Origin of the sequence: Streptomyces sp. JL2001 (assembly GCF_050917515.1) — a bacterium.
In the GTDB taxonomy this organism is placed as follows: domain Bacteria; phylum Actinomycetota; class Actinomycetes; order Streptomycetales; family Streptomycetaceae; genus Streptomyces.
In genome coordinates, this window is the sequence record NZ_CP169421.1 from 6,319,274 (window position 1) to 6,430,254 (window position 110,981).

General features: G+C 73.5%; 104 protein-coding genes and 7 tRNA genes (2 of these 111 running past the window's edge). 74 read left to right on the forward strand and 37 right to left on the reverse strand.

Going from position 1 to position 110,981, the window contains the following annotated elements:
* A protein-coding gene (locus tag ACE1OA_RS28185; protein WP_432753562.1) for a MerR family transcriptional regulator crosses the window boundary here: on the forward strand, positions 1–16 show its end. 617 nt of this gene lie to the left of the window's left edge; the window shows 16 of its 633 coding nt (coding positions 618–633); its start codon lies beyond the left edge, outside the window; its stop codon occupies positions 14–16.
* Positions 17–220: 204 nt separating this feature from the next.
* Here ACE1OA_RS28185 and ACE1OA_RS28190 read toward each other — a convergent pair whose 3' ends face one another.
* Together ACE1OA_RS28190 and ACE1OA_RS28195 are read right to left on the reverse strand one after the other, a co-directional pair.
* Complete coding sequence (locus ACE1OA_RS28190; RefSeq protein ID WP_356601008.1) at positions 221–1,057, reverse strand: siderophore-interacting protein; 837 nt, start codon at positions 1,055–1,057, stop codon at positions 221–223.
* Between the two features lie 48 nt (positions 1,058–1,105).
* Complete coding sequence (locus ACE1OA_RS28195; protein WP_432754103.1) at positions 1,106–2,011, reverse strand: 5'-3' exonuclease; 906 nt, start codon at positions 2,009–2,011, stop codon at positions 1,106–1,108.
* Between the two features lie 262 nt (positions 2,012–2,273).
* On the opposite strand from ACE1OA_RS28195, the gene ACE1OA_RS28200 reads away from it, so the two are divergent.
* From ACE1OA_RS28200 to ACE1OA_RS28215, 4 genes are all read left to right on the forward strand, one after another.
* On the forward strand, positions 2,274–3,353 hold the full coding sequence (locus tag ACE1OA_RS28200) for a quaternary amine ABC transporter ATP-binding protein (RefSeq protein WP_386544576.1): 1,080 nt from the start codon (positions 2,274–2,276) through the stop codon (positions 3,351–3,353).
* Entirely contained in the window at positions 3,346–5,157 is a 1,812-nt protein-coding gene (locus tag ACE1OA_RS28205; protein WP_432753563.1) for an ABC transporter permease/substrate binding protein, read from the forward strand. Before ACE1OA_RS28200 ends, ACE1OA_RS28205 begins: the two co-directional genes overlap by 8 nt.
* Positions 5,158–5,346: 189 nt before the next feature.
* The gene (locus ACE1OA_RS28210) at positions 5,347–5,922 is read left to right on the forward strand and encodes a helix-turn-helix domain-containing protein (RefSeq protein ID WP_147977202.1); all 576 of its coding nucleotides are present in this window, start codon (positions 5,347–5,349) and stop codon (positions 5,920–5,922) included.
* Positions 5,919–6,638 (forward strand): helical backbone metal receptor, encoded by a 720-nt coding sequence (locus ACE1OA_RS28215; RefSeq protein ID WP_356601005.1) that lies wholly within the window; start codon positions 5,919–5,921, stop codon positions 6,636–6,638. The genes ACE1OA_RS28210 and ACE1OA_RS28215 overlap by 4 nt, the downstream gene beginning before the upstream one ends.
* Here ACE1OA_RS28215 and ACE1OA_RS28220 read toward each other — a convergent pair.
* On the reverse strand, positions 6,565–7,722 hold the full coding sequence (locus ACE1OA_RS28220) for a TDT family transporter (RefSeq protein WP_432753564.1): 1,158 nt from the start codon (positions 7,720–7,722) through the stop codon (positions 6,565–6,567). The two genes, ACE1OA_RS28215 and ACE1OA_RS28220, sit on opposite strands and share 74 nt — an antisense overlap.
* A 70-nt stretch (positions 7,723–7,792) precedes the next feature.
* On the opposite strand from ACE1OA_RS28220, the gene ACE1OA_RS28225 reads away from it, so the two are divergent.
* Positions 7,793–8,722: a LysR family transcriptional regulator gene (locus ACE1OA_RS28225; RefSeq protein ID WP_356601003.1), complete on the forward strand. Its 930-nt coding sequence runs from the start codon at positions 7,793–7,795 to the stop codon at positions 8,720–8,722.
* A gap of 60 nt (positions 8,723–8,782) precedes the next feature.
* Here the strand turns inward: ACE1OA_RS28225 and ACE1OA_RS28230 are convergent, their stop codons facing one another.
* From ACE1OA_RS28230 to ACE1OA_RS28240, 3 genes are all read right to left on the reverse strand, one after another.
* On the reverse strand, positions 8,783–9,472 hold the full coding sequence (locus ACE1OA_RS28230; RefSeq protein WP_384873827.1) for a gamma-glutamyl-gamma-aminobutyrate hydrolase family protein: 690 nt from the start codon (positions 9,470–9,472) through the stop codon (positions 8,783–8,785).
* A gap of 46 nt (positions 9,473–9,518) precedes the next feature.
* The gene (gene eat / locus ACE1OA_RS28235) at positions 9,519–10,976 is read right to left on the reverse strand and encodes an ethanolamine permease (RefSeq protein ID WP_356601001.1); all 1,458 of its coding nucleotides are present in this window, start codon (positions 10,974–10,976) and stop codon (positions 9,519–9,521) included.
* A 220-nt stretch (positions 10,977–11,196) separates the two neighbouring features.
* Positions 11,197–11,955, reverse strand: a complete 759-nt coding sequence (locus ACE1OA_RS28240; protein WP_393556431.1) for a FadR/GntR family transcriptional regulator — start codon at positions 11,953–11,955, stop codon at positions 11,197–11,199.
* Positions 11,956–12,033: 78 nt separating this feature from the next.
* On the opposite strand from ACE1OA_RS28240, the gene ACE1OA_RS28245 reads away from it, so the two are divergent.
* The 5 genes from ACE1OA_RS28245 to ACE1OA_RS28265 all read left to right on the forward strand — a co-directional run bounded on the left by ACE1OA_RS28245 (position 12,034) and on the right by ACE1OA_RS28265 (position 17,991).
* Positions 12,034–13,404 carry a glutamine synthetase family protein gene (locus tag ACE1OA_RS28245; protein ID WP_361313248.1) on the forward strand — a complete coding sequence of 457 codons (1,371 nt, stop codon included), beginning with the start codon at positions 12,034–12,036 and terminating at the stop codon, positions 13,402–13,404.
* Between the two features lie 8 nt (positions 13,405–13,412).
* Positions 13,413–14,777, forward strand: coding sequence for an aldehyde dehydrogenase family protein (locus tag ACE1OA_RS28250; RefSeq protein WP_356600998.1), 1,365 nt, complete (start codon positions 13,413–13,415; stop codon positions 14,775–14,777).
* A gap of 5 nt (positions 14,778–14,782) precedes the next feature.
* Positions 14,783–15,565 (forward strand): 3-oxoacyl-ACP reductase, encoded by a 783-nt coding sequence (locus ACE1OA_RS28255; RefSeq protein WP_356600997.1) that lies wholly within the window; start codon positions 14,783–14,785, stop codon positions 15,563–15,565.
* 173 nt (positions 15,566–15,738) lie between these two features.
* Positions 15,739–17,013, forward strand: coding sequence for a haloacid dehalogenase-like hydrolase (locus tag ACE1OA_RS28260; RefSeq protein WP_356600996.1), 1,275 nt, complete (start codon positions 15,739–15,741; stop codon positions 17,011–17,013).
* A 48-nt stretch (positions 17,014–17,061) separates the two neighbouring features.
* Positions 17,062–17,991 carry a DUF2510 domain-containing protein gene (locus ACE1OA_RS28265; protein WP_432753565.1) on the forward strand — a complete coding sequence of 310 codons (930 nt, stop codon included), beginning with the start codon at positions 17,062–17,064 and terminating at the stop codon, positions 17,989–17,991.
* 40 nt (positions 17,992–18,031) lie between these two features.
* On the opposite strand, the gene ACE1OA_RS28270 is transcribed toward ACE1OA_RS28265, so the two are convergent.
* Positions 18,032–19,234, reverse strand: a complete 1,203-nt coding sequence (locus ACE1OA_RS28270) for an amino acid deaminase/aldolase (protein WP_432753566.1) — start codon at positions 19,232–19,234, stop codon at positions 18,032–18,034.
* Positions 19,235–19,343: 109 nt separating this feature from the next.
* Here ACE1OA_RS28270 and ACE1OA_RS28275 point away from each other — a divergent pair, with 109 nt between their 5' ends.
* Both ACE1OA_RS28275 and mycP read left to right on the forward strand, forming a co-directional pair.
* Complete coding sequence (locus ACE1OA_RS28275) at positions 19,344–20,894, forward strand: hypothetical protein (protein ID WP_432753567.1); 1,551 nt, start codon at positions 19,344–19,346, stop codon at positions 20,892–20,894.
* On the forward strand, positions 20,891–22,087 hold the full coding sequence (gene mycP, locus ACE1OA_RS28280; protein ID WP_432753568.1) for a type VII secretion-associated serine protease mycosin: 1,197 nt from the start codon (positions 20,891–20,893) through the stop codon (positions 22,085–22,087). Before ACE1OA_RS28275 ends, mycP begins: the two co-directional genes overlap by 4 nt.
* On the opposite strand, the gene ACE1OA_RS28285 is transcribed toward mycP, so the two are convergent.
* Entirely contained in the window at positions 22,053–22,880 is an 828-nt protein-coding gene (locus ACE1OA_RS28285) for a serine hydrolase (protein WP_432753569.1), read from the reverse strand. The two genes, mycP and ACE1OA_RS28285, sit on opposite strands and share 35 nt — an antisense overlap.
* 196 nt (positions 22,881–23,076) lie before the next feature.
* Here ACE1OA_RS28285 and ACE1OA_RS28290 point away from each other — a divergent pair, with 196 nt between their 5' ends.
* Positions 23,077–23,811 (forward strand): SseB family protein, encoded by a 735-nt coding sequence (locus ACE1OA_RS28290; protein ID WP_384873803.1) that lies wholly within the window; start codon positions 23,077–23,079, stop codon positions 23,809–23,811.
* 53 nt (positions 23,812–23,864) lie between these two features.
* On the opposite strand, the gene ACE1OA_RS28295 is transcribed toward ACE1OA_RS28290, so the two are convergent.
* Positions 23,865–24,224, reverse strand: coding sequence for a DUF1844 domain-containing protein (locus tag ACE1OA_RS28295; RefSeq protein WP_147977189.1), 360 nt, complete (start codon positions 24,222–24,224; stop codon positions 23,865–23,867).
* A 378-nt stretch (positions 24,225–24,602) separates the two neighbouring features.
* On the opposite strand from ACE1OA_RS28295, the gene infC reads away from it, so the two are divergent.
* The 11 genes from infC (at position 24,603) to ACE1OA_RS28350 (ending at position 36,759) form a co-directional block, all read left to right on the forward strand.
* Complete coding sequence (infC, locus tag ACE1OA_RS28300; RefSeq protein WP_356601130.1) at positions 24,603–25,271, forward strand: translation initiation factor IF-3; 669 nt, start codon at positions 24,603–24,605, stop codon at positions 25,269–25,271.
* Positions 25,272–25,394: 123 nt separating this feature from the next.
* Positions 25,395–25,589, forward strand: coding sequence for a 50S ribosomal protein L35 (gene rpmI / locus ACE1OA_RS28305; RefSeq protein ID WP_019884943.1), 195 nt, complete (start codon positions 25,395–25,397; stop codon positions 25,587–25,589).
* A 105-nt stretch (positions 25,590–25,694) separates the two neighbouring features.
* Entirely contained in the window at positions 25,695–26,081 is a 387-nt protein-coding gene (gene rplT, locus ACE1OA_RS28310) for a 50S ribosomal protein L20 (RefSeq protein WP_125652405.1), read from the forward strand.
* Between the two features lie 371 nt (positions 26,082–26,452).
* On the forward strand, positions 26,453–27,292 hold the full coding sequence (locus tag ACE1OA_RS28315; protein ID WP_356600990.1) for a TrmH family RNA methyltransferase: 840 nt from the start codon (positions 26,453–26,455) through the stop codon (positions 27,290–27,292).
* An 83-nt stretch (positions 27,293–27,375) separates the two neighbouring features.
* Complete coding sequence (locus tag ACE1OA_RS28320) at positions 27,376–28,566, forward strand: sensor histidine kinase (RefSeq protein ID WP_356600989.1); 1,191 nt, start codon at positions 27,376–27,378, stop codon at positions 28,564–28,566.
* Between the two features lie 137 nt (positions 28,567–28,703).
* The gene (gene pheS, locus ACE1OA_RS28325) at positions 28,704–29,843 is read left to right on the forward strand and encodes a phenylalanine--tRNA ligase subunit alpha (RefSeq protein WP_147977185.1); all 1,140 of its coding nucleotides are present in this window, start codon (positions 28,704–28,706) and stop codon (positions 29,841–29,843) included.
* Positions 29,843–32,356 (forward strand): phenylalanine--tRNA ligase subunit beta, encoded by a 2,514-nt coding sequence (pheT, locus tag ACE1OA_RS28330; protein WP_432753570.1) that lies wholly within the window; start codon positions 29,843–29,845, stop codon positions 32,354–32,356. Before pheS ends, pheT begins: the two co-directional genes overlap by 1 nt.
* Positions 32,357–32,623: 267 nt before the next feature.
* Positions 32,624–33,268 (forward strand): dihydrofolate reductase family protein, encoded by a 645-nt coding sequence (locus ACE1OA_RS28335; protein WP_432753571.1) that lies wholly within the window; start codon positions 32,624–32,626, stop codon positions 33,266–33,268.
* A 233-nt stretch (positions 33,269–33,501) separates the two neighbouring features.
* Positions 33,502–34,578 carry a PP2C family protein-serine/threonine phosphatase gene (locus ACE1OA_RS28340; protein ID WP_432753572.1) on the forward strand — a complete coding sequence of 359 codons (1,077 nt, stop codon included), beginning with the start codon at positions 33,502–33,504 and terminating at the stop codon, positions 34,576–34,578.
* A 258-nt stretch (positions 34,579–34,836) separates the two neighbouring features.
* A complete protein-coding gene (locus tag ACE1OA_RS28345; RefSeq protein ID WP_432753573.1) occupies positions 34,837–36,177 on the forward strand; it encodes a transcriptional regulator in 1,341 nt (446 codons plus the stop codon).
* A 51-nt stretch (positions 36,178–36,228) separates the two neighbouring features.
* A complete protein-coding gene (locus ACE1OA_RS28350; RefSeq protein ID WP_356600984.1) occupies positions 36,229–36,759 on the forward strand; it encodes an NUDIX hydrolase in 531 nt (176 codons plus the stop codon).
* A 201-nt stretch (positions 36,760–36,960) separates the two neighbouring features.
* Here the strand turns inward: ACE1OA_RS28350 and ACE1OA_RS28355 are convergent, their stop codons facing one another.
* Positions 36,961–37,821 (reverse strand): 3-hydroxybutyryl-CoA dehydrogenase, encoded by an 861-nt coding sequence (locus ACE1OA_RS28355; RefSeq protein WP_356600983.1) that lies wholly within the window; start codon positions 37,819–37,821, stop codon positions 36,961–36,963.
* Between the two features lie 198 nt (positions 37,822–38,019).
* Between ACE1OA_RS28355 and ACE1OA_RS28360 the strand changes: the two genes are divergently transcribed.
* Positions 38,020–39,240, forward strand: coding sequence for a glycoside hydrolase family 10 protein (locus ACE1OA_RS28360; protein WP_432753574.1), 1,221 nt, complete (start codon positions 38,020–38,022; stop codon positions 39,238–39,240).
* Between the two features lie 83 nt (positions 39,241–39,323).
* Here the strand turns inward: ACE1OA_RS28360 and ACE1OA_RS28365 are convergent, their stop codons facing one another.
* Positions 39,324–39,518 carry a DUF1918 domain-containing protein gene (locus ACE1OA_RS28365; RefSeq protein ID WP_356600981.1) on the reverse strand — a complete coding sequence of 65 codons (195 nt, stop codon included), beginning with the start codon at positions 39,516–39,518 and terminating at the stop codon, positions 39,324–39,326.
* 84 nt (positions 39,519–39,602) lie between these two features.
* Positions 39,603–40,514, reverse strand: a complete 912-nt coding sequence (locus ACE1OA_RS28370) for a DMT family transporter (protein WP_356600980.1) — start codon at positions 40,512–40,514, stop codon at positions 39,603–39,605.
* On the opposite strand from ACE1OA_RS28370, the gene ACE1OA_RS28375 reads away from it, so the two are divergent.
* The 4 genes from ACE1OA_RS28375 (at position 40,513) to ACE1OA_RS28390 (ending at position 44,513) form a co-directional block, all read left to right on the forward strand.
* Positions 40,513–41,949, forward strand: coding sequence for a PLP-dependent aminotransferase family protein (locus ACE1OA_RS28375; RefSeq protein WP_432753575.1), 1,437 nt, complete (start codon positions 40,513–40,515; stop codon positions 41,947–41,949). The two genes, ACE1OA_RS28370 and ACE1OA_RS28375, sit on opposite strands and share 2 nt — an antisense overlap.
* 154 nt (positions 41,950–42,103) lie before the next feature.
* Complete coding sequence (locus ACE1OA_RS28380) at positions 42,104–42,553, forward strand: GNAT family N-acetyltransferase (RefSeq protein ID WP_432753576.1); 450 nt, start codon at positions 42,104–42,106, stop codon at positions 42,551–42,553.
* 90 nt (positions 42,554–42,643) lie between these two features.
* Positions 42,644–43,219, forward strand: coding sequence for a histidine phosphatase family protein (locus tag ACE1OA_RS28385; protein WP_356600977.1), 576 nt, complete (start codon positions 42,644–42,646; stop codon positions 43,217–43,219).
* Between the two features lie 136 nt (positions 43,220–43,355).
* A complete protein-coding gene (locus tag ACE1OA_RS28390) occupies positions 43,356–44,513 on the forward strand; it encodes a methyltransferase (RefSeq protein ID WP_356600976.1) in 1,158 nt (385 codons plus the stop codon).
* A gap of 40 nt (positions 44,514–44,553) precedes the next feature.
* Here the strand turns inward: ACE1OA_RS28390 and ACE1OA_RS28395 are convergent, their stop codons facing one another.
* The 3 genes from ACE1OA_RS28395 to ACE1OA_RS28405 all read right to left on the reverse strand — a co-directional run bounded on the left by ACE1OA_RS28395 (position 44,554) and on the right by ACE1OA_RS28405 (position 46,121).
* Positions 44,554–45,285 (reverse strand): DUF2071 domain-containing protein, encoded by a 732-nt coding sequence (locus tag ACE1OA_RS28395; RefSeq protein ID WP_432753577.1) that lies wholly within the window; start codon positions 45,283–45,285, stop codon positions 44,554–44,556.
* Positions 45,282–45,620: an ArsR/SmtB family transcription factor gene (locus ACE1OA_RS28400; RefSeq protein ID WP_432753578.1), complete on the reverse strand. Its 339-nt coding sequence runs from the start codon at positions 45,618–45,620 to the stop codon at positions 45,282–45,284. Before ACE1OA_RS28400 ends, ACE1OA_RS28395 begins: the two co-directional genes overlap by 4 nt.
* A gap of 63 nt (positions 45,621–45,683) precedes the next feature.
* On the reverse strand, positions 45,684–46,121 hold the full coding sequence (locus tag ACE1OA_RS28405) for a VOC family protein (RefSeq protein WP_432753579.1): 438 nt from the start codon (positions 46,119–46,121) through the stop codon (positions 45,684–45,686).
* 323 nt (positions 46,122–46,444) lie between these two features.
* On the opposite strand from ACE1OA_RS28405, the gene ACE1OA_RS28410 reads away from it, so the two are divergent.
* The 3 genes from ACE1OA_RS28410 (at position 46,445) to ACE1OA_RS28420 (ending at position 52,655) form a co-directional block, all read left to right on the forward strand.
* Positions 46,445–47,422: a hypothetical protein gene (locus ACE1OA_RS28410; protein WP_356600971.1), complete on the forward strand. Its 978-nt coding sequence runs from the start codon at positions 46,445–46,447 to the stop codon at positions 47,420–47,422.
* A 328-nt stretch (positions 47,423–47,750) separates the two neighbouring features.
* Positions 47,751–49,613 (forward strand): HSP90 family protein, encoded by a 1,863-nt coding sequence (locus ACE1OA_RS28415; RefSeq protein ID WP_356600970.1) that lies wholly within the window; start codon positions 47,751–47,753, stop codon positions 49,611–49,613.
* Positions 49,614–52,655 (forward strand): hypothetical protein, encoded by a 3,042-nt coding sequence (locus ACE1OA_RS28420; protein WP_432753580.1) that lies wholly within the window; start codon positions 49,614–49,616, stop codon positions 52,653–52,655. It begins immediately after the preceding gene.
* A gap of 60 nt (positions 52,656–52,715) precedes the next feature.
* Here the strand turns inward: ACE1OA_RS28420 and ACE1OA_RS28425 are convergent, their stop codons facing one another.
* A complete protein-coding gene (locus ACE1OA_RS28425) occupies positions 52,716–53,312 on the reverse strand; it encodes a DUF6461 domain-containing protein (protein WP_386546060.1) in 597 nt (198 codons plus the stop codon).
* A 126-nt stretch (positions 53,313–53,438) separates the two neighbouring features.
* Between ACE1OA_RS28425 and argC the strand changes: the two genes are divergently transcribed.
* From argC to ACE1OA_RS28450, 5 genes are read left to right on the forward strand one after another with little or no spacing between them, the layout of a single operon-like run.
* Positions 53,439–54,467, forward strand: a complete 1,029-nt coding sequence (argC, locus tag ACE1OA_RS28430) for an N-acetyl-gamma-glutamyl-phosphate reductase (protein ID WP_361313308.1) — start codon at positions 53,439–53,441, stop codon at positions 54,465–54,467.
* Entirely contained in the window at positions 54,464–55,630 is a 1,167-nt protein-coding gene (gene argJ, locus ACE1OA_RS28435) for a bifunctional glutamate N-acetyltransferase/amino-acid acetyltransferase ArgJ (RefSeq protein ID WP_384873762.1), read from the forward strand. The genes argC and argJ overlap by 4 nt, the downstream gene beginning before the upstream one ends.
* Positions 55,627–56,532 carry an acetylglutamate kinase gene (gene argB / locus ACE1OA_RS28440; protein ID WP_356600965.1) on the forward strand — a complete coding sequence of 302 codons (906 nt, stop codon included), beginning with the start codon at positions 55,627–55,629 and terminating at the stop codon, positions 56,530–56,532. The genes argJ and argB overlap by 4 nt, the downstream gene beginning before the upstream one ends.
* A complete protein-coding gene (locus ACE1OA_RS28445; RefSeq protein WP_386546065.1) occupies positions 56,529–57,734 on the forward strand; it encodes an acetylornithine transaminase in 1,206 nt (401 codons plus the stop codon). Before argB ends, ACE1OA_RS28445 begins: the two co-directional genes overlap by 4 nt.
* Before the next feature lie 7 nt (positions 57,735–57,741).
* Positions 57,742–58,305 (forward strand): arginine repressor, encoded by a 564-nt coding sequence (locus ACE1OA_RS28450; protein ID WP_386546068.1) that lies wholly within the window; start codon positions 57,742–57,744, stop codon positions 58,303–58,305.
* 123 nt (positions 58,306–58,428) lie between these two features.
* On the opposite strand, the gene ACE1OA_RS28455 is transcribed toward ACE1OA_RS28450, so the two are convergent.
* On the reverse strand, positions 58,429–59,025 hold the full coding sequence (locus tag ACE1OA_RS28455; RefSeq protein WP_356780059.1) for a pyridoxamine 5'-phosphate oxidase family protein: 597 nt from the start codon (positions 59,023–59,025) through the stop codon (positions 58,429–58,431).
* Positions 59,026–59,097: 72 nt separating this feature from the next.
* A complete protein-coding gene (locus ACE1OA_RS28460; protein ID WP_432753581.1) occupies positions 59,098–60,498 on the reverse strand; it encodes a hypothetical protein in 1,401 nt (466 codons plus the stop codon).
* A 139-nt stretch (positions 60,499–60,637) separates the two neighbouring features.
* On the opposite strand from ACE1OA_RS28460, the gene ACE1OA_RS28465 reads away from it, so the two are divergent.
* Positions 60,638–61,831 carry an argininosuccinate synthase gene (locus tag ACE1OA_RS28465; protein WP_147977168.1) on the forward strand — a complete coding sequence of 398 codons (1,194 nt, stop codon included), beginning with the start codon at positions 60,638–60,640 and terminating at the stop codon, positions 61,829–61,831.
* Positions 61,832–61,918: 87 nt separating this feature from the next.
* Positions 61,919–63,346, forward strand: a complete 1,428-nt coding sequence (argH, locus tag ACE1OA_RS28470) for an argininosuccinate lyase (protein ID WP_356780055.1) — start codon at positions 61,919–61,921, stop codon at positions 63,344–63,346.
* Positions 63,347–63,361: 15 nt separating this feature from the next.
* On the opposite strand, the gene ACE1OA_RS28475 is transcribed toward argH, so the two are convergent.
* Entirely contained in the window at positions 63,362–63,871 is a 510-nt protein-coding gene (locus tag ACE1OA_RS28475) for an HAD domain-containing protein (RefSeq protein WP_432753582.1), read from the reverse strand.
* An 84-nt stretch (positions 63,872–63,955) separates the two neighbouring features.
* Here ACE1OA_RS28475 and ACE1OA_RS28480 point away from each other — a divergent pair, with 84 nt between their 5' ends.
* Both ACE1OA_RS28480 and ACE1OA_RS28485 read left to right on the forward strand, forming a co-directional pair.
* On the forward strand, positions 63,956–64,507 hold the full coding sequence (locus tag ACE1OA_RS28480; RefSeq protein WP_356600958.1) for a TetR/AcrR family transcriptional regulator: 552 nt from the start codon (positions 63,956–63,958) through the stop codon (positions 64,505–64,507).
* Positions 64,504–66,048: an MFS transporter gene (locus ACE1OA_RS28485; RefSeq protein WP_386546074.1), complete on the forward strand. Its 1,545-nt coding sequence runs from the start codon at positions 64,504–64,506 to the stop codon at positions 66,046–66,048. Before ACE1OA_RS28480 ends, ACE1OA_RS28485 begins: the two co-directional genes overlap by 4 nt.
* A gap of 80 nt (positions 66,049–66,128) precedes the next feature.
* Here the strand turns inward: ACE1OA_RS28485 and ACE1OA_RS28490 are convergent, their stop codons facing one another.
* A complete protein-coding gene (locus ACE1OA_RS28490; RefSeq protein ID WP_147977163.1) occupies positions 66,129–66,800 on the reverse strand; it encodes a lysophospholipid acyltransferase family protein in 672 nt (223 codons plus the stop codon).
* A 240-nt stretch (positions 66,801–67,040) separates the two neighbouring features.
* Between ACE1OA_RS28490 and ACE1OA_RS28495 the strand changes: the two genes are divergently transcribed.
* The 3 genes from ACE1OA_RS28495 to ACE1OA_RS28505 all read left to right on the forward strand — a co-directional run bounded on the left by ACE1OA_RS28495 (position 67,041) and on the right by ACE1OA_RS28505 (position 69,452).
* Positions 67,041–68,219 (forward strand): glycerophosphodiester phosphodiesterase, encoded by a 1,179-nt coding sequence (locus ACE1OA_RS28495; protein ID WP_432753583.1) that lies wholly within the window; start codon positions 67,041–67,043, stop codon positions 68,217–68,219.
* 188 nt (positions 68,220–68,407) lie between these two features.
* The gene (locus ACE1OA_RS28500; RefSeq protein WP_432753584.1) at positions 68,408–68,932 is read left to right on the forward strand and encodes a sigma-70 family RNA polymerase sigma factor; all 525 of its coding nucleotides are present in this window, start codon (positions 68,408–68,410) and stop codon (positions 68,930–68,932) included.
* 37 nt (positions 68,933–68,969) lie between these two features.
* Complete coding sequence (locus tag ACE1OA_RS28505) at positions 68,970–69,452, forward strand: GNAT family N-acetyltransferase (RefSeq protein WP_356600954.1); 483 nt, start codon at positions 68,970–68,972, stop codon at positions 69,450–69,452.
* 81 nt (positions 69,453–69,533) lie between these two features.
* Here the strand turns inward: ACE1OA_RS28505 and ACE1OA_RS28510 are convergent, their stop codons facing one another.
* Positions 69,534–69,962 (reverse strand): hypothetical protein, encoded by a 429-nt coding sequence (locus ACE1OA_RS28510; RefSeq protein WP_356600953.1) that lies wholly within the window; start codon positions 69,960–69,962, stop codon positions 69,534–69,536.
* Between the two features lies 1 nt (position 69,963).
* Positions 69,964–70,326: a hypothetical protein gene (locus ACE1OA_RS28515; protein WP_356600952.1), complete on the reverse strand. Its 363-nt coding sequence runs from the start codon at positions 70,324–70,326 to the stop codon at positions 69,964–69,966.
* Positions 70,327–71,020: 694 nt separating this feature from the next.
* On the opposite strand from ACE1OA_RS28515, the gene ACE1OA_RS28520 reads away from it, so the two are divergent.
* The 8 genes from ACE1OA_RS28520 (at position 71,021) to ACE1OA_RS28555 (ending at position 82,063) form a co-directional block, all read left to right on the forward strand.
* Positions 71,021–72,085: a methionine ABC transporter ATP-binding protein gene (locus ACE1OA_RS28520; protein ID WP_356600951.1), complete on the forward strand. Its 1,065-nt coding sequence runs from the start codon at positions 71,021–71,023 to the stop codon at positions 72,083–72,085.
* Entirely contained in the window at positions 72,082–72,750 is a 669-nt protein-coding gene (locus tag ACE1OA_RS28525) for a methionine ABC transporter permease (protein ID WP_147977157.1), read from the forward strand. The genes ACE1OA_RS28520 and ACE1OA_RS28525 overlap by 4 nt, the downstream gene beginning before the upstream one ends.
* An 84-nt stretch (positions 72,751–72,834) precedes the next feature.
* Entirely contained in the window at positions 72,835–73,701 is an 867-nt protein-coding gene (locus ACE1OA_RS28530; RefSeq protein WP_432753585.1) for a MetQ/NlpA family ABC transporter substrate-binding protein, read from the forward strand.
* 164 nt (positions 73,702–73,865) lie between these two features.
* Entirely contained in the window at positions 73,866–74,501 is a 636-nt protein-coding gene (locus ACE1OA_RS28535) for a GNAT family N-acetyltransferase (protein WP_384871758.1), read from the forward strand.
* Between the two features lie 157 nt (positions 74,502–74,658).
* The gene (gene cbiE / locus ACE1OA_RS28540; RefSeq protein WP_356600948.1) at positions 74,659–75,861 is read left to right on the forward strand and encodes a precorrin-6y C5,15-methyltransferase (decarboxylating) subunit CbiE; all 1,203 of its coding nucleotides are present in this window, start codon (positions 74,659–74,661) and stop codon (positions 75,859–75,861) included.
* A gap of 306 nt (positions 75,862–76,167) precedes the next feature.
* Positions 76,168–79,551 (forward strand): nicotinate-nucleotide--dimethylbenzimidazole phosphoribosyltransferase, encoded by a 3,384-nt coding sequence (cobT, locus tag ACE1OA_RS28545; protein ID WP_432753586.1) that lies wholly within the window; start codon positions 76,168–76,170, stop codon positions 79,549–79,551.
* A gap of 373 nt (positions 79,552–79,924) precedes the next feature.
* The gene (gene cobA / locus ACE1OA_RS28550) at positions 79,925–81,190 is read left to right on the forward strand and encodes a uroporphyrinogen-III C-methyltransferase (RefSeq protein WP_432753587.1); all 1,266 of its coding nucleotides are present in this window, start codon (positions 79,925–79,927) and stop codon (positions 81,188–81,190) included.
* A 54-nt stretch (positions 81,191–81,244) separates the two neighbouring features.
* Entirely contained in the window at positions 81,245–82,063 is an 819-nt protein-coding gene (locus ACE1OA_RS28555) for a TrmH family RNA methyltransferase (RefSeq protein ID WP_147977151.1), read from the forward strand.
* Position 82,064: 1 nt separating this feature from the next.
* On the opposite strand, the gene ACE1OA_RS28560 is transcribed toward ACE1OA_RS28555, so the two are convergent.
* Positions 82,065–82,556 carry a DUF2000 family protein gene (locus ACE1OA_RS28560; protein WP_432753588.1) on the reverse strand — a complete coding sequence of 164 codons (492 nt, stop codon included), beginning with the start codon at positions 82,554–82,556 and terminating at the stop codon, positions 82,065–82,067.
* A gap of 49 nt (positions 82,557–82,605) precedes the next feature.
* On the opposite strand from ACE1OA_RS28560, the gene ACE1OA_RS28565 reads away from it, so the two are divergent.
* Complete coding sequence (locus ACE1OA_RS28565; RefSeq protein WP_432753589.1) at positions 82,606–83,448, forward strand: helix-turn-helix domain-containing protein; 843 nt, start codon at positions 82,606–82,608, stop codon at positions 83,446–83,448.
* Here the strand turns inward: ACE1OA_RS28565 and ACE1OA_RS28570 are convergent.
* Positions 83,439–84,599: a serine/threonine-protein kinase gene (locus tag ACE1OA_RS28570; protein ID WP_432753590.1), complete on the reverse strand. Its 1,161-nt coding sequence runs from the start codon at positions 84,597–84,599 to the stop codon at positions 83,439–83,441. The two genes, ACE1OA_RS28565 and ACE1OA_RS28570, sit on opposite strands and share 10 nt — an antisense overlap.
* 195 nt (positions 84,600–84,794) lie before the next feature.
* Between ACE1OA_RS28570 and ACE1OA_RS28575 the strand changes: the two genes are divergently transcribed.
* From ACE1OA_RS28575 to ACE1OA_RS28590, 4 genes are all read left to right on the forward strand, one after another.
* Entirely contained in the window at positions 84,795–85,061 is a 267-nt protein-coding gene (locus ACE1OA_RS28575; protein WP_356600942.1) for a hypothetical protein, read from the forward strand.
* 156 nt (positions 85,062–85,217) lie between these two features.
* The gene (locus tag ACE1OA_RS28580; RefSeq protein WP_187282609.1) at positions 85,218–85,385 is read left to right on the forward strand and encodes a hypothetical protein; all 168 of its coding nucleotides are present in this window, start codon (positions 85,218–85,220) and stop codon (positions 85,383–85,385) included.
* A 267-nt stretch (positions 85,386–85,652) separates the two neighbouring features.
* Positions 85,653–86,624, forward strand: coding sequence for a phosphotransferase (locus ACE1OA_RS28585; RefSeq protein WP_432753591.1), 972 nt, complete (start codon positions 85,653–85,655; stop codon positions 86,622–86,624).
* 41 nt (positions 86,625–86,665) lie between these two features.
* Positions 86,666–86,953 carry a zf-TFIIB domain-containing protein gene (locus ACE1OA_RS28590; RefSeq protein ID WP_384871778.1) on the forward strand — a complete coding sequence of 96 codons (288 nt, stop codon included), beginning with the start codon at positions 86,666–86,668 and terminating at the stop codon, positions 86,951–86,953.
* Between the two features lie 54 nt (positions 86,954–87,007).
* Here the strand turns inward: ACE1OA_RS28590 and ACE1OA_RS28595 are convergent.
* The 5 genes from ACE1OA_RS28595 to ACE1OA_RS28615 all read right to left on the reverse strand — a co-directional run bounded on the left by ACE1OA_RS28595 (position 87,008) and on the right by ACE1OA_RS28615 (position 87,487).
* A tRNA-Val gene (locus ACE1OA_RS28595) sits at positions 87,008–87,082 on the reverse strand.
* 40 nt (positions 87,083–87,122) lie between these two features.
* Positions 87,123–87,194: transfer RNA gene (locus ACE1OA_RS28600), tRNA-Val, on the reverse strand.
* A 34-nt stretch (positions 87,195–87,228) separates the two neighbouring features.
* Positions 87,229–87,300 (reverse strand) — tRNA-Val (locus ACE1OA_RS28605).
* Position 87,301: 1 nt separating this feature from the next.
* Positions 87,302–87,375, reverse strand: a tRNA-Cys gene (locus ACE1OA_RS28610).
* Positions 87,376–87,414: 39 nt separating this feature from the next.
* Positions 87,415–87,487: transfer RNA gene (locus ACE1OA_RS28615), tRNA-Gly, on the reverse strand.
* 234 nt (positions 87,488–87,721) lie between these two features.
* On the opposite strand from ACE1OA_RS28615, the gene ACE1OA_RS28620 reads away from it, so the two are divergent.
* From ACE1OA_RS28620 to ACE1OA_RS28630, 3 genes are read left to right on the forward strand one after another with little or no spacing between them, the layout of a single operon-like run.
* Complete coding sequence (locus ACE1OA_RS28620) at positions 87,722–88,774, forward strand: chorismate-binding protein (protein ID WP_384871781.1); 1,053 nt, start codon at positions 87,722–87,724, stop codon at positions 88,772–88,774.
* Positions 88,771–89,601, forward strand: coding sequence for an aminotransferase class IV (locus tag ACE1OA_RS28625; protein ID WP_432753592.1), 831 nt, complete (start codon positions 88,771–88,773; stop codon positions 89,599–89,601). Before ACE1OA_RS28620 ends, ACE1OA_RS28625 begins: the two co-directional genes overlap by 4 nt.
* A gap of 42 nt (positions 89,602–89,643) precedes the next feature.
* Complete coding sequence (locus ACE1OA_RS28630) at positions 89,644–90,483, forward strand: GNAT family N-acetyltransferase (RefSeq protein ID WP_356780376.1); 840 nt, start codon at positions 89,644–89,646, stop codon at positions 90,481–90,483.
* A gap of 61 nt (positions 90,484–90,544) precedes the next feature.
* Here the strand turns inward: ACE1OA_RS28630 and ACE1OA_RS28635 are convergent, their stop codons facing one another.
* Positions 90,545–91,060, reverse strand: coding sequence for a DsbA family protein (locus ACE1OA_RS28635; protein WP_432753593.1), 516 nt, complete (start codon positions 91,058–91,060; stop codon positions 90,545–90,547).
* 169 nt (positions 91,061–91,229) lie between these two features.
* Between ACE1OA_RS28635 and ACE1OA_RS28640 the strand changes: the two genes are divergently transcribed.
* Complete coding sequence (locus ACE1OA_RS28640; RefSeq protein WP_356600935.1) at positions 91,230–91,655, forward strand: hypothetical protein; 426 nt, start codon at positions 91,230–91,232, stop codon at positions 91,653–91,655.
* A gap of 332 nt (positions 91,656–91,987) precedes the next feature.
* On the opposite strand, the gene ACE1OA_RS28645 is transcribed toward ACE1OA_RS28640, so the two are convergent.
* Together ACE1OA_RS28645 and ACE1OA_RS28650 are read right to left on the reverse strand one after the other, a co-directional pair.
* Complete coding sequence (locus tag ACE1OA_RS28645; RefSeq protein WP_147977142.1) at positions 91,988–92,545, reverse strand: CGNR zinc finger domain-containing protein; 558 nt, start codon at positions 92,543–92,545, stop codon at positions 91,988–91,990.
* A 275-nt stretch (positions 92,546–92,820) separates the two neighbouring features.
* Positions 92,821–93,234, reverse strand: a complete 414-nt coding sequence (locus tag ACE1OA_RS28650; protein WP_015032345.1) for an SsgA family sporulation/cell division regulator — start codon at positions 93,232–93,234, stop codon at positions 92,821–92,823.
* Between the two features lie 189 nt (positions 93,235–93,423).
* Here ACE1OA_RS28650 and ACE1OA_RS28655 point away from each other — a divergent pair, with 189 nt between their 5' ends.
* Together ACE1OA_RS28655 and ACE1OA_RS28660 are read left to right on the forward strand one after the other, a co-directional pair.
* Positions 93,424–93,846 (forward strand): TIGR02611 family protein, encoded by a 423-nt coding sequence (locus ACE1OA_RS28655; protein WP_356600934.1) that lies wholly within the window; start codon positions 93,424–93,426, stop codon positions 93,844–93,846.
* A gap of 55 nt (positions 93,847–93,901) precedes the next feature.
* Positions 93,902–93,973: transfer RNA gene (locus tag ACE1OA_RS28660), tRNA-Val, on the forward strand.
* A gap of 92 nt (positions 93,974–94,065) precedes the next feature.
* Here ACE1OA_RS28660 and ACE1OA_RS28665 read toward each other — a convergent pair.
* On the reverse strand, positions 94,066–96,618 hold the full coding sequence (locus ACE1OA_RS28665) for an SCO7613 C-terminal domain-containing membrane protein (protein ID WP_432753594.1): 2,553 nt from the start codon (positions 96,616–96,618) through the stop codon (positions 94,066–94,068).
* Between the two features lie 91 nt (positions 96,619–96,709).
* Here ACE1OA_RS28665 and ACE1OA_RS28670 point away from each other — a divergent pair, with 91 nt between their 5' ends.
* A complete protein-coding gene (locus ACE1OA_RS28670; protein ID WP_384871792.1) occupies positions 96,710–97,156 on the forward strand; it encodes an SRPBCC family protein in 447 nt (148 codons plus the stop codon).
* A 39-nt stretch (positions 97,157–97,195) separates the two neighbouring features.
* A tRNA-Val gene (locus ACE1OA_RS28675) sits at positions 97,196–97,267 on the forward strand.
* A 137-nt stretch (positions 97,268–97,404) separates the two neighbouring features.
* Here the strand turns inward: ACE1OA_RS28675 and ACE1OA_RS28680 are convergent.
* Positions 97,405–98,130: a 3'-5' exonuclease gene (locus ACE1OA_RS28680; protein WP_356600931.1), complete on the reverse strand. Its 726-nt coding sequence runs from the start codon at positions 98,128–98,130 to the stop codon at positions 97,405–97,407.
* Between the two features lie 120 nt (positions 98,131–98,250).
* Between ACE1OA_RS28680 and ACE1OA_RS28685 the strand changes: the two genes are divergently transcribed.
* From ACE1OA_RS28685 to thrS, 3 genes are all read left to right on the forward strand, one after another.
* The gene (locus ACE1OA_RS28685) at positions 98,251–98,826 is read left to right on the forward strand and encodes a DUF4365 domain-containing protein (protein WP_356601129.1); all 576 of its coding nucleotides are present in this window, start codon (positions 98,251–98,253) and stop codon (positions 98,824–98,826) included.
* Complete coding sequence (locus tag ACE1OA_RS28690; RefSeq protein ID WP_356600930.1) at positions 98,826–100,124, forward strand: hypothetical protein; 1,299 nt, start codon at positions 98,826–98,828, stop codon at positions 100,122–100,124. The genes ACE1OA_RS28685 and ACE1OA_RS28690 overlap by 1 nt, the downstream gene beginning before the upstream one ends.
* Positions 100,125–100,254: 130 nt before the next feature.
* Positions 100,255–102,231, forward strand: coding sequence for a threonine--tRNA ligase (gene thrS / locus ACE1OA_RS28695; protein WP_356600929.1), 1,977 nt, complete (start codon positions 100,255–100,257; stop codon positions 102,229–102,231).
* Positions 102,232–102,243: 12 nt separating this feature from the next.
* Here thrS and ACE1OA_RS28700 read toward each other — a convergent pair whose 3' ends face one another.
* Positions 102,244–102,921 carry a potassium channel family protein gene (locus tag ACE1OA_RS28700; protein ID WP_356600928.1) on the reverse strand — a complete coding sequence of 226 codons (678 nt, stop codon included), beginning with the start codon at positions 102,919–102,921 and terminating at the stop codon, positions 102,244–102,246.
* Between the two features lie 66 nt (positions 102,922–102,987).
* On the opposite strand from ACE1OA_RS28700, the gene ACE1OA_RS28705 reads away from it, so the two are divergent.
* Positions 102,988–103,581: an HIT family protein gene (locus ACE1OA_RS28705; RefSeq protein ID WP_384871804.1), complete on the forward strand. Its 594-nt coding sequence runs from the start codon at positions 102,988–102,990 to the stop codon at positions 103,579–103,581.
* Here ACE1OA_RS28705 and ACE1OA_RS28710 read toward each other — a convergent pair.
* Entirely contained in the window at positions 103,569–105,227 is a 1,659-nt protein-coding gene (locus ACE1OA_RS28710) for a hypothetical protein (protein ID WP_432754104.1), read from the reverse strand. The two genes, ACE1OA_RS28705 and ACE1OA_RS28710, sit on opposite strands and share 13 nt — an antisense overlap.
* A 181-nt stretch (positions 105,228–105,408) precedes the next feature.
* Complete coding sequence (locus ACE1OA_RS28715; RefSeq protein ID WP_356600926.1) at positions 105,409–107,616, reverse strand: elongation factor G-like protein EF-G2; 2,208 nt, start codon at positions 107,614–107,616, stop codon at positions 105,409–105,411.
* Positions 107,617–107,833: 217 nt separating this feature from the next.
* On the opposite strand from ACE1OA_RS28715, the gene pgsA reads away from it, so the two are divergent.
* From pgsA to ACE1OA_RS28735, 4 genes are all read left to right on the forward strand, one after another.
* Positions 107,834–108,550, forward strand: coding sequence for a phosphatidylinositol phosphate synthase (gene pgsA / locus ACE1OA_RS28720; protein WP_384871810.1), 717 nt, complete (start codon positions 107,834–107,836; stop codon positions 108,548–108,550).
* Positions 108,547–109,464, forward strand: coding sequence for a phosphatidylinositol mannoside acyltransferase (locus tag ACE1OA_RS28725; protein WP_432753595.1), 918 nt, complete (start codon positions 108,547–108,549; stop codon positions 109,462–109,464). Before pgsA ends, ACE1OA_RS28725 begins: the two co-directional genes overlap by 4 nt.
* Positions 109,461–110,621 carry a glycosyltransferase family 4 protein gene (locus ACE1OA_RS28730; RefSeq protein ID WP_356600923.1) on the forward strand — a complete coding sequence of 387 codons (1,161 nt, stop codon included), beginning with the start codon at positions 109,461–109,463 and terminating at the stop codon, positions 110,619–110,621. Before ACE1OA_RS28725 ends, ACE1OA_RS28730 begins: the two co-directional genes overlap by 4 nt.
* Positions 110,622–110,721: 100 nt before the next feature.
* Positions 110,722–110,981, forward strand: the 5' portion of a protein-coding gene (locus ACE1OA_RS28735; protein ID WP_356778163.1) for an MBL fold metallo-hydrolase. Its footprint extends 382 nt past the window's final position; only the first 260 of its 642 coding nucleotides appear in the window; the start codon lies at positions 110,722–110,724; the stop codon falls past the right edge of the window.

The window sequence follows — 110,981 nt, forward strand, 5'->3', positions numbered from 1 at the left end:
CGGCACGGACGTCTGACGGTTCGCCGAGGGATTCGCGCCTCCGGCGGGCCGGGGTCGTCCTGCGGTGCGCGGAGGAGTGGAACGCGCCGAGTGGGTGGAACGCGCCGAGTGGGTGGGGCGCGGCGAGTGGGTGGAGCGCGGCGAATGGCCGGGGCGCGAGCCCCGGCCGTACGGAGCATGCGTGCGGCCCGGCCCCCGCCCCGTCGCGCGGCGTGTCCGCTCAGGACTCCTGTTCGCGCTCCACCTGGTCGTTCCACTCGCGCTTGATCGCGCGCCAGGCCTCGTCGGTCTTGCCCGCGCGCCAGTAACCCGAGATGGACAGCCGGTCCCGGGCCACCTCGCGCTCCAGGCGCAGATGCTTGCGGAGGTCCTTCACGAAGCCCGCCTCGCCGTGCACGAAGGCGTGGACGTCACCGGGCGGGAACTCCAGGTTCCGGACCGCTTCCAGCAGAGCCTCGCCGGCCGGGCGCGCGCCCCGGTGGAGCCAGGTCACCTCGACCCCCGCCGCCGTCGCGAACTTCTGCTCCTCGCCGGCGTCGGCCACCTCCACGAACGCGTGGACCACGGCGCCCTCCGGCAGGCGCTCCAGCGCGACCGCGATGGCCGGCAGGGCGCTCTCGTCGCCGACGAGCAGGTGCCAGTCCGCGGCCGGGTCCGGCGCGTAGCCGCCGCCCGGGCCGAGGAAGCGCATGACGTCGCCGGCCCGCGCCCCCGCCGCCCACGGCCCGGCCAGACCCTCGTCGCCGTGGACCACGAAGTCGACGGTCAGCTCGCGCTGGACCGGGTCCCAGTCGCGCACCGTGTAGGTCCGCGTCGTCGGCCACTGCTCGCGCGGGAACTCCTCGCGGATCCGCTCCATCGAGAACGGCTCCGGGTAGCTCACGCCTTCCGGCGCGAAGAGCAGCTTCACGTAGTGGTCCGTGTGCTCGCCCACGGTGAAGGAGTCGAGCCCGTCCCCGCCCAGCACCACACGCACCATGTGCGGGGTGATCCGCTCCGTGCGCACCACCCGCGCCTCGTGGGCCTTCGGTGCCTTGCGCGCCGGCTGCTCTGCCACGACGGTCTCCCCTGACTTCGAGAACTTAGGTTTACCTAAGCTAGCACCTCAGTGGGTGAGGACGGTGATGAGCCGCCCCACCGCACCGCCCAGACCCCAGCGCGCCACCAGCTCCTGCAGCGCCTCCGGGTCCCGTGGCGCGCCCGGCAGCGCCGGGTCGAACGCGGGCAGCGGGACGTCGCCGGCGACCCGGACGACCTTCGGCGCCACGTCGAGATACGCGGCGGCCTCCACGATGCCCCGTCGCTTGGCGGGGGTCAGCCGGGACGTGCGGTCCCCGGCCGCCGCGCGGACACCCGCCAGGTCGCCGTACTCCGTGATCAGCTGCGCGGCGGTCTTCTCGCCGATCCCCTTGACCCCGGGCAGCCCGTCGCTGGCGTCGCCGCGCAGGGCCGCGAAGTCGGCGTACTGGTCGGCCCGCACCCCGTACTTCGTCCGGATCAGCTCGTCGTCGACGAGATCGCAGTCGCCCACGCCCTTGCGCGGGTAGAGCACGCGCACCCCGCGCGCGTCGTCCACCAGCTGGAAGAGGTCGCGGTCCCCGGTGACGATGTCCACCGGGCCGGCCGCCCGCCCGGCGAGCGTCCCGATGACGTCGTCCGCCTCGTACGGAGCGACCCCCACCCGGGCGATGCCGAGCGCGTCCAGGACGTCCTCGATGATCGGCACCTGCGGGGCCAGCGTGTCGGGGACCTCCTCCTCGTCGGGCCCGACCTCGGTCTCCTCGGCCACCCGGTGCGCCTTGTACGAGGGGATCAGGTCCACCCGCCACTGCGGGCGCCAGTCGGCGTCCATGCAGGCCACCAGATCGTCCGGACCGTGGTCCTGGACGAGCCGGGTGATGAAGTCCAGCAGCCCCCGCACGGCGTTCACCGGGGTGCCGTCCGGGGCCCGTACCGAATCCGGCACGCCGAAGTACGCGCGGAAGTAGAGGGAAGCGGTGTCGAGGAGCATCAGGCGTCGGGTCACACCCCGATCATGCCGCACCCCACGGACACCGGGTCCGAACGACGGTTCCGCACTCCCGCCGTGACCCCCGTCACCTTTGCGTTTGCCCTCCAGGGGGCCCGGGCAGGCGCGAGCCCGGAGCGGACCCCGGTACGCGATTCGAGGAACGGATCGCCGTGCGCGGGGAGACGCGGGCCGAATCCGCCCCGCTCCACGGCCCGGCTGCGGGGGTGGCGGGCCGTTTCTCGTTCCAACGCGTGAGGTGTATGTGTCCAGGCTCCAGGCCGACCACCTGTTCAAGGTGTTCGGCAGACGACCCGACGACGCCGTCCGGAAGCTCGCCGACGGCGCCGACCGAGACGAGCTGCGTGCCGAGGGCACGACCGCCGCGGTGATCGACGCGTCGTTCGTCGTCGACCCCGGCCAGATCTTCGTCGTGATGGGTCTGTCCGGATCCGGCAAGTCCACCCTCCTGCGCATGCTCAACGGCCTCCTCGAGCCCACCGCGGGCCGGGTGCTGTTCGACGGCCGGGACCTCACCGCGCTGAGCCCCCGCGACCTGCGCACCGTGCGGTCCACGAAGATCAGCATGGTCTTCCAGCACTTCGCGCTCTTCCCGCACCGCAGCGTCCTGGAGAACGCCGCCTACGGCCTGGAGGTCCAGGGGGTCCCGCGCGCCGAGCGCGAGGCCCGCGCCGCCGAGGCCCTGGAGCTGTGCGGTCTGGCCGGCTGGGAGAAGTCCTGGCCCGACGAGCTGTCCGGCGGCATGCAGCAGCGCGTGGGCCTGGCCCGCGCGCTTGCCACCGACGCCGACCTGCTCCTCATGGACGAGTCCTTCAGCGCGCTCGATCCGCTGATCCGCCGCGACATGCAGGACCAGCTCCTGGAGCTGCAGAAGCGGCTGAAGAAGACCATCGTCTTCATCACCCACGACCTCAACGAGGCCATGCGGCTCGGCGACCGGATCGCGGTCATGCGCGACGGCCGGATCGTCCAGCTCGGCAGCGCCGAGGACATCCTCGTCCGCCCCGCCGACGACTACGTCGCCTCCTTCACCCAGGACGTCGACCGCACCCGCGTGCTCACGGCCTCCGCCGTCATGACGGACGCCGACCACCCCGGCGACGCGGACGCCTGCGGCTGCGAGACCGTCGGCCCCGACACCCTCGTCGCCGACCTCTGCGCCGTCAGCGCCCGCGTCCCGCACCCGGTGGCCGTGAAGGACGCCGACGGCACACTCCTCGGCGTCGTTCCGCAGTCCCGGCTGATCGGCGTCATCGGCGACGAGCAGCGGCCCCCCGCCGCCTGCGACGCCCCCGGCACGGAGAAGGAGGTGGCCCATGCCTAGGATCCCCCTCGGCCAGTGGGTCGACGGTGCCGTCGACTGGCTCCAGGCCCAGCTCTCCTGGCTCTTCGATGCCGTGACCACCGTCGTCACCGGCCTCTACAACGGCATCGACGCGGTCCTCTCCGCGCCCGAGCCGCTCCTCTTCGCCGGCATCCTCGCCGTCGTCGCCTGGTGGCTGCGCGGCCTGACGGCGGGCGCGCTCGCCTTCGTCGGCTTCGCGCTGGTCGACTCCATCGAGCTGTGGGACGACGCCATGTCGACCCTCTCGCTCGTCCTGGTCGCGACCCTGGTCACGCTGGTGATCGCGGTTCCGCTCGGCATCTGGGCGGCCCGCTCCAAGACGGTCAGCGCCGTGCTGCGCCCCGTGCTGGACTTCATGCAGACCATGCCGGCGATGGTCTACCTCATCCCCGGCATCATCTTCTTCGGCGTCGGCGTGGTGCCCGGCATCATCGCCACCATCGTCTTCTCCCTGCCCCCGGGCGTGCGGATGACCGAGCTCGGCATCCGCCAGGTCGACGGCGAACTCGTCGAGGCGGCCGAGGCGTTCGGCACCACCCCCCGGGCCACCCTGCTGCGCGTCCAGCTGCCGCTCGCCGTGCCGACGATCATGGCCGGCATCAACCAGGTCATCATGCTGGGCCTGTCCATGGTCGTCATCGCCGGCATGGTCGGCGGCGGCGGGCTCGGCGGCGCGGTCTACCGCGCCATCGGCAACGTCGACATCGGCCTCGGCTTCGAGGCGGGCATCTCGATCGTCATCCTCGCCATGTACCTGGACCGGATCACCGGCGCCCTGGGCCGTCAGGTCTCGCCGCTCGGCCGCCGTGCGCTCGCCAAGGCGCGCGCCGCGGTCGCCGCCCGGGCCGGCGCGAAGATCTGGAGCCACCGTCCGCAGCCGGTCACCGCGCTGGTCGGCGTGGTCGTCCTGGCGCTCGTCGCGGGCGGCATGGGCTTCCTCGGTGCCGGCAAGCAGTCCGGTCCCGCCGCCGACGGAGGCGAGAACGTCGGTCAGGGCAAGAAGGTCAGCCTCGGCTACATCCCCTGGGACGAGGGCATCGCCTCCACCTTCCTCTGGAAGGAACTCCTGGAGCGGCGCGGCTTCGAGGTCGAGACCCAGCAGCTGGAGGCCGGAGCCCTCTACACCGGTCTCGCCGGCGGCCAGATCGACTTCCAGACCGACTCCTGGCTCCCGGTCACCCATGCCCAGTACTGGGAGAAGTACCGCAACAAGCTCGAGGACCTCGGCTCCTGGTACGGGCCGACCTCGCTCGAACTGTCCGTGCCCTCCTACATGAAGGGTGTCGACTCGCTCGACGACCTGAAGGGCAGGGCCGGACAGTTCAAGGGCCGCATCGTCGGCATCGAGCCCAGCGCCGGCATGATGGGCATCCTCAAGGACAAGGTCCTGAACGACTACGGCCTCAAGGGCGAGTACAAGGTCGTCGACGGCTCCACGCCGGGCATGCTCGCCGAGTTGAAGCGCGCGTACGACAAGAAGGAACCGGTCGTCGTCACGCTCTGGTCGCCGCACTGGGCGTACTCCGCCTACGACCTGAAGAAGCTGAAGGACCCGAAGGGCAGTTGGGGCAAGGGCGACGGCGTCCACACCCTGGCCCGCAAGGGCTTCGCCGCCGACAACCCCGAGGTCGGCGCCTGGCTCAAGGACTTCAGGATGACCGAGAAGCAGCTCACCGACCTGGAGGCCGCCATCCAGCAGGGCGGCAAGGGCAAGGAGCAGGAGGCCGTCCGCGGCTGGCTGGCGAAGAACCCCGGCCTCGCGGAGAAGCTCACGCCTCAGTGACGGGGCGCGGACGGAGAGTTGCCGGCTCCGGTCCGCCTCAGATCCGACTCCGCACCGAGAAGGGGCGGTCGCCGAATGTGTTCGGCGACCGCCCCTTTTCGCCACGACGCGAAACCCTGCCCCAAAGCTGCGTAAGGTTCAGGTAACCGATCAGTACGCCCGACGCACGCGACACGGGGAGGAGCGGTCATGGACGACAAGGAATCACTCCGCGTGGGCGCGGCCGTCAAGAGGCGCCGCAGAGCCCTCCACCTCACCCTGGCCGTCGTCGCCTCGCGCAGCGGCCTGTCCGTGCCCTTCCTCAGCCAGGTCGAGAACGAGCGGGCCCGTCCCAGCATGCGGTCGCTCCAGCTCGTCGCGGAGGCGCTGGAGACGACGGCCGCCGAACTGCTCGCGTCCGCCGAGTCCGCCCGCACCGTCGACGTCGTGCGCGCCGAGGAGGTCCTGGACGACGCGCTGGAGGACGAGCCCGGGATCCGGCCCGCCGGCGTACGCCCGCTGGTGCGCGGCCGGCACCAGTTGCACGCCCGGGAGTTCACCGGCGAGCGGGACGCCGGCCGTGAATTCGTGCACCGCAACGACGAGTTGCTGTACGTCGCCGACGGCTCGGCCGAGGTCGAGGCCGAGGGGCGCGCGTACCGGCTCGAACGCGGCGACACGCTGTTCCTCTCCGGCGGTGTACGGCACCGGTGGCGCGCCACCGAGCCGGGCACCCGCCTCCTGGTCGTCGCGGTCGCCGAGCACATCGTGGCCGGTGACGCATGAGGGTCGTCTCCCTCGTCCCGTCGCTGACCGAGGCCGTCGCCGTCACCGCCCCGGGCCTGCTGGTGGGGGTCACCGACTGGTGCACCCACCCGGCCGGCCTCGACGCCGCCCGGATCGGGGGCACCAAGAACCCGGACGTCGCCGCGATCACGGCCCTGCGACCGGACCTCGTGATCGCCAACGAGGAGGAGAACCGCGCCCCCGACCTGGCCGCCCTGCGCGCGGCCGGTGTCGAGGTCCTGGTGACCGAGGTGCGCACGCTGGACCAGGCGTTCCGCGAGCTGGACCGGGTCCTGCGGGCGTGCGGCGTGCCGTCGAGGCCCGACTGGCTCGACCGCGCCGTGGAAGCCTGGGCCGCCGTGGAACCGGCCGGCCCGCCGGTGACCGCGATCGTGCCGATCTGGCGGCGCCCCTGGATGGTGCTCGGCCGCGATACCTTCGCCGGCGACCTGCTCGCCCGGCTCGGCGTCCGCCACCTGTACGCGGACCACGCCGAGCGCTACCCCCGCGTCCCCCTCGACGAACTCGTCTCCCTCGGCGCCGATCTCGTCGTCCTGCCCGACGAGCCCTACCGCTTCACGGCCGACGACGGCCCCGAGGCATTCCCCGGGACCGCCGCCGCGCTCGTGGAGGGGCGTCTGCTCACCTGGTACGGGCCGTCGCTGGCCGAGGCTCCGGACGGGTTGCTGCGGGCGCTGCGAGCAGCGCGCCGCTGACCAGCCCGCGCACCGTGTGACGGGCGGCCACCAGCCAGGCCGCGACCAGGAACACGTACAGCCCGACCGCGAGCCACCGCAGCCCCGCCAGCCCGGTGTGCCCGGCCAGGCCCTCGGCGCCGGTCACGCAGGTGCCGACCGGGAAGGTGAAGGCCCACCAGGTCATCGCGAAGCCCATGCCCTGGCGCCGCGCCCGCACCACCATCGCGCCGGCGAGCGCGAGCCACAGCAGGGCGAAGCCCGTCACCGGCACGCCGTACAGGACGGCGAAGGCCGCGAAGCCGTGGGCGTACGGCTCGGGCAGGACGCCGGGGGCCGCGTCGGCGAACTTGTTCGCGGCGGTGGTCGACTGGCCCAGCGGGCCGAGGACCAGGAACAGCGTGGGGGTGAGAGCCAGGGGCAGGGGCCCGCCCGTGACGAGCCTGCCGAACACCAGCGGAAGCATGACGAGGGTCGCGAGCAGGCTCAGGCCGAACATGGCGTAGCAGGCGATCAGCAGCGACTGCTGGGCCTGCCCGGCGGGCAGGTGCGGCAGCAGCAGCGGTCCGAGCGCCGCCGAGACCATGGGCGCCACCACCGGCAGGAGCCAGACCGGGGCCGCGCTCTCGATCCGGTGGTGCACGACCATGAGGTACGGGATCGCCACGGCGGCCGCCAGGCCGATCGCCGTACCCGCCGTGAACAGGACGGCGTCGACCGCCACGGCGGCGGGCAGCCCGATCCAGTCCCGCCCCACCAGCAGCGTGCCGCCGCCGACCGCGAGCAGCGCCATCGACAGGCAGCCGTAGAACGGCGCGACGGCCGGGTCCAGCAGGTGCGCGCGGGCCTGGTCGCGGTGGTGGGCCCAGTGCAGGACGCGTGCGGCCAGCAGGGCGAGGAGCATCGCCAGGGAGAGCGCCCAGACGGCCGTGCAGGCGGTCCGCAGGCCGGGGACGTCCACCGGGAGGGCGGCTCCCGCGTTGGCGACGATGGCGGTGCCCATCACCGGGGCGTACCACTGGGGGCCGAGGTGACGGACCGAGACCGGCCGTGCGCCGGGGGTGGTGGCGCGGAGTACCGGGCTGGATGCTGCGAGGGTTGCCATGCCCCCACCGTCTTCCGGATTCCGGTGACCCACCAGGGATCTTGTGGCTATGACGTCATAAGCTGGCTTTATGAGCAGTGAGCCGTCCTCCGTGTCCGCAGCACCCCTCTCTCACCGGGTCCCGGATCTCGGCGCGCTCGAACTGCTGCTGGCCGTCGCCCGTCACGGGAGTCTGGGCCGCGCCGCCCGCGAGGTGGGGATCACGCAGCCCGCCGCGAGCAGCCGGATCCGGTCCATGGAGCGGCAGCTCGGTGTGGCGCTGGTGGACCGCTCGCCGCGCGGCTCACGGCTCACCGACGCCGGGGCCCTGGTGACCGACTGGGCCCGCCGGATCGTGGAGGCGGCGGAGGCCTTCGACGCGGGGGCGCAGGCCCTGCGGGGCCGGCGGGACTCGCGGCTGCGGGTGGCCGCGTCCATGACGATCGCCGAGTACCTGCTGCCCGGCTGGCTCATCGCGCTGCGCGGCCAGCGGCCCGACACGGCCGTGTCCCTGCTCGCGGGGAACTCGGCGGCGGTCGCCGCGCGGCTGCTCGGCGACGAGGCGGACCTGGGATTCGTGGAGGGCCTCGCGATCCCCGAGGGACTGGACGGCGCGGTCGTCGCCCGCGACCGGCTCGCCGTGGTCACCGCGCCGTCGCACCCGTGGGCCCGGCGCCGCGCGCCGCTGGACCCGGGCGAGCTGGCGGCCACGCCGCTGATCCTGCGGGAACGCGGCTCGGGCACCCGCCAGGTCCTCGACTCGGCGCTCGCCGCATACGGCGGTCTGGCCCAGCCGCTGCTCGAACTGGCCTCCACCACGGCCGTGAAGGCGGCGGCGGTCAGCGCCGCGGGCCCCGCCGTCCTGAGCGAGCTGGCCGTCGCGGAGGAACTGGCCTCCCGTCGTCTGGTCGAGGTGCCGGTCGCGGGAGTGGAACTGCGGCGCGACCTGCGGGCGGTCTGGCCCGCCGGGCACCGCCCCACCGGTCCGGCCCGCGACCTGCTCTCCCTGACCCGCGGCTGAGCCGGCACGTTCGCGCCGGTCCCGCGGCGCCGGGCCACGGCCCGGCCCCGGAGCGGGTCCTCAGCGGCGGGCGGCGCCGGCCGCGCGCACCAGTCCCTGCATCACCCGCAGGTCCTCGCCCATCTCCGGGTGCCACTGGACGCCCAGCGCCCAGCCCGGTCCGGCCAGTTCCACCGCCTCCACGGTGCCGTCCTCGGCGTACGCCGCCGGGACCAGACCGCGGCCCAGCCGGTCGACCGCCTGGTGGTGGTAGGTCGGCACCTCGGCGAGCTCCGGCGCCAGGGAGGCGTAGAGCGTGCCCGGGACCGGCTTCACCGCGTGCCGGCCGATCACGCCGACGGCCTCCACATGGCCGTCCAGGTGCTGGATCAGGGTCCCGCCGAGGGCCACGTTCAGCAGCTGCATGCCGCGGCAGATGCCCAGCAGCGGGGTTCCCGAGGCCAGCGCGGCCTCGATCAGCGCCAGCTCCCACGCGTCCCGGGCCCGGGCCGGCGGACCGGTACGGGGGTCGGGCGCGGCCCCGTACCGTACCGGCTCGACGTCCGCTCCTCCCGCGACCACCAGGCCGTCCAGCCGGGCCACCACCTCCGCCGCCGTGGCCGGGTCGCCCGGCGGGAGCATCGCCGCGAGGCCGCCGCTCGCCTGGACGAGCCGCGGGTACGGGGCCGGCAGCAGCGCGGCGGCCATGTCCCACACCCCCCAGCGGGCCCGGTCGAGGTAGGTCGTCACGCCGATGAGCGGCTTGGTCACGGGAGTTCCTCCAGGGGAGAGAGCGTCGGGGGTCGGAGCGGGCGCCTCAGTCGCGTTCGAGTTCGGCCTCGGCCGCCGCCAGCGCGGCGAACTCCTCCTCCGGCGCCTTGGCCACCAGATGATGTCGACTGTAGAACGCGAAGTACGCCAGGGCGATCACGTAGACCCCGAGCGCGATGAACGCCGCGTCCTTGTCCACCAGGAAGGTCGCCACCAGCGCCGCCAGCGCGAGCACGAAGGCGACGGACGAGGTCACGACACCGCCGGGCGTCCGGTACGGCCGGGGCAGCTCCGGCTCGCGCCGGCGCAGCACGATGTGGGAGAGCGCCATCAGGGCGTACGAGATGGTGGCGCCGAACACGGCGATGTTCAGCATCCGCGCGCCGTCGCCGGTGCCCGCGGCGAGGGCGAAGCCGATGGCGCCGGGGATGAGCAGTCCCAGGTAGGGGGACTTGCGCCGGCTGGTCAGCGAGAGGAAGCGGGGGAGGTATCCGGCCCGGGACAGGGCGAAGAGCTGCCGGGACCCGGCGTAGATCAGGGAGAAGAAGGAGGCCACCAGGCCGGCGAGCCCGGCGTAGTTCACGAACCGGCTGAGCGCGGTCGGCTCCCCGTCGCCCTGCAGGGCCACCACCAGCGGGTTGCCGGCCTCCTGGATCGCCGCGGCGCCGCGCGCCCCGGTCGCGGCGAAGAAGGTCACCACGGCCAGCAGCGCCAGGACGCCCATCGAGAGGGCCAGTGCCCTCGGCATCGAGCGGACCGGGTCCTTGGCCTCCTCGGCGGCGAGCGGCACGCCCTCGACGCCGAGGAAGAACCACATGCCGAAGGGGAACGCCGCCCAGATGCCGAGCAGCCCGAACGGCAGCCAGGAGTTGGCGCCGAACGCCGCGCCGTCGACCGGGATGTCGTTCAGCCCGTCGACGTGGAAGTCGGTGAGGGCGCCGAGCGCGAAGATCACGAGTGCCGCGACCGCGATCGCGGTGACGACCAGGCTGAAGCGCAGCGCCTCTCCGACGCCCCACAGGTGGATGCCGATGAAGACCACGAAGCACGCCAGGTAGACCGGCCAGCCCGACTCCAGGCCGAACAGCCCGAGGGACTCGACGTAGTCGCCGATGAAGATGGAGATCGCGGCGGGGGCCAGGATGTACTCGATGAGGATCGCGGTGCCGGTGAGGAAGCCGCCCCAGGTGCCGAGCGCCCGGCGGGCGAAGCCGTAGCCGCCGCCCGCGGTGGGCAGGATGGCGGAGAGCTCGGCCAGCGCGAAGACGAGGCACGCGTACATCGCGCCCATCAGGACGGTGGCGACGGCCAGGCCGCCGAAGCCGGCCTTGGACAGGCCGATGTTCCAGCCGGAGAAGTCGCCGGAGACGACGTACGCGACGCCGAGCCCGGTGAGCAGCAGCCAGCCGGCGCTGCCGCGCCGCAGGGCCCGGCGCTCCAGATAGTCGTCCTGCGGTGGTGCGGTGCTTCCCGTGCTGTTCCCGGTCGTGTCTTCGAGCGTCATGGCAGCGTCAGCTCCCGCGTCGGGCCCAATGGATTGGTCCCATACCTTTGCGCCGGGTCGGCTGGAACGCAACCCCCTTGCGTTACTTTCGGGTTACGCGGACGCGGAGGCGGGGGAGCCCGGCGCGCGGTCGTGTCCGCGCGTCGGCGCCGACCCGTCGCGCCGACCCGGCCGCGTCGGCCGCGTCGGCCGCGCCGGGACGACGGCGCCGCGGGGCCGGTCAGGTCAGGAAGCCGCGCAGCAGCGCCGCGGTGCCCCCGCAGTGCTCCCGCATCACCTCGCGCGCCGCGTCCGCGTCGCCGTCGAGCACGGCCTCCACCAGGGCGGTGTGCTGGTGCTGCGAGTGCTCCAGGTTGCGTACGAGCAGCGGGATGCAGTCCAGCAGGTCGTTCACCGTCGCCCGGACCGCCGCGTACTGCGCGGTCAGGGTCGGGGAGCCCGACAGCTCGGCGAGCGTGAGGTGCAGCAGCGTGTCCTGGCGCCGGTAGTCCGTCAGCGGGGCGTCGTGCGTCGCCGCGAGGGCCGTCCGCAGCCGGGTCACCCCCTCGTCGGTCAGCCCGTGCGCCGCGCACAGACCGGCCGCTCCCACCTCCAGCACCTCGCGGAAGCGCAGCGCGTCCTCCATGTCGACGGAGGCGATCCGGCGGCGCAGCTCGGCCTCGTCGGCGGTCTGCGGGCGGTGCAGCACGAACGTTCCGCCGTAGCGGCCCCGCCGGCTCTCCACGAGCCCCTGCTCCTGGAGCACCTTCAGGACCTCGCGCAGGGTCACCCGGCTGATCCCCATCCGCTCGGCGAGCTCCCGCTCCGCGGGCAGCCGCTCCCCGCCCGGCACGAGACCGAGCCGCACCACCTGGAGGATCTGCTCCAGGGCCTCCTCGAAACCGTTGCCCGCCCGCACCGGCCTCAGCACCGGTGTCAGGCGGTCCGGCGGGTTCGGCAGGTCCGCCCAGGCGTCCGTCTCGCCACCGATCTTCGCCACGTTGCGGTTTCCCCTTCCCAAGCAATGGTCTTCGGCAATACCTTATGGCTCCCGGCTGACCGAAGGAGGAGTAATCCCGTGGCAGACCGCAAAGCCCCGCTCTCCGTCGAGGAGCTACGCACCCTCGTCGCGAGCGGTGAGATCGACACCGTCGTCCTGGCCTTCCCCGACATGCAGGGACGGCTCCAGGGCAAGCGGTTCGCCGCCCCGTTCTTCCTGGACGACGTCCTCGGCCACGGCACCGAGGGATGCAACTACCTCCTGGCCGTCGACGCCGAGATGAACACGGTCGACGGATACGAGATGTCGTCCTGGGACCGCGGCTACGGCGACTTCGCCATGCACCCCGACCTCTCCACCCTGCGCCGCGTCCCCTGGAACGAGGGTACGGCGATGCTCATGGCCGACCTCGCCTGGAACGACGGATCGCCCGTCGTGGCCGCGCCCCGCCAGATCCTGCGCCGCCAGCTGGAACGGCTCGCCGAACAGGGCTACACCGCCCACGTCGGCACGGAGCTGGAGTTCATCGTCTTCAAGGACACCTACGAGCAGGCCTGGGACGCGAACTACCGGAACCTGACCCCCGTCAACCAGTACAACATCGACTACTCCGTCCTCGGCACCGGCCGCGTCGAACCGCTGCTGCGCCGCATCCGCAACGAGATGGCCGGCGCCGGGCTCACCGTCGAGTCGGCCAAGGGCGAGTGCAACCCCGGCCAGCACGAGATCGCGTTCAAGTACGACGAGGCCCTCGTCACCTGCGACCAGCACGCCGTCTACAAGACCGGGGCCAAGGAGATCGCCGCCCAGGAGGGCGTCTCGCTCACCTTCATGGCGAAGTACAACGAGCGCGAGGGCAACTCCTGCCACATCCACCTCTCCCTCCAGTCCGTCGACGAGCCCGGCCGCAACGTGATGGCCGGAGCCGGACCGGGCGGGATGTCGGAGGTCATGCGGCACTTCCTCGCCGGCCAGCTCGCCGCCCTGCGCGACTTCTCCCTTCTCTACGCCCCCCACATCAACTCGTACAAGCGTTTCCAGCCGGGTTCCTTCGCCCCCACCGCCGTCGCGTGGGGCGTCGACAACCGCACCTGTTCCCTGCGCGTCGTCGGCCACGGCCGCTCGATGCGCTTCGAGAACCGCCTCCCCGGCGGAGACGTCAACCCGCACCTCGCCGTCGCCGGCCTCGTCGCCGCGGGCCTGTACGGCATCGAGCAGCGCCTCGAACTTCCCCCGGCCTGCGACGGCAACGCCTACACGGCCGAGTACGCCCACGTCCCCACCACCCTGCGCGAGGCCGCCGAGCTCTGGGAGACCAGCCCGATCGCCAAGGCCGCCTTCGGCGACGAGGTCGTCGCCCACTACCGCAACATGGCCCGCGTCGAAGTCGAGGCCTACGACGCCGCGGTGACCGACTGGGAGCTGCGCCGCTCCTTCGAACGCATGTGAGGAAAGAGTTGCTCCAGGTACTCAATCCGGCGACCGAAGAGGTCGTCGCGACCGTCCCCGCCGCCACCCCCGCCGACGTCGACGCCGCCGTCGCCCGGGCCACCACCGCCCAGCGCGGCTGGGCCGCCGCCGCACCCGCCGACCGGGCCCGCCTCCTGCGCCGCTTCGCCGCGGTCGTCGACGACCACGTCGAGGAGCTGGCCCGGCTGGAGGTCCGCGAGGCGGGCCACACGATCGGCAACGCCCGCTGGGAGGCCGGCAACGTCCGCGACCTGCTCGACTTCGCCGCCGGGGGAGTGGAACGGCTCAGCGGCCGGCAGATCCCGGTGGCCGGCGGCCTCGACATCACGATCCTCGAACCCCTGGGCGTCGTCGGGGTCATCGCACCCTGGAACTTCCCCATGCCGATCGCCGCCTGGGCCCTCGCCCCGGCGCTCGCGGCGGGCAACGCGGTGATCCTCAAGCCGGCGGAGACCACCCCGCTGACCGCCCTGCGCCTGGCCGAACTCGCCCGGGACGCCGGACTGCCGGACGGACTGCTCCAGGTCCTGCCCGGCGAGGGGGCCGTCACCGGCAACGCACTCGTCGAGCACCCGGGCATCGCCAAGATCGTCTTCACCGGCTCGACCCGGGTGGGGAAGAGCATCATGGCGAAGTGCGCCGGCCAGGTGAAGCGCGTGACCCTCGAACTCGGCGGCAAGAGCCCCAACCTCGTCTTCGCCGACGCCGACATCGAGGCGGCGGCGGCCGCCGCCCCGATGTCCTTCCTCGACAACAGCGGCCAGGACTGCTGCGCCCGCACCCGCATCCTCGTCCAGCGGTCCGTGTACGACCGCTTCCTGGAGCTGCTCACCCCGGCGGTCGAGGAGATCGTCGTCGGCGACCCGTCCGACGAGCGCACCCAGATGGGTCCCCTCATCTCCCGTGCCCAGCTGGAACGCGTCCGGGCCTACGTCCCCGAGTCGCTCCCCGGCATCCGCGGCAAGGCGCCCGAGGGCCCCGGCTTCTGGTTCCCGCCGACCGTCCTCACCGAGGTCGCCGAGGACGCGCCGTGCGCCGTCGAGGAGGTGTTCGGCCCCGTCGCGGTCGTCCTGCCCTTCGACGACGAGGCCGACGCGGTCCGGCTCGCCAACGCCACCGAGTACGGGCTGTCCGGCTCGATCTGGACCCGTGACGTCGGACGGGCCGTCCGGGTCTCCCGCGCCGTCCGCGCCGGCAACCTCTCCGTCAACTCGCACTCCAGCGTCCGCTACTGGACCCCGTTCGGCGGCTACAAGCAGTCCGGCCTCGGCCGGGAGCTCGGCCCCGACGCACTGACCGCCTTCACCGAGACCAAGAACGTCTTCATCAGCACGGAAAGCACGGAGGCCTGAATCACATGACCGACTCGATCGTCTGCCGCCGCCTCGTCGGCCGGACCGCCGTCATCACCGGGGCCGGCAGCGGCATCGGCCTCGCCACCGCCCGCCGTCTGGCCTCCGAAGGCGCCCAGGTCGTCTGCGGCGACATCGACGAGACCGCCGGCAAGGCCGCGGCCGAGGAGGTCGGCGGCACGTTCGTCAAGGTCGACGTCACCGACCCCGAGCAGGTCGAGGCGCTGTTCAAGACCGCCTTCGACACCTACGGCTCCGTCGACATCGCCTTCAACAACGCCGGCATCTCGCCGCCCGACGACGACTCCATCCTCACCACCGGCCTGGAGGCGTGGAAGCGCGTCCAGGACGTCAACCTCACCTCGGTCTACCTGTGCTGCAAGGCGGCGCTCCCCTACATGCGGCGCCAGGGCCGCGGGTCGATCATCAACACCGCGTCCTTCGTCGCCATCATGGGCGCGGCCACCAGCCAGATCTCGTACACCGCGTCCAAGGGCGGCGTGCTCGCCATGTCCCGCGAGCTGGGCGTCCAGTTCGCCCGCGAGGGCATCCGGGTCAACGCGCTGTGCCCGGGACCGGTCAACACCCCCCTCCTGCAGGAGCTGTTCGCCAAGGACCCGGAGCGGGCCGCCCGTCGGCTGGTCCACATCCCCGTCGGCCGGTTCGCCGAGGCGGAGGAGATCGCCGCCGCCGTGGCCTTCCTCGCCAGCGACGACTCCTCGTTCGTCAACGCCACCGACTTCCTCGTCGACGGCGGCATCTCGGGCGCGTACGTGACTCCCCTGTAGGGATCCGCCCCCGCACACGTCGGGTCCCCGTTCGCGCGGGGTCCCGGCCCCCCCACCCGACAGCCGGGCGTCGTGAGGCGCCCGGCTGTCGTGCGCAGGAAGGCCCCGCGCAGAAGGGGCCGCGCAGCGAAGTCGTCCGCAGAGAGTCGTCCGCAGAGAACAGGAGCCCGCTCGTGAACCATCCGATCCGCCGGCCGGCCGTGCTCGCCGCCGTGACCGCCGTCGTCGCCGGCCTGCTCACCGCCCTGCCGGCCCAGGCGAAGCCCGCCGCGTGCCCCACGCTGCGGACCTCCGAGGGCTGGTACGGCGACAACCGCGCCCGGCTCCAGCGTCTGATCGACACCCACTGCGCCGCCGGGGCCCGCACGGCGCGGACCAGGCCTGTCGCCGTCTTCGACTGGGACAACACGGTCGTCAAGAACGACGTCGGCGACGCCACCATGTACTGGCTGCTCCGCAACAGCCGCATCCGCCCGCCCGAGAACGGGGACTGGGCCGCCACCAGCCGCCATCTCACCCCGCGGGCGGCCACCGCCCTCGCCGACGCCTGCCCCGCGCCCGCCCGCCCGGCGCGCACCCTGCCCACCGGCACCGACACCCGCTGCGCCGACGAGATCCTCTCCGTGTACGCGGACGGTGCCACCACCTCGGGCGACCCGGCGTTCGCCGGCTTCGACCACCGCCGGACGGAACCCCAGTACGCCTGGCTCGCCCAGCTGCTGCGCGGCTGGACCCGTGACCAGGTCGCCTCCTTCGCCCGTGCCGCCCGGGCCGAGAACCTGGCCGCTCCCGTCGGCGCCACCCGGCAGGTCGGCACCCGCACGGTCACCGGCTGGGTCCGCTACTACGACCAGCAGCGCGACCTGGTCCGCACCCTGCGCGCGGCCGGCTTCGACGTCTGGATCGCCTCCGCCTCGCCCGAACCGGTCGTCGAGGTCTGGGCCGAGGGCGTCGGCATCGCGCCCTCGCGCACCCTGGGCATCCGCAACACCACCGAACGCGGCAGGCTCACCGCGCACCTGGCCGGCTGCGGCGGTGTACGGGACGGCGAGGACACGATGATCACGTACATCGACGGCAAACGCTGCTGGATCAACCAGGAGGTCTTCGGCGTCCGCGGCCCGGCCGCCGAGCGGATCGGGCCCGCCGCACGGCGCCAGGTGTTCGCCGCAGGCGACTCCGACACCGACGTCTCCTTCCTGCGCGACGCGACCGGCCTGCGGCTCGTCCTCAACCGGAACAAGAACGAACTCATGTGCCGCGCCTACGACGACGCCGACGGCCGCTGGATCGTGAACCCGATGTTCATCGAGCCCAAGAAGCGGAAGACCGCCCCCTATCCGTGCGCCACCACCGGCTACACCGGCGGCGACGGCACGGCGCAACCGGTCCGGCGGTCCGACGGCAGCGTCGTGCCCGACCAGACGGACTCCGTGTACGGCTCATGAACCCGGCGGCCCGGCCGACATGACACGCCCTAGGGTGACGGGATGAGCATGACGACACCTCCCCGCACGCCCGGCGGCGTGGGGGGACCCCCAGGCTGGTATCCGGATCCGGCGATGCCCACCGTCGAACGCTGGTGGGACGGCACGGCCTGGACCGCGCACACCCGCTTCTCGCAGGTGACGACCGCGATGCCGGTGGCCGGCCCCGCGCCGTCCGCCCGTCGTGGCCGGGCCGTCGCCCTCGGGGCGGCGGCGCTGGTGCTGGCCGCGGCGGTCGTCGCCACCGTCCTCGTCCTCGGCGGCGACGAGGACGCCCCCGTGACGTCCGGCCCGCCCGCGGCGAGCACCGGCGGTTCCCCGGCGCCGGCCACGAGCGGCACCCCGTCAGCCACCGCGACAGCCGAGGACGCCACCCGCGTCACCGACCAGCTCAACGGCATCACGCTGCCGATCGTCCGGGGCTGGGAGAAGCCGGAGTACCGGGGCGGCGACGTCCCGACCGTCACCACGGTCGGCGACCACCCCTGCCCCGGCGCGCCCGACCAGGACTGCCGGCACGGCACGGTGAGCTCCCGTACGGCCACGGGCACCGCCGCCGGCACGCCCGAGGCGATCGCCCGCGAGGACATCCCGCTCGCCACCGTCGCCGCCTTCGACGAGGACGTCCTCGGCAACGACCTCTACGGCGGCATCCGCTCCCACAAGGAGATCGCGGCCCGCTCCGTCGCCGTCGCCGGGCGCACCGGCTTCCTGGTCCGCTGGCAGGTCACCACCGGCAAGGGCCCCGGCGGTTACGTCCAGTCGCTGGTCTTCCCGTCCCCGACGGGCAGCGAGGCGCCGGTCGTCGTGCGCTTCGCGTTCGACGCGGGCCCGGACGGTCCGCCGCTCGCCGAGATGGACGAGATCGCGAAGAACATCCTTCCCATCGGCAGCACCACCAGCGGCGGCGTGGGCACGTCGATGAGCCCCCGCTCCTGACCGGGTCGCCCGGACCCCGGCCGGGGTCCGGGCCCGGGCGTCAGAGGAAGGTGCGGCCCTCGCCCCGGTAGGTCGGCACGGTCGCGGTGATCCGGTCGCCCTCCACCAGGTGCAGGCTGTCGAAGCGCTCGCACAGCTCCCCGGCCTTCGCGTGCCGGAACCACACCTTGTCGCCGATCAGCAGGTCGTCGGCGGGGGAGCCGAGCAGCGGCGTCTGCACCTCGCCCGGCCCCTCCTGCGGGTCGTAGCGCAGACCCTCCGGCAGGTACGGCACGGGCAGCCGGTCCGGGCCCGCGGCCCCGGACGCGGGGTAGCCGCCGCCGAGCACGGTGACCACGTCCACCCCGGGGCGGCGCACCACCGGCTGGGCGAACAGGGCGGCCGGGCGTCCGGTGAAGGACGTGTAGTTGTCGAAGAGCCGCGGCACGTAGAGACCCGAACCGGCGGCGATCTCCGTCACCGCTTCCTCGGCCGCCGTGTGCTGCACGCTGCCCGTACCGCCGCCGTTGACGAACTCCAGATCCGGCGCCACCGCCCGCACGGCGCGGACGACGGCCGCCCGCCGCGCGGCGAGCTCCTTGCGGGCGGCGGCCTGCATCAGCCGGATCGCGCGGGAGCGCAGCGGCCGCCCGGCGACCGCGTCCCCGACCCCCGCGACATGCCCCTCGTACGCCATGAGGCCGACCAGCCGGAAGCCGGGGCGGCGCGCCACCGAGCGGGCCAGCTCAGCCAGCTGGGCGGGCTCGCGGAGCGGGGAACGGAGCGCCCCGACGCGTACCCGGCCGCCGAGCATCCGGAGCGAGGTGTCCAGCTCGAGGCAGACCCGGATCTCCTCGGTGCCACCCGCGCGGGCCTGGTCGACGAGGTCGAGCTGCGCCGGGTCGTCGATCATCACCGTCACGGCGGCGGCGAGCTTGGGGTCGGCCGCCAGGGCGCCGAAGGCGGCACGGTCGGCGGACGGGTAGGCGAGGAGCACGTCCTCGAAGCCGGCCCTGGCCAGCCACAGCGACTCGTCGAGCGTGAAGGACATGATCCCCGCGAAGCCCTCCCGCGCGAGGACCCGCTCCAGGAGCGCCCGGCACCGCACGGACTTGCTCGCGACCCTGACCGGCTTGCCTCCCGCCCGGCGTACGAGGTCGTCGGCGTTGGCGTCGAACGCCTCCAGGTCGACGATCGCCACGGGCGCGTCGAGGTGGGCGGTGGCCCGGTCGTACCGGGCCCGGTCGGCGGCGCGGGGAGTCATGGGCCGAGCTTGCCAGACCGGTTTACGGAGAGGTAGCCCCTGGGTTCCCGTGCAGCGGGGAACAGCCCGTAGAGTGACGGGCATTGCCGGCACGACCAGGGGGACGGGGATGACGACCGACTCGCACCACCCCGCGTCCCGCATCACCGACGCACTGCTCCCCCCGTCCACCCCGCCGCAGCCCCCGGCGCCCCCCGCCCCGGGCCCGCGCGCCGCGGCGAACCCCGCACCGGCCGCACCCGGGCCGCGCGCCGACGGTGCCCGGCGGACGGCGTCCGCCGTCACCCCGCGCGCCGACGCCCCGGAGCGGACGGCCGCCCCGCCGCGCCCGGTCTCGGCGCCGCTCCCGCCCGAGGTCGCGCCGCCCCGCCCCGCCGTACCCCTGCCCGCGCCCGCCGCGCCCGTGGCACTCCCGCCCGCGCCCGCCGCCCCGCCGGTGGTGCGCCCGGCCGGTGCCCCGGTGACCGCCTCCGCGCCGAGCACCGGAACGCCCACCCGCCCCGCACGGCAGCCGGGCGCGCCCGCGCCCGAAGCCGGCGCCCCTGCGCAGCCGTCCCGGCCCGCCGGCACCCCCCGCCCCGCACGGCAGCCGGGCGCGCCCGCGCCCGAAGCCGGCACGCCCGGCAGCCGCCCGCCGCGCCCGGCCGAGCCGCCCGCCGTCGAGACGACCACCCGGCTGCGCCCCGTCCGCGACACCGACCCCGCCCCCTCGCCCGCGCGGGCGGACCGGTCCGCGCCGGCCGCCCCCGCGTCCACCGCCGCGCCCGACGCGCGGCAGGCGGTGTACCCGCGGCCCGCTTCCGCCATCCCGTTCGACCGGCACCCCGAGCAGTCCTACGGAACCTACGGCGCCTACCACCCGTACACCGCGCCGCCCGAGACGCCCGGCGAGACCACCACGCGCCTCCGGCCCATACGCGAGCGGCGCACGAAGCGGATCGTCGCGGCCGGCGTGTGCCTCGTGCTCGGGTTCGGGCTCATCGGCGGGGCGATCGCCGGCGCCGTCCTCGCCGCCACGGACGCGGGCCGCCCCGAAGAGCCCACGGGCTTCGAGGAGGCCAGGACCCTGTGGCACAGCGTCCCCGTCGACACCCTCTTCCCCCGCACGCTCCCGGGCCCGGGAGCGGGTCCCGGCACCGCCGCCCGCGCCTGGACACGGGTCGTCGTCGCCCCGGACGCCCCCTGCTCGACCAGCACGCTGCCCCGGAGCGTCCTCACCCCCCTGCGCCCCGTCGGCTGCGACCGCGTCCTGCGCGCCACGTACACCGACGCCACCTCCTCCAGCGTCATCACCGTCGGCCTGGTCTTCACCCAGGCCGATCCCGCGGCCATGCGCGCCCTCGGCCCCGGGATCGGTGCCGACCTCCCTCCCGCGCTCGCCGGCCCGGGCACCGTCGCCGCCCGCTTCGGTGACGGACAGCGCGCCAGCTGGTGGACGCGCGCCCTGCCCGACCTGCCCGTCGTCGTCTACTCCGTCTCCGGATTCGCCGACGGCCGCCGCGTCGACACCCCCCAGCCCGCCGATCAGGCCATGGCCGCCGGCCAGACGACCGCGCCCGCCGAGGCCGGTCTCGGCCACGAGGCCAAGGGCGTCGCCGACCGCGTCGAACGCGGACTGCGCAAGGCGGCCACCGCCGCCGCGAAGGAGAACGACCGGTGACCCGCCGCCGCACCCGCGCCCTCTCCGCGGCGCTCCTCGCGAGCGCCTTCGCCGTCCTCCCGGCGATCACCACCCCCGCGTACGCCGACACCATCCGCGCCCGCCAATGGGGCCTGGAGGCCCTGCACACCACCGAGGCATGGCGCACGACGCAGGGCGAGCGCGTCACCGTCGCCGTCCTCGACACCGGGGTCGACTCCGAACACCCCGACCTCGAGGGTTCCGTCCTGCCCGGCAACGACCTCATCGGCTTCGGCGCCGCCCGAGGCGACCGCGCCTGGGCCCGGCACGGCACCGCCATGGCCGGCATCATCGCCGGACACGGCCACGGGCCGGGCCGCGAGGACGGCGTCCTCGGCGTCGCGCCGCAGGTGAAGATCCTGCCCGTCCGGGTCATCCTCGAAGGCACCGACAAGTCCCGGGACAAGGCCCGCAATTCCCGCGGCACGGCCCTCGCCGAGGGCATCCGCTGGGCGGTGGACCACGGGGCCGACGTCATCAACCTGTCCCTCGGTGACGACTCCAAGTCCGCCCACCCCGACTCCGGGGAGGACGCCGCCGTCCAGTACGCCCTCGCCAAGGGCGTCTCCGTCGTGGCCTCGGCCGGCAACGGCGGCGAGAAGGGCGACCACGTCTCGTACCCCGCCGCCTACCCGGGCGTCATCGCCGTCACCGCCGTCGACCGCTTCGGCACCCACGCCTCCTTCTCCACCAGCCGCTGGTACGCCACGGTCAGCGCCCCCGGCGTCGACATCGTCATCGCCGACCCCGACCGCCGCTACTACGAGGGCTGGGGCACCAGCGCCGCCGCCGCGTTCGTCTCCGGCGCCGTCGCGCTCGTCCGCTCCGCCCACCCCGACCTGACGCCCGCCCAGGTCAAGCAGCTGCTCGTCGACACCGCCCGCAACAGCCCCAAGGGCGGCCGGAGCGACGCCAAGGGGTACGGCACCGTCGACCCGGCCGCCGCGATCGAGGCCGGAGGCCGGCTCAAGGGGGCCGACCCGAAGACCGCCTCGGCCGGGTACAGCGGGCAGTACTTCGGGCCCGGACCGCTGCCCGACGCCGACGAGGACCGGCCGATCGGTTTCCTCGCCCCGGCGGCCGGCGGCCTCGGCGCGCTGCTGCTCGCCGCCGCGGTCGTCCTGTGGCGCGGACGGTTCAGCGCCCCGCGCCCGCCCCAGCCGTTCCGCTGACCGCCCCGTCCCCGCCCGTTCCGTCGACCGCGTCGGTGCCGCCGGCGGCGCCCGCCGCGTCGGTCGTGGCCAGGGCCGAGACCGCCGCCCGCGCCGCCCGCTCCACCAGCGCGATCCCGGCCTCCCGGGTCGGGTGACCGTCGGAGAGCACCGCGACCAGCCGGACGCGTCCGCCCGCCGTGATCCGCCCGATGCTGTTGACGTCCCACAGGCCGGTCGCGTCCCGCGGCAGCCAGCCGTTCTTCAGCGCCGTGTCCCGCGGCCCGTCCGCCGCCGCGGAGACACCCCAGTCCTGGCCCGCGACCACCCGCTCCATCAGCCCGGCCACACAGGCGCGGGAGTCCGCCGTCAGCGGCGAGTCCGTGCCGAAGACGGCCGCCAGCAGGGTCAGCCGGTCCCGTGCCGTCGTCTGGGTCAGGCCCCACGCCCGCGCACCCGTCGTCCGCGTGAGCCCGAGGCGGGCGTTGGCCGCGTCGAGGCCCCCGGCACCGCCGATCGTCCGCCACAGCGTGGTCGCGGAGTCGTTGTCGCTGTGCTCGATCATGGCGGCGGCGCACCCGAGCTCCGCCGGGGCCGGCCACCGGCCCCCGTCCTGCGCGCGCAGCAGCAGCGCGGCCAGGATGTCGACCTTGACGACGCTGGCGGTGTCGTAGGTCCGCCCCTCGCCGCCGTACGAGGCCGTCCGTCCGCTCGCCGGGTCGAGCACGGCGACCGAGAGCGAGGCGTCGCTCCCGGCGACGACCGGAGCCACGGCCCCGGCGAGCACGGCGTCGAGATCCATCCGTACGGTCACCGCTGACGTCTCCCCGGAAGCGCGGCCGCGACGGGACGGCGGCCTCGGACGGCCCCGCACCCGGTCCGGGCACGGCGCCCCGCCCACCGGGCGCGCCGGCGGGCAGGACCATTCTGCTGTGGCGCACGGCACGTGTCCGCCCGGCACCGGCCACCCGCCGGGAACGGCCCCACCGCGGGCCGGTTAGGCTCGTCGCGTGGCGCTCAAGAACATTCCGGACCCCGGTTTCTCCGACGACGACGGCACCGCCGACCCCCGGCTCGCCGCGGCGCTCGCCGCGTGGGCGGAGGACCGGGCCGCCCACGGCCCCGTCCTGGAGGCGCTCGGTACCGCCCGTCTGCTCGTCCCGGTCGTCGCCGTCCTCGGCGAGGTCGAGGTCGACCCCGTGACCGGACTGCGCAGCGAGAAGACCAGTGACATGGCCGTGCCGACGCTCACCGCGGGCGACCGGCGCGCGCTGCCCGCCTTCACCTCGATCGCCTCGCTCGCCCTGTGGGACCCGGCCGCACGCCCGGTCGCCGTCCCGCTGCACCAGGCCCTGCAGGCCCTCGCGCACGAGAAGGCGGACACCCTGGTCCTCGACCTGGCCGGCCCCGTGCCGTACCAGGTGACCGGACCGGCGCTGCTGGCCCTCGCGGAAGGCCGCGCCAGCGCGGACCCGCTGGACGACCCCGCCGTCCGTGAAGCGGTCCGCGCCGCCGTCGCGGCCGAGCCCGCCGTCCTGCGGGCCCACCTGGGCCCCGGCGCCGCCGACGGCACCCTCGCCCTCGTGCTGGCCGGGGACGCCGCGCCCGCCGAGGCCGCCCAGCGGGTGGCCCGCGCGCTCGCCGCCGACGAGACACTGAGGGCCCGCCTGGTGCGCGGTCTCGACCTGGCACTGCTGCCGGCCTCGGCCACGCCTCCGGGCGAGCCCTTCTACGTCAAGGAGTAGCCGGGGCGGCGGTGCACCTCGCGGGGTGCACCCGGCCGCCCTGGCTCCGGTCGTCAGCCGTAGACCGGTCCGGTGTACTTCTCGCCCGGACCCTGGCCCGGCTCGTCGGGGATGATCGAGGCCTCGCGGAAGGCCAGCTGCAGGGACTTCAGGCCGTCCCGGAGCGGCGCCGCGTGGAAGGAGCTGATCTCCGTCGCGCCGGCGTCCAGCAGCCCGGCGAGGGCGTGCACCAGCTTGCGGGCCTCGTCGAGGTCCTTGTGGGCCTCGCCGTCCTCGGTCAGTCCGAGCTTCACGGCCGCGGCGCTCATCAGGTTGACCGCGACGGTCACGATGACCTCGACCGCGGGAACCTCCGCGATGTCACGGGTCATGTCGTCGAAGTCAGGGGAGTCGGTGTGGGGCGTTTCGCTCATGCCCACACGATAAGCCGGGGCGGTCCCCGCCCGTCGCGTGGTCCTCGGTTAGCAAACCGTCCCGAGCGGTGCTAACCTTGTGTAACGACCGGCCGGACACATGTGTGCCCGGCCCACAAGTGGAGGCTCCGATCTCCCACCTGGCCGCTCTCACGGGCGGCGGGTCACCGGTCAGGCGGCGCCCATCGTTCCGTACGGACGATGGAAGCCGCCCGATGTGCGCCCCGCGGTTGACCGCGGCGGTGCTCCGGTATTTCCGTGGAGCCCCGCCTGTGTCCCGTCCGGGGCATTTTTCATGTACCGGCGCGGTTGGTCACCTGAAACAGACGTTACGCGTCCGTCCGCCAGGCGGTCGCGTGGTGCTACCGAGGAGGATCCATCAGCGCCGAGCCCCGCATCAACGACAGGATTCGCGTTCCCGAGGTGCGACTTGTCGGTCCCAGCGGCGAGCAGGTCGGGATTGTTCCGCTTGCCAAGGCCCTGGAGCTCGCACAGGAGTACGACCTCGACCTGGTCGAGGTCGCGGCGAACGCCCGTCCGCCCGTGTGCAAGCTCATGGACTACGGGAAGTTCAAGTACGAGTCGGCCATGAAGGCCCGTGAGGCGCGCAAGAACCAGGCGCACACGGTCATCAAGGAGATGAAGCTCCGGCCGAAGATCGACCCGCACGACTATGACACCAAGAAGGGTCACGTCGTCCGGTTCCTCAAGCAGGGCGACAAGGTCAAGATCACGATCATGTTCCGTGGTCGTGAGCAGTCCCGCCCCGAGCTTGGTTTCCGGCTGCTGCAGCGGCTGGCTTCGGACGTCGAGGAGCTTGGCTTCATCGAGTCCAACCCGAAGCAGGACGGCCGAAACATGATCATGGTTCTCGGCCCGCACAAGAAGAAGACCGAGGCCATGGCCGAGGCGCGTGAGGCCCAGGCCGCACGCAAGGCGGAGCGTCAGGGCGTTGCCTCCGACGACACCGCTGAGACCGCCGAGACCGTCGAGGCCCCGGCCGCCGAGGCTCCGGCCGACGCACCGGTCGAGAACCCCGAGGCGTGACCCGAGGGGCTGCCCTCCAGGCAGCCCCGGGCCCCGCCCGGAACCACCAAACGAAGAACTGACGCTCCCGGTTGTCCGGTGCCCGCACCGGGGGAGTGCCACTGACGAGGAGACTACGGCGCTATGCCGAAGAACAAGACGCACTCCGGTGCCAAGAAGCGCTTCAAGATCACCGGCTCCGGCAAGGTGCTGCGCGAGCGCGCCGGCAAGCGCCACCTGCTCGAGCACAAGTCGTCCAAGCTGACGCGTCGCCTCACCGGCAACGCCGAGATGGCCCCGGGCGACGCGGCCAAGATCAAGAAGATGCTGGGCATCTGACTGATCTCCGGTTCTCGGTGACCGAGAACCACCGGCCCAGTCCGGGCCCCCATCATTTCCGGGTCGTGTGAGTCCAACCGCGGCCCCGCTACAAGGAGTTAACAAGTGGCACGCGTCAAGCGGGCAGTCAACGCCCACAAGAAGCGCCGGGCGATCCTCGAGGCGGCCTCCGGCTACCGCGGTCAGCGTTCGCGCCTGTACCGCAAGGCCAAGGAGCAGGTCACCCACTCCCTGGTCTACAACTACAACGACCGCAAGAAGCGCAAGGGCGACTTCCGTCAGCTGTGGATCCAGCGCATCAACGCCGCTGCCCGCCAGAACGGCATGACGTACAACCGCCTCATCCAGGGTCTGAAGGCCGCCAACATCGAGGTGGACCGCAAGATCCTCGCGGAGCTGGCCGTCAACGACGCCAACGCGTTCGCCGCGCTGGTCGAGGTCGCGCAGAAGGCTCTGCCGGCCGACGTCAACGCCCCGAAGGCCGCTGCCTGATCTTCCAGGCCGCAGATCTTCTGCACCGGACCCGCAGGCCTTCGGGCCTGCGGGTCCGGTCGCGTTCGGAGCACGTCACCGCGTGACGGCCGGACCGGAGGCATCGGGCCGGCGCCCGGCCCCCGTGCCTCCCGGGAACGGCGGGCGTCCGCGCCGTACGACGGCCGTCCCGGCGCCGGTGCGAGGCCGCCGTGGCCCCCCCGGCCGGCCCCCGCCCCCGCCCGGGGCGCGGGACTCGGTGGCGGGCCCTCCGGCGCGCCCCGGGGGTACGCCGTGCGGACGGCGCCCGCGCCCGCCGGCGCTCCGGCCGACCGCTCCTCCGACCTCCCGCCCCTCACCCGCCCCGGACCCCGAAAGAAGCCGCCGACCCCATGGGTACCCCCGAGCTGATCTCCCCGCGTTCGCCGCGCGTCGTCGCCGCCCGCCGGCTCGCCAAGCGCAACTTCCGGGGCAAGGACCGCCTCTTCATCGCCGAGGGCCCGCAGGCCGTCCGCGAGGCCGTCGCGCACCGCGGCGGCGACGGCGCACCGACCCTCGTCGAGCTCTTCACCACGGTCGAGGCCGCCGAGCGCTACGACGGGATCATCGAGGCCGCGCTGGCGGCCGGAGCCCGCGTCCACCACGCCTCCGACGCCGTGCTCGCCGAGGTCTCCCAGACCGTGACCCCGCAGGGCCTCGTCGGCGTCTGCCGCTTCCTGGACTCGCCCTTCGAGGAGATCCTCGCGGCCCGGCCCAAGCTCGTGGCCGTCCTGGCCCACGTCCGCGACCCCGGCAACGCCGGCACCGTGCTGCGCTGCGCCGACGCCGCCGGCGCCGACGCGGTCGTCCTCACCGACGCCTCCGTCGACCTGTACAACCCCAAGTCCGTCCGTGCCTCGGTCGGTTCGCTCTTCCACCTCCCGGTCGCCGTCGGCGTCCCGGTCGAGCAGGCCGTCGCCGGGCTCAAGGGCGCGGGCGTCCGGATCCTCGCCGCCGACGGGGCGGGCCGGGACGACCTCGACGACGAACTGGACGCCGGCACCATGGGCGGCCCCACCGCCTGGGTCTTCGGCAACGAGGCCTGGGGCCTGCCGGAGGAGACCCGCGCGCTGGCGGACGCCGTCGTGCGCGTGCCGATCCACGGCAAGGCCGAGAGCCTCAACCTCGCGACGGCCGCCGCGGTGTGCCTGTACGCCTCCGCGCGTGCCCAACGCACCCGAACCACCGCCTGAGGGGGTCCATTCGGACACCTCCACCTAGTAGGGTGACGGGCTCGGGGGCCCACTGCGCTACACGAAGGGGTGGGGGAACGGGGATGACGGTCGGCACGGACAGTCCCGCACAGGCACAAGGCGCCCCGCCGCGTGCCCAGGGAGACCCGGAGCACCCGGAGGCATCGGATCCGGACGGGACCGGGAGCCCCGGCCAGGCGCCCGGCGGAGGCGTGCACGCCCTCCCCGGCATCGACCCCGACGACCTGCCCGACGGTCTCGTCGTCGCCGACGAGACCGGCCGGATCGTCTGCTTCAACGCCGCCGCCGGCCGCATCGCCTCGGTGTCCCGCGGCCAGGCCCTCGGCCTCCCGCTGGAGCAGGCCCTGCCCCTGGAGGACCTGAAGGGCCGGCGCTGGTGGCCCCTCACCGACCCGTACGGCGGCCTGGCCACCCGCAGCGGCCAGCCCGAGCGCAACCTCCTCCTGCCCGGCGGCCGCGAGGTCCTCGTCTCCGCCCGCTACGTCCGCGAGCACCCCACGGGACCGGTCCGCCGCGTCGTCGTGAGCCTGCGCGGCACCGAGGCCCGCCGGCGCACCGAGCGCAGCCACGCCGAGCTCATCGCCACCGTCGCCCACGAACTGCGCTCCCCGCTGACCTCGGTCAAGGGCTTCACGGCGACCCTCCTCGCCAAATGGGAACGCTTCACCGACGCCCAGAAGCGGCTGATGCTGGAGACCGTCGACGCCGACGCCAACCGCATCACCCGGCTCATCGCCGAGCTGCTCGACATCTCCCGGATCGACTCCGGGCGGCTGGAGGTGCGCCGGCAGCCCGTGGACGTCGCCGCGGCCGTCGGCCGCCACATCCAGGCCCACACGACCGGCGGCCAGTCCCCGGACCGGTTCTTCGTGCGCGTGCGGCCCGGGCTGCCCGATCTGTGGGCCGATCCGGACAAGGTCGACCAGGTGCTCGGCAACCTGCTGGAAAATGCGGTGCGGCACGGCGAGGGAACCGTCACCATCGAGGTGGCACCCGCCCTGCTGGAGGACGACGAGAAAGGTACGGCAGTCACCGTGAGCGACGAAGGCCCCGGCATCCCCGAGGAGTCGATGGGCCGCGTCTTCACCCGCTTCTGGCGGGGGAGCAAGCGCGGTGGCACCGGCCTGGGCCTCTACATCGTCAAGGGCATCGTCGAGGCCCACGGCGGCACGATCACCGTCGGACGCGGCCCCCGGGGCGGCGCCGAGTTCCGATTTATCCTGCCCGTCGGCACCCCGGCCCATCTCGCCTGACGAGATCACGAGCCGTCCGGGCAGCCCACGGGCTCATTCGCGTCCTCGCACCCCGTTAGACTCGACCTTTGGCACGTTTGCGCCCTTGTCGTCGAGCGGGGCCGCGCCCAGCCAGCCAAACGGAAGCACGGGAAGAGATGTCCGCACCCAATAAGTCGTACGACCCCGTCGAGGTCGAGGCCTTGAAACCGGAAGAGATCGAGCGCATGCGGGACGAGGCGCTCGCCGCCTTCGCCGCCGCGGGTGACCTCGACGCGCTCGCGCACGCCAAGGTCGCGCACACCGGTGGCACCTCGCCGCTCGCGCTCGCGAACCGGGAGATCGGCGCGCTGCCGCCGCAGGCCAAGGCCGCCGCCGGCAAGCTCGTGGGCCAGGCCCGCGGCGCCGTCTCCAAGGCCCTGGCCGGCCGCCAGGCCGAGCTGGAGGCCGAGCGCGACGCCCGCGTCCTCGTCGAGGAGGCGGTGGACGTCACCCTTCCGTACGACCGCGTCCCGGCCGGCGCCCGCCACCCGCTGACCACGCTCATGGAGCGGGTCGCCGACGTCTTCGTCTCCATGGGGTACGAGGTCGCCGAGGGCCCCGAGGTCGAGGCGGAGTGGTTCAACTTCGACGCCCTGAACTTCGTCCCGGACCACCCGGCCCGGCAGATGCAGGACACCTTCTTCGTCGAGGGCACCGGCGCCGACGGCAAGGCCACCACCGGCGACGAGTCCGGTGTCGTGCTGCGCACCCACACCTCCCCGGTGCAGGCCCGCACGCTCATCGACCGGGAGCCCCCGGTCTACGTCGTCTGCCCCGGCCGCGTCTACCGCACCGACGAGCTCGACGCCACGCACACCCCGGTCTTCCACCAGATCGAGCTGCTCGCCGTCGACGAGGGCCTCACCATGGCCGACCTCAAGGGCACCCTGGACCACATGGTCCAGGCGCTCTTCGGGCCGGACATGAAGACCCGGCTCCGGCCGAACTTCTTCCCCTTCACCGAGCCGTCCGCCGAGATGGACATGCTCTGCTACGTCTGCCGCGGCGAGTCCGTCGGCAACCCGGACCGCCCCTGCCGCACCTGCGGCAGCGAGGGCTGGATCGAGCTGGGCGGCTGCGGCATGGTCAACCCGAAGGTGCTGGTCGCCTGCGGTGTCGACCCGGAGAAGTACAGCGGTTTCGCCTTCGGGTTCGGAATCGAGCGGATGCTGATGTTCCGCCACAACGTCGATGACATGCGAGACATGGTCGAGGGTGACATCCGGTTCACCCGGCCGTTCGGGATGGAGATCTGATGCGGGTCCCGCTTTCTTGGCTGCGGGAGTACGTCGACCTGCCGGCGACGGAGACCGGACGCGACGTCCAGGCCAAGCTCATTTCGGCAGGCCTCGAGGTCGAGAGCGTCGAGCAGCTCGGCGCCGGCCTGACCGGTCCGCTCGTCGTCGGCCAGGTCCGCACCATCGAGGAGCTGACGGAGTTCAAGAAGCCCATCCGCTTCTGCACCGTCGACGTCGGCCAGGCCAACGGCACCGGCGAGCCGCAGGAGATCATCTGCGGCGCCCGGAACTTCGCCGAGGGCGACAAGGTCGTCGTGGCGCTGCCCGGCGCCGTGCTCCCCGGTGACTTCCGGATCGCCGAGCGCAAGACGTACGGCCGGGTCTCCCGCGGCATGATCTGCTCCGGCGACGAGCTCGGCATGGGCGACGACGGCACGCACGGCATCATCGTGCTGCCGCGCGAGCTCGAGGTCGGCATCGACGCCACCAAGCTCCTGGAGCTGTACGACGAGGTCCTCGACATCGCCGTCACGCCCGACCGCGGCTACTGCCTCTCGATGCGCGGCGTCGCCCGCGAGGCCGCCATCGCCTACGGCCTGCCGCTGCGCGACCCGGCGCTGCTCGACGTGCCGGCGCCGAACTCGTACGGCTACCCGGTCCAGATCGTCGACCCGATCGGCTGCGACCGCTTCACCGCGCGCACCGTCGTCGGCCTGGAGCCGGAGGCCCGCACCCCGATCTGGATGGCGCGGCGCCTGCAGAAGGCGGGCATGCGCCCGATCTCGCTGGCCGTCGACATCACCAACTACGTGATGCTGGAGCTCGGCCAGCCGCTGCACGCCTACGACCGCACCCGGCTCGACGGCCCCATCGGGGTCCGGCGCGCCGCGCACGGCGAGAAGATCACCACGCTGGACGGCGCCCAGCGCGTCCTGGACGGCGCGGACCTGGTCATCGTCGACAACCGCGGGCCGATCGGCATCGCCGGTGTCATGGGCGGCGCCAACACGGAGATCGCCGACCACGGCGAGGAGGCCGGCGCGACCACCGAGGTCGTCATCGAGGCCGCGCACTTCGACGCGATCTCCATCGCCCGCACCGCCCGTCGTCACAGGCTGGGCTCCGAGGCGTCCAAGCGCTTCGAGCGCGGGGTCGACCCGCAGGCCGCGGCGGCCGCCGCGCAGCGCACCGTCGACCTGCTCGTGCTGCTCGCGGGCGGCACGGCCGAGGCCGGGGTCACCGAGATCGTCGCCCCGTCCGCGCCGCGCACGATCACGATCCCGGCGGACCACCCGGACCGCGTCGCGGGCGTCGACTACGGTCGCGAGACCGTCGTACGCCGCCTGCAGGAGGTCGGCTGCGACGTCTACGGCCAGGACGAGCTGGTCGTCACGGTCCCGTCGTGGCGCCCCGACCTGAACGAGCCCAACGACCTCGCCGAGGAGGTCATCCGGCTCGAGGGGTACGAGAACCTGCCCTCGACCCTGCCGAAGCCCCCGGCCGGCCGCGGTCTGACCGAGCGCCAGCGCACCCACCGCCGTGTGGGCCGCGCCCTGGCCGGCGCCGGCTACGTGGAGGCGCTGAACTACCCGTTCATCGGCGAGCAGGTCTTCGACCAGCTCGGCCTGGACGCGGAGGACGCCTGCCGCCGCGTGGTCAAGCTCGTCAACCCGCTCTCCGACGAGGAGCCCGCGCTCCGTACGACGCTGCTCCCGGGCCTCCTCGGGGCGCTGCGCCGCAACGACGGCCGCGGCTCGCACGACCTGGCGCTCTTCGAGACCGGACTGGTCTTCCGGGCCACCGGGAACGCGGGCGTCACGGTACGCCTGCCCGTCGACCGCCGGCCCACCGACGCGGAGATCGCGGAGGTCAACGCCGCGCTGCCCGAGCAGCCGCGGCACGCCGCCGTCGTCCTCGCCGGTGCGCGCGAGCAGGCCGGCTGGTGGGGCAAGGGCCGCCCGACCGACTGGGCGGACGCGGTCGAGGCCGCCCGCACGGTGGCCCGCGAGGCCGGCACGAAGCTGATCATCCGTCAGGACCAGTACGGTCCGTGGCACCCGGGCCGCTGCGCCGGTCTCTTCGTGACCGTCGACGGCCAGGAGCAGGTGGCCGGCTACGCGGGCGAGCTGCACCCGCGCGTGGTGAAGGCGCTCGGCCTGCCGGCCCGCACCTGCGCGATGGAGCTGAACCTGGACCTGGTCGAGGCGGCGAGCGAGGGACCGCTGAAGGCCCCCCGGATCTCCACCTTCCCGGTCGCCACCCAGGACGTCGCCCTGGTCGTCGACGCGAAGGTCCCGGCCGACACGGTCGAGGCCGCGCTGCGCGACGGTGCCGGTGAACTGCTGGAGTCCGTCCGGCTGTTCGACGTCTACACCGGTGGGCAGGTCGACGAGGGCAAGAAGTCCCTCGCCTACGCCCTGAAGTTCCGGGCCGCGGACCGCACGCTCACGGTCGACGAGGCCACCGCCGCGCGTGACGCGGCCGTGTCCCTCGCCACCGAGCGCACCGGCGCCACGCTGCGCGGCGCCTGACCGCGTCCGCTCACGGCACCCGCAGGGGGCCGGTCACCGGGTTCGCGCCCGTGACCGGCCCCCTGCGGCGTGTCGGCGTCGGCGGCGCGGGAACCTCCCGCCGGACGCGGGCACGCCACCCGGGCCGGACGCGGTGGGTGATCTAACGTGGGGGAGCGCCGGTGCGGCGTCCCGGTCCGCCGGCGAAGGCAGGGCACCGTGCCGTGCTCGTCGGATCGGTCGGCCCGCGCTGTTCGACCGACCGCGACAACCGATCGGGAGTACCGCATGGGTCTCATTCACATCGAGCTGTTCACCACCCTCGACCTCGTCGGGCAGGCGCCCGGCGGCCCCGACGAGGACCCGGAGGGGTTCCCGTACGGCGGCTGGCAGGCGCCGCTGCTGGACGAGGTCGCAGGAGCGCAGGTCGGAGCCGCGTACGAGGGCACGGACGCCCTCCTGCTCGGCCGGCGGACGTACGACATCTTCGCCGCCTACTGGCCGCACCAGGAGGGCGGCGAGGACAACGAGATCGCCACGCTCTTCAACAGCGTCCCGAAGTACGTGGCCTCGCGCGGCAGGCCGGACCTCTCGTGGGCCGGATCGACGCAGCTCGGCCCGGATCTGGCTGCCGCGGTGCGCGAGATCCGTGACCGGCACGAGCACGTCAAGGTCGTCGGGAGCCTGAACCTGGTGCAGACCCTCCTGCGCGAGAAGCTCTTCGACCGTCTCGACCTCTGGGTGCACCCGATCGTGCTCGGCGTCGGCAAGAAGGTGTTCGACGGCGGCGAGGTGCCCACGAACATCACGCTCCTCGCACCGCCGGTGGCCAGCCCCCGGGGCACCGTCTACCTGCGCTACGGGCTCGCCGACGGCACGCCCGGGACGGGGGACATGAGCGCCCCCGACCGCGGTGTCGGACGGGACGCCTGACGACGTCGGCCCGGACGGGTCTTCTGTGCTCACCCGTGCGACCGTCGGTCTGCCGTTCGGGTGGCGAGACGGTGGCGCGGGGCGGCGCGCCGAGGGCGCTCACTCCTTCGGGTGAGATCGCCGAGGGGTGTTCCGCCACGCCCGGGGCGCTCGGCACAATCAACGCGGCCACAGGGGCGGCCTTGTGTGCCGCAGGGCCTTCGGGCGCTGCAGGGCCTCAGGAAGGGCCGTGCATGATCCGTTCACGATCGTCGCTCTCCCCGGGTTCACGGCTGCGCCGGCTGGGCCCGCTCGGCCTCCCCGCCCTCTGGGGAGCGGTCGCCGCCACCTGGAGACTCACCTGTCCGGCGGCCCAGCAACCGGGGGTCGCCCTGCGCGTCGCGACCGGCGTCGTGTTCCTCGGCGTCGGCACCGGCCTGGTCCTGGGGATCCGGCACGGCCTCGCCCGCGAGCTGCGACGGATGCGCGTCATCGCCCATGCCACCCAGCAGGCGCTGCTGCGCCCGCCGGCGCCCCGGATCGACGGTCTGACCGTCGCGGCGGGCCAGCTCTCGGCCTCCCGGGGCGCGGTCGTCGGCGGCGACCTCTACGAGGCGGTGGCCACTCCCTACGGCGTGCGGGTGATCATCGGTGACGTCCGCGGGCACGGACTCGCCGCCCTCGGCGCGGTCGTGGCCGTGCTGGGCAGCTTCCGCGAGGCCGCCCACGACGAGCCAGAACTCGGCGGCGTGCTGCGCCGTCTCGACCGTGCCCTCGGGCGCCATCTTCGCGAGGCGGCCGTCGACGAGTGCTCCGACCGGCCCGGCCGCGCCGCGGAGCACCCGGCGGCGGAGGAGTTCGTCACCGTCCTGCTCCTGGAGATCCGTCCGGACGACGAGGTCCTCGCGCTCAACTGCGGCCACCCGGGCCCGTACCGGATCGGCCGCCGGGTCGAGGCGGTCTCCACCGGCGACCCGCTTCCGCCGCTGGGCACCTTCCCGTTGCCCGCCGACCTCTCCCCGTACCCGTGCGCCCGGCTCTCGCCGGGCGACCTGCTCGTGCTGCACACCGACGGCGCGCAGGACGCCCGGGACGGCGCCGGCCGGTTCTTCGACCTCGAAGCGGTCCTGGCCGAGGCGGGCCGCGATCCGTGCCCGCCGCCCGCCGCGCTGGTCCGCCGCGTGCACGGCGCGCTGCTGCGTCACACCAAGGGCCGTCCGGCGGACGACGTGGCCCTGCTGGTCCTCCGCAACGACCGGCCGCGGATACCGGCGCAGCCCGCCGAACCCGGGCTGCGCCGTACCCGGCCTGCACCCTCCCCTCACCTGTGAGCGACGGGTTTCCTGAGGCCGGCGTCGCCCGCCCTGCCACGGAGTGTCGGGCAGATCGGCAGAGCGGACGACGCGGAGCGGGCCGCCGCACTGTAAGGGGGGGAGCCGGCGGCCCCTCGCCTTGCGGCGAGAGAGCTCAGTCAACCGGTGGCCACAACAGGGCGACAGAGTGCACGGAGGGGAAGAACGGGTACTTCGTTCACACCCCGTGCGAAACCGGCCTCTACTACGCTGTGCGCACCGATCCACGGAGGGGCCATGCAGCCCAACACCCTGCTCGACGCCCTGCTCGGCGAAGCGGGCGTCTCCCATGCCGGCCTCGCCGCCCATGTGAACCAGGCGGGCCGTTCCCGCGGACTCGCCCTGCGCTACGAACACACCGCCGTGGCGCGCTGGTTGAAGGGGCAGCGGCCGCGCGGTCAGGTCCCGGACCTGATCTGCGAGGTGCTGGCCAAGCGACTGCACCGGGTGGTCACCCTCGACGACATCGGCCTGGGCGTGCCCGGCGAATCCGGGGGGTCGCAGACCTCCTCGCTGTCCGGCTTCGTCGAGCGGGCCGCCGCGCTGTGGCGCTCCGACGAACAGCAGCGCCCGCACATACTCGGCGCGCAGGCCGTCACCGGCACCCCCGCGGTCATGCCGGTGTGGGAGTGGGAGAACCCGCCGGAGGACGCCGACGTCTCCCGTGACGGGCTCACCCGGGTCTCGATGGCGGACATCACCATGCTGCGTGCGGCCCGCGCGCACTACGAGCAGATGTACCGCAAGGCCGGTGGCATCGCGACGCGCAGCCGGATCGTCGGCTTCCTCAACGCGGAGACCGCGCCGCTGCTCCGCGGCGCCTACAGCGACAGCCTGGGCCGGCAGCTCCACCGGGCCACCGGCGGCCTGGTGGCGGTGGCCGGGATCTGCGCCTACGACTCGGACGCGCTGGGGCTCGCGCAGCGCTACTTCCACCAGGCGCTGCGGCTCGCCAAGGCGAGCGGGGACCGCGGGCTCGGCGCCTACGTGGTCGCGCTGCTCGTCAACCAGTCGTTGTTCATGGGGGAGTACCGGCAGGCGGTGGCCTTCGCCGAGTCGGCCCTGCGTTCGGCGGGTTCGGAGATCACCCCGGCCCTGGCCGCCGACCTCTCCGCGATGCAGGCGAAGGCGTACGCCCATCTCGGCGACGGCACGGCGGCGTTGTCGTGCATCCGGCGCGCGGAGTCCGAGGCGGTGCGGATCAGCCCGGTCCACGAGCCGGCCGAGACCGGCTACGTCCAGCCCGGGCTGGTCAACGTGCAGGTCGCCGAGGCGCTGCTCAGCCTGGGCGACGTCCCTGCCGCGCGGGAGCACGCGCTCGCGGCCGTGGGGACACCCGCCCATGACCGGGGGAGGGTGCACCGGCTGGCGATGCTGTGCCAGATCGAACTGCGGCAGGGGGACGCCGACGAGGCGGCGCGGACCGCGGTGGAGATGACCGAACAGGCGCGGGGGATGGAGTCGAGGCGGCTGCGTGACCGGCTGCGCCTGGTGCGGGAACACCTCCTGGCGACCGACTGCGCGGACGCCCGGGAGGCGGCGGAACTCATCGACGGAGCCCTGCGCGTTCCCCTGTGAGCCCGTGACTGCTGCGATATTGCCACCGACCAATCGGAAGGTGGCAGAAACGTGCAGTGGACGAAACTTAGCGAACAGCCTGTGTATGAGAACCGCTGGTTCCGGGTGAACCTCGCGGACGTCGAACTCCCGGACGGCCGCCACCTGGACCACTACCTGATCCGGCTGCGCCCGGTGGCCGTGGCGACCGTCGTCAACGAGGCCAACGAGGTGCTGATGCTCTGGCGCCACCGCTTCATCACCGACAGCTGGGGCTGGGAGCTGGCCGCCGGTGTCGTCGAGGACGGCGAGTCCGTCGAGGCCGCCGCCGCCCGCGAGATGGAGGAGGAGACGGGCTGGCGCCCCGGCCCGCTGCGCCATCTCCTCACCGTGGAGCCGTCCAACGGCCTCACGGACGCGCGGCACCATCTCTACTGGGCGGAGGAGGCGACGTACATCGGGCCGCCGGAGGACGACTTCGAGTCCTCACGCCGCGAGTGGATACCGCTCAAGCTGGTCCCCGACATGATCTCCCGCGGGGAGATCCCGGCCGCCAACATGGCCGCGGGGCTGCTGATGCTGCACCACCTGCGCCTGGGCTGAGCCGCCCGGACGTCCGGGCGGCTCAGCCGTCCGAGCACCGGGTGGACGAACGGGGGGCCGCCGGAACACCGGCCGGACGGTCCGTACCTGTGCGGGTGAACGGGCCGTCCGGAGGGTGCGACGGTGAGGCGGGAAGGCGCGGCGGCTCCGGAGCGGTCCCACCGGCGCGGCGGGAAGCGGAACCGGCGTACCGGCCGGGACTCAGGCGTACGGGTAGAAGCCCGAGCCCGTCTTGCGGCCGAGGCGACCCGCGTCCACCATGCGCTGGAGCAGCGGGGGAGCGGCGTACAGCGGCTCCTTGAACTCGCTGTACATCGAGTCGGCGATCGAGGCGATGGTGTCGAGGCCGATCAGGTCCGAGAGCTTCAGCGGACCCATCGGGTGGGCGCAGCCGAACTCCATGCCGTTGTCGATGTCCTCGCGGCTCGCGATGCCCGACTCGAACATCCGGATCGCGGAGAGCAGGTACGGCACCAGCAGGGCGTTGACCACGAAGCCGGACCGGTCCTGCGCGCGGATCGCGTGCTTGCCCAGCACCTTCTCCGCGAACATCTGCGCCCGGCTGATCGTGCCCTCGGAGGTGGTGAGGGCCGGGATCAGCTCGACGAGCTTCTGCACCGGGGCCGGGTTGAAGAAGTGGATGCCGATGACCTGGTCGGGACGCGAGGTCGCCACGGCCAGCTTCACCAGGGGGATGGAGGACGTGTTCGAGGCCAGGATGGCGTCGGGACGCGTCATCACCTGGTCGAGCACCTGGAAGATCTCGGTCTTGACCTGCTCGTTCTCGACGACGGCCTCGATGACGAGGTCGCGGTCGGCGAACTCGCCCAGGTCGGTGGTGAAGCTGAGCCGCGCCAGCGTCGCGTCCCGCTCCTCCTCGCTGATCTTGCCGCGTTCGGCGGCCTTGGTCAGCGAGTTGTAGAGCCGCGTGCGACCGATCTCCAGCGCCTCGCCGGTGGTCTCGGCGACCTTCACCTCGAGGCCGCTGCGGGCGCACACCTCCGCGATGCCCGCGCCCATCTGGCCGCAGCCGACCACTCCGATGCGCTCAATGTCGGCCATGGAGTCCGTCACCTCGTGCCTTTCGCTCTTCTCTGGCGGCGGGCCCGTGTGATTCCGGTGCGTCCGCCTCGACCCCACGACGTTACTCCGCATCTACCGATGATCGATCGCCCCGGGGTGGGCATGCTGTCCGGGTAGCTGTGACGTATCCGACACACGAGGGGTGACAAAGTGCGGCCTATCGGCAGAAGAGGGTTCGTGGCGGGCACCACGGGAGCGGCTCTCGCGGCCGCCGGACTGACCGGCGCCGCCCCGGCGGCCGCGGCCTCCGCGGCGGGCCGCGGGCGGCGGCGCAGGGAGTTCCGCGGCGTGTGGCTGGCGACCGTCGCCAACCGCGACTGGCCCTCGCGCGCCGGGCTCACGGCCGAGGAGCAGCGGGCCGAACTCCTCGCCCACCTGGACACGGCCGTCGCGCGCCGGCTCAACGCCGTCGTCCTCCAGGTCCGGCCGACCGCCGACGCCCTGTGGCCGTCGCCGTACGAGCCGTGGGCGCAGTGCCTCACCGGGGTACAGGGCCGCGACCCGGGATGGGACCCGCTGGGCACGGCGGTGGCGGAGGCCCACGACCGGGGTCTGGAACTGCACGCCTGGTTCAACCCGTACCGCGTGGCGAACCACACGGACCCCACCCGCCTGGTGGCCGGTCATCCGGCCCGGCTCCACCCCGAGTGGGTCCTGCCGTACGGCGGGAAGTTCTACTACAACCCCGGTCTGCCCGAGGTGCGGCGCTTCGTCCAGGACGCGATGCTGGACGCCGTCCGCCGGTACGACGTCGACGCCGTCCACTGGGACGACTACTTCTACCCCTACCCGGTCGCCGGCCAGGTCTTCGACGACGACGCCGCCTACGCCGAGTACGGCGCCGACTTCCCCGACAAGGCCGCCTGGCGTCGGAACAACACCGATCTGCTGGTCTCCGAGACCGCCGCCCGGATCAAGGAGATCGACCGGCACGTGGACTTCGGGGTGAGCCCCTTCGGGGTCTGGCGCAACGCCGCGACCGACCCCGAGGGCTCGGACACCAGCGCGGGCGTGCAGACCTACGACGACCTGCACGCCGACACCAGGAAGTGGGTCAGGGAGGGATGGATCGACTACATCGCGCCCCAGCTGTACTGGAACATCGGCTTCGCCGCCGCCGACTACGCCAAGCTGCTGCCCTGGTGGGACGAGGTCGTGCGGGACACCGGCGTCGGCCTCTACGTCGGCGAGGCGCTCTACAAGTGCGGTGACCCCGCCCAGCCCGCGGCCTGGCAGGACCCCGCGGAGCTGTCCCGCCACCTCACCCTGGCCGCTCGCCACCCCGGTGTGCGCGGGCACTGCTTCTTCTCGGCGAAGGAGGTCGGCTCCGACCGGATCGGCGCGATGGCGGCCGTGGTGGCCGACCACTACCCGACGAGGATCCGCCCGCCGCGGTGATGCCGTCGTCCCCGGGCCAGGCGCGGCCCCGCACGGTCAGGCCCGGCGCCGTCGTCCGGCGCCGGGCGCTGTCCGGGCTGCTCTCACGCCTTCTCGTGGTGGCGTACGACGGTGTCGGGACCCGGAGCCATCAGGGCCTCGTGTCCGTCGTCGTCGAATCGCACGCGGTACGGGGGCGTTCCGTTCTCGCCCAGTACTTCCATGACCTCGGCCGTACGGTCGTGCTGTCCGACGGTCCGGCCGTGCACCAGCAACGTGTCGCCCTTGCTCGCTTGCATCGGGGTTGCCTCCTCGCGGCCGGGCTTGTCGTACTTCGCAGTCTACGTCCGGGAGGGTGACCTGCGTCACTTCGGAGCGGGCCGTCAGCTCCGTGCCCGCTGGGTGACGGCGATGCAGAGGAGGACGGCGCAGGCGGCGAGGGGCGCGGCGGGCGAGAGGTGCTCGCCCAGCAGCGACACCGACCACACCAGCGTCAGCAGCGGCTGCGCGAGCTGGAGCTGGCTGGCCTTGGGGATGCCGATCGCCGCCATGCCGCGGTACCAGACGTACAGGCCGAAGAACGTCGAACCGGCGGCCACCCAGACCAGCCCGATCACGCCGTGGGCGGTGAGGCGCACCGGCTCCACGGCGAGCGCCACGGCCGAGCCGGCCACCATGACCGGCAGGCAGAGGACGAGTGCCCAGCCGATGACCTGCCAGCCGGGCATGAGCCGGGCGAGCCGGCCGCCCTCGGTGTAGCCGGCGGCACAGACGACGAGCGCGCCGAAGAGGTACGGGTCGCCGGCCGACAGGGATCCGCCGCTCTCCGCCAGGGTGAAGCCGATGACCACCGCCGCGCCGGCGAGCGCCGCGCACCAGAACGTGCGGGACGGCCGGCGGCCGGTGCGGAGGGCGGCGAAGGTCGCCGTGGTGAGCGGCAGCAGGCCGACGACCACCGCGGCGTGCGAGGTCGTGGAGGTCTGCAGGGCGAGGCTGGTGAGCAGCGGGAAGCCGACCACGACACCGCCGGCGACGACGGCGAGACCCGCCCAGTGACGCCGCTCGGGCAGCGGGACCCGCAGGACGAGCAGGAACGCGCCCGCGATCAGCGCCGCGAGGGTGGAGCGCAGTGCGACCAGCGACCACGGGCCGAAGCTCTCCAGGCCCCAGACGGTGGAGGGGAAGGTGAGCGAGAAGGCGACCACGCCGAGACCGGCGAGAACGGTCCCGCCCGCCTGTGGGGAGCTGCCGACCGCTATCGTGCCGGGGCGAGTAGCGCTATCCTGTGCTGTCATGCATGAGCGTAGCAGTGTGGCTGAACTGGCGAAATCCCTGAAAGCGGAGCTCGACCGCTACTCACCTGGTGGGAAGCTGCCATCGAGCCGCGCTCTCGTCGAGCGCTATCGCGTCTCCCCGGTCACCGTCACCCGGGCCCTCGCGCAGCTCGCCGCGGAAGGGCTGGTCGTGACCCGGCCGGGAGCCGGTGCCTTCCGGGCCGAGCCGCGGACCGGCACACCGGCCGTCGGGGACACCTCCTGGCAGGAGGTCGCGCTCAGCGCCGACAGCGCCACCGAACTCGTCCCCCGGGCCGTCGACGCCTCCGGAGTGCTGGTCACCCTCTCCGCCCCGCCGCCGGGCATGATCGAGTTCAACGGCGGATACCTGCACCCCTCGCTCCAGCCCGAACGCGCCCTGTCCGCCGCACTGGCCCGCGCGGGCCGCCGGCCTGGCGCATGGGGCCGCCCGCCCACGGACGGCCTGCCCGAACTCCGCGAGTGGTTCGCCCGGGAGATCGGCGGCTCCGTCACGGCCGCCGACATCCTGATCACCGCGGGCGGCCAGTCCGCGATCACGACCGCGCTCCGCGCCCTCGCCGCGCCCGGCACCGCCGTCCTCGTCGAATCGCCCACCTATCCCGGCATGCTGGCGGTCGCCAGGGCGTCCGGCCTGCGCCCGGTGCCCGTCCCGACGGACGCCGACGGGGTCCGCCCGGACCTCCTGGAGACCGCCTTCCGCGCGACCGGTGCCCGGGTCCTCGTCTGCCAGCCGCTGTTCCAGAACCCGACCGGGGCCGTGCTCGGCCCCGAGCGGCGCCGGTCGGTCGTCGCGATCGCCCGGGCCGCCGGCGCCTTCGTCGTCGAGGACGACTTCGCCCGCCGCCTGGTGCACGAGGACGCCGCCCCCCTGCCCCCGCCGCTGGCCGCCGACGACCCCGACGGGGTCGTCGTCCACGTCTGCTCCCTCACCAAGCCGACCTCCGCGAGCATGCGGGTCGGGGCCCTCGCCGCCCGCGGCCCGGTCCTGGAACGTCTGCGTGCCATCCAGGTCGTCGACAGCTTCTTCGTGCCGCGGCCCTTCCAGGAGTCCGCCCTGGAACTGGTCGGCTCGCCCGCCTGGGGCCGCCATCTGCGCGCCGTGTCCCAGGAGCTGAAGAGCCGCCGGGACGTCCTGGCCGGCGCGCTCGCCCTGCACCTGCCCGAACTGACGCTGGCGCGCGTCCCCGCCGGCGGCTACCACCTCTGGCTCCGGCTGCCCGACACCGTCCCCGAGTCCGCCCTCCACGCGACCGCCCTGCGCACGGGCGTCGCCCTCGCTCCCGGCCGCCCCTACTTCTGCGCCGAACCCCCCGCCGGCCACATCCGGCTGAGCTTCGCCGGTGTGGCGGGCCCGACGGAGATCGCCGAAGGCGTCCGCCGCCTGCGGGCCGCGGTGGACGAACTCGTGCCGTGAGCGGGGCGTACGGCGGGGGCGCGGCCGGCGGGCGACGGGGCGGGCCCGGCGCCGTACGGCAGGGCGGCAGAGGACCGGAGCCGGCCCGCCCCGCGTCCTCCCGGCGGCCAAATCCACCTGACAAGCGTGGCGACCGCCTGGAAGCCTTCGCCCCATGAGCAACCCGACCACCAGCCCCGCCCTCACCCACGGCGTCCACGAGTTCTCCACCGACCCCGAGCGGCTCGACCGCGCCCGCGTCCACCACTGGCTCTCCACCGACGCCTACTGGGCCCTCGGACGGTCCCGCGACACCCAGGACCGGGCCATCGACGGATCCCTGAACTTCGGCGCCTACCACCGTGAGACGGGCGAGATGACCGCCTACGCGCGCATCGTCACCGACCGTGCCACCTTCGCCTGGCTCTGCGACGTCTACGTCGACCGGACCGCACGGGGCACCGGGCTCGGAACGGCCCTGGTGACGGCCGTCCGCGACCACCTGGAGCCGTACGGCCTGCGCCGCGTCATGCTGGCCACCGCGGACGCCCACGGGGTCTACGAGAAGGTCGGGTTCCGGCCATTGCAGAACCCGGACAAGTGGATGGCTCTCGGGCTGAACTGACCCTCCCGTCACCGGCCCCTTCCCGGCCGCGCGCACCGCCGCGCATATGCCCTCTTGACCTGCCACGCTTTCGGCCTCACGATCGCGCCCATGGGTCTTCGGGTCACGCTCGTCGCGGCGGCGCGCAGCTCCTCCCTGCTGGCCGAACGCTTCGACGACGACCGGCCGCTCGACGAGGCCGGCTGGTACGAGGTGCAGGTCGCCGCACACACACTGGTGCCGCTCGGCTCGGCCGAGCTGCGCTACTGCTCCCCGACGCCCCGAAGCCGGGCGACGGGCACGGCCCTGGGGTACGCCCCGCTCGCCCAGCCCGCCCTGCGCGACTGCGACATGGGCCGCTGGCGGGGGCTCACCCTCGCCGAGGTCGCCGCCCAGGAACCCGCCGCCGTCGACGCCTGGCTCTCCGACCCGCGGACCGCGCCCCACGGCGGCGAGACCCTGCTCGCCTTCATCACGCGGATAGGGGGCTGGCTCGACACCCGGCCCGCGGAGGACGGCGCGATCGTGGCCGTCGCCGAACCCGCCGTCGTCCGGGCGGCCCTCGTGTACGCCCTGAAGGCGCCACCCGCCACGTACTGGAACGTCGACGTGCGTCCGCTGTCGACCGTCACCCTCACCGGCCGCCCCGGCCTGTGGCACCTCCAGCTCGCCGCGACAGCCGGCTGACCCGGGCGAGCGTGCACCGGCCTCCCGGCCGGAGGCCCCACGCCCTCGCCGGGTCCCTTCCGCACGGCGCGATGCGGCCCCGCTCCCCGCCGCGGCCGTCGGGCGGACCGGGTCGACCGGCTAGCCTGAGAGCACGATGAACCGTCTGACCACGTCATGGGGCGAGTTCCCCCTCACCCGCTTCCCCGCGGACCCGCGCGACCCCCTGCGCGCCTGGGACGCCTCCGACGAGTACCTGCTGGCGCACCTGGCGGAGACCGGCACGGACCTGTCCGGGACCGTCGCCGTCGTCGGCGACCGCTGGGGCGCCCTCGCCACCGCGCTCGCCGCCCGGCACCCCGCCGCGCTCGTCCAGATCTCCGACTCCTATCTCGGCCGGCGGGCGACGGCCGAGAACCTGGAGCGGGCCGGAGCCGGGCCCGACGCGGTCCGGCTGCTGACCACGCAGGACCCGCCGCCCGAGCGGATCGACGTGCTGCTCGTCCGCGTCCCCAAGAGCCTGGCGCTCCTGGAGGACCAGCTGCACCGCCTGGCGCCCGCCCTGCACGAGGGCACCGTCGTCGTCGGGACCGGCATGGTCAAGGAGATCCACACCTCCACCCTCCGGCTCTTCGAGCGGATCCTCGGCCCCACGCGCACCTCGCTGGCGGTGAAGAAGGCGCGCCTGATCCACTGCACCCCGGACCCGTCGCTCGACCGGGGCACGAACCCCTGGCCGTACCACTACGCGCTGCCCGCCGACGCCGGGACCGTCGCGGGCCGGACGATCGGCAACCACGCCGGGGTGTTCTGCGCCGACCGCCTCGACATCGGCACCCGCTTCCTCCTCCGCCACCTGCCGCAGGGGATCGGCGGCGCCCGGGTCGTCGACCTCGGCTGCGGCAACGGCGTCGTCGGCCTGGCCGTCGCACTCGCCGAACCCGAGGCCGACCTGGTCTTCACCGACGAGTCGTACCAGGCCGTCGCCTCGGCCGAGGCGAACTTCCGTACCCACGCCGAGCCGGGCCGCACGGCCGCGTTCACGGTCGGCGACGGCACGGCGGACCTGCCGGCCGGGTCGGTGGACCTCGTCCTCAACAACCCGCCGTTCCACAGCCACCAGGCCACCACCGACCGCACCGCCCGGCGGATGTTCACGGACGCCCGCCGCGTGCTCAGGCCGGGCGGCGAACTGTGGGTGGTGGGCAACCGCCACCTCGGCTACCACGTCACCCTGCGCCGCGTCTTCGGCCGCTGCGACCTCGTCGCGAGCGACCCGAAGTTCGTGGTCCTGCGGGCGGTCAAGAGCGCCTGACGGAGGGTGCGGCCGGGTCGCCGGCCACACCCTCCCGGGCTCAGCAGGCGGTGTCCAGGGGTGCCAGCGGCCGCCACCGCACCGGCACGTCGCGCATGACCAGCACCGAGTCCAATGCCGCGCTCCCCGGCGGGAAGCGGTCCGGATCGTCGAAGAACGAGGAGGAGGCCGAGGCCACCCGCCCGGCCTCGACGCGCCAGGCGTCCGTCTGCAACTGCATCCCGTCCAGGTGCGGGCCGTCGCTGGTGGCGGAATAGCCCTTGCTGCCGCCCCGGAAGAACGCCGAGGCCTCGTCGAGATCCGCGAAGAGCCCGCTGCCGTCGAGGGTGTCGGTGATCTCGGCGGTCACGTCCACCCGGGTCGAGCCGTCCCGGGTCGCGAAGGCCACCCGTACGGTGTCGGCGGTCTCCGCCACCTGGAAGTCCGCGTGCCCGTGCTCGCCGGGGAACACCCGGCCGCCCGCCCAGCGGTTGACGCGGGACGCGGTGTCGCGCCGCGGGATGTACACGCCGGTCTCCACCCCGTCCGGGCCGTCCCACTCGACGGCGAAGCGGTGGGCCGCGTTCTCGCTGCGCAGACCGGTGACCGCCGGGGCCCAGACGGGCCGGACCGAGCCGAGCCGGAGCAGGCAGATTCCGGCGACGGCGCTGCCGCGGACCAGTTGCGGGCGAAGGCCGGCCGGCAGGTGGCCGGCGGCGACCTCGGGGTCGACGCGGTAGTTGACGAGGAGCCGCCGCTCGATGACGCTCGCCAGCCGGGGCGGAGTCCTCACGCGCCCGCCTCCTTGTCGCGCCACCTGGTGCGGCGCATCACGATCTGCTCCGGGCAGACGCTGCTCAGGAAGCGCCCCACGGAGGTCGCGAGCCGGTCCTCGGCGAGGGAGTAGAGGATGCGGTTGCCGTCACGTCGCTCGGTCACCAGCCCCGCCCCCCTGAGCACGCCGAGGTGCCGGGAGACGGAGGGCGCGCTGATCGAGAACCGGCCCGCGATCTGGCCGGCCGCGAGTTCGCCGTCCCTGAGGTCCTCGAGGATCTGCCGGCGGGTGGCGTCGGCGAGGGCGCGGAAGACGCCGGCCTCGATGTCGTCCTGTGTGGGGTGTTCGGTCACGCGCCCATATTTAGCACATGAGCTAAACGGCTAAGTACGCAGGTCGGGACGGGACGCGGATCCTCAGCCGTGATGGGCGCCGGTGACGACGTCCCGGGCCACCTGCCGCCGCATGCCCGCGAGTTCGCCGTCGATCGCCGCCGTCGTCGCCGCGTTCACGGTGACGCGGGCCGGGAACGCCTCGCCCTCGGCCAGGAGCCGACGCCGCAGATGCGTCGGCGGGTGGGTCGAGTCCACCCGGTGCCCGCGCAGTTCGCCGACCCGGCGCAGCCGCTCGTACTCCCGCGCCGGTACGTTCTCGGCCCATTCCGCGAGCCGCCCCCACAGGCCGTCGACCCGCTGGAAGCCGAGGACGAGGCCGTCCTCGAAGACGAGGGCGGCGAAGTCGCCGTCGAACCGGGGGTGGGGCGCGAGCCCGGTGGCCCGCCGGTAGAAGGCGGCGAGCGCCTCGGGGTCGGGGCAGTCCAGGGTGATCGCCGTCATCCTCATGCGCAGGGTCATGGCCGCTCCTTGACCGTCGTCGTGCCGTCGGGTCGTCCTGATCCGGGCGACCCTACGGACCCGGTTCCGCGCACCGCGACCGGCTTTTCCCGCAGGCGCCGCGGGCGGACCGCCCGTCCCCGGGCCGAACCGGCTCCGGGCGGCCGCTCCGCGCGGCGAACCGGCCCCGACCCGCCCCGACGGCCCGGGACCGGCCTGGCCCCGGCCTTCGACCGACGGTCCGCTGAAACTGCTGTGCGATTGTCGGTCGCGCGTGATACTCACTACCTCCACGAGGGCGGTGATCATCGGCCGCCCTTTCGGACACAACAAGGGGTGGGGACATGGCGTTGCTCCGTGACTGGGGGCTCACGCTGGGGAGATGGACGGGCCGGCCCGTCGCGCACGTGCAGAAGGACTCCGGCGAGCCCGAGGTCCGCCGGGTGCGGGAGGCCGCCGAGGCGGCGGACTGGGCCACGGTCCGGGACGTGCTCGAAGCGCGTCCCGAGAGCGAGGACCGCGTCGGACTCCTCTGGGCCGTCGGCGAAACCGCCGGAGTGGAGCGCTGGATCGCCGAGGTGCTCGAAGCGGAGCCCGACGCGGCACTGCCCCGGCTGGTGGCGGGGATCCGCCACATCAGCTGGGGCTGGGAGGCCCGCACCGGGGCCCGGGCGCAGCACGTGTCCCGCGAGCAGTTCGACGTCTTCCACGCGCGACTGCGCACGGCCGAGGAGTGGCTCTACGAGGTGGCGGAGCGCGAGCCGGGCTGGACCTCGCCCTGGTACGGCCTCCAGGTCACCGGTCGCGGCCTCCAGGTCGGCCTGCCCACCGCGCGCCGCCGGTTCGAGGCGACCGTCCGCCGTGACCCGCACCATCTGGGAGCCCACCAGCAGCAGTTGCAGCAGGTCTGCGACAAGTGGGGCGGATCGCACGAGGAGATGCACGCCTTCGCGCGGAAGTCCGCCTTCGACGCCCCCGGCGGCACCCTGCTGGGCCAGCTCGTGGCGACCGCGCACCTGGAGGAGTGGCTGTCGCTCGACTCCGGACCGGACGCCGCCTACATGGGGCGGCCCGCCGTGGCGGCGTCCCTGCGCGAGGCCGCCGACCACTCGTACCGGCACCCGGACTTCGTCCGCCGGGGAGCCTGGCTCCAGGTGCTCAACACCTTCGCCATGGCCTTCTCGCTCGCCGGGGACCGCGCCGCCGCGCGGGAGTGCTTCCAGGCCACCGAAGGCCGCGTCACGGAGTTCCCCTGGTACTACCTCGACGGTGGCGACCCCGCCGCGGCCTACCGGAAGCTGCGTTCGTCGGCCGGGCGCTGACCCGGAGCGTCGCACGGACCGAGGCGCCCGCGCGGGCACCGGGCCCGGGCCCGTCGACGGCCGCCGGCCGTCCGGCACCAGGGTCCCGCCGGCTCCGGCGGCCACCGGACCGCCGCACCGCCGCGACCCCCGACGTGCGCCGGCGCCACGGGACCGCCACCCCGGCCGTCCGGCCACGGCGCCGCCCGGTCCCGCCGCGCCCTCCGTCCCTCGCGTTCGCGTCCTTCGTGACCGTCCTCCTTCTGGCCCGCCGTCCCGTCGCCCCACCCCCGTCCGCATCCCCGTCCGCGCCGCCGACCGCGCGGGCGCACCACCGAAAGACCACCAGGTGCCCCACTCCGAGTCCGCACACACCTTCCAGGTCGACCTCCGTGGCCTGGTCGACCTGCTCTCCCACCACCTCTACTCGAGCCCCCGCGTCTACCTGCGCGAACTGCTGCAGAACGCCGTGGACGCCATCACCGCCCGGCAGGCGCTCACCCCGGGCGCGCCCGGTTCCATCACGGTGCGCACCGGTGACACCCTCACCGTCACGGACACCGGCGTCGGCCTGACCGAGGCCGATGTCCACCGCTTCCTCGCCACCATCGGGCGCAGCTCCAAGCGGACCCCCGACGGCGGCCTGGACGGTGCCGGACTCGATGCCGCCCGCGGCGAGTTCATCGGCCAGTTCGGCATCGGCCTGCTCGCCTGCTTCGTCGTAGCCGACGAGATCACGGTGCTCAGCCGGTCCGCCGCCGACCCCTCGGCGCCCGCGGTCGAGTGGACCGGCCGCTCCGACGGCGGGTACACCATCCGCACCCTGCCCGCCTCGGCCGTCCCCGAGCCGGGCACCACCGTCCGGCTCACCCCGCGCGCCGACAACGCCGAGTGGACGAGCCCGGAGCAGGTCGTCTCCCTGGCCCGGCACTACGGCGGCCTGCTGCGGCACGAGGTCACCGTCGTCGGCCCGCGGGGCGAGACCCACCGGGTCAACGAGACGCCGCCGTGGGAGCGGACGCACCGGTCCCCGCTGGCCCGCCGCGAGGCACTCACCGCGTACTGCCGGGACCTCTTCGACTTCACACCGCTCGACGCCATCGAACTCGACCTCCCGGCGGCCGGGCTGCGGGGCGTCGCCTACGTCCTGCCCACGGCCGTCAGCCCGGCCCAGCGCGCGGGACACCGCGTCCACCTCAAGGGGATGCTCCTCACCGACAAGGCGCCCGAACTGCTCCCGGAGTGGGCCTTCTTCGTGCGCTGCGTGGTCGACACCAGCAGCCTCCGGCCCACCGCGTCCCGCGAGGCGCTGTACGAGGACGGCACCCTGTCCGCCGTACGGGACGCGCTCGGCGACCGGATCCGCGACTGGCTCACCGGCCTGGCCGCCAGCGACCCGTCCCTGCTGCACCGCTTCATCGACACCCACCACCTCGCGGTCAAGGCCCTCGCCCGCTACGACGACGAACTGCTGCGGATCGTGCTGCCGTGGCTGCCGTTCGAGACCACCGACGGCAACGTCACGCTGGAGGAGTTCGCCCGCACCCACCCGACGCTCCTGGTCACCCGCAGCGTCGAGGAGTTCCGCCAGGTCGCCCCGATCGCCTCCGCCGCCGGCCTGGGCGTCGTCAACGGCGGTTACACCTACGACCGGGACCTCGTGCACCGGCTGCCCGAGATCCGGCCCGGCACGGCCGTCACCGACCTCGACCCGGCCACCGTCACCGCCCACCTCGACGCCGTGGACCCGACCGCCGAGCTGCGCGCGGCCGCCTTCCTCGCCGTCGCCCGGGAGACCATCGGCGTCCACGACTGCGACGTCGTCCTGCGCGACTTCCAGCCCGTCTCGGCCCCGGCGCTGCTCCTCGACAACCGGGAGGCGCGCCACGAGCGCACCCGGTCGACCCTCGCCGCCGAGAGCGACGGGCTGTGGGCCGACATCCTCGGGTCCCTCCGCCACGAGACGCCGCGCGCGCAGCTCGTGCTGAACCACCTCAACCCGCTGGTCCGCCAGGCCCTCACGATCGCCGAACGCGGGCTGGCCGTCACCACCGCCGAAGCCCTGTACGGCCAGGCCCTGCTGCTCAGCCGCCGCCCGCTCCGGGCCAGTGAGAGCGCCCTGCTCAACCGGGCCTTCATCGGCCTGCTCACCCACGCCATGCACCACAGCGGCACGGCGGAATCCGGCTCCGAGCCCCGGAAGGACATCTAGATGCTGGACACCCCCGAGGCCGTGGTCGAGGCGCTGCGCGAGAACCACGACCGCCCCCACGGCCTGCAGCGCACCGTCACCGCCGAAGAGCTCGTCGAGGCGGCCGAGCCCTTCGAGAAGCCCGACGTCCTCGTCACGGCCCTGCTGGAGCTGATGACGGCGTACGAGTTCACCGGCGAACACCGCAAGTCGCCCGTCGTCTTCGCACGGCTGCTCAAGCTGTGGGACACGGAGTCGGAGTCGTTCAGCCCGTGGGAGGCCCACCAGGTCTTCTGGCGCTTCAAGTGGGTGACGACGTCCCTGCTCCAGGTGCCCGAGATGCCGCTGAGCAGCGTCCAGGGCTGGATCGACCAGATGCGCAGCCGCTACGAGGCGGCGAACCACGGCATGCAGCCGGTGGCCGCGATGCGCTACCACGTCGCGTCGCACACGGGCACCGGCGTCGCCGACGCCTACGACCTGTGGGCCACCCGGCCCCGCACCGAGCTCAGCGACTGCGAGGCCTGCGAGACCCGGAACCTCGCGTGGCACCAGGTCACCGCGGGCGACGACACCGGGGCGCTCGACACCTGGCGGCCGGTCCTGGAAGGGGACCAGGGCTGCAGCGAGGAGCCGCAGGCGAGCCAGGCACGCGCCCTGCTGCCGCTGTTGCGTGCCGGGCGGGCGGACGAGGCGCGCTCCCACCACCTCACCGGCTACCGGCGGGTCCGGGGCAACACCGGCATGCAGGACGAGGTCGGCATGCACCTGGAGTTCTGCGCCCTGTCGCGCAACGAGGGCCGGGGGCTGGAGATCCTCGCGGAGAACCGCCCGCTGTTCGACGCCGACGGTGCTCCGCTGGCCCGGCTGGGCTTCCTCACCGGTGTGGAGGTGCTCCTCGCCCGTCTCGACGAGGAGGGGCACGCCGACACCGCCGTCGCCGGCCCGCCCGGCCGGAACTGGACCGCGGCCGGGCTCCTCGCCCATGTCCGTGCCGAGGCCGACCGGCTGACCGCCGCGTTCGACGCGCGCAACGGCACCACGGCCGTCGGGGACCGCCGTCGGCAGCGCCTCGCACGGCGCCCGGTGCTCGACGAGCCGCTGCCCCTCGGCCTGCGGGCGTCCGTCGCCCGCCCCGCCGGCGCGGGCAGCGCACCGGCGTCCCCGTCGGCCGCGGCGGTGGAGATCCCCGACGACTTCGTCTCCCTGGTGCGCGAGGCACGGCGCACGGAGGGCGTGGGACACCCCGGGAGCCGCAGGCTCTGGGCCCGGATCGCCGAGCGCCTGGCCGACGGCACCCCGCACGACGACGGCCTCGGCCCGGCGGACCTGCTGCACGCGGAGCTGGCCGAGCAGCGGGCGTTCCGGCTCTCCCAGGAGGACCGCGAGACGGAGGCCGTCGCCGAGCTGAAGCGGGTCGCCGGGCTGTTCGAGCGGCTCGACATGCCGTGGCACGCACTCTCCGCACGGGCCCGCGCCGCGGCCTGGGAGTCCGCTGAGCGCGGGGCGGACGACGACGCCGCGACCGGGGAGGACGCCGGGGACACGGCCGCCACGGGCGGGGACGCGGAGCGGGCACCCGCCGCGCCGGACACGGACGCCCTGCGGGCCGCGATCGACGAGGCCCGGCGCGACGCGGAACGCCTCCTGACCGAGGCCCCCTTCACCGGCGGGACCTTCAGCGAGGCGGAGGCCGCCGGTGAAGGCGACCCGGGTCGGGCGCGGGCACTGGAGTACCTCACGGTGCTGTACTCCTGCGCCTTCGCCGCCTACCAGGAGCTGACGCGGCGGCCGGAGCAGGCCGAGGGCGCCCAGGAGAGGTTCGAGGAGGCCGCCCGCATCCTGCACGCCGAGGCGGAGCGGCTGTCCTTCCCCCACCACGTGGCCAACGCACGGCAGTTCGTCGCCGACATCGCCGGGCGCGGCGGGGACCTCGGCCGCGCCGAGGAGCAACTCCGCGCCTCGCTCCAGGACGTCGAGGCCTCCGAGCGGCCCTGGCGCGGCTCGCGCCCGCGGGCCCTGCTCGCCCAGATCCTGCTGTCCCGCCAGGAGCCGGCCGAGGCGACGGAGCTGCTGCACCAGGCCATCGCCGACTCGGTCCGGTACGACGACGCGGACTTCCCGCTGGCGCCGACGTACGCCCTCCTCGGCCACGCGGCCACGCACCTGGGGGACTTCGGGGGCGCCGTGCGCCACCTCTCCGAGGCCGCGGCGCGGTTCGACCAGGACGGGACGCTCGGGGAGGCCACCGACGTACGGCTCCAGCTCGCCGACGTCCTGTCGCGCGGCGGCCGGCGTGCCGACGCCGTCGCCGTCCTGGAGTCGGTCCTCTCCGACGAGTCGGTCGCGGCGCTGGACGCGCGCATGGCCGCCCAGGCGCGGCTGAACCTGGCACGCGGGCTGCGCGAGCTGGAGGAGTACCTGCCCGCGGCGGAGGAGTTCCTGCGCCTCGCGGAGGCGGTCGCCGGCTGGGAGGACGACCGGGCGATCCACACCCTGGTGGCGGCGGAGGCGGCCACCGCGCTCGCGATGGCCGACCGCTGGGACGCGGCGACCTCGGCGTACGAGCGGGCCGTCGCGTCGCATGCCGAGGCGCCGAACCCGTCGCTGATCATCCACATGATGTGCGAGTTCGCGCGGCTCACGGTCGCGGACCGGGGAGCCGACGGCCTCGACGCGGCCCTGGAGCACCTGACGCGGGCCGACGCGGTGCGGACCGCCGTGCCCGAGGACACCGAGGACTTCGTCCCCTGGTACGAGCGGGGCATGGTGCGCTACCGCCACGCCCGGGTCCTGGCCGACGTCGAGCGCTTCCCGGAGGCGCTGGCCGAGGCGGAGGCCGCCATCGCCGCCCACGAGGAGGGCGGGGAGGACGGCGAGGTGCCGCGGGCCGAGGCGGTCCGGATCGCCGCGCTGATCGAGGGCAACGGCCTCGACCGCTACAAGGAGGCCGTCGCCCGTCTGACGGAGGCGGCCCGCCGCTGCCGCGCCGCCGACCTCCCGGAGGCCGCGGAGATCCTCGACGCCCTTCGCCAGGACTACCTCACGCGCCTGAAGCGCTGACCGGTCCGGGCCCCCGCCGGCCGGGGGCCCGGGCTCCGGCCGGCCGGCCCCCGGCCGCCGTCAGGCCTGGTGGGGCAGCGGCAGCAGACTGCCGCTCCAGTACCGCTCGTCGTCGCACGGCGGCGTCACGCGCAGCCCGAACGCCTCCTCGGCCAGCGTGAGCATCGCGTGGACGGCCGGCCCCGCGTGGTGACCCGGCAGGAGGCCGAGCGGGCGCAGGCGGTCGTCGAGGCGGTGCGGATCGGAACCGGTCGGTTCGTCCGGCAGGAGGCTGTGGAGGCCGATGACGACCTCGCCGTCCACCGCGTGCAGCAGCCGGTGCACCGGTTTGCCGTCGGAGTACAGCGAGACGGCCTCCGTCCCCCGCGACACCGCCGCGAGGATCCGCTCGTCCGTCCCGTGCGTGCCGCCCCGCTCCCAGGCCCAGGTCCACGCGCCGTCCATGCGGGCCGTCACCACCGGCTCGTCCTCGTCGAGCAGGGTGTCGCCGAACTCGTCGTCCAGGTCCGCCGCGTCGCGCGGGGCGAGGGTGTCCGGATCGACCCCCATGCGGCGCAGCAGTTCCTCGGGTGGCAGCCCCTTGGCGAACGTCAGTGTGTAGAAGGGGATGTCCCCGCGAAGGAAGTCCAGCCCCCGGCCCGTCTCCGTGCTCGTCATGCGGGGATGCTGCCAGCTCGCGGGCGGGACGGGGCCCCGTCATCGCGCAGGATCACCCGCCGTGGAACGCCTTTGCATAAAAGTGCGGTCGTGCGTATAGTCATGCCATCCATGAGGAGGGTTTCGATGACGGTACGAGCAGCAGTGGCAGGCGCGAGCGGGTACGCGGGCGGAGAGCTCCTGCGTCTCCTCCTCACCCACCCCGACGTGGAGATCGGCACCCTGACCGGCCACTCCCACGCCGGTCAGCGGCTCGGCGGCCTCCAGCCGCACCTCCTCCCGCTCGCCGACCGCGTCCTCGCGCCCACCGACGCCGAGTCGCTCGCCGGGCACGACGTCGTGTTCCTCGCGCTCCCGCACGGCCAGTCCGCCGCCGTCGCCGAGCAGCTCGGGCCCGACACGCTGGTCATCGACATGGGCGCCGACTTCCGGCTCGCGAACGCCGCCGACTGGGAGACCTTCTACGGTTCCCCGCACGCCGGGACCTGGCCCTACGGCCTGCCGGAGCTGCCGGGTGCCCGCGCCGCGCTGGCGGGGGCCAAGCGGGTCGCGGTGCCCGGCTGCTACCCCACCGCCGTCTCGCTCGCCCTCTTCCCCGCCTACGCGGACGGCCTCGCCGAGCCCGAAGCCGTCGTCGTCGCCGCCACCGGCACCTCCGGCGCCGGCAAGGCACTCAAGCCGCACCTGCTCGGCAGCGAGGTGATGGGCTCCATGTCCCCGTACGGCGTGGGCGGCGGCCACCGGCACACCCCCGAGATGATCCAGAACCTGAGCGGCCCGGCCGGCGAGCGGGTGAGCGTGTCGTTCACGCCGACCCTCGCGCCGATGTCCCGCGGCATCCTCGCGACCTGCTCCGCCAAGGCGAAGCCGGGCGTGACGGCCGAGTCCGTGCGGACCGCGTACGAGAAGGCCTTCGCCGACGAGCCGTTCGTCCACCTGCTGCCCGAGGGGCAGTGGCCGGCGACCGCGTCCGTCCAGGGTTCCAACGCCGTTCAGATCCAGGTCGCGTACGACGGGGCCGCCGGGCGGATCATCGCCATCAGCGCCATCGACAACCTCACCAAGGGCACCGCCGGCGGCGCGGTGCAGAGCATGAACATCGCCCTCGGACTGCCCGAGGACACCGGACTTTCCACGATTGGAGTCGCTCCATGAGCGTCACCGCAGCGAAGGGATTCACGGCGGCGGGCATCGCCGCCGGAATCAAGGAGAACGGCAACCCGGACCTGGCCCTCGTGGTCAACACCGGGCCCCGCCGCGCCGCCGCGGGCGTCTTCACCTCCAACCGCGTCAAGGCCGCTCCCGTCCTGTGGTCCCAGCAGGTGCTCGCCACCGGCGAGTTGACCGCCGTCGTCCTCAACTCCGGCGGGGCCAACGCCTGTACCGGACCGCAGGGCTTCCAGGACACCCACGCCACCGCCGAGAAGGTCGCCGAGGTCCTGAGCGGGGCCGGCCCGGCCGTCGGGGCCGGCGAGGTCGCCGTCGCCTCCACCGGCCTGATCGGCCTCCTGCTCCCGATGGACAAGGTCCTCCCCGGGGTCGAGAAGGCCGCCGAGGAGCTCTCCGAGCACGGCGGCGAGAAGGCCGCCATCGCCATCAAGACCACCGACACCGTCCACAAGACCGCGGTCGTGACCCGGTCCGGCTGGACGGTGGGCGGCATGGCGAAGGGCGCGGGCATGCTCGCCCCCGGCCTCGCCACCATGCTGGTCGTCCTCACCACCGACGCCGACGTCCCTGCCGGGGACCTGGACACCGCCCTGCGCGACGCCACCCGCCTCACCTTCGACCGGGTCGACTCCGACGGCTGCATGTCCACCAACGACACCGTCCTGCTGCTGGCCTCCGGCGCCTCCGGCGTGACCCCCGAGACCGCGGAGTTCACCGAGGCCGTACGGGCCGTCTGCGACGACCTCGCCCGTCAGCTCATCGGCGACGCCGAGGGCGCCAGCAAGGACATCCGGATCGAGGTGGTCAACGCCGCCACCGAGGACGACGCCGTGGAGGTCGGCCGCTCCATCGCGCGCAACAACCTCCTCAAGTGCGCCATCCACGGCGAGGACCCCAACTGGGGCCGGGTGCTGTCCGCCATCGGCACCACGCAGGCGGCCTTCGACCCCGACCTCCTCAACGTCGCCATCAACGGCGTCTGGGTCTGCAAGAACGGATCCGTGGGCGAGGACCGCGACCTGGTCGACATGCGCTACCGGGAGGTCACCATCACGGCCGACCTCGCCGCGGGCTCGGAGTCGGCCGTCATCTGGGCCAACGACCTGACCGCCGACTACGTCCACGAGAACAGCGCGTACTCGTCGTGACGAGCACCACGCGGAAGCACACCGCGCTCCCCAAGGCCCAGACCCTCATCGAGGCTCTGCCCTGGCTGACCCGTCATCACGGCAAGACCGTCGTCATCAAGTTCGGCGGCAACGCCATGATCGACGACGACCTCAAGGCCGCCTTCGCCCAGGACGTCGTCTTCCTGCGCCACGCCGGCCTCAGGCCGGTCGTCGTGCACGGCGGCGGTCCCCAGATCAGCGCCGCGCTCGACCGGGCGGGCCTGGTCAGCGAGTTCAAGGCCGGCCTGCGGGTCACCACGCCCGAGGCGATGGACATCGTACGGATGGTCCTCGCCGGGCAGGTCCAGCGTGAGCTCGTCGGGCTGCTCAACCAGCACGGCCCGTTCGCCGTCGGCATGACCGGCGAGGACGCGCACACCATCACCGCCACCAAGCACCAGCCGGTCATCGAGGGCGCGCAGGTCGACATCGGCCGCGTCGGCGAGATCACCGCCCTCGACACCGGCGCCATCGAGGCGCTGCTGCAGGACGGCCGGATCCCGGTCGTGTCCTCCATCGCCCGCTCCCAGGACGACGGACATGTCTACAACGTCAATGCTGATACGGCGGCTGCGGCTCTCGCTGCGGCGCTGGGCGCCGAGACCCTGATGGTCCTGACCGACGTCGAGGGCCTCTACGAGGACTGGCCGAACAGCGACGAGGTCATCAGCCGGCTCACCGCGAGCCAGCTGGAGAAGCTGCTGCCCGACCTCTCCAGCGGCATGGTGCCCAAGATGGAGGGCTGTCTGCACGCCGTGCGCAACGGGGTCACCACGGCCCGCGTGATCGACGGCCGGGTCCAGCACTCGATCCTGCTGGAGATCTTCACCGACGAGGGCATCGGCACCATGGTCGTGGCCGACGGACAGGGGGAATCGTGAGCGGCACCCACGCGGAACTGACCCAGCGGTGGCAGGGCTCGCTGATGGACAACTACGGCACGCCGAAGCTGTCGCTGGTACGCGGCGCCGGAGCCCGGGTCTGGGACGCCGACGGCACGGAGTACCTCGACTTCGTCGGCGGCATCGCCGTCAACGCCCTCGGCCACGCCCACCCGGCGATCGTCGAGGCCGTGTCCCGGCAGGTCGCCACCCTCGGCCACGTCTCCAACCTCTTCGTCGCCGAGCCGCCCGTCGCCCTCGCCGAGCGGCTGCTCCAGCTGTTCGGCCGCCCCGGCCGGGTCTTCTTCTGCAACTCGGGCGCCGAGGCCAACGAGGGCGCCTTCAAGATCGGCCGGCTGACCGGCCGGACCCACATGGTCGCCACCCAGGGCGGCTTCCACGGCCGGACCATGGGCGCGCTGGCCCTCACCGGCCAGCCGGGCAAGCAGACGCCGTTCCTGCCGCTGCCCGGCGACGTCACCCACGTGCCGTACGGCGACGTGGACGCGCTGCGCGCGGCGGTCACCGAGGAGACGGCGTTCGTCGTCATCGAGCCGATCCAGGGCGAGAACGGCGTGGTCGTCCCGCCCGTCGGCTATCTCCAGGCCGCCCGCGAGATCACCCGCGCCACCGGCACGCTGCTGGTCCTCGACGAGGTCCAGACCGGCGTCGGCCGGACCGGCCACTGGTTCGAGCACCAGGGACACGACGGTGTGGAGCCCGACGTCGTGACGCTGGCCAAGGGCCTGGGCGGCGGGCTGCCGCTCGGCGCCACCGTGGCCTTCGGCGAGGCGGCCGACCTGCTGCGGCCCGGCCACCACGGCACGACCTTCGGCGGGAACCCGGTCGCCTGTGCCGCCGGCCTGGCCGTCCTGGACACGCTGGCCGCCGAGGGAGCGCTCGACCAGGTCAAGCGGCTCGGCGAGCGGTTGCGCGACGGAATCGAGGGTCTGAAGCACCCGTTGGTCTCCCACGTCCGTGGTGCGGGGCTCCTGCTGGGTATCGTGCTCACCGAGCCCGTCGCCGCGCAGGTGCAGCAGGCGGCTCAGGACGCCGGTCTCCTGGTGAACGCGCCCGCTCCCGATGTCGTACGGCTCATGCCGGCACTGATCATCACCGACGCGGAGGTGGACGCCTTCCTGGAGGCGCTCCCGGCCGTCCTCGACGGAGCGGTGCACGGGCAAGGACGAACCGGAGAATGAGACGACGATGACCGACGCGCAGCAGACCGGGAACTGGGGGTCCCCCCAGGCGGAGTCCGGGGCCGGGCCGTCCGTTCCGCAGACCCGCACCGCCCGCCACCGCAGGATCGTCGACATCCTCAACCGGCAGCCGGTGCGCTCGCAGAGCCAGCTGGCCAAGCTCCTCGCGGACGACGGGCTGAACGTCACCCAGGCGACGCTCTCCCGCGACCTCGACGAGCTCGGCGCGGTGAAGATCCGCAACACGGGCGGCGAGCTGATCTACGCGGTGCCCAGCGAGGGCGGGTTCCGCACCCCGCAGGCGCCGCTCGGCGAGTCCGCCAAGGAGGAGCGCATGCGGCGTCTCTCCGGCGAGCTGCTGATCTCCGCCGAGGCGTCCGCCAACCTGGTGGTGCTGCGGACGCCGCCGGGCGCGGCCCAGTTCCTCGCGTCCGCCATCGACCAGGCCGAGCTGCAGGCGATCCTCGGCACCATCGCGGGCGACGACACCCTGCTGCTGATCTCCCGTGATCCGGCGGGCGGCCAGGCGCTCGCCGACCACCTGCTGCGGCTGGCGCAGAACGACCGGTAACGGGGGCCCGCGAGCCTCCGCGACGCGCGTCCGGGCCCGACGGCGGTCAGTACCGACCGATCGCCGTCGGGCCTCCGCGGGTCCCGGCCGCGATGTGCGGTCGCCGCGCGGGTTCGTGCCGGACTACTGCCCCGGCCGGGGGAGCGGCGGCAGCGGGAGCGGCAGTCCGGGCAGGCCGTCCATGCTCGTCGAGATGTGCTCCTTCTTGGCGAAGTACGCGCTCAGGGAGGCGTCGTCCTCCCGCGCGAAGCGCTTGCCGTGCAGGTCGCGGTCCTCGTCGTAGGTCATGAACGGCACCCCGTACCCGCAGGAGTCCCGGATGAGCTCGGCCGAGACGAGGATGATCGCCCGCAGCCCGTGGAGCGTCGGGTCGATCGCGGGGAAGTGCGCCATGAGCTCCTCCCAGCGCGGGTCGTCCCGGAAGACGGGTTCGCCGCGGCCGTGGATCCGCACGATGTTCGGCGGTCCCTGGAAGGCGCACCACATGAGGGTGATCCGCCCGTTCTCCCGCAGGTGGGCGACCGTCTCGGCGGTGCTCCCCGCGAAGTCCAGGTAGGCGACGGTCCGTTCGTCGACGACGGCGAAGGAGCCGGTCAGGCCCTTGGGGGAGAGGTTGACGGTTCCGTCGCCGTCCAGCGGCGCGGTGGCGGTGAAGAAGACCGGCTGGGCCTCGATGAAGTCACGGAGCCGTCCGTCGATGCGGTCATATGTCTTACCCATGCGGCCCATTCTGGCGCGCCGTGCGCGGCGCCCGGCCCCGGCCGCCCCGACAGGCGGCCGCGGTCCGGGAGTTCAGGCGAGCCAGGCGCGCCAGACCTGCCGGAGCCGCGCCCGGCGCCCCGCCGGAGGCTGCCGCGGAAGCCCGGCTGCCGGGTCCGGCACCGGATCGGCGTCCTCGACGAGCCGCACGGCCGTCTCCGCGTGGACGGCCCCGCCGTGCGCGGCGAGCAGCCGCAGGGCGCGAGCCCGCACGTGCGGTGGCCGCTCCGGCCCGGTGAGCCGGGCGAGTTCGGCCGGCGGCAGCAGGGCGGCCACCGGCTCCAGCGCGCGTGCGGCCTCCCGCACGACGCCCGGCGCGGGGTCGGCCAGCAGTGGCAGCAGCCGTTCCCGGTCCCGCCGCGACACCTCGAAGGAACGCAGCCCCGCGACCGCCGACGCCCGTACCACCGGGTCGGCGTGCGCCGTCAGCTCCCACAGCACCGGCATGTCCGTGCCGCGTTCCCCGCACTCGGCGAGTCCCAGCGGCGCCCGGCCCGTTGCCCGCGCCGGGTCCGCGCACCGGGCGCGGTACAGCGGCAGGGGATCCGTGCCGCCCTGCCGCAGCGTCCAGCGCGCGCAGGCCCGCACCATCGCCGACCGGTCGTACAGGAAGGGCTCCGCCTCGGGGGTGCGGCCCGCCCGGCGCAGCGCGGTGACGCCGGCCGCGCGGGTCTGCCCCGTCCGGCCCGCCAGGAGCAGGCCGAGGACCTCCTCCTCCGTCTCCGCCGTCATCGCCGCGATCGCGGCGTCGGAGGCCACGTCCTGGACCACCACGTCGTTGTCGGCAGCGGCGATCCGGGCCAGCCGGCCCGCGTCGAGGTGCCCGCGTGCGACGGCGACACGCAGGGCAAGCCGCCGGGTGGCCCGGTCCCGGTTGAGCAGCAGCCAGGCGAGCGTCGCCTCGGGGCAGCCGCCCAGCAGTTCCTCCAGGAGCGCGCCGGCCGCGCCCCCGCGCCGGCGCCCGGCGACCCGAAGGATCACCGGGACCGTGACGGCGAGCGTGCGGGGCGCCGCGTCGGGCAGGGCGGTCCGCAGGACGCCCAGGGCCCGCTCGCGGACGGGAGGTGCCCAGTCGGTGGCACGGATCGCGACCAGCGGGAGCACGCCGGGGCGGGAGTCGGCGTGGCCGAGCGCGGCCTCCCGGATCCTGCCGTCGGGATCGCACAGGGCGAGGGCGAGTTCCGCCTCGCCGGGGCGGGATCCGAGGCGGGGCCTTCCGGACCCGGGGCGGGTCCACCACGGCGGGGGGAGGTCGGGGCGCCCGCGGGTGAGCCGGTCGTGCGGCGCGAGGACGCCCCGCGCGGACGCCTCGCGGACGGTCTCGTCGAGCTCCGTCCACGCGCGCGGGTCCGCGACGTCCAGGACGCGCGCCGGTCGCCGCCCGCGGGCGAGGCCGCGCGCCGCCTCGTATCTCTCGTTCTCGTCGCCGTGCATCCCCGGAGCGTAGGCGGCGGCCCGCCCGCCCCGCCCCTGGATTTCGCCCCGCCCCGGGCCGTCACCCCCCACCTTTGACAAAACATACGGAGGACTGCATAGTTATACCCATCAGTGATTGCAAGGTAAGGAGAAACCCGTGACCGAGCGCGTCGTACTCGCCTACTCGGGCGGCCTGGACACCTCCGTCGCCATCGGCTGGATCGCCGAGGAGACGGGTGCCGAGGTCATCGCCGTCGCCGTGGACGTCGGCCAGGGCGGCGAGGACCTGGACGTCATCCGCAAGCGCGCGCTCGCCTGTGGTGCGGTCGAGGCCGAGGTCGCGGATGCCAAGGACGAGTTCGCCGAGGAGTACTGCCTCCCGGCGATCAAGGCCAACGCCCTTTACATGGACCGCTACCCGCTGGTCTCGGCCCTCTCCCGGCCGACCATCGTCAAGCACCTCGTCGCCGCCGCGAAGAAGCACGGCGCCGGCATCGTCGCCCACGGCTGCACCGGCAAGGGCAACGACCAGGTGCGCTTCGAGGCCGGCATCCAGGCCCTCGGCCCGGACCTGAAGTGCATCGCCCCGGTCCGCGACTACGCCATGACCCGGGACAAGGCCATCGCCTTCGCCGAGAAGGCGAACCTGCCGATCGCGACCACCAAGAAGTCCCCGTACTCCATCGACCAGAACGTCTTCGGTCGTGCCGTCGAGACGGGCTTCCTGGAGGACATCTGGAACGCGCCGATCGAGGACATCTACGAGTACACCGAGAACCCGGCCACCCCGCGCGAGGCCGACGAGGTCGTCATCTCCTTCAAGGAGGGCGTCCCGGTCGCCATCGACGGCAGGCCCGTCTCGGTCCTCCAGGCGATCCAGCAGCTCAACGAGCGCGCCGGCGCCCAGGGCGTCGGCCGGATCGACATGGTCGAGGACCGGCTGGTCGGCATCAAGTCCCGTGAGGTCTACGAGGCCCCCGGTGCGATCGCCCTGATCACCGCCCACCAGGAGCTCGAGAACGTCACCGTCGAGCGCGAGCTGGCCCGCTACAAGCGGCAGGTCGAGCAGCGCTGGGGCGAGATGGTCTACGACGGCCTGTGGTTCTCCCCGCTCAAGCGCGCCCTGGACGGCTTCATCAACGAGGCCAATCAGCACGTCACCGGCGACATCCGGATGACCCTGCACGCCGGCCGGGCCGTCGTGACCGGCCGCCGGTCGGAGGAGTCGCTGTACGACTTCAACCTCGCGACCTACGACTCGGGCGACACGTTCGACCAGTCCAAGGCCCAGGGCTTCATCGACATCTTCGCGCTGTCCGCGAAGATCGCCGCGAAGCGTGACCTCGCCTAGTCACGACTCGTTCCACAGCCGCCTCCCTGTTGTCCGCGGCAGGGAGGCGGCGCCGTATCCCCACCCTTGTCTTGAGGAGCAGTAGCTGTGAGCAGCAACAACGGTGACGTCCGGCTCTGGGGCGGCCGGTTCGCCGACGGCCCCGCCGAGGCCCTGGCGAAGCTGTCCGCGTCGGTCCACTTCGACTGGCGGCTGGCGCCGTACGACATCGCCGGCTCCCGCGCCCACGCGCGCGTGCTCCACAAGGCCGGGCTGCTCACCGAGGACGAGCTGACCCGCATGCTCGCCGGGCTCGACCGGCTGGAGGCGGACGTCGCGGACGGCTCGTTCGTCGGCACCATCGCCGACGAGGACGTCCACACCGCGCTGGAGCGCGGCCTGCTGGAGCGTCTCGGCGCCGAGCTCGGCGGCAAGCTGCGCGCCGGCCGGTCCCGCAACGACCAGGTCGCCACCCTCTTCCGGATGTACCTGCGCGACCACGCGCGGATCATCGGCGGCCTGATCGCCGACCTCCAGGACGCGCTCGTCGGCCTGGCCGAGGCCCACCCGGACGTCGCCATGCCGGGCCGGACCCACCTGCAGCACGCCCAGCCGGTGCTCTTCGCCCACCACGTGCTCGCGCACGTCCAGTCCCTCTCCCGGGACGCCGAGCGGCTGCGCCAGTGGGACACCCGCACGGCGGTCTCGCCGTACGGTTCCGGCGCGCTGGCGGGCTCCTCCCTCGGTCTCGATCCGGAGGCGGTCGCCAAGGACCTCGGCTTCGAGCGCGGCTCCGTCGGCAACTCCATCGACGGCACGGCCTCGCGCGACTTCGTCGCCGAGTTCGCCTTCGTCACGGCGATGATCGGCGTGAACCTCTCCCGCATCGCGGAGGAGATCATCATCTGGAACACGAAGGAGTTCTCCTTCGTGACCCTGCACGACGCCTTCTCGACCGGCTCGTCGATCATGCCGCAGAAGAAGAACCCGGACATCGCCGAGCTGGCCCGGGGCAAGTCCGGCCGGCTGATCGGCAACCTCTCCGGCCTGATGGCCACACTCAAGGCCCTGCCGCTCGCCTACAACCGTGACCTCCAGGAGGACAAGGAGCCGGTCTTCGACTCCTGCGACCAGCTGGAGATCCTGCTGCCCGCCTTCACCGGCATGATGGCGACGCTCACGGTCAACCGGGAGCGCATGGAGGAACTGGCGCCGGCCGGCTTCTCGCTCGCCACCGACATCGCCGAGTGGCTGGTCAAGCAGGGCGTGCCGTTCCGGGTGGCGCACGAGGTCGCCGGCGAGTGCGTGAAGGCGGCCGAGGCCGACGGCGTCGAACTGGACGGCCTGACGGACGAGCAGTTCGCCAAGATCTCCGAGCACCTCACCCCGGAGGTCCGCACGGTCCTCGACGTGCCGGGCGCGCTGGCCTCCCGCGACGGCCGGGGCGGCACGGCCCCGTCGGCGGTCGCCGCGCAGCTGGTCGAGGTCAAGGCCGATCTGGTGATCCAGCACGCCTGGGCCACCGCCAGGAAGTAGCCGCACCGCGGCACGTCACAGCGCCGCCGCCCAGTCCGCGAGCGCGTCGAAGTCCGGCCGGAGGAGTCCGATCCGGGGGTCGACGTGCAGCAGCAGGGCGGCGGCGAGGTGGTTCTGCTCCACGTACTCGTGGTCGTACGGCGTGATGTCGTCGTCCACCCAGGCGAACGGCCGCCCCTGGGCGTACTCCAGGATGTACTGCGTCTTCCAGAAGGTCCCGCGAGGGGCCTTTCCGTGCATCCGGGGCCAGTCGATGAACGGCAGCTCGGGCAGGCCGAGGTGCGGCCCTATCCACTCGTTCGCCTCGCCCTTCCAGGTGGTCGCCCAGACCAGCTCGTACGCCCCGGCCAGCGCGAGCAGCTCGCCCCCGTGCGCCGGATCGAGCCACACACGCAGCGGCTTGGTCGGGAACCAGCCGTCCGGGCGCATGCGATGCGTCGTGTACCCCTCCGGCCGGCGTTCGCGCTGCGCCGCATAGGGGTTCAGCGGCCCGTCCACGTCGATCAGCAGCAGCGGCTTCGTCATGTGCACAGCATTCCTCTCGCCTCCGGATGAGGCATCGATTTATTGAATGAGACATTCACGTCTCATTCGGTGTATGGTCGTCTCATGTCAGTGGACCGCACCCAGATGCTCCGTGCCGCCGCCGCGCTGCTCGCCCGGAAGTCGACCGCCACCATGGACGAGGTCGCCCGGGCCGCCGGTATCGGCCGCGCCACCCTGCACCGGCACTTCGCCGGGCGGGACGCGCTGGTCAGGGCCCTGGAGGAGCTGGGGATCGAGGAGTTCGAGGCCGCGCTCGACGCGGCGGACCTCGACGAGGGGCCCGCCGACGAGGCGGTACGCCGACTCGTCGCCCGGGCCGAGCCCTGCGCGCAGCTGCTGGCCTTCCTCGTCACGGAGAACCAGCTCTTCGAGGGCGACCAGGTCAACGAGGGATGGGCCAGGCTCGACGCCCGGGTCAGCGCCCTCTTCCGGCGCGGCCAGGAGGAGGGCACCTTCCGGATCGACCTGACGCCCGCCTGGCTCACCGAGGCCCTCTACGGCCTCATCGGCACCTGCGCCTGGTCCGTGATGGACGGACGGGTCGCCGCCAAGGACTTCCAGTACATGATCACCGAGCTGCTGCTCGGTGGCGCACGAAAGAGCGTGGAGACATGAGCAGGACCCGGCTGACGAGCCCGACGACGGGGACGGAGGTGAAGAGCCCCGGCCGCTGGCTCGCGCTCTCGGTCCTCGTCCTGGCCGTCCTGCTGGTCGCGGTGGACGCCACCGTACTCGGTCTGGCGACCCCCGCGCTCAGCGAGGACCTGAAGCCGTCCGGCACCCAGCTGCTCTGGATCGGCGACATCTACTCCTTCGTCATCGCCGGCCTGCTGGTCTCCATGGGCTCGCTCGGCGACCGCATCGGCCGCAAGAAGCTGCTGCTGACGGGCGCGACCGCGTTCGGTGCCGTCTCCGTCCTCAACGCCTACGCCACCAGCCCCGAGATGATGATCGTGGCCCGGGCACTGCTCGGCGTCGCCGGCGCGACCCTGATGCCGTCGACCCTGGCCCTGATCCGGAACATCTTCCACGACCCCAAGGAGCGCAGCCTCGCCATCGGCATCTGGGGTGCCACGGCCTCGGCCGGCGCGGCCATCGGCCCCGTCGTCGGCGGCGCCCTGCTCCAGCACTTCTACTGGGGCTCGGTCTTTCTCATCAACCTGCCGGTCATGGCGGTCCTGGTGCTCGTCGGCATCAAGCTGCTGCCCGAGTCCAGGAACCCGGTCGCCGGCCCCTGGGACCTGATCAGCGTCGGCCTCTCGCTGGTCGGTGTCATCGGCGTCGTATACGCGATCAAGGAAGTCGCCTCGCACGGCATGACCTGGGAGGTCGCGGCCGCCGCGGTCATCGGCGCCGCCTGCCTCCACGCCTTCGTCCGGCGGCAGTACGCGCTGGCCTCGCCGCTGCTCGACATGCGGCTCTTCAAGCACCGGGGTTTCTCCGGCGCGGTCCTGGCCGACCTGCTGACCGTCTTCGGTCTGTCCGGACTGGTCTTCTTCCTCTCCCAGTTCCTCCAGCTCGTCCAGGGGCGTGAGCCGCTGGAGGCCGGTCTGGCCGAACTGCCCGCCGCGATCGGCGCGGTGGTGACCGGTCTGATCGCGGGCCGGTACGCCCGGCGCTACTCGGTCCGCACCATCGTGGCCGGCGGTCTCGGCGCCATCGGCCTGGCCCTCGCGGTCATCACCCTGGTCCACCGGGAGACCGGGTATCCGCTGCTCGGCGCGGCCCTGCTGGTCGTCGGCCTCGGTGCGGGCTTCTCCTTCACCGTCACCGCCGACGTGATCCTCTCCAGCGTTCCCAAGGAGCAGGCCGGTTCGGCCTCCGCGGTCTCCGAGACCGCGTACGAACTGGGCGCGGCCCTCGGCATCGCGCTCCTCGGCTCCATCGTGACCGGCGTCTACCAGGGCTTCACCGCCCCGGCGGGCGTTCCCGCGGACACCGCGGCGGCGGCCCACGAGTCGCTCGGCGGCGCCGTCGAGGCGTCCGCCGGCCTCGCCCCGGACACGGCGACCGCACTGGTCTCCGCGGCACAGGAGTCCTTCGTCGACGGTCTGCGCATCGCGTCCGGCGTCGGCGCCGCGGTCCTGCTGGCGACCGCGGTCGCGGCCTGGTTCCTGCTCAAGGGCCAGAAGCTGGAAGAGGGCCTCGAACACTGACGGGCCCTGCGGTCCCCGTAACGCCCCGGGGGCGGCGCACCGAACGGTGCGCCGCCCCCGGGGTCCGTCCTGGCCGGCGGTCAGGCCGCCTTCGCCTTCGTGGCGTACATGTCCACGTACTCCTGGCCGGACAGCCGCATGACCTCGGCCATCACCGAGTCCGTCACGGCCCGCAGCACGTAGCGGTCCCGGTCCATGCCGTCGTAGCGGGAGAACTCCATCGGCTCACCGAACCGGACGGTCACCCGGCCCGGCCGCGGCAGCCCCGCACCACCGGGCTGGATCTTGTCCGTGCCGATCATCGCGAACGGCACGACCGGCGCGCCGGTCATCAGCGTCAGACGCGCGATGCCGGTACGGCCCCGGTAGAGCCGGCCGTCGGGGGAGCGGGTGCCCTCCGGGTAGATGGAGAAGATCTTGCCCTCCTCCAGCACCCGGCGACCCGTCATCAGCGCCGCGACGCCGCCCCGGCCGCCGTCGCGGTCCACCGGGATCATGCCGACGCTGGTGAAGAACCAGGCCATCAGCCGGCCCTTGAAGCCCTTGCCCGTCACGTACTCGTCCTTGCCGATGAAGAAGACCGGGCGGTCCGTGCAGATCGGCATGATCATCGAGTCGATGAAGGTGAGGTGGTTGCCCGCCAGGATGACCGGACCCGTTCCCGGGATGTTCTCGACGCCCTCCACGCGTGGGCGGAACATCAGCCGCAGGATCGGTCCGAGCACAGCCTTGATGAGCGCGAGACGGGACAACGGTTCCTCCGGTGTCGAGGCGGTCGAAGCCTGAGCGGGGCCGAGCGGGCGGGGTGACGGTGCAGGTGAGGACGATACTCGCGGGTCACCGTCGCGCGCACATCGGGTTCACCGAGTGGATACGCAGTGTTGACGTGAGTTTTCGCCATGTTCGACCAGCGTCTGCCGCAGGTAAGGGGTCGATGCCTACGGTCGGAGCACCCGTCGGCAGGTGCGGGACATCACATCGGAGGAGCTTTCATGACACAGGGTGCGCGCCGGACTCCGGCCCGGCGGACGGTTCTCGGAGCGGCCGGCGCGGCCGTGCTCGGCGCCTCGACGGCGCTGCCCGCGGGCCCGGCACAGGCCGCCGGGTCCCCCGGGTCCGCCGGTGGGGCTCCGTCCGGCAAGGGCCGCGGGTTCCGCTCCCTCCCGGTCCCGACCGTCATCGCCCACCGCGGCGCAAGCGGCTACCGCCCCGAACACACCCTCGGCTCCTACCAGCTCGCCCTCGACCTCGGCGCCGACGTGATCGAACAGGATCTGGTGCCCACCAAGGACGGCCATCTGGTCTGCCGTCACGAGAACGACATCACCGGCACCACCGACGTCGCCGACCACCCCGAGTTCGCCTCCCGCAGGACCACCAAGTCGGTGGACGGGGTGTCCCTCACCGGCTGGTTCACCGAGGACTTCACCCTCGCCGAGCTCAGCACCCTGCGCGCGAAGGAGCGGATCCCCGGCACCCGTCAGGAGAACACCCTCTACGACGGCCGCTGGCGGATCCCGAGCTTCGAGGAGGTCCTGGAATGGGCGGACCGGGAGGGCCGCCGCCGCGGCCGCGAGGTCTGGCTGCACGTCGAGACCAAGCACCCCACGTACTTCCGCGCGCTCGGACTGGGCCTGGAGGAGCGGCTGGCGAAACTGCTGCGCCGCCACGGACGCCACCGCGCCGACTCCCCGGTCTTCCTCCAGTCCTTCGAGCCCACCAGCATCCAGCGGCTGGCCGGGCTGGTGAAGTCGCCCCGCGTCGTCCTGCTGTCGGGCGCGACCACCCGCCCCTGGGACTTCGTCCAGGCCGGTGACCCGCGCACGGTCGCCGACCTGATCACCCCGGAGGGCCTGCGGAGCCTCTCCTCCTACGCGCAGGGCATCGGCCCCACCCTGGACCTGGTTATCCCCCGGGACGCGTCGGGCTGGCTCGGCACCCCCACCACCCTGGTGCGCGACGCCCACGCGGCGGGGCTGATCCTCCATCCGTACACCCACCGCAACGAGAACAGCTTCCTGCCCGCCGACTTCCGCCGCGGCACCGACCCGACGGCGTACGGGGACGCCTTCGGCGCGCTGCGGACCTACCTGGCGACGGGCATCGACGGGATCTTCGCCGACAACCCGGACACCGCCCTGCTCGCGGTGGCCGACTTCCGGGCACGGTGACGCCTGCCGTCCCCGCCGGGGGCCGTCCGCTCCGGGCAGGTCCGCCTCCGGGCAGGTCCGCCTCCGAGGACGGGCCGGCGGGGACGGCGCCCCGCGGGCGGGTCACGGTCCGGCGGGGACGGACACCCGACCGGGTGGTTTGGGCGCCGGCGCGCAACCGTCCGGGGCCACCGCCCGTCGTGCCCGTCATGACCCACCCCGAACCCCACCTCCTGCGCACCCTCGCCCCGCTGCTCGCCGCGGAGTCCCGCGCCGAGGCCCCGGCCGCCGGGGTCGACGCGGGAGACCTCGAACAGGCCGTCTGGCTCAGGCTCCTGGAACGGCTCCGGGACGACGGCGCCCCCAGCCGCCCCGCGGACTGGCTGCGGCGGGCCGTGCGCGCCGAGGCCCGCCGGGCCCGGCGGGCGGCACTGCGCGAACTGCCCTACCGCGAGGAGGAGGCGGCCGAGCCCGACGCGTCGCCCGAGAGCTCGGCGCTGGTCTCCGAACGCCGCCGCGTCGTGCGTGCCGCCGTCCGCCGCACGCCGGGCCGCTGCCCCCGTCTGCTGGCCGCGATGCTCGACCCCGCCGACCCCACCTACCGGGAAATCGCAGGGGAGTTGGGTATCTCACAGGGCAGTCTGGGGCCGATGCGTTCCCGTTGCCTGGGATGCCTGCGCAGAATGCTCGCGGCAGAGGTTCCCGCTCCCCGCCCGCGGGGAAGGGTGCGGTAAACCGATCGGCGGACAGGTGAGCGGGAGGCATGCGCACATGGGCATGAGCGTGACCATCTCAGCGGCGGACGCGCAGGACGCGGAGCACATACTCAAGCTGCAGTACCTGTGTTACCAGAGTGAAGCCGAGCTCTACGGGGACTACTCGATCGAGCCCCTCACCCAGTCCCTGGACTCGCTCAAGACCGAGATCGCCGAGGGCCACGCTCTCGTGGCGCGCCTCGGGGACGAGGTGGTGGCCTCCGTACGCGGGCGGGTCGACGAGGCCGGCACGGTACGGATCGCCAAGCTGATCGTCCATCCCCGGATGCGGCGCCACGGCCTCGGCGGACGCCTGCTCGACGCCATCGAGGGGCACTTCGCCCAGGACCCCGCCCCGACCGCCAAGCGCTTCCGCCTCTTCACCGGTCACCGCAGCGACGGCAACCTCCGCCTCTACCGCAGCCGGGGATACGAGCAGGTGTCCACGAAGGAGGTCGGCCCGCGGCTCACGCTCGTGACCCTGGAGAAGGCCGCCTGACTCCGCTGCCTCGGGACCGCCGGAAACGGAGCGACCCGCGCCGTGAGGGGCGCGGGTCGGCACACGGGGTCGTACCCCCGGTCAGGCGGTCCCGCGCGAGCGGCGCAGCCACCAGATCCCGGTCACCGGCAGCAGGACCGGGATGAAGAGGTAGCCGTACCCGTAGTCCGACCAGACGGTGGCGTCCGGGAACGCCGACGGATCGGCCAGCGTCCAGGTGCCCACGGTCAGCACGCCCACCAGCTCGGCGGCGCAGCAGAGCAGCGCCGCCCTGCGGGCGGTCTCCCCGCCCCGCACCAGCGTGTAGGTGATGAAGGCGTAGACGACGGCCGCCATCGCCGACAGGCCGTACGCCAGCGGGGCCCGGTCGAACTCGGTCGCGATCTGGTAGATCGAGCGCGAGACCGCGCCGACCGACATCACGCCGTACAGCCAGACCAGCAGCATCCCGGGGCCCTGCACCAGCCGGGTGCGGGGTGCGCGGCCGGTGCTCTCGTCCGTCGCGGTCATCTCAGCCCACCGTCCAGATGTCGTAGAGACGCACTTCGAGCACGGCCAGCACGACGGCGCCGGCCGCGACGGTCGCCGAGCCCCACCGACTCCGCTCCGCCAGCGACATGAAACCGGCCGCGGGCACCGCGCACAGGGCGCCCAGCAGGTACGCGATGAAGATGGTCGTGCCCTCCTCGGCCGTCCCGCCGCGCGTCAGCTGCACGATGCCGATGACCAGCTGGACCAGGGCGAGCACGGTCACCACGGCCATGCCGATGAAGTGCCAGTCCTTGGTCGGCTGGTCCCGGGTGAAGGCGAAGCCGCACCAGGCGGCGAGGGCGAGCGCGGCCACCGAGACCGCGACCGTCAGGGCGTCAAGCATGCGCCCGAGGGTATTACGGGCCGAAAGGCCCGGTGCGCGCGCCCCCACCGACCCGGAGCGGGCCCGCTCCACCGCACCCGCGGGCCGCGCGCCCGGGCGCGGGGACCAGCGGGGCAGGTATGCCGGCACTCGCCGCCTCCGGCCGCGGAAGGCCGCGGAAGCCCCGCCGACCGGCCGGCCCGGCCGACCGTGGCCTTGACCACAGACCCACGCCCACGGCCGGGCGCCCCACCCCGTACGACCACGCGCCCCGCGACCGCGTCGGCGCAGGCCACACACGGGGGAGCGGGGGTGACGGCGGACGCGCACCGGCGCCCGGCTGTCCGCATACTGTCTCAGCCATGTCCGCTATTCGGACACTCCCGTTCCGCCCTGTCAGGTGCGTGCTTTACTTGCAGCCATGACCACGACGAGCAGCCGCACCCTTGCGACCGAGGCGATCACGACGCCCGGTGCTCGTTGTATGTGTCGAATGTGCGCCTTCTGAGGGCCCCCGCCCGAGTCTCGCGCCCCGAAGCGAGACCCTGACGGCCGAGCCGATCCGCACACCGCCCGGTGTCGGACCGTGCCTGCCCCGCGCACGCGCCGCTCACGGTCACCCACCGAGCCGGCCGATCTGCGCCTGACTGTCCGAATGACGATGCCCCGTGCCCGGCGGACCCCGCGCCGCGCACTCGACAGTGACGGAAACCCTGTGATCACCACTTCGGGCCTGACCAAGGTCTACGAGTCGCGAGGCCGCCAGGTCACCGCTCTGGACGGCGTCGACCTCCACGTCCGTGAGGGCGAGGTGTTCGGCGTGATCGGCCAGAGCGGCGCCGGCAAGTCCTCGCTCATCCGCTGCGTCAACCTCCTGGAGCGCCCCACCTCCGGCACCGTGACGGTCGACGGCGTCGACCTCACCGCGCTGGCCGCCCGCGGCCGCCGCGCCGGCAAGGACCTGCGCCGGGCGCGCAGCAGCATCGGCATGGTCTTCCAGCACTTCAACCTGCTGTCCTCGCGCACCGTGCAGGACAACATCGAGCTGCCGCTGGAGATCCTCGGCGTCCCCGGCGCCGAGCGCGGCCGCCGCGCCCTGGAACTGCTCGACCTCGTCGGCCTCGCCGACAAGGCCAAGGCGTACCCCGGCCAGCTCTCCGGAGGCCAGAAGCAGCGCGTCGGCATCGCCCGCGCCCTGGCCGGCGAGCCCAAGGTGCTGCTCTCCGACGAGGCCACCAGCGCGCTCGACCCGGAGACCACCCGCTCCATCCTCCAGCTGCTGCGCGACCTCAACCGCCAGCTCGGCCTGACCGTCCTCCTCATCACGCACGAGATGGACGTCGTCAAGTCGATCTGCGACTCGGCCGCGCTCATGCAGAAGGGCCGGATCGTCGAGTCCGGCACCGTCAGCGAACTGCTCGCCACCCCCGGCTCCCAGCTGGCGGCCGAGCTGTTCCCGGTCAGCGGCGCCGCCACCGGCCCCGACCGCACGGTCATCGACGTCACCTTCCACGGCGAGGCCGCCACCCAGCCCGTGATCTCCCAGCTGTCCCGGACCTACAACATCGACATCTCGATCCTCGGGGCGGCGATGGACACGGTCGGCGGCCGGCAGATCGGCCGGATGCGGATCGAGCTTCCCGGACGGTACGAGGAGAACGTCGTCCCCGTCGGCTTCCTGCGCGAGCAGGGCCTCCAGGTCGACGTCGTCGACGAGGACATCGTGTCCGCGCCCTCCGTCCTCCCCGCCCAGACCCTCGTCAAGGAAGGTGCCAAGTGACCTGGTCCGAGATGCAGCCCCTGCTGGAGCAGGGCACCGTCGACACCCTCTACATGGTCCTGTGGGCCACGGCGGTCACCGTCGCCGGCGGCCTGCCGCTCGGCATCCTCCTCGTCCTCACGGACAAGGGCGGCCTGCTGCAGAACACCGTGGTCAACAAGGTCGTCGGCGTGATCGTGAACATAGGCCGCTCGCTGCCGTTCATCATCCTGCTGATCGCCCTGATCCCCTTCACCACGTTCGTGGTCGGCACCTTCATCGGCCCCACCGCCATGATCGTCCCGCTCGCCATCGGCGCCATCCCCTTCTTCGCGCGCCTGGTCGAGACGTCCGTCCGCGAGGTCGACCACGGGCTGGTCGAGGCCGTCCAGTCCATGGGCGGCTCCGTGCCCACGATCATCCGCAAGGTGCTGCTGCCGCAGGCACTGCCCTCGCTGGTCTCCGGCGTCACCACCACCGTGATCGTCCTCGTCGGTTACTCCGCGATGGCCGGCGCGGTCGGCGGCGAAGGGCTCGGATCCAAGGCCATCACCTACGGATACCAGCGCTTCGACACCCAGTTCATGCTGGTCACCGTCGTCGTCCTGATCGCGATCGTCACCGTCGTCCAGCTCATCGGCGACCTGGCCGTCCGGCTCCTCGCCCGCCGCGGACGCACCGCGTAACCCCACCGACTTCGTCATTCGACGAACAGCAGCCCGGACTTGTTGTCCAGGCGTCCACCGCACCACCGGAAAGAGGCACTCTTCGTGCGCAAGAACATCAAGCTCACCGCCGGTTTCGCCGCCACCGCCGCCGTTGCCCTGGGTCTCACCGCCTGCGGCACCTCGTCCGACCCGTCCTCCTCCAAGGACGCGGCCGGCTCCGGCGACACCTCGAAGCCGCTCGTCGTCGCCGCGTCCCCGACGCCCCACGCCGACATCCTCAGCTTCGTCAAGGACAAGCTCGCCGCGAAGGCGGGCCTGAAGCTGGAGGTGAAGGAGTTCACGGACTACGTCCTGCCGAACACCGCCACCGAGTCCGGCCAGGTCGACGCCAACTTCTTCCAGCACAAGCCGTACCTCGACGACTTCAACGCGAAGAACAAGACCCACATCGTCCCGGTGGTCAACGTCCACCTGGAGCCGCTCGGCCTGTACTCCAAGAAGGTCAAGGACCTCAAGGACCTCAAGGCCGGCCAGACGATCGCCGTCCCGAACGACACCACCAACGGCGGCCGCGCGCTCAGGCTGCTCGCCGACAACGGGCTCATCACCCTGAAGGACGGCGTCGGTTCGAACGGCAAGCTGTCCGACATCACGGACAAGAAGGGCCTGGAGTTCAAGGAGCTGGAGGCCGCCACCGTGCCCCGCGCCCTGAACGACGTGGACGCCGCGGTCGTCAACGGCAACTACGCCATCGAGGCCAAGCTCAACCCGGCCACCGACTCCCTGGCCCTGGAGAAGGCGGAGGGCAACCCCTACGCCAACTTCCTCGCCGTCAAGGAGGGCAACGAGAAGGACGCCCGCGTGCAGAAGCTCGCCAAGCTCCTCAACTCGCCCGAGGTGAAGAAGTACATCGAGGACACCTACAAGAACGGTGCGGTCATCCCGGCCTTCGGCGCCGTCGCCAAGTAAGGCCCGCAGTAGAGTTCTTGTGACGAAGGCCCCCGCATCCCGTCCGGTGCGCGGGGCCTTCGTCGCCCCCGTCGCGCGGTGGCCCCGGCCATGCGCGACGGTGATGCATGCTGCATGCTGTGCGTTCACGGTCGATTCGGACGGTCCACGGCATGGAGCTGAGCATGACTACCACCTTTCCGGACATCTCCATCAACACGGATCGGTTGGTGCTGCGCCCGTACGAAGAGGCCGACATCCCCGCCTTCGTGGAGATGATGAACGACGAACTCGTCACCGCCTGGACCTCGGTGACACACCCTTACACCCGCTCGCACGCCGAGGACTGGGTGCGCAGGATCGCTCCTGCGGAACGGTCCGAGGGCCGCGGCATCGTGCTGGCCGTCACCGAGTTCCTCACCCAACGCCTCGTGGGCACCGTCCGGTTGCGCGGCACGCACTGGCGCACACTCGCCACCGAGGTGTCCTACGTGACCGCACCGTGGGCCCGCGGCGAGGGCTACGCCACCGAATCCGTGCTCGCCGTCGCCCAATGGCTCTTCCGGGACCGGAAGTTCGAGCGCCTGGAGCTGCGCACCCCCGCCGACAACACCGCGGCCCAGCAGGTGGCGCAGAAGATCGGCTGCATCAGCGAAGGCGTCCTGCGCAACGCGTGGATAGCGCGTACCCAGACCGAGTCCGGGGAATGGACCGACATGCGGACCGACCTCATCGTCTGGAGCCTGCTGCCCGAGGACCTCGAAGGGGTGGCCGACCAGATGGCCGAGGCCGGATACTCCTCTTACACCGACTGGAGCTGACCCGCGGCACGGCCTCTCCGGGCCGCCGCGCCGACGGATCCCGACGCACCCGCGAGCCCGTGGCCGGAGAGTCCCCCGACGGTCCCGCGAGCGACCCTCCGAGGTACGCTCTGCACGCCCCCGACCTGCAACGACATACCTCAGGAGACACGCGACGATGGCCGATCGGGTCACGGTGATCGGCTGGGACGGTTCGCCCCTCACCGCGGCGGCCCGGTCCGCGCTCTCCGCCGCCACGCTGGTGGCCGGAGCGGGTCACCACCTCACCCTGCCCGAGGTGCCGCCCGGCGCGGAGCGCATCCGCCTCGGCAGCGTCGACCTCGCCGCCCGCCGGATCGCGGGCCACCGCGGCACCGCAGTGGTCCTCGCCGACGGCGACCCCGGCTTCTTCGGCGTCGTCCGCACCCTGCGCGCCCGTGAGCACGGCCTGGAGGTCGAGGTCGTCCCCGCCGTCTCCTCCGTCGCCGCCGCCTTCGCCCGCGCCGGCATGCCCTGGGACGACGCCCGGATCGTCGTCGCCCACCAGCGGGACCTGCGCAGGGCCGTCAACGTCTGCCGCGCCCATCCCAAGGTCGCCGTCCTGACGTCCCCCGGAGCCGGGCCCGCGGAACTCGCCCTCCTCCTCGACGGCGTCCACCGCACCTTCGTCATCTGCGAGGCGCTCGGCACCGACCGTGAACAGGTCACCGTCCTCACCTCCGACAAGGCCGCCGACCACGTCTGGCGCGATCCGAACGTCGTCATCGTCATCGGCGGCACCACGACCGGCGGCCAGGGCGGCGGCTGGCTGATGGGCCACGAGACCCCGGCCGAACGCGGCTGGGCGCTGCCCGTGGAGGCGGACGACCCCGGCCGGGGCGACGGCCCCGCGCTGCGCGCCGCCCAGCTGGCCCGCCTCGGCCCCCGGGTCGGCGACCTGGTCTGGGACATCGGCTGCGGCGGCGGTGCCTTCGCCGTCGACGCCGCCCGCTTCGGCGCCGCCGTCATCGCCGTCGACGCCGACCCGGCCGCCTGCGCACGGACCGAGGCCGCGGCCCAGCGGGCCGGCGTCCGGCTGCAGACCGTGCCCGGCCGCGCCCCGCACGTCCTCGAACGGCTTCCCGAACCCGATGTCGTACGGATCGGCGGCGGCTCGGTCCCCGTCGTCACGGCCTGCACCGCCCGGCGGCCCGAACGCATCGTCGTCCACGCCTCCACCCGGGACGAGGCCGAGGCGGTGGGCGCGGCACTGGGAGCCGGCGGATACGACGTCGAGTGCGTCCTGCTGCAGACCGTCGGGCTCGATCCCGAGGTCTGGACCGAGCGCGAACGCTCCGTCGTCTTCCTGCTCGGCGGCCGCAGGATCGACCGCGCCCCGTGACCGAACGGCCTCGCAGGGCCAGGTAGGCTGGCCGATTGTTGTACCGCACCGGGACGTTCGGCGTTTTGTTCGTCAATGTCGGGAAGTAGTGACCGCATTCGGTCGCTGATGTGGTGCGGAGCAGCGGGGGGACGCGCGACGTGGCGCAGTCCACAGCGCACCGAGGCGGATCGGCCTGCCACGATGGCGGAAGGCCGCGACAATGCTTGGGGTGCCGGCGCGTCATTCGTGCCGCACGGCGCGCACGCTCGTTCTTGTTGACGGGCGAAGGTCTGAAGGAGCACAACCGATGGGCGAGGGGTACGCATGACGGACACCGGCCAGGTCCCGGGCGAGGGGCTGCCGGAGAACGCAGGCATGGTCGAGCAGCCGGGCATCCCCGCTCCGGGCGCGTACACCTACCTGGACCCCTCCGAGAACGCAGCCGAGGACGACGACCTTCTTCTGATGCCGGGCGCCCAGGGCGCCTGGAGCGAGCACCAGCCGGGTGTCGTGCCCGCACCACCGGTCGCCGTGCACGCTCCCGCACCCGTGCAGGGCATGGTGCCCGGACAGGTGCCGCCCATGGTCGACCCGCTCACCGACCCGCTGGCGGGCCCGCTCGCCGACGCGCTGGCCGCCGCCCAGGCCCCGATGGGCCAGGCCGCGCAGGCGTCCCAGGGGACCCCGCCGCACGGTGTGCCGGCCGGTCACCTCTCGACCCCCGCCCACGGGATCCCGATGGGCGAGCCGGTCCCGTCCACCCCCGCCCACGGCGTGCCGGTGGCCGACGCCGGCCCGTCCACCCCCGCCCACGGCGTCCCCGCGGCGCCGCAGGAGCAGGTCGTCACCGACCACGGCTACGAGCCGGGGATCCTGGACACCGGCGCCCACGAGGCCGCCGGCCGTGACTCCGGCTCGGTGGACCTCGGCGGCGTCCGTGTCACGCCGCTCGCCGCGTCCGTGACGCCGCCGCCCGCGCGCCGGCCGCTGCACCTCGGCCCGATCGCTCCGGAAAGCACCGGGGGCGTCGTGCGCTCGCTGGCCGACCGCGGTCCGGCCGCGCCGGTGCCCGCGCCCGTCGCGGCCCCCGTCGCCGCCACCGCGACCGGTCCGGTTCCCACCCGCGTACAGGGTCCGCCGACCACGGGCCCCGAGTACCTCGACGTCCCGCAGGACAGCCAGGAGCAGTCCGCGCCGCAGGGCGCGGTGCCGTGGGACGCGCAGCCCCAGGAACCCGTGGCCCAGCAGCCCGTCGCCGCAGAAACGGTCGGTCATTTCGTCCAGGTCGAGGGCACGGTGCCGACCGCCCCGCACCTCGCGCCGACCCCGGTGGCCGAGGCCGCCGCGGAGCCGGTCGCGGAGGCCGCCGGGCCCGAGTCCCCGGCCGAGCCGGTCCAGGCCGCCGAGCCGTCCGTGGAGCAGCAGCCCGTCGCCGCCGAGGTGCCCGCCGCGGCGGAGGTGCCCCTCACCGACACCCCGGCGGCCGTTCCCGCCCCGCGCGACGGCGGCCCCACCACCGCCGCTCCGGCGTCCCCGGTGGAGACCGAGGACGTCGTCGCGGACGCGCCCGCGGCCGAAGCCGCCGCGCCCGCGGCGATCGACGTCCCCCCGGAGCCGGAGGCGCCGGCCGAGGCCGTCGTCGAGGCGGTCGCCCCGGAGGTCCCCGTCGTCGAGGACGCCGCGCAGCCCGAGGCCCCGGCCGAGAGCGCCGGGGTCCCGGCCCAGCCCGAGGCCCCCGCCGTGACCCCCGAGCCGGCGGCCACGGTCGTCGAGCCCGAGGCCCCCGCCGAGGCGGCGGAGCCGGCGCGGGACGAGGCGGAGGTCCTCGCCGAAGCCGAGCCCGAGGCCGTCGCCGTGACCGCCGAGGCCCCGGCCGCCGAGGCCGAGCAGGCGGCGCCGACCGAGCAGGTCGAGCTCGTCGAGGTTCCCGCCGACGCCGGTGCCGGTGCCGGTACGACGGAGGCAGAGCCCGCCGGAGCCCCCGCGCCCGGATACGACGACGCCGAGCGCGAGGCCGTGCTCCGCGTGATGCGCGAGCGCCGCGACATCCGCAACGGCTTCCGCTCCGACCCGATCCCGCACGAGGTGCTGCTCCGCGTCCTGGAGGCCGCCCACACGGCCCCCAGCGTCGGCCACTCGCAGCCCTGGGACTTCGTCGTCATCCGCTCCGCGGAGACCCGCCGGAGCATGCACGAGCTCGCCCAGCGCCAGCGCGAGGCGTACGCCAAGTCGCTGCCGAAGGCCCGGGCGAAGCAGTTCAAGGAACTGAAGATCGAGGCCATCCTCGACACCCCGGTCAACATCGTCGTGACCGCCGACCCTACCCGGGGCGGCCGGCACACCCTCGGCCGCTACACGCAGCCGCAGATGGCGCCGTACTCCTCGGCCCTGGCCGTCGAGAACCTCTGGCTCGCCGCCCGCGCCGAGGGCCTCGGCGTCGGCTGGGTCAGCTTCTTCGACGAGCGCGAGATGGTCCGCGCCCTCGGCCTGCCCGAGCACCTGGAGGTCGTCGCCTACCTGTGCGTGGGCTATGTCGACGAGTTCCCGGAGGAGCCCGAGCTCATGCAGGCGGGCTGGTCGAAGCGCCGCCCGCTGTCCTGGGTCGTCCACGAGGAGACGTACGGCCGCCGCGCCCTGCCCGGCGAGGAGCCGCACGACCTGCTCCAGGAGACGATCTCCAACATCCGCCCGCTCGACGCCAAGGCGCTCGGCGAGGCGTGGGAGCGGCAGAAGCGCATGACGAAGCCCGCCGGGGCGCTCGGCATGCTGGAGATCATCTCCGCCCAGCTCTCCGGGCTCTCGCGGATGTGCCCGCCCCCGATCCCCGAGCCCGCGGCCGTCGCGATCTTCGCCGGCGACCACGGCGTGCACGCCCAGGGCGTCACCGCGTGGCCCCAGGAGGTGACCGGCCAGATGGTCGCGAACTTCCTCGGCGGCGGAGCGGTCTGCAACGCCTTCGCCAACCAGGTCGGCGCCGAGGTCTGCGTCGTCGACGTCGGTGTCGCCTCCGACCTGCCGTCGACGCCGGGGCTGCTGCCCCGCAAGGTCCGTGCCGGCACCGGCGACTTCACGACCGGCCTCGCCATGACCCGCGAGGAGGTGCTCGCGGCGATCGAGGTGGGCATCGAGACGGCCCGGGACCTGGTGGCAGCCGGCAACAAGGCGCTGCTCACCGGTGAGATGGGCATCGCGAACACCACCGCGTCCGCCGCGCTGATCTCGGTCTACACCGGGGTCGACCCGGTCGAGGTCACCGGTCGCGGCACCGGCATCAACGACGAGATGCACGCGCGGAAGGTGGACGTGGTCCGCCGTGCGCTCGAACTCCACAAGCCGGACCCGGCGGACCCGATCGGCGTCCTGTCGGCGATCGGCGGCCTGGAGCACGCGGCACTGGTCGGCCTGATCCTCGGTGCGGCCTCGCTGCGCACGCCGGTCGTCCTCGACGGCGTCTCGACGGGTGCGGCGGCTCTGGTGGCCCGGGCGATCGCGCCCGAGTCCCTGGCGGCCTGCATCGCGGGCCACCGCAGCGCGGAGCCGGGCCACGTGGCCGCCCTCAACAAGCTGGGCCTGCGCCCGCTGGTCGACCTCGACCTGAGGCTCGGCGAGGGCACGGGCGCGCTGCTGGCCCTGCCCATCGTGCAGAGCGCGGCCCGCGCGATGCACGAGGTGGCGACGTTCGACTCCGCGGGCGTGACGGAGAAGTAGAGAGGCCGCCATGGCCATCGGGTCCGGCTCGCACGTGACCCGGACCCGGCACGACCCGGACCCACTCCGCTGGGCCCGGGTCGACTGCTGCCGCGGCACGAGCCGTGGGGGAGGGGCGGCCCGCGGCCGCCCCGCCGTGGTGCGGCCGCGGGCATCCCCTGGCGGGGCCCCGCCCGGAGAGCCTCCCGGCCTGCGCCTCCCCGCTCCGACCCCGCCCCACCGGCCCCGCCGCCGGGAAGGGGACGTGGGTCACAGCCTGCCCACCCCTGGTGACCGATATCGTGGGCACGGGCCCTTCCACCGCCCCCACCAGCCGCTTCACCGCCGCAGCGGCCCCCGCACACGCCCCGCCCCTCCGAGGAGCCGCACGCCCATGGCCGAACACGCCGAGCACGTCGAGCACCCCGCCTACCCCGTCGGTCTGCGCCTCTCCGGCCGCCGCGTCGTCGTCTTCGGCGGAGGCCAGGTCGCCCAGCGCCGTCTTCCCACGCTGATCGCCTCGGGCGCCGACATCACCCTGGTCTCCCCGTCCGCCACCCCCTCCGTCGAGGCCATGGCGGAGGCCGGCGAGATCACCTGGGTCAGGCGCCGCTACCAGGACGGCGACATCGCCGACGCGTGGTACGCCCTCGTCGCGACCAGCGACCCGGTCGCCAACGCCGCCGCCTCCGCCGAGGCCGAGCGGACGAAGACGTGGTGCGTGCGCTCCGACGACGCCGAGGCGGCCACCGCGTGGACCCCGGCGACCGGCCGCAGCGAGGGCGTCACCGTCGCCGTGCTCACCGGCCACGACCCCCGCCGCTCCGCCACCGTGCGCGACGCGATCGTCGAGGGACTGCGGGACGGTTCGATCTCGGCCCCGCAGCACCGCTCCCGCGAGCCCTTCGTCGCACTGGTCGGCGGCGGACCCGGCGACCCGGACCTGATCACCGTCCGCGGGCGCCGGCTGCTCGCCGAGGCGGACGTCGTGATCGCCGACCGGCTCGGCCCGCGCGACCTCCTCAACGAACTCCCCCCGCACGTCGAGGTCATCGACGCGGCGAAGATCCCGTACGGCCGGTTCATGGCCCAGGAGGCCATCAACAACGCGCTCGTCGAGCACGCCAAGGCCGGCAGGTCCGTCGTCCGCCTCAAGGGCGGCGACCCCTTCGTGTTCGGCCGCGGCATGGAGGAGGCCCAGGCGCTGGCGGCCGAGGGCATCGCCTGCACCGTCGTCCCCGGCATCTCCAGCTCCATCTCCGTGCCGGGCGCGGCCGGCATCCCGGTCACCCACCGCGGCGTGGCCCACGAGTTCACCGTGGTCAGCGGCCACGTCGCGCCCGACGACCCGCGCTCGCTGGTCGACTGGGCCGCGATGGCCAGGCTCACCGGCACGCTCGTCGTCCTCATGGGCGTCGACAAGATCGGGAAGATCGCCGAGGCGCTCGTCGCCCACGGCAAGGACCCCGGCACGCCCCTCGCCCTGATCCAGGAGGGCACCACGGCCGCCCAGCGCCGGGTGGACGCCACCCTGGCCACGGTCGCCGAGACGGTCGTGGCGCAGGACGTCCGGCCGCCTGCCGTGATCGTCATCGGAGAGGTGGTGGGCGAGGGCCCCGGCAAGCTCGCCACGGGAGCCTCCGGCAGTAACCAGGGGTAACCGAACCCCGCCCCACACATTGGCACCGCATCCCGGACAAGGCAGTATCACCTCGTGGCCGAACTCATCACCATCGACGATCCCGACGACCCGCGCCTGCGCGACTACACGGGCCTGACCGACGTGGAGCTCCGCCGCAGACGCGAGCCCGCCGAGGGGCTGTTCATCGCCGAGGGCGAGAAGGTCATCCGCCGGGCCCGGCAGGCCGGCTACGAGATGCGGTCGATGCTGCTCTCCGCCAAGTGGGTCGACGTCATGCGCGACGTCATCGACGAGGTCCCGGCGCCCGTGTACGCGGTGCAGCCGGACCTCGCCGAGCGCGTCACCGGATACCACGTGCACCGGGGCGCCCTCGCCTCCATGCAGCGCAAGCCGCTGCCGACGGCCGTGGAACTCCTCGGCACGGCCCGCCGGGTCGCCGTCATGGAGTCCGTCAACGACCACACCAACATCGGCGCCATCTTCCGCAGCGCCGCCGCACTCGGCATGGACGCGGTGCTGCTCTCCCCGGACTGCGCCGACCCGCTGTACCGCCGCTCGGTGAAGGTCTCCATGGGTGCGGTCTTCTCCGTCCCCTACGCCCGCCTGGAGACCTGGCCCCGCGGCCTGGAGGCCGTCCGGGAGGCGGGCTTCAAGCTCCTCGCGCTCACCCCCGACGAGAAGGCGTCCCCGATCGACGTCGCGGCCCCGCACCGGCTGGAGCGGGCGGCGCTGATGCTCGGCGCCGAGGGCGACGGCCTGTCCGCGCAGGCGCTGCGCGCCGCCGACGAATGGGTCCGCATCCCGATGGCCCACGGCGTCGACTCCCTCAACGTCGGCGCGGCGGCGGCCGTCGCCTTCTACGCGGTCGCCTCCGGTCGGCCCCAGGACTGACTCACGGGTGCATGCGCGCCCCCTTGAGGACCTTGTCCACCGCGTTGCGCGGTCCGTACACGGCCGTCCCCACCAGGTCCAGCGCGTCCCTGCCCACGGCCCGGACGGCCGCCCGGTTGTCCCGGTCGTTGCCCGTGCCGAACAGGTCCGCGGTGAACACGGCCACCGGAAGCCCGCGCGACAGCGCGCGGGCGTGCGCGGCGGTGACCACCTCCTTCGTGCCCTCGAACACGAGCACCGGCTGCCGGAACATCGGCAGGTAGGCGGTGCCGTCGGCGTCCTCGTACGGCTCCCCGATCACCTCGGGCGACGCCGTGCCGAGACCGCTGACCAGGAAGGCCGTCACGTTCAGCCGCTGCCAGGGCTCCAGGTCCTCGCGCAGCAGTACGGCGATCTTGGTCTCGAAGCGCACCGGCGCGCCCCCGCCCGCCGTGCAGTCCTCCGCCGTCGCCGTCGCCGTCGCCTTCGCTTCGTTCTCGTCCGTCGTTCTCATGGTTCGAGACTGCGGGAGCCGCCCCGTCCCCGTCTTGTACGTTCTTTGCATGACGCCCCGGGAGGAGATCTCCGCGTGGCGCCCGCCGGTCCCGGGCGTCACCGAGGTCTTCCACGCCCGATTCACCGAGCACACCTACCCGTTGCACGTCCACGACGACTGGACACTGCTGATCGTCGACGACGGGGCGGTCCGCTACGACCTGGACCGCCACGAGCGCGGCACCCCGGACGGCACCGTCAGCCTCCTCCCGCCGTACGTGCCCCACAACGGCTCACCCGCCACGGCCCACGGCTTCCGCAAGCGGGTGCTCTACCTCGACATGACGCAGCTGGACGAGAGCCTCATCGGGCCGGCGGTCGACAGCCCCGACCTCGTCGATCCCGTCCTCCGCCGGCGCGTCGGACAGCTGCACACCGCCCTCGCCCACCCGGGCGAGGAGCTGGAGGCGGAGAGCCGGCTGGCCCTCATCGGCGGGCGCCTGCGGGCGCACCTGCGTCCCGCACCGTTGCCCGGCTCCGTACCAGGCCGATCCGTCCGTGCCGGGGGTGTCGCGCACGACCTGCGCGACCTGCTCGACGCCCGCCTGCGCGAGGGGATCACCCTCCAGGAGGCGGCCTCCCTCCTCCACGCCCATCCGGCGCACCTCGTCCGCGCGTTCGGCGCGGCCTTCGGCATCGCGCCGCATCAGTACGTGACGTCCCGCCGGGTGAGCCTCGCCCGCAGGCTGCTGCTCGACGGCCGGCCGCCGGGCGACGTGGCGCCCGCCGCCGGCTTCTACGACCAGGCGCACCTCACCCGGCACTTCAAGCGCGTCTGGGGCGTCACGCCGGGCCGGTACGCCCGCACCGGGCGCGCGGGCGCCGCCCGGCCGGTGGTGGATCAGCCCTGAAGCGCCTGGGCCGCCGCGATGCCCAGGGCGACGACCAGCGTCACCACGACGAAGACGAAGAGCCGTTGGCGCAGCAGGCGGGGATTGGCCGGCCGGCGCCCCGTCGAGGTGGTCCGTACGCCCGGCCGGGAGGGGGCGTGCCGTCCGTTCGTGCGTGACTGGGCGGCCCGTGACCCGCCGCCCGTACGCGGGGCGGACGGCCGGGACGCGGGTCCCTGGCCCTGGGTGCGGCCCTGGGTGGTGCGCTCGGTGTACCGCTCCGTCGGCCGGTTCTCCACCGACTGCTCGGTCCGCTCCCGCTGCGCCGGCGGCCGGGCGGCCGGCAGCCCCTGCGCCTCGCGCGCGGCGATCTCCTTCAGCCGCATGGACAGCTGCAGGGTGCTGGGCCGCTCCTCGGGGTCCTTCGCCAGACAGGCCCGCACGAGCGGGGCCAGCGCGTCGGGCACACCGTGCAGCTGCGGCTCCTCGTGCACCACCCGGTAGAGCATGACCTCGGAACTGCCGTGCCCGAAGGGGGAGTCCGCCATCGCCGCGTACGCGAGGGTGGCGCCCAGCGAGAACACGTCCGTCGCCGGGGTGACGGCTGCGCCCCGTACCTGCTCGGGCGCGAGGAACCCGGGGGACCCGACGGCCGTGCCCACGTGCGTGAGGGTGCTGGCGCCGGTGGCCCAGGCGATGCCGAAGTCGATGATCCGGGGGCCCTTGGGGGAGAGCAGGATGTTCGACGGCTTGAGGTCCCGGTGGACGACCCCGGCCTCGTGGACGGCGACCAGGCCCTCCGAGAGCGCCGCCCCGATCGAGGCGACGTCGGCGGCCCGCAGCGGGCCCTCCTCGGCGACGCGGTCGTGCAGCGAGGGGCCGGGCACGTACTGGGTGGCGAACCAGGGGCGGTCGGCGTCCAGGTCGGCGGCGACCAGCCGGGCCGTGCAGCCGCCCCGGATGCGCCGGGCGGCTGACACCTCGCGGGCGAACCGCGAACGGAACTCCTGGTCCTCGGCCAGATCGGGCCGGATCACCTTCAACGCCACCCGCTGCCCGCGCCGGTCGGACCCCAGGTACACGACCCCCATCCCGCCCGCGCCGAGTCGCCGGTGGAGCCGGAACGACCCGACGATCCGCGGATCCTCGCGCCGGAGCCGCATCATCGCCATGTCCGTCCCCTCGTCCGTTCGACGTGGCACAGCTTACGTATTGGCGCCTCGGTGCGCTCATAGGCCGCGCCCTCGCGAACGCATCGATTGTCAGTGCTGAGGAGGACACTTGAGGAGTGGTCAGGACGCCGCCGTCGCCGGGCGTCGAGACCGCGGGATTTCCCAATGTCCGGTCACAGAAGGGGGATTGGATCGATGAAGGGTGATCGCGTGGAGATTGTCGTGGATGCGGGGGACACGACACGGACGTACGAAGTGGTGGCAAGCCGGGCGGGTCGCAGGGTGGAGACGGCGGTCCGTCGCGGGGTGGTGGAAGTGAGCGAAGTCACGCGTACCGGAGTGGTCGTCCGGACCGCCCGCTTCATGGCGAGCCGGGTGCTGGCTCTGGTCGAGCAGCCGGTACCCCTCCGGGAAGACCCTCAGTCCTGGACCGGCGCCTCCACCCTGGGGAGTACGCCATGAGGGCGGGGGTCATCCTCCGGGAGGCCCGGAAGTCGGTACGCGGGCATGACGTCCGGGCGGCTCCCGCTCCCTAATGTTGAACTCAAGCGGCGGGGGCAGCACTCGTCCCCCGAGGTCACGCACCCGCCGCCCCAGGATTCGAACGGGAGAGGGCCCATGGCGTACACGGCATCGCGGATGAACACCCGTCCTTCGGGCCGCCGTCACCCCCTGGTGGCGACCGCCATGGTTCTCCCGCTCGCGGCCCTGCTCGTGGTCGTCTTCGGCGGCTGGGACGCGGTGGTCACTCAGGCGTCGTCCGTGGGCGTGATGCTGGGGCGCTGAGCGGCGCCCTGGACCCGGGTGAGCGGCCCGGGTCGGGGACATCCGGCCAACAACCCCGTGGGGACGGGGGTGCGGCGGACGACAGCGTGTGGCCGGTCAGCTGGGGAGCTGACCGGCCATCGCGCATTCCCGCCGCGGCTCCGCCCCGCCCTTCGCCCCTTCCCCTGTCGCGCGGGCCCGCCGTCGCGCCCCGGGCATCCGCGAGCGGCCTCCCCGGCCGCCGGGAAGCCCGCCACCCCGCCGTCGTCGGCGGCGTACGCTCCCCGGGTGCTGCCTGACGACCTCGACCTGCTCCACGCGCTCGCCCGCGACGCCGCCCACGCCGGCCGCGGCGGCGCCTGCTCCTGTGTCACGGGCGTCCTCGCCGACCGGGACGACGGGACCGTCGTGCGGCACGGCGCCGTCGTCGTCAAGGCCCACGCGCCGGGCACGGACCCCGCGGAGCACCGGGCCCGGATGGAGGTCGCCGCCCACCCGCACGCGGACGGCATCCTGCTGCGCCCCCTCCCGCTCCCGGACCGAGCCGTCGCCGAGCGCATCCCGACCGCCTGGTCCTACGGAAGCCCCGTGGACCCCGCGGACCCGGACGCGGCCCCCTGGGAGGAGGCCGCCCGGCTCCTCGCCCGGCTGCATCTGACCCTGCCGCCCCCGCGCCTCCCGGCCATGCGCGCCCCCGTCAAGGCCGCCCTCGCCGTGGACCGCATGCGCCGCTCCGGCGCCCCCGCTCCGGCCGTCGACGCCGTCCTGCGGGCCTGGCGCACCGTGCCGGGGACGATCGCGGACACCGGCCACCTCTGCCACGGCGACTTCCATCTCGGCCAGCTGGTCCGGGACGGGGCCGCCGGGGCCGGGCGCTGGCTCCTGATCGACGTCGACGACCTCGGCCGGGGCGACCCCGCGTGGGACCTGGCCCGCCCCGCCGCCTGGTACGCCGCGGGCATCCTGCCGCCGGACGTCTGGTCCCGCTTCCTGGACGCCTACCGCGCGGCCGGCGGCCCCGCGGTCGCCCCGGCCGGTCCCGGCCCGCTGCCGGTCACCGCACCGGCCTCCGGGGCCGACGACCCCTGGGTCCGGCTCGACCTCCCCGCACGTGCCCTGACGGTGCAGACCGCGGCGCTCGCGCTGGCCAAGTCCACCGCCGAGGGCCGCCCCCTCGACGAGGTGGAGGAAGTGATGATCGACACCTGCTCCCGAATCGGCTCCCTCCGAACCGAGTTGGCCCCGCCCGCGTCCGCATAGGGTGAAGGCACCTTTTCGAACGGCAGGGAGTTGAGCCGAGCATGCAGTGTCCCAAGTGCCATGCAGCGATGCACACGTACAACCGCAACGGCGTCCAGATCGAGCAGTGCAGCGGCTGCCGCGGGATATTCCTGGACTACGGCGAGCTGGAGGCCCTGACCCGTCTGGAGTCCCAGTGGGTGCAGCAGGCCCCGCCCGCCCCGGCCCCGCCGGCCTACCCGGCGCAGGGTGCCCCCGCCGCCCCCGCCTGGAGCGCGCCGCACCACGGCGGCCACCACGGCGGTCACTACCGTCAGCGCGGCTTCGGGCGCATGCTCTTCTCCTCCTGACCGGAGCGGGCACGAAGAAGCCCCCGGCCGCTCGAGGCGGCCGGGGGCTTCGTGTGGTGCGCGATACTGGGATTGAACCAGTGACCTCTTCCGTGTCAGGGAAGCGCTCTCCCGCTGAGCTAATCGCGCGGGTCGGTCCCAAACCATACAGGACCAGGTGCTTGCTGCGTGCGCGATACTGGGATTGAACCAGTGACCTCTTCCGTGTCAGGGAAGCGCTCTCCCGCTGAGCTAATCGCGCGGGGATCCTTGCGGACCAGATCCTTACGGATCAGTGGACGATACTGGGATTGAACCAGTGACCTCTTCCGTGTCAGGGAAGCGCTCTCCCGCTGAGCTAATCGTCCTTGGAGGTGGAGACGGGATTTGAACCCGTGTAGACGGCTTTGCAGGCCGTTGCCTCGCCTCTCGGCCACTCCACCAGGAGTGAATACAGGGGTTCGGGAAGATCCCCCACATCGAGCGGACGACGAGATTCGAACTCGCGACCCTCACCTTGGCAAGGTGATGCTCTACCAACTGAGCCACGTCCGCTTGTCGTTTCCGTTCCGCTTGCGCGTCCCGGCGACGTGTTGAACTCTAGCGGATTCCTGGGCCAGCACAAAAACGCGTTTCCGCAGCGTGCTGACGTGCGTGCGGAGGTGAGGGCCCGGCCCGTCGGGCGGGAGCGTTCGCGCGGCGTTCACTCCCCGTGTCCTCCGGGTGGCTCGCCGCCGCCCCCGGCCGCGACCCCGGCACCCTCCTCCGGGGCGTCCTAGACTCACATCCGTGCACTCCCTCGCTCCCATGGCCCGCTTCGGCGGCCTCGTCGCCACCGATCTGCGGGACGTCACCCGCGACCCCGAGGCCCTGGACTCGCGGGGCTTCTGGGCCGTCTCCGCCGACTTCGAAGGCCGTCTGACCTGCGCACGCTTCGGCGAGGTGCGCGAGGCCCCCGTTCCCGCGCCCGTCCCCGGAGCCTGGCGCGGCCCCGCCGCCGGCGACTGGACGTCCTCCCTCGACCGGGCCGCGTACACCGAGGGGGTGCGCCGGATCCGGGCCCACATCGCGCGCGGCGAGGTCTACCAGGCGAACCTCTGCCGCGTCCTGTCCGCGCCGCTGCCGGACCCGGCCGGAGCCGACGTCGACGCCCTGACGGCACTCCTGGCACGCGGCAACCCGGCCCCCTACGCGGGGACGATCCGGCTCCCCGCGCACGGCGTGGAGATCGCCACCGCCTCTCCCGAGCTCTATCTGCGCCGCGACCGCGAGGTCGTCACGTCGGGCCCCATCAAGGGGACCGGCCGCACCGCGGGGGACCTCCTGGAGAAGGACCACGCCGAGAACGTGATGATCGTGGACCTCGTGCGCAACGACCTGGGCCGGGTCTGCGCCACCGGATCGGTCTCCGTCCCCGAACTCTGCGCCGTCGAGGCGCACCCCGGTCTGGTGCACCTCGTCTCCACCGTCCGCGGCGAGCTCGCGGAGGGGGCCGGCTGGCGCGGTCTCCTCGACGCCACCTTCCCGCCCGGCTCCGTCACCGGCGCTCCGAAGTCCAGCGCCCTGCGGATCATCGAGGCGCTGGAGACCGCCCCGCGCGGCCCGTACTGCGGAGGTGTCGGCTGGGTCGACGCCGACCGGCGCACGGGGGAGCTGGCCGTCGGCATACGCACCTTCTGGATCGACCGCGCCGAGGGAGTGCTCCGCTTCGGCACCGGTGCCGGCATCACGTGGGGCTCCGACCCCGAGCGCGAATGGGCGGAGACCGAGCTCAAGGCCGAGCGGCTCCTCGCGGTAGCGTCTGGCACGTACGAGGCGAGCGGAAAGGCCATCTCTCGATGAAACTCTGGGTCAACGGCGGACTGTACGAGGTGGAGGAAGCCCGGGTCTCCGTCCTGGACCACGGGCTGACCGTCGGCGACGGGATCTTCGAAACGGTCAAGGCGGAGCGAGGCGAAACCTTTGCTCTCACCCTCCACCTGGAGCGCCTGACCCGCTCCGCCCGCGGCCTGGGCCTGCCCGACCCCGACCTCGACGAGGTACGGCGGGCGTGCGCCGCGGTCCTGGAGGCCAACCCCATGGAGCTCGGCCGGCTCCGCATCACGTACACCGGCGGCGTCTCCCCGCTCGGCTCCGAGCGCGGCGACGCCGGGGCCGGGCTCGTCGTGGCGCTCGGCGAGACCGGCCGCCGCCCCGACTCCACGGCCGTGATCACCGTGCCGTGGACCCGCAACGAGCGCGGCGCGCTCACCGGCCTGAAGACCACGTCGTACGCCGAGAACGTCGTGGCCCTGGCCAGGGCGCGCGAACAGGGCGCCTCGGAGGCGCTGTTCGCCAACACCGTCGGGCAGCTCTGCGAGGGCACCGGCTCCAACGTCTTCGTCGTGATCGACGGCCGGATCCACACCCCGCCGGTCTCCTCCGGCTGCCTGGCCGGGATCACCCGCGCGCTCGCCGTCGAGTGGACCGGCGCGCAGGAGACCGACCTGCCCCTCGACGTCCTGGAGAGCGCCGAGGAGATCTTCCTGACCTCGACGCTGCGGGACATCCAGGCCGTCCACCGGGTCGACGGCCGCGAGCCGGCCGGCGCCCCGGGGCCCGTGACGGCCAAGGCGATGCGGGTCTTCGACGAGCGCGCCGCGGCCGACCGGGACCCGCGCCTCGCGTAAAAGCGGATGACGGACGGCCGCAGGGTGGGTACAACACCGGTGATGACCACCACCCTGCGGCCGGTCGAGCCGCTTCAGCAGACGCCCGACGGCGGCCGTTCGCGCACCTACGACGTCTGTGTGAACAGCCGTCGCGTCGGCTCCGTCCACCTCGCCACCGCGCCGGGCTTCGGCCCCGGCGCCGGAGAGATCACCGCCCTCGGCATCGACGAGCCGGACCGTCGCCGGGGCCGCGGCACGGTCGCGGCACTGGCCGCCGAGGAGATCCTCCGGGGCTGGGGGTGCGGCCAGGTCCATGTCTCCGTTCCCGCCGGAGCCGATGCGGCGCTGCGGATGACCACCGCCCTCGGCTACACCGAACGCAGCCGGAACATGGTCAAGGCACTGCCGGCCGAGCCCCCGGCGCTGCCGGAGGGCGTCGAGATCCGCCCCATGGTCGAGGCCGAGTACGCGGCCTGGGAGGCGCGGGCGAAGAAGGGCTACGCGCAGAGCTGGATCGACCGGGGCGTGCCGGAGGACCAGGCGCGGGCCAAGGCCGAGGACAGCCACCGGACCCACCTCCCGCAGGGTCTCGCCACCCCCGGCGTCCGGATCAGCGTCGTGGTGCGGGACGGGCAGGTCGTGGGTCACCTCTGGACCGGCCGGATCGACCTCGAACCCGGGACCATGGGGGCGTACGTCTACGACATCGAGGTCGACGCGGCCCAGCGGGGCCGGGGCTACGGGCGCGCCCTCATGCTGCTCGCCGAACGGGTCGCGATCGAGGCCGGGGACAGCCGGCTCGGACTGCACGTCTTCGCGGGCAACACCCCGGCGCTCCGGCTCTACGAGTCGCTCGGCTACCGCACGACCCACGTCAACGGCTTCAAGCGCCTGGTCTAGCGAGGTGTGTCCTGCCGGGCTCCCGGCAGGACAACCCGGGGTCCGGGTCCCGGTGCCGGGATCAGCCGGCGAGCAGGCGGTCCGCGATCTCCTCGATGCGGGCGCGGAGCCCCTCCTGGCTCTTGCCGCCGTCCAGGCGCTCGCCGTCGATCACGTAGGTCGGGGTGCCGGTGACCTTGATCGCCTTGCCCTCGGCCTGGTCGGCGTCGACCACCAGGAGGTGCCGGCCGTCGATCAGTGCGGTGTCGAACTCCTCGGCGTCCAGGCCGAGTTCACCGGCCAGCTCGACCAGTAGCGGCTCGCCGCGCCCGTCCAGCTCCGCGGTCCTGGCCAGCAGCGCCTCCGCGTACGGCCAGCCCTGGCCCTGCTCGGCGGCCTGCTCGGCGGCCTGGGCGGCGGCGTACGCGTGCTTGTGCTTCTCCAGCGGGAAGTGCCGCAGCCGTACGTCGATCCGGTCGCCGTACTTCTCGCGCAGCGCGCGGACGTCGTCGAGCGCCTGGAAGCAGTCCGGGCACTGGAGGTCGAACCAGGCCTCCAGGACGACGGGGGAGGCGGAGGCGGTGGTGGAGTCACTCATGGGAGCAGTCTCCCAGCCGCGCGCGGCCCGGCCCAACCGGGACCCTGGGAGGAGATCATCCCTCGGCCGACCCGGAGATCTCCCTGATGTCGGCCCCGCGCCATGGCCCCGGACGGCCCGCCCGGTGCAGGATGGAAGGGACGTATCGCCCCTGCGCCAGGAGGATCGCATGCTTGCCGAGACCATTTGTTCCGCGGTGGCCGCGGCGGGCCTGGGCATCGCCGCGATCACGGCGTACCGCAGGCGGTTCCGGACCGCGGCCCGGATCGCCGCCTACTCGCTGGTGCCGCTGGGTCTGGTCATGACCGGTGCGGTGGAGTGGGCCTTCGACACCGCCTTCAGCCCGGTGGCCTGGGCCGGGTTCGGGGTGCTGGGCGCGGCCTGGCTGCTCTTCCTGTCGACCCGCGCCGTCGACCGCCGCCGTGGTGGCCGGAAGGCCGCGGACCAGGGGAGCCGTCCGGACCCGGTCGCGCCCGCCGCGTCCGCGCCCTCGCTGGGTCAGGGGCAGCGCGGCGCCGCCCCGAAGCCCAAGGCCGCCGCCCCCGCAGAGGACTTCAGCGACATCGAGGCGATTCTGAAGAAGCACGGAATCTGACGCCCGCGCGGTCGGCGCGGCGGCGGAGCATCCACGGAATGGGATGAACTCCCGCGTTCGTGGGGCGTGTTGCGGCGGGCTGTGACGCTCTCCTGCGTCATCATCCCCCCGAGATGCCGGATACCTCGCGGGAACGAGTCCCCGCCCCCATGAAGGAGCCGCGCGGCTGTCTGTTCGCGCTCTCCCAGCCGCCGTTGATGATCTTCCTCGCGGTGATCGGCTGTCTTCTCCTGATGGCCGCCGTACACGACCTGTTCCTGCTGTGAGGCGGGCACCCGCGACCGCGTCGGCGCCCCTGCTGCGGCGCGGCCCCGACCGGCACCGGCGGCGGATCAGCCCGCGGCCTCCTTGCGGCGCGCCCGGTAGGCGGCCACGTGCAGCCGGTTGCCGCAGGTGCGGCTGTCGCAGTAGCGGCGCGACCGGTTGCGCGACAGGTCGACGAAGGCGCGGCCGCAGTCCGGCGCCTCGCAGCGCCGCAGCCGCTCCTGCTCCCCGGCCACCACGATGAAGGCCAGGGCCATGCCGCAGTCGGCTCCGAGGTGGTCGGCGACCGATGCGCCCGGCGCGAAGTAGTGCACGTGCCAGTCGTAGCCGTCGTGATCCGTGAGCTGCGGGGTCGTGCCCGCGGCGGCGACCAGCTGGTTGATCAGCGTCGCCGCGATCCGGGCGTCCGGCGCTCCGAAGACGGCGGTGAACCTGCCCCGTACGTCCCGCACGGCGCGCAGGTCGCGCTCGTCGAGCACGCCCACGTCGCTGATGTCGTGGGCGCGCACGAAGGTCCGCAGCGCCTCGAGGTCCGCGAGTTCGTCGTCACGGTCGCCCTGCGGCGCGGTGTTCATCAGATCGACGACGGTGTCGAGGGCGATCCGGGTGTCGTGGGGGATCAGCACGATTCGCTCCCTGGCAGGCCGCGGGCGGGCGCCCGCGGAATTGCGCTGACTCTAGCGGCTCCGCCGCGGCCTGCCGGGAGCGGTCCGGAACCGGACGGGGTCGGCGCGGGGGCGGGGCCCGGACCGGCCCCGGCCCGCGCACGGCCCGGAAAACGGGCAACGGCGCCCCCGGCCGCGCCGGCTGCGCGGTGAGGACGCCGATGTCTGCCTTATGTGGTTGTCCGCGCGGCGCCGTCTCCCCGAGTCGGACGGCGCCGTGCGGCTCTCGGCCTGGCTCAGCTGTCGGCCAGGATGTGGGAGAGCTCCGTGTCGAGATCGAAGTGACGGTGCTCGGTGCCCGGTGGCACGGCGGCGTCGGTCCGCTTCAGGAACGACTCCAGGGCCCTCGCCGGGGCCTCGAGCAGGGCTTCGCCCTCGGGAGAACTCAACGCGATGCAGACGACGCCCTGACCGTGGCTGCGCGACGGCCAGACTCTGACGTCGCCGGTGCCGGTGGGCCGATGCAGCCCCTCGGCGAGAAGGTCGCGGGCGAAGACCCACTCGACCGTCTCCTCGGCTCCGGTGTGGAAGGTGGCGTGCACGGCATAGGGATCGGCCGTGTCATACCGCAGGCCCGCGGGTACAGGCAGTGAGGACTCGCTCGACACAACGAGGCGCAGGTGCAGCTCGCAGCTGACCGTGGTGTTCATAAGCGCCAGGGCCTTTCGCTCAGTGTGCGCTCGGGGATTCGCACGTCGGCGAAATCGACATGCCACCTACGGTGCCGTTGTAAACCCCTCTGTCTGTTTTGTGATCGTTCAGGTAGCTCGTATGGGGGTGCGTGACCTCGGGTAATACCCCCATTCCGGTGACCGTCCGGAATCCGGTAAGTTGGGGTCATGAATGCGGAGAGTGACGAGCGGTCCGGGGAGCCCACGGCCGACGGCGAGGCCGAGCTCGGCTCCCGGGCCCCGGCCTTCATCAAGGCCCGCCGGAGCCTGCACCTGAGCTGGCAGGTCGGCGTCTTCATCGTGGGGCTCGCGGTCGTCGGCGGCGGCATCGTGATGCTGCCCCTGCCCGGCCCCGGCTGGCTGGTCATCTTCGGCGGCATGGCGATCTGGGCGACCGAGTTCGTCTGGGCACAGCTCGTGCTGCGGTGGACGAAGCGGAAGGTCACCGAGGCCGCCCAGCGCGCCCTCGACCCGAAGGTCCGCCGGCGCAACATCATCCTCACCACGATCGGCCTGGTGATCATCGCCGTGCTCGTCGGGATCTACCTCTGGAAGTACGGCTTCGTCATGCCGTGGAAGATCGACCGGTGACCCGGACGCCGGTCCGGGGGACCCGCTGACATGGGGTAATGTTTGCGGTGCGCCCGGGCGATTAGCTCAGTGGGAGAGCGCTTCGTTCACACCGAAGAGGTCACTGGTTCGAACCCAGTATCGCCCACCCCGGACCGAAGGCCCGGAGACGGAATCACGTCTCCGGGCCTTCGGCGTTCCCCGGCCGCGGTGTCCCGCGGCGGGGGGCGACCGGTTCGGCTACCGCATGCGGCCCAGGCGCTCCCGGAGCCGGCGGGCGTCCCGCAGCCGCTGCTCGTACGTCGCGCCGACCCCCAGGAGCAGCAGGCCGGCCAGCGCCGGCGGCAGCCAGCGGGGCAGTGCCCCCACGGCCTGCACCACGTACGGGGCCAGCTCGTGCAGCCCGTCGAGGGCCAGGACCGTGCCGCCGAGCACCAGCAGCGCCTGGAGCCGGAAGCGGGCGCCGAGCAGGGTCACCGCCAGCGAGGCCACCCCGAGGATCAGCGGACGCGGCCAGTCGGGATCCGTCCAGGCGGCGAAGAGGCTCGGTACCAGCGTGACGGCCAGGCCCGGGCCGTACGCCGCCCAGGAGGAGGCCTCCGGGTCGCGTCGCCGGCGCAGCACGCCGACCGCCAGGGCGGGGACGGTGACCGGAAGCGTGTACGCCTCCGGGGTCGTCACGTCCCACACCGCGAGGCGCACCCAGGTGGCGAGCAGGAACAGCGCCGCCGCGGCCCACGAGGCCGCCGGGCGCCGCTCGGGCCGGACCGCCGTCGCCGCCGCGATCACCCCGGCGAGCGCGAGCACCAGCGCGAGCACCGCCGGCCGGGAGACCGCGAGGCCGACCGCGAGCAGCCCCGCGACGGCGCCGGTCAGCTCCACCGGCAGCGCCACCGGATGCCGCCGGAGCCGCGCGCCGACGGCGGCGGTGAGGGCCGGGACCACGAGCAGCGCCAGGGCCGCCAGGTGGGCCGGCAGCTCCGCGGCGGCGGTTCCCGCCCCCACGAGCCCGGTCGCCGTCACGACCGCCGCGCAGGCGGCCACGGCCCGCCGGCCGCCCTCGGCCAGGAATCCGGTGACCGCGAAGAGCGCCGTCAGGAGCCCCAGCGCGGCGAAGGTCGCGGCGCGCGTGTCCAGCGCCGCCGCCGTCGCGCTCAGCGCGGACGCGAGACCGCAGGCGAACGCGGACCACGCGAGGACCTCGCGCGGCGGGGCCGGCGCGGTGGCCGTCGGAACGGGGCGGGGCCCCCAGCCCGGCCGGGACGACTCCGCGCCGCCGCCCGCGCCCGCGCCGCCGGAACCGGCCGCGTCCGGGGAGTCGGAAGGGCCGGCCGCCGTGCCCGGGGCGCCCGCCGCGGAGGCGCCGTCCACGGGCTCGCCCGCCGACGGCCCCGCGGTGCCCGGCCCACGGACCGGTGCGCGGAGCCCCCGGGTCGCCGGGTCCGGCCGGACCGCGACGAGCAGGGCCGCCGCGGTGGTCAGGAGCTGGAGCGTCAGCGTCGCGCCGTAGGGGAGCCCCGGCGAGACGGGCAGCGAGGTCAGCAGGGCCCACGCCAGGAAGAGGGCGCCGCAGCGGGCCCACAGCCGCGGCACCGCCGCCAGGGCGGCCGTGCCCACGAGCAGGACCAGCGGGGCCGTCGCCGGGTACGAGGCGAGCACCGGCTCGGCGTGCGCGCCCGACCACACCTCAGTCGACCGCGCCGCCGGTGACAGCAGCCCCGCCACCACCGGGGGCAGCGCCCAGGCCACGCCCAGGGCGAGGACGCCCGCCCCCGCACCCGCCAGACCCCGCCGCACCGCACGGGGCGCCGCCGACCGCAGCACCGCCGCCAGGGCGACCGCGCACAGCACGTACCCCGGCACCGTCCAGCCCTCGGGGGCGACCGCGCGCAGCACGCCGCCGGCCGCGGCGATCACCGCGAGACCGGCCACCACGGCCGCCGCCTCCGCGAGCGGGGCCACCCGCCACGCCACGTACAGCGCCACCGCCGCGCCGGCGAGCAGCAGCGCGCCCGCCGGGATCGGCGACGTCAGCGACAGCCAGCCGCCCGTCAGCAGTGCCCAGCCGCCCAGGGCCAGGCTTCCGGCGCCCGCCGTGATCCGCACGGCCGCCGAGGTCGCCCGCAGCGCCACCGCCACATCCGCCGCGGCCGTCGCCAGCGCGGCCCAGGCCAGCGCCGAAGGGCCGCCGTCCGCCGCCACCACCCCCAGCAGCAAGGGGAGTTGGGCCGTCGCCACCGCCACCGGCAGCGGTCCCCGCAGTCGCCCTCGGCCGTACGCCGCCCACGCCCCCGCGAGCACGGCCGACGCCACCGCCGCGTAGCCCACGCCGTCCGTGTCCGCCAGGGCCACGCGGTGCAGCGCGTACGCGTCGAGCACCATCAGCGCCATGCCCAGTGCCGCCACCGCTTCCGCCGTGGAGGCCAGGCCGCGGCGCAGCAGCGCCACCGGCGCGGCCAGCGCCGCCGAGGTCACCACGACGAGCACGGCCGCACGGCCGCCGATCCCCATCGAACCCCAGCTCACCAGGGTGAAGGCGACCGCCGCGATCGTCAGCAGGGCGCCGCCCAGCGTCAGCAGGACGTTCTGCGCGCTGCGCGGCGTCGAGTCCGCGAGCGGGCGCGAAGGGGCGGGCGGACCGGCCGGCTGCGCGGCGGCCCGCGCCACGGGTGCGGCGAGGACCTGCAGCAGCCAGGCCCGGCGGGCCAGCAACTGGGACCGTCGGGTGTCGAGTTGGGCCAGCTCGCGGTCGACGAGCACCAGCTCGTCCGCGGGTGGCAGGGCGTTCTCCATATGCGGAGTGTGTCCCCGGACACACCGCGAGGCATGCGCGCGGGTACTCATCTCCGGCCCTGAGTACGTACACACGGGGCACACTGGGGGCATGGACTGGTGCCGCTACCGCTTCCGCAGCGTCTGGCAGTTGGCCGCTCCGCCCGACGCCGTCTACGCCGTCCTCGAGGACGCCGGTGGCTACCCGCGATGGTGGCCCCAGGTCCGCGAGGTCGTGCCCGTCGACGAGGTCACCGGCACCGCCCGGTTCCGCTCCGTCCTCCCGTACGACCTCGTCGTCACCCTTTCGGCCCGGCGCCGTGAACCCGCGGCCCGCGTCCTGGAGGTCGACCTGGGCGGCGACCTGGAGGGCTGGGTGCGCTGGACCCTGACCGGCCACCGGTCCGGCACGCGGGCCGTCTACGAGCAGGAGGTCGAGGTCCGCAACCCGCTGATGCGCCGGTTCGCCGTCCCGGGGAGGCCGCTCTTCCTGGCCAACCACGCCCTGATGATGCGCGGCGGACGGCGCGGTCTCGCGGCACGGCTTCGCGCGGTTTGAACGAAACCCGCCGGGACCTGTATGGTTCAACCCGTTCCCGGGCGATTAGCTCAGCGGGAGAGCACTTCGTTCACACCGAAGGGGTCACTGGTTCGATCCCAGTATCGCCCACCGGGAGAGGCCGGTCCGTCAGCAGACGGACCGGCCTTCCGCATGCCGGGGCCCTGTCGCGGGATCCCGCGGCTCGGCGGGCGCCCCGGGGAGCGTCTCGTCGATCCCGCCGGGCCGCCTGATCGACAGGACACCCCCTACGCCGCCGTCCGCAGCTCCGGACGGAGCGGCCAGGCGGGATCCACCGCCTCCGGCGTCCCGTTGCGCGCGAACCACGCCTGCAGCCCGCGCGCCTGTGCCGCGTGCCACACGGCCTGCAGGGTGTGCAGCTCGGCCGGCGACAGACGTTCCAGCCGGGACGCGAACCGCCGCGCCACCGCCCGTACGACGTCCAGCGCGGCGGTCGCGTCCGCCGCCGCGTCGTGCGCTCCGTCCAGCTCCACCCCGTACTGCTCGCACAGGTCCGTCAGCGTCCGGCGGCCCTTGCGGTACCGGTCCAGATGCTTGTCGAGCACCCGCGGATCCAGCACGCACAGCGGGGCGTTCCGGAGGTATCCGCCCAGCGAGGAGGCGCGGTGGCGGCGCAGCTCGCGGTCCAGGATCGTCAGATCGAAGGGCGCGTTCATCACCACCAGCGGCCGGCCCGCCGCGCACTGCTCGGCCAGGGCCCGCGCCAGCTCCTCCATCACCGGCGCCGGCCAGCGTCCGTTCCGTTGCAGGTGATCGTCCGTCAGTCCGTGTACCGCGGTGGCCCCTTCGGGCACGGGCACGCCCGGGTTGACGAGCCAGCGCGTCACCCGCGGGCGCCCGCCCGCCGTGTCCTGGACGACGAGGGCGGCCGAGACGATCCGGTCCTCCTCGACGTCGACTCCTGTGGTTTCCGTGTCGAATGAGGCCAGGGGCCCCTCGTACCAGTGCGTCATCCCCGAACTCCTCGCACCTGTGCGGCAGATGGCGATCCCTCTGCCCGAATCGGTGATACCCGGGCTGTTTGCGCCGTACGCGGGCCGGTGACAACACACATGACGGGGAAGGAAATCGACATGGCGCTCGCCCAGCCCGAATCGGGAGGGCTGCCGACCCAGCGGACAGCACCGCTCCGTGGCTCGCTCGCCACCACCGCCTGTATGGAGACGCTTCAGGTGGGGTACCTGCACGCGGTCGCGGCGGCGGCGGGCTGCTCGCTGTCGCAGCCGTTTCCGGACAACGGCATCGACTGGCACGTGAGCCACGGCGCTGCCGACCACACCGTGGACGACGAAGTGACCATCAAGGTGCAGCTCAAGTGCACCTACCAGCTACCGCCGAGAGTGCCCGGACCCGCGTCCGCGACGTTCTCGTTCACCCTCGACAACGAGCACCTGGTGAAGCTCGCGCGGACCCCGGTCTCGGTACACAAGATCCTGGTCGTGATGCTCGTGCCGCGCTCCCGGGAGGACTGGCTGCGGGCCGGGCACGACGGGCTCGACCTGCGGCACTGCTGCTACTGGATCAACCTGGCCGGCCATCCGGTCACGGGACGGCGCAGGACCACCGTGCGCATCCCGACGGCACGGATCTTCGACGACCGGGCGCTGTGCGAGATCATGGCCCGGGTCGGCGTGGGAGGGAGACCTTGATGCACCGGCCGATCGACGAGCCGGAGGGCGGGACGGGCCACGGCCCGGCGTCCCCGTCCTTCAGGCCCCACCCCACCTTCGCCGAACTCCCGGGCTCCTGGAGCGCCGGGGCGGCTCGCCCCACCGGCCCCTGGAGCGACGCCGGCGGTCCGCCCGACCCCGGGCGCGTCGACCCGCTCGTCCTCGGCGCGCTGCTGGCACGCCACGGCTGGCGGCGGCGCGGCGGGGCCCCGGGCCGCTACAGCCGCTGGACGCCGCCGGGGCCGGCGACCGCCACCGGCAGCCTGCTCGTGCCCGAGAGCCGCGCCTTCCCCGACTGCGAGGACCTCCTCGGGGAGGCGCTCACCGCACTCGCCCGCAGCGCCGTGCCCTCGGCCCGCGAGGTGCTGGTCGGGCTGACCGTGCCCAGCGACGAGATCCGCTGGTGGCGCGACGTACCGCCGGGGCCCTCGGGCACCGTCCCCTGGGCCGTGCAGGAACAGTTCCGGTCGGCGGCCCGCCAGCTCCTTCTCGCGGGCGCGCTCGCCGTGCGCGGCCGGGCCGGCTACTACGGGGCCCGGCACCGCCGGCAGGCCCAGGCGTCCCTCGGCGCGGTCGTCGTCGGCGCCGCCCCCGACGGCCGGGGCCTGACCGCCTTCGTCCCCGTGGAGACCGGCCGGGCGATCGCCGTACGGCTCTACCACGCGCTCTACGCGGCCCGGGAGGCCGCCGACTACCAGCGGGCCACCGGAGGCATGGAGGCCTTCGACGCCGCGGTGACGGCCGGCGTGAGCCGGGAGCTGACCGAGGCCCTCGTCGCGCTCGTCCGCGGCAGCGAAGGGGCCCGGATCGCCCTGGAGTGGGCGCCTGCCGCGGGGACCCCCGCGGGCTGCGCGGCACGGCCCGAGCCCGTCGAGTTCTCGGCCGGCGACCTGCCCGCCCTGCGCGAGGCCGGCGCCCGCTATCTGACCGACGAGCCGTCCGTACCGGTACGGATCACCGGAGCGGTCGTCCGGATGCGCCGGTCCGGCCCGCGCGGCGAGGGCACCGTGCGGCTGCGGGTGCTGGCCGGGGCCGAGGTGCCGCACGTCCGGGTGAGCCTGGACGAGGAGTCGTACCGTACGGCCGGCCACGCCCATCTGGTGGGTCTGCCGATCCGGGTCGTGGGCCGGCTGGAGAGCCGGGGCGGCTTCCGGCGGCTCACCGACGCCTCCGCGGTCGTCCCGGTGCAGGTGGACGAGGCCGAGCGGGACCGGCTGATGAAGTCGCTGCACGAGAACCTCGACTACTTCGAGGAGGCGTGCGGGCCGGGGGACTGACCGCGGGGACGTTTCGCGGGCGGCCCCCCGGGCTCGGTACGATCGACGGCGACGCGGCACCTCGTCTCTGCCGCGCACCGTCGACGCCGGCACTTCGTATCTGCCCGCGCCCCAATGGAGAAGAGCACCAGTGTCTGAAGTCCGTGTGACCGTCCAGTCCGCCTCAGGAGCCGAGGATCGGGCGGTGAGCGCGGGCACCACCGCCGGCGCGCTGTTCGCCGACGACCGGTCCGTGATCGCCGCCCGGGTCGGCGGTGAGCTGAAGGACCTCACCTACGTCGTCGCCGACGGCGAGGTCGTCGAGCCCGTCGAGATCTCCTCCCCGGACGGTCTCGACATCCTGCGCCACTCCACCGCGCACGTGATGGCCCAGGCCGTGCAGGAGCTCTTCCCCGAGGCCAAGCTGGGCATCGGCCCGCCGGTCCGGGACGGCTTCTACTACGACTTCGACGTCGAGAAGCCGTTCACCCCCGAGGATCTCAAGGCCATCGAGAAGAAGATGCAGGAGATCCAGAAGCGGGGCCAGCGCTTCTCCCGCCGCGTGGTGACCGACGAGGCCGCCCGCGAGGAGCTCGCCGACGAGCCCTACAAGCTGGAACTGATCGGCATCAAGGGCTCCGCCTCCAGCGACGACGGCGCGGACGTCGAGGTGGGCGGCGCCGAGCTGACCATCTACGACAACCTGGACGCCAAGACCGGTGACCTGTGCTGGAAGGACCTCTGCCGCGGTCCGCACCTGCCCACCACCCGGAACATCCCGGCGTTCAAGCTGATGCGCAATGCCGCCGCCTACTGGCGCGGCAGCGAGAAGAACCCGATGCTCCAGCGCATCTACGGCACCGCGTGGCCGTCGAAGGAGGAGCTGAAGGCCCACCTCGACTTCCTCGCTGAGGCCGAGAAGCGCGACCACCGCAAGCTCGGCAACGAGCTCGACCTCTTCTCCGTGCCGGACGAGATCGGCTCCGGCCTCGCCGTCTTCCACCCCAAGGGCGGCATCATCCGCCGGACCATGGAGGACTACTCGCGCCGCCGGCACGAGGAGGAGGGCTACGAGTTCGTCTACTCCCCGCACGCCACCAAGGGCGCCCTCTTCGAGAAGAGCGGCCACCTGGACTGGTACGCGGAGGGCATGTACCCCCCCATGCAGCTCGACGGTGGTACCGACTACTACCTCAAGCCCATGAACTGCCCCATGCACAACCTGATCTTCGACGCGCGGGGCCGGTCCTACCGCGAACTGCCGCTGCGCCTGTTCGAGTTCGGCACCGTGTACCGGTACGAGAAGTCCGGTGTCGTGCACGGCCTGACCCGGGCCCGCGGCTTCACCCAGGACGACGCGCACATCTACTGCACCCGTGAGCAGATGGCCGAGGAGCTCGACCGCACCCTCACCTTCGTCCTGAACCTGCTGCGCGACTACGGTCTGACCGACTTCTACCTGGAGCTGTCCACCAAGGACCCGGAGAAGTTCGTCGGCTCGGACGAGGTCTGGGAGGAGGCCACCGCGGTCCTCCAGCAGGTCGCCGAGAAGCAGGGCCTCCCGCTGACCCCCGACCCGGGCGGCGCGGCCTTCTACGGCCCGAAGATCTCGGTGCAGGCGCGGGACGCCATCGGCCGCACCTGGCAGATGTCGACCGTGCAGCTCGACTTCAACCTGCCGGAGCGCTTCGACCTGGAGTACACCGGCCCGGACGGCACCAAGCAGCGCCCGGTCATGATCCACCGCGCCCTGTTCGGTTCCATCGAGCGCTTCTTCGCCGTGCTCCTGGAGCACTACGCGGGCGCCATGCCGCCGTGGCTGGCCCCGGTGCAGGCGGTCGGCATCCCGATCGGCGACGCGCACGTCGAGTACCTGCAGGAGTTCGCCGCCGAGGCGAAGAGGAAGGGCCTGCGGGTCGAGGTGGACGCCTCCTCCGACCGTATGCAGAAGAAGATCCGCAACCAGCAGAAGCAGAAGGTCCCGTTCATGATCATCGTCGGTGACGAGGACATGGCCGCGGGCACCGTCTCCTTCCGTTACCGCGACGGCTCGCAGGAGAACGGCATCGCCCGCGACGAGGCGCTGGCGAAGCTGGTCGACGTGGTGGAGCGCCGCGTCCAGGTCTGACGCCCCCTGGGCTCAGCGGGCCCCCGGGTACTCACCCGGGGGCCCTTCGTCGTCCTCCCGCCGGAACGTCTGGATCAGCCAGGACGAGAACGAGCCGGTCACCGCTCCGAGCAGCGCCAGCCCGCAGGCCATCAGCCCGACCGCGGTGACCCGGCCCATCGGGGTCACCGGGGTCACGTCGCCGTACCCGACCGTCGAGAGTGTCGAGCACGCCCACCAGACCGAGTCGCCGAAGGTGACGATCGTGGCGCCCGGGGCGTCGCGCTCGAAGCGGTACACGGTGAGCGAGCCCGCGAAGCCCAGCAGGATCGACGTGAGACCGGCGTACGCCATGACGCGGGCGTAGAGCGTGAGCCGGGGCTTGTCCTGGCGGCGCTGGATGGTGTCGTAGGCCTTGACCACCCGCAGCGGGCGCAGCAGAGGCAGGATCAGGACCACCGTGTCCAGCAGGTGGGCGCGGACGAAGCGCAGCGGCCGCCGGCCGCTCAGCCATATGCGTACGACGTAGTCCACGGCGAAGAGGGCCCAGGCGGCGAGGACGAGCGCCAGGCAGACGTCACGCCAGCCGTGCGGGAGGCCGTCCCCCAGGATCAGGATCGCGTACCCGGCGAGGAAGAGCGCGGACGCGACGGCGAGCGGCACCTCCATCCGTTCGTCCCAGCGGTCCATCTCCGGCGGCTTCTCTTCCATCGGATCAGCATCGCCGGAGCGAAGGGATCCGCGCCCCGGCGACACGATCCGAACGGGCTAAGCAATATGCTGCACAGCATGACGATTGAGCCGGAGCAGCAGATCGGAGTGGGGACGCAGGACGCGTTCCAGCGCCTGTGGACGCCTCACCGGATGGCGTACATCCAGGGCGAGAACAAGCCCACCGGGCCGGGGGCCGAGGACGGCTGTCCGTTCTGCTCGATTCCGTCGATGTCGGACGAGGACGGTCTCGTGATCGCGCGCGGTGAGCGCGTGTACGCCGTACTGAACCTCTACCCGTACAACGGCGGGCACCTGATGGTGGTGCCCTACCGTCACGTCGCCGACTACACGGAGCTGGACGAGAGGGAGACCGCCGAGCTCGGCGCGTTCACCAAGCGCGCCATGATCGCGCTGAGGACCGCCTCCGGAGCGCACGGCTTCAACATCGGCATGAACCAGGGAACGGTCGCGGGCGCGGGCATCGCCGCCCACCTGCACCAGCACGTCGTGCCCCGCTGGGGCGGCGACACCAACTTCATGCCCGTCGTCGGCCACACCAAGGTGCTGCCGCAGCTGCTGGCCGACACCCGCAAGATGCTCGCCGACGCCTGGCCGGCGTCGGAGGGCACCGGCCGGGCGGCCGCTCAGGCGTCGTAGACGTCCGCCTTCTTGGGGCCCGGCTCCTGGACGGAGCCGCTCAGGATCAGCGAGCGGCTGGTGAAGCGCTCCGTGTCCACGCCGTGCTCGTCGAGCACCTTGATGGTGGCGGCGTGGACCGCGCGCATCACCGGGGTGGCCGCGCGGATCGCGTCGTCCGCCATGAAGCGGTGACGCCAGGGCTGCGCCGCCCAGGCGTGCCGCAGACCGAAGGGCTCGGGCAGGGTGAGCTTGCCGCCGAGGAAGTCCAGGACCGGCGGGAACCACGTGAGCGGCGCGCGCAGCGCCTTGCGGACGACCTCGTCGTCCTCCAGGAGCGGCAGGGTGATCTCCCGCGTCTCCCAGAAGCGCACGGTCTTGGAGACCTCCCTGGTCTTCGCCTTGGGCTTCGTGGTGAAGAGCGAGTGCACCGGGCCCAGGGCGTGACCCGTGACCTCGACCCGCAGCGTGTGCAGCAGCGAGGTGACCGTGATCATCATGGTGAGGACGAGCTGGCCGTCCCAGAGGGTGAACTGGACCCCCAGGTAGTGGCGGTTGCCGCTGCCGAACTGCTGGTCGTTGCAGATGCGCTGTATCTCGTGCGGCTTCACCTGGAAGGCGACGATGTTCTCGCCCTCCGGACGGGCGACCTCGTCGGCGCCCTCGCCGACGGGGGAGACGATCCAGTGCTTGACCGTCGGCTTCGGGAAGCCGGTCTTCAGCGAGCCGCGCTCGATCAGCTTCAGCTGGTCGTGGATCTGCCGGACGACGTCCCAGGCGCGGAAGTCGTGGATCTCCCGGCCCTCCTTCGGGACGAGCTCCTCGGCCATGGTCCAGCTGCCCCAGCGGGTGCCCATGCCGAGTATGCCCTTGGGGCCGGCGTAGAAGACGACGTTGGACTGCTGCTCGGCGCTGAGCTTCTCCAGGGACTGCCGCAGCTCCTCGGCGGCCGTCTGGCCCGGGTCCTGCGGGACCGCCTCGGGGATCTTGGCGCCGATGCCGCCGCCGCTGAGCAGGGCGTCCCAGCGGGTGCGCAGGTCCCGGGCGGTGGACTCGCAGACGCGCTTGGCCAGCAGCCAGCCCACGACCGGGGCGACGATCATGGCGCGGAAGTAGATCGACAGGAAGCCGCCGAACGGCAGCTTGAGCAGGACGAGCACGGCGAGGAGGCCCACACCGACGAGGAGCGCCGTGCCCAGCAGGCTCGTGCGCCTGTTGTCGGTGCCGGCGAGGACGCGGCGCAGCTTGATGACGGCGAGCCACAGGAGCAGGCCGGGCAGGAAGAGCAGGCCGAAGACCAGCGTGATCAGGGTGAGCCGGACGTCGCGCTGCTTGCGGATCCGGGTGGCGGCCAGGCAGTGCTCCACCACGGGCTGCGGCTCGGTGCCGAAGGACTGGATCAGCGCCTTGCGGGCGCCGCCGAGCATCCGCACCTGCACGGCCCGGGAGAAGGCCTCACCGAGGTCGGGCTTGAAGAGGGAGAACCACTTGCCCTCCTTGACGCTCGACTGGTGCCATTCGTTGTTCGCCTTGAGGATCTCCTCGACCGGGCTGTCGCGGTACGCGGCGGAGGCGAGGGCATGGGTCGCCGCCGTCTGTCCGTCCGAGCCCTGGAGGGGGATCTGCGCCCCGGGTCCAAAACTGCCGATGCTCACTGCCGCCCCCATCGCCGCCTGCCGCGGGGTCACCGGGTGTCCCTCTGCGGGCTGTTCCCCACGATCTCGCCCCGCACACCTTCCGAACTGGGCACCACAGCGTAACCGGGTACCGGTGGATGCGTCACGGTACGACCGAATGCCGCCCCGTCGAACGGGAGTCGCGGGGCGGCAGCCGCTGTCGGTCCGTCAACTACGAGCCCTTTTCGGCCTTTTCGCGGATCCGGTCCGCCAGGTGCGGCGGCATGGCCTCGTGCCGGGCGTACGCGCGGTCGAACCGCCCGGTCCCGTGCGACACGGACCGCAGGTCGACCGCGTACCGGCCGATCTCGATCTCGGGCACCTCCGCGCGGACCACCGTGCGTCCCGGCCCGGCCTGCTCGGTGCCGACGACCCGGCCCCGCCGGCCGGACAGGTCGCTCATCACCGGTCCCACGTACTCGTCCGGCACCAGGACCTGCACCTCGGCCACCGGTTCGAGGAGCTGGATGCTCGCCTCGGCCGCCGCCTCGCGCAGTGCCAGCGCGCCCGCCGTCTGGAAGGCCGCGTCGGAGGAGTCGACCGAGTGGGCCTTGCCGTCGCGCAGCGTGACCCGCACGTCGACGAGCGGGTACCCGGCGGCGACCCCGCGCGCCGCCTGTGCCCGTACGCCCTTCTCGACGGACTGGATGAACTGGCGCGGCACGGCACCGCCCACCACCTTGTCGACGAACTCGATGCCGCTGCCCGCCGGGAGCGGTTCGACGTCGATCTCGCAGATGGCGTACTGGCCGTGGCCGCCGGACTGCTTGACGTGCCGGCCGCGCCCGGCCGACGTGCCGCCGAAGGTCTCGCGGAGCGCCACCTTGTGCGGCACGGCGTCGACCTGGACGCCGTAGCGGTTGCGCAGCCGCTCCAGGGCGACCTCCCGGTGGGCCTCGCCCAGGCACCACAGGACGACCTGGTGGGTGTCCGGGTTCTGTTCGAGACGCATGGTCGGGTCCTCGGCGACCAGCCGGGCCAGGCCCTGCGACAGCTTGTCCTCGTCCGCCTTGCTGTGCGCCTCGATGGCGAGCGGCAGGAGCGGGTCGGGCATCGGCCACGGCTCCATGAGCAGCGGATCGTCCTTGGCGGAGATCGTGTCCCCGGTCTCCGCGTGACCGAGCTTGCCGACACAGGCGAGGTCGCCGGCGATGCAGTGGCCGAGGGAGCGCTGCTGCTTGCCGAAGGGCGAGGTCAGCGCGCCGACGCGTTCGTCGACGTCGTGGTCCTCGTGGCCCCGGTCGGTCAGGCCGTGCCCGGACACGTGGACGGTCTCGTCCGGGCGCAGGGTGCCGGAGAAGACCCTGACCAGCGAGATCCGGCCGACGTAGGGGTCCGAGGCGGTCTTGACGACCTCGGCCACGAGCGGGCCGTCCGGGTCGCAGGTGAGCGGGGGACGGGGCGTGCCGTCCGGTGTGGTGACGGCGGGGGCCGGGCGTTCCAGCGGCGTGGGGAAGCCGCCGGTGATCAGTTCCAGGAGTTCCACGGTGCCGAGGCCCTGCTTCCCGCCGTCGGCGGCCGGCGCCGCGGCGAGGACGGGATGGAAGGTACCCCGGGCGACGGCCTTCTCCAGATCGTCGACGAGCGTCTTGACGTCGATCTGCTCGCCGCCGAGATAGCGGTCCATCAGGGACTCGTCCTCGCTCTCGGCGATGATCCCCTCGATGAGCCGGGCCCGGGCCTCCGCGATGAGCGGGCGCTGCGCCTCGTCCGGGGGGTTCTCCAGCCGGGTGCCCGAGGAGTAGTCGAAGATCCGCTCCGAGAGCAGCCCCACGAGGCCGGTGGTGTGCGTGTGCCCGTCGGGCGCCTCGGGGCCGTGCACGGGCAGATAGAGGGGGAGCACGGCGTCGGGGTCGTCGCCCCCGAAGATCCGGCCGCAGACGGCCGTGAGCTCGGCGAAGTCGGTCCGGGCGGTGTCCAGGTGGGTCACCACGATCGCGCGGGGCATGCCGACGGCCGCGCACTCCTCCCAGACCATGCGGGTCGCGCCGGCGACGGCGTCGGCCTCCTGCGCCGCCGAGACGACGAAGAGGGCCGCGTCCGCGGCGCGCAGACCGGCCCTCAGCTCCCCGACGAAGTCGGCGTATCCGGGTGTGTCGAGGAGATTGATCTTGCATCCGCCCCATTCGACCGGGACGAGGGAGAGCTGTACGGAACGTTGCTGGCGGTGCTCGATCTCGTCGTAGTCGGAGAGCGTCCCGCCGTCCTCGACGCGGCCGGCCCGGTTGACCGCTCCCGCGGTCAGCGCGAGTGCCTCGACGAGCGTCGTCTTACCCGATCCGCTGTGGCCGACCAGCACCACGTTCCGTACGTCCGAGGGCCGGTCGGCCGTCGGGGCCCTGCCGGCGGCTCCGGGGTGGGTGTTCGCCTTGTCGCCCATGATGTTCCTCCCGATCGCTTGCACGGTGAGGTGGGGGGCGCGGGCCGGGGGAGTGGCGGCGGCGTGTCGCGCAGGGCTCCGGCGATGCCCGCGGTGGTCCTTCGAGCTTTGCACCGTCGTCACGGTGCGTCCATACGTCGTACGTGCGAGGGCGTCCGGCGGGGCCGCGACGCGGCGGGGCGGGTGCCGACGGTGCGGCGGGGTGGTCCTGGCTACGATGGGTGAGCCGGTGGTCATAGGGGCCGCGCGGCCACCGAACCTCGGGAAGGCCATGCTGAACAAGTACGCGCGTGCATTCTTCACGCGTGTCCTCACACCGTTCGCCGCGTTTCTGCTCCGCCGGGGCGTCAGCCCGGACGCGGTCACGCTCGTGGGCACGGCCGGAGTGATGGCGGGGGCACTGGTCTTCTTCCCCAGGGGCGAGTTCTTCTGGGGCACGATCGTCATCACCCTCTTCGTCTTCTCCGACCTCGTCGACGGCAACATGGCCCGGCAGGCCGGGATCTCCAGCCGCTGGGGCGCGTTCCTCGACTCGACGCTCGACCGGGTCGCCGACGGCGCCATCTTCGGCGGCTTCGCGCTCTGGTACGCGGGAACGGGTGACGACAACATCCTCTGCGCGGTCTCCATCTTCTGTCTGGCCAGCGGCCAGGTCGTCTCGTACACCAAGGCGCGTGGCGAATCGATTGGCCTGCCCGTCGCGGTCAACGGCCTCGTCGAGCGGGCCGAGCGGCTCGTGATCTCGCTGGTGGCGGCCGGACTGGCCGGACTGCACGCGTTCGGCGTGCCCGGGATCCAGATCCTGCTGCCGATCGCCCTGTGGATCGTGGCGGTGGGCTCCGCGGTGACGCTGGGGCAGCGGGTGGTGACCGTACGGCGTGAGGCCGCGGAGGCCGACGCGGCCGCCGCCCGGGGGAGCGAGGCGACGTCATGAGCGGGATCAGGGACCGGTTGGCCGACGGCCTGTACGGGCTGGGCTGGGCGACCGTCAAGAAGCTGCCGGAGCCGGTCGCGGCCGGCCTCGGGCGGCGGATCGCCGACATCGCCTGGAAGCGGCGCGGCAAGAGCGTGCTGCGCCTGGAGTCCAACCTCGCGCGCGTGGTGCCGGACGCCACGCCCGATCGGCTGGCCGAGCTGTCCCAGGCGGGCATGCGCTCGTACATGCGCTACTGGATGGAGTCCTTCCGGCTGCCCACCTGGAGCAAGGAGCGCGTCGGGGACAGCGTCGACATCAAGGACGTCCACTACCTCGAGGAGGGCCTCGCCTCCGGCCGGGGCGTCATCCTCGCCCTGCCGCACCTGGCCAACTGGGACCTGGCGGGCGTGTGGGTGACCCGCTCGCTCGGCGTGCCCTTCACCACCGTCGCCGAGCGCCTCAAGCCGGAGACGCTCTACGACCGGTTCGTCGCCTACCGCGAGTCCCTGGGCATGGAGGTCCTGCCGCACACCGGGGGCTCCGCCTTCGGAACCCTGGCGCGGCGGCTGCGGGCCGGCGGCCTGGTCTGCCTGGTCGCCGACCGCGACCTGTCGGCGAACGGCACCGAGGTCACCTTCTTCGGCGACACGGCGCGCATGCCGGCGGGGCCGGCGATACTCGCCCAGCAGACCGGCGCGCTGCTGCTGCCCGTGACGCTCTGGTACGACGACTCCCCGGTGATGAAGGGCCGGATCTACGCGCCCGTCGACGTCCCCGAGACGGGGACGCGGGCCGAGAAGACGTCCGTGATGACACAGCTGCTGGCCGACGCCTTCGCCACCGGCATCGCCGACCACCCGGAGGACTGGCACATGCTGCAACGACTGTGGCTCGCGGACCTGGAGCCGCGCGGGGAGGACGGACCGGCGTGAGGATCGGCATCGTCTGCCCCTACTCCTGGGACGTGCCGGGCGGCGTCCAGTTCCACATCCGCGACCTGGCCGAGCACCTGATCCGGCTGGGGCACGAGGTCTCCGTCCTCGCTCCCGCCGACGACGAGACGCCGCTGCCGCCGTACGTCGTCTCCGCCGGCCGGGCCGTGCCCGTGCCGTACAACGGCTCCGTGGCGCGGCTCAACTTCGGCTTCCTGTCGGCCGCCCGGGTGCGGCGCTGGCTGCACGACGGCACCTTCGACGTCATCCACATCCACGAACCGGCCTCCCCCTCGCTCGGTCTGCTGAGCTGCTGGGCGGCGCAGGGGCCGATCGTGGCCACCTTCCACACCTCGAACCCGCGCTCCCGGGCGATGATCGCCGCGTACCCGATCCTCCAGCCGGCGCTGGAGAAGATCAGCGCGCGGATCGCGGTCAGCGAGTACGCGCGGCGCACCCTCGTCGAGCACCTGGGCGGCGACGCCGTCGTCATCCCCAACGGCGTCGACGTCGACTTCTTCGCGCGGGCCGAGCCGAAGAAGGAGTGGCAGGGCGGCACGCTCGGGTTCATCGGGCGCATCGACGAGCCCCGCAAGGGCCTGCCGGTGCTCATGCGCGCCCTTCCGAAGATCTTCACGGAGCGGCCGGAGGCCCGGCTCCTCATCGCCGGCCGGGGGGACGAGGAGGAGGCCGTCGCCTCGCTGCCGCCCGAGATGCGGGCCCGGGTCGAGTTCCTCGGGATGGTCAGCGACGAGGACAAGGCACGGCTGCTGCGCAGCGTCGACGTGTACGTGGCGCCCAACACGGGCGGCGAGAGCTTCGGAATCATCCTGGTCGAGGCGATGTCGGCGGGCGCGCCCGTCCTCGCCTCCGACCTCGACGCGTTCGCCCAGGTACTGGACCAGGGCGCGGCGGGCGAGCTGTTCGCCAACGAGGACGCCGACGCGCTGGCCCACGCGGCGATCCGGCTGCTCGGCGACGAGGAGCGGCGGACGGAACTGCGGACGCGCGGCAGCGCGCACGTCCGGCGGTTCGACTGGTCGACCGTGGGCGCGGACATCCTGGCGGTGTACGAGACGGTCACCGACGGCGCGGCCTCGGTGGCCGCGGACGAACGCACCGGCCTGCGGGCGCGGTTCGGCCTGGCCCGCGACTGAACCGGGGCGCGTCCGACGGGGGCCGGGCACCGCCGGGCCCCCGCTCCGGACGGGCCCGGGGCCTCTGGCCCGCGTGCCCCGGGCGTGGCAGGCTCGGGCCGTGACCACGACGACCGTGCGGCTCCTCGACCTCGGCCACATCACCCGGCCCGCGCACGAGTGGGGCGGCCCCCACGGGCGGGTCGAGCCCGTGCTGGCCTATCTCGTGCGCCACGCCCGGGGCAGCCTCCTCTTCGACACCGGGATCGGGGCCGGGTCCCCGGAGACGGACGCGCACTACCGGCCCGTCCGCAGGCCGCTGCCCGTGCGCCCCGGCGACGTCGACCTGGTCGTCAACTGCCATCTGCACTTCGACCACAT

Bases quoted from the DNA above. Each gene is read 5' to 3' on its own strand.
- ACE1OA_RS28225 (WP_356601003.1), top strand. From the start codon at position 7,793: ATGAGCAGTGAGCCGTCCTCCGTGTCCGCAGCACCCCTCTCTCACCGG.
- ACE1OA_RS28215 (WP_356601005.1), top strand. From the start codon at position 5,919: ATGAGGGTCGTCTCCCTCGTCCCGTCGCTGACCGAGGCCGTCGCCGTC.
- ACE1OA_RS28725 (WP_432753595.1), top strand. From the start codon at position 108,547: ATGAGCGGGATCAGGGACCGGTTGGCCGACGGCCTGTACGGGCTGGGC.
- ACE1OA_RS28370 (WP_356600980.1), bottom strand. From the start codon at position 40,514: ATGACAGCACAGGATAGCGCTACTCGCCCCGGCACGATAGCGGTCGGC.
- pheT (WP_432753570.1), top strand. From the start codon at position 29,843: ATGCGGGTCCCGCTTTCTTGGCTGCGGGAGTACGTCGACCTGCCGGCG.
- ACE1OA_RS28495 (WP_432753583.1), top strand. From the start codon at position 67,041: ATGACACAGGGTGCGCGCCGGACTCCGGCCCGGCGGACGGTTCTCGGA.
- cobA (WP_432753587.1), top strand. From the start codon at position 79,925: ATGGCCGAACACGCCGAGCACGTCGAGCACCCCGCCTACCCCGTCGGT.
- ACE1OA_RS28485 (WP_386546074.1), top strand. From the start codon at position 64,504: ATGAGCAGGACCCGGCTGACGAGCCCGACGACGGGGACGGAGGTGAAG.
- ACE1OA_RS28340 (WP_432753572.1), top strand. From the start codon at position 33,502: ATGATCCGTTCACGATCGTCGCTCTCCCCGGGTTCACGGCTGCGCCGG.
- ACE1OA_RS28665 (WP_432753594.1), bottom strand. From the start codon at position 96,618: ATGGAGAACGCCCTGCCACCCGCGGACGAGCTGGTGCTCGTCGACCGC.
- ACE1OA_RS28480 (WP_356600958.1), top strand. From the start codon at position 63,956: ATGTCAGTGGACCGCACCCAGATGCTCCGTGCCGCCGCCGCGCTGCTC.
- ACE1OA_RS28345 (WP_432753573.1), top strand. From the start codon at position 34,837: ATGCAGCCCAACACCCTGCTCGACGCCCTGCTCGGCGAAGCGGGCGTC.
- ACE1OA_RS28295 (WP_147977189.1), bottom strand. From the start codon at position 24,224: ATGAGCGAAACGCCCCACACCGACTCCCCTGACTTCGACGACATGACC.
- ACE1OA_RS28590 (WP_384871778.1), top strand. From the start codon at position 86,666: ATGCAGTGTCCCAAGTGCCATGCAGCGATGCACACGTACAACCGCAAC.
- ACE1OA_RS28420 (WP_432753580.1), top strand. From the start codon at position 49,614: ATGCTGGACACCCCCGAGGCCGTGGTCGAGGCGCTGCGCGAGAACCAC.
- ACE1OA_RS28505 (WP_356600954.1), top strand. From the start codon at position 68,970: ATGGGCATGAGCGTGACCATCTCAGCGGCGGACGCGCAGGACGCGGAG.
- ACE1OA_RS28705 (WP_384871804.1), top strand. From the start codon at position 102,988: ATGCTGCACAGCATGACGATTGAGCCGGAGCAGCAGATCGGAGTGGGG.
- ACE1OA_RS28335 (WP_432753571.1), top strand. From the start codon at position 32,624: ATGGGTCTCATTCACATCGAGCTGTTCACCACCCTCGACCTCGTCGGG.
- ACE1OA_RS28425 (WP_386546060.1), bottom strand. From the start codon at position 53,312: ATGACGAGCACGGAGACGGGCCGGGGGCTGGACTTCCTTCGCGGGGAC.
- cbiE (WP_356600948.1), top strand. From the start codon at position 74,659: ATGGCCGATCGGGTCACGGTGATCGGCTGGGACGGTTCGCCCCTCACC.
- ACE1OA_RS28195 (WP_432754103.1), bottom strand. From the start codon at position 2,011: ATGCTCCTCGACACCGCTTCCCTCTACTTCCGCGCGTACTTCGGCGTG.
- ACE1OA_RS28535 (WP_384871758.1), top strand. From the start codon at position 73,866: ATGACTACCACCTTTCCGGACATCTCCATCAACACGGATCGGTTGGTG.
- ACE1OA_RS28375 (WP_432753575.1), top strand. From the start codon at position 40,513: ATGCATGAGCGTAGCAGTGTGGCTGAACTGGCGAAATCCCTGAAAGCG.
- pheS (WP_147977185.1), top strand. From the start codon at position 28,704: ATGTCCGCACCCAATAAGTCGTACGACCCCGTCGAGGTCGAGGCCTTG.
- ACE1OA_RS28210 (WP_147977202.1), top strand. From the start codon at position 5,347: ATGGACGACAAGGAATCACTCCGCGTGGGCGCGGCCGTCAAGAGGCGC.
- eat (WP_356601001.1), bottom strand. From the start codon at position 10,976: ATGACGCTCGAAGACACGACCGGGAACAGCACGGGAAGCACCGCACCA.
- ACE1OA_RS28450 (WP_386546068.1), top strand. From the start codon at position 57,742: ATGACCGACGCGCAGCAGACCGGGAACTGGGGGTCCCCCCAGGCGGAG.
- ACE1OA_RS28205 (WP_432753563.1), top strand. From the start codon at position 3,346: ATGCCTAGGATCCCCCTCGGCCAGTGGGTCGACGGTGCCGTCGACTGG.
- ACE1OA_RS28715 (WP_356600926.1), bottom strand. From the start codon at position 107,616: ATGGGCGACAAGGCGAACACCCACCCCGGAGCCGCCGGCAGGGCCCCG.
- ACE1OA_RS28510 (WP_356600953.1), bottom strand. From the start codon at position 69,962: ATGACCGCGACGGACGAGAGCACCGGCCGCGCACCCCGCACCCGGCTG.
- ACE1OA_RS28255 (WP_356600997.1), top strand. From the start codon at position 14,783: ATGACCGACTCGATCGTCTGCCGCCGCCTCGTCGGCCGGACCGCCGTC.
- ACE1OA_RS28410 (WP_356600971.1), top strand. From the start codon at position 46,445: ATGGCGTTGCTCCGTGACTGGGGGCTCACGCTGGGGAGATGGACGGGC.
- argC (WP_361313308.1), top strand. From the start codon at position 53,439: ATGACGGTACGAGCAGCAGTGGCAGGCGCGAGCGGGTACGCGGGCGGA.
- argJ (WP_384873762.1), top strand. From the start codon at position 54,464: ATGAGCGTCACCGCAGCGAAGGGATTCACGGCGGCGGGCATCGCCGCC.
- ACE1OA_RS28685 (WP_356601129.1), top strand. From the start codon at position 98,251: ATGGCGCTCGCCCAGCCCGAATCGGGAGGGCTGCCGACCCAGCGGACA.
- ACE1OA_RS28385 (WP_356600977.1), top strand. From the start codon at position 42,644: ATGGGTCTTCGGGTCACGCTCGTCGCGGCGGCGCGCAGCTCCTCCCTG.
- rpmI (WP_019884943.1), top strand. From the start codon at position 25,395: ATGCCGAAGAACAAGACGCACTCCGGTGCCAAGAAGCGCTTCAAGATC.
- ACE1OA_RS28220 (WP_432753564.1), bottom strand. From the start codon at position 7,722: ATGGCAACCCTCGCAGCATCCAGCCCGGTACTCCGCGCCACCACCCCC.
- ACE1OA_RS28515 (WP_356600952.1), bottom strand. From the start codon at position 70,326: ATGCTTGACGCCCTGACGGTCGCGGTCTCGGTGGCCGCGCTCGCCCTC.
- ACE1OA_RS28570 (WP_432753590.1), bottom strand. From the start codon at position 84,599: ATGGCGATGATGCGGCTCCGGCGCGAGGATCCGCGGATCGTCGGGTCG.
- ACE1OA_RS28640 (WP_356600935.1), top strand. From the start codon at position 91,230: ATGCTTGCCGAGACCATTTGTTCCGCGGTGGCCGCGGCGGGCCTGGGC.
- ACE1OA_RS28500 (WP_432753584.1), top strand. From the start codon at position 68,408: ATGACCCACCCCGAACCCCACCTCCTGCGCACCCTCGCCCCGCTGCTC.
- ACE1OA_RS28655 (WP_356600934.1), top strand. From the start codon at position 93,424: ATGAATGCGGAGAGTGACGAGCGGTCCGGGGAGCCCACGGCCGACGGC.
- ACE1OA_RS28650 (WP_015032345.1), bottom strand. From the start codon at position 93,234: ATGAACACCACGGTCAGCTGCGAGCTGCACCTGCGCCTCGTTGTGTCG.
- ACE1OA_RS28580 (WP_187282609.1), top strand. From the start codon at position 85,218: ATGGCGTACACGGCATCGCGGATGAACACCCGTCCTTCGGGCCGCCGT.
- ACE1OA_RS28690 (WP_356600930.1), top strand. From the start codon at position 98,826: ATGCACCGGCCGATCGACGAGCCGGAGGGCGGGACGGGCCACGGCCCG.
- ACE1OA_RS28625 (WP_432753592.1), top strand. From the start codon at position 88,771: ATGAAACTCTGGGTCAACGGCGGACTGTACGAGGTGGAGGAAGCCCGG.
- ACE1OA_RS28275 (WP_432753567.1), top strand. From the start codon at position 19,344: ATGACGACCGACTCGCACCACCCCGCGTCCCGCATCACCGACGCACTG.
- ACE1OA_RS28320 (WP_356600989.1), top strand. From the start codon at position 27,376: ATGACGGTCGGCACGGACAGTCCCGCACAGGCACAAGGCGCCCCGCCG.
- ACE1OA_RS28460 (WP_432753581.1), bottom strand. From the start codon at position 60,498: ATGCACGGCGACGAGAACGAGAGATACGAGGCGGCGCGCGGCCTCGCC.
- ACE1OA_RS28475 (WP_432753582.1), bottom strand. From the start codon at position 63,871: ATGACGAAGCCGCTGCTGCTGATCGACGTGGACGGGCCGCTGAACCCC.
- ACE1OA_RS28355 (WP_356600983.1), bottom strand. From the start codon at position 37,821: ATGGCCGACATTGAGCGCATCGGAGTGGTCGGCTGCGGCCAGATGGGC.
- ACE1OA_RS28670 (WP_384871792.1), top strand. From the start codon at position 96,710: ATGGACTGGTGCCGCTACCGCTTCCGCAGCGTCTGGCAGTTGGCCGCT.
- pgsA (WP_384871810.1), top strand. From the start codon at position 107,834: ATGGGTGAGCCGGTGGTCATAGGGGCCGCGCGGCCACCGAACCTCGGG.
- ACE1OA_RS28265 (WP_432753565.1), top strand. From the start codon at position 17,062: ATGACGACACCTCCCCGCACGCCCGGCGGCGTGGGGGGACCCCCAGGC.
- ACE1OA_RS28455 (WP_356780059.1), bottom strand. From the start codon at position 59,025: ATGGGTAAGACATATGACCGCATCGACGGACGGCTCCGTGACTTCATC.
- ACE1OA_RS28565 (WP_432753589.1), top strand. From the start codon at position 82,606: ATGACGCCCCGGGAGGAGATCTCCGCGTGGCGCCCGCCGGTCCCGGGC.
- ACE1OA_RS28390 (WP_356600976.1), top strand. From the start codon at position 43,356: ATGAACCGTCTGACCACGTCATGGGGCGAGTTCCCCCTCACCCGCTTC.
- ACE1OA_RS28270 (WP_432753566.1), bottom strand. From the start codon at position 19,234: ATGACTCCCCGCGCCGCCGACCGGGCCCGGTACGACCGGGCCACCGCC.
- cobT (WP_432753586.1), top strand. From the start codon at position 76,168: ATGACGGACACCGGCCAGGTCCCGGGCGAGGGGCTGCCGGAGAACGCA.
- ACE1OA_RS28635 (WP_432753593.1), bottom strand. From the start codon at position 91,060: ATGAGTGACTCCACCACCGCCTCCGCCTCCCCCGTCGTCCTGGAGGCC.
- ACE1OA_RS28560 (WP_432753588.1), bottom strand. From the start codon at position 82,556: ATGAGAACGACGGACGAGAACGAAGCGAAGGCGACGGCGACGGCGACG.
- ACE1OA_RS28710 (WP_432754104.1), bottom strand. From the start codon at position 105,227: ATGGGGGCGGCAGTGAGCATCGGCAGTTTTGGACCCGGGGCGCAGATC.
- ACE1OA_RS28380 (WP_432753576.1), top strand. From the start codon at position 42,104: ATGAGCAACCCGACCACCAGCCCCGCCCTCACCCACGGCGTCCACGAG.
- ACE1OA_RS28575 (WP_356600942.1), top strand. From the start codon at position 84,795: ATGAAGGGTGATCGCGTGGAGATTGTCGTGGATGCGGGGGACACGACA.
- ACE1OA_RS28700 (WP_356600928.1), bottom strand. From the start codon at position 102,921: ATGGAAGAGAAGCCGCCGGAGATGGACCGCTGGGACGAACGGATGGAG.
- ACE1OA_RS28630 (WP_356780376.1), top strand. From the start codon at position 89,644: ATGACCACCACCCTGCGGCCGGTCGAGCCGCTTCAGCAGACGCCCGAC.
- ACE1OA_RS28405 (WP_432753579.1), bottom strand. From the start codon at position 46,121: ATGACCCTGCGCATGAGGATGACGGCGATCACCCTGGACTGCCCCGAC.
- ACE1OA_RS28365 (WP_356600981.1), bottom strand. From the start codon at position 39,518: ATGCAAGCGAGCAAGGGCGACACGTTGCTGGTGCACGGCCGGACCGTC.
- ACE1OA_RS28315 (WP_356600990.1), top strand. From the start codon at position 26,453: ATGGGTACCCCCGAGCTGATCTCCCCGCGTTCGCCGCGCGTCGTCGCC.
- ACE1OA_RS28680 (WP_356600931.1), bottom strand. From the start codon at position 98,130: ATGACGCACTGGTACGAGGGGCCCCTGGCCTCATTCGACACGGAAACC.